General features: G+C 72.4%; 96 protein-coding genes and 2 pseudogenes (2 of these 98 cut by a window edge). 48 read left to right on the top strand and 50 right to left on the bottom strand.

Features of this window, described 5'->3' with window-relative positions; all coding sequences use genetic code 11:
* Both AB0L37_RS05400 and AB0L37_RS05395 read left to right on the top strand, forming a co-directional pair.
* Positions 1-798: the 3' portion of an oxygenase MpaB family protein gene (locus tag AB0L37_RS05400; RefSeq protein WP_365500441.1), read on the top strand. Its footprint begins 93 nt before the window's first position; 798 of the gene's 891 nt are visible here — the last part of the coding sequence; its start codon lies beyond the left edge, outside the window; the stop codon is at positions 796-798.
* A gap of 22 nt (positions 799-820) precedes the next feature.
* Positions 821-3,088: a serine/threonine-protein kinase gene (locus AB0L37_RS05395; protein ID WP_365500438.1), complete on the top strand. Its 2,268-nt coding sequence runs from the start codon at positions 821-823 to the stop codon at positions 3,086-3,088.
* 1 nt (position 3,089) lies between these two features.
* Here the strand turns inward: AB0L37_RS05395 and AB0L37_RS05390 are convergent, their stop codons facing one another.
* Positions 3,090-3,542 carry a DUF1801 domain-containing protein gene (locus AB0L37_RS05390; RefSeq protein WP_365500435.1) on the bottom strand — a complete coding sequence of 151 codons (453 nt, stop codon included), beginning with the start codon at positions 3,540-3,542 and terminating at the stop codon, positions 3,090-3,092.
* Positions 3,543-3,692: 150 nt separating this feature from the next.
* Here AB0L37_RS05390 and AB0L37_RS05385 point away from each other — a divergent pair, with 150 nt between their 5' ends.
* Positions 3,693-5,252, top strand: a complete 1,560-nt coding sequence (locus AB0L37_RS05385; protein ID WP_365500432.1) for an NAD(P)/FAD-dependent oxidoreductase — start codon at positions 3,693-3,695, stop codon at positions 5,250-5,252.
* A 14-nt stretch (positions 5,253-5,266) separates the two neighbouring features.
* Here the strand turns inward: AB0L37_RS05385 and AB0L37_RS05380 are convergent, their stop codons facing one another.
* Genes AB0L37_RS05380 through AB0L37_RS05335 form a run of 10 tightly spaced genes read right to left on the bottom strand, consistent with a single transcriptional unit; the run spans position 5,267 to position 18,008 of the window.
* Complete coding sequence (locus AB0L37_RS05380; RefSeq protein ID WP_365500430.1) at positions 5,267-6,241, bottom strand: acetylxylan esterase; 975 nt, start codon at positions 6,239-6,241, stop codon at positions 5,267-5,269.
* Positions 6,242-6,243: 2 nt separating this feature from the next.
* Complete coding sequence (locus AB0L37_RS05375) at positions 6,244-8,625, bottom strand: polysaccharide lyase 8 family protein (RefSeq protein ID WP_365500427.1); 2,382 nt, start codon at positions 8,623-8,625, stop codon at positions 6,244-6,246.
* Positions 8,622-9,707, bottom strand: coding sequence for a right-handed parallel beta-helix repeat-containing protein (locus AB0L37_RS05370; RefSeq protein ID WP_365500424.1), 1,086 nt, complete (start codon positions 9,705-9,707; stop codon positions 8,622-8,624). Before AB0L37_RS05370 ends, AB0L37_RS05375 begins: the two co-directional genes overlap by 4 nt.
* Positions 9,707-10,315, bottom strand: a complete 609-nt coding sequence (locus AB0L37_RS05365) for a DUF624 domain-containing protein (RefSeq protein ID WP_365500421.1) — start codon at positions 10,313-10,315, stop codon at positions 9,707-9,709. Before AB0L37_RS05365 ends, AB0L37_RS05370 begins: the two co-directional genes overlap by 1 nt.
* A complete protein-coding gene (locus AB0L37_RS05360; protein WP_365500418.1) occupies positions 10,312-12,294 on the bottom strand; it encodes a hypothetical protein in 1,983 nt (660 codons plus the stop codon). The genes AB0L37_RS05365 and AB0L37_RS05360 overlap by 4 nt, the downstream gene beginning before the upstream one ends.
* A 1-nt stretch (position 12,295) precedes the next feature.
* The gene (locus AB0L37_RS05355) at positions 12,296-14,086 is read right to left on the bottom strand and encodes a heparinase II/III family protein (RefSeq protein WP_365500415.1); all 1,791 of its coding nucleotides are present in this window, start codon (positions 14,084-14,086) and stop codon (positions 12,296-12,298) included.
* Positions 14,074-14,838: an SDR family NAD(P)-dependent oxidoreductase gene (locus AB0L37_RS05350; RefSeq protein WP_365500412.1), complete on the bottom strand. Its 765-nt coding sequence runs from the start codon at positions 14,836-14,838 to the stop codon at positions 14,074-14,076. Before AB0L37_RS05350 ends, AB0L37_RS05355 begins: the two co-directional genes overlap by 13 nt.
* A gap of 37 nt (positions 14,839-14,875) precedes the next feature.
* Positions 14,876-15,778 carry a carbohydrate ABC transporter permease gene (locus AB0L37_RS05345; RefSeq protein ID WP_365500410.1) on the bottom strand — a complete coding sequence of 301 codons (903 nt, stop codon included), beginning with the start codon at positions 15,776-15,778 and terminating at the stop codon, positions 14,876-14,878.
* Positions 15,765-16,724: a sugar ABC transporter permease gene (locus AB0L37_RS05340; RefSeq protein WP_365500407.1), complete on the bottom strand. Its 960-nt coding sequence runs from the start codon at positions 16,722-16,724 to the stop codon at positions 15,765-15,767. Before AB0L37_RS05340 ends, AB0L37_RS05345 begins: the two co-directional genes overlap by 14 nt.
* A gap of 12 nt (positions 16,725-16,736) precedes the next feature.
* Positions 16,737-18,008, bottom strand: coding sequence for an extracellular solute-binding protein (locus tag AB0L37_RS05335; protein ID WP_365500404.1), 1,272 nt, complete (start codon positions 18,006-18,008; stop codon positions 16,737-16,739).
* 282 nt (positions 18,009-18,290) lie between these two features.
* On the opposite strand from AB0L37_RS05335, the gene AB0L37_RS05330 reads away from it, so the two are divergent.
* Positions 18,291-19,343, top strand: a complete 1,053-nt coding sequence (locus AB0L37_RS05330) for a LacI family DNA-binding transcriptional regulator (protein ID WP_365500401.1) — start codon at positions 18,291-18,293, stop codon at positions 19,341-19,343.
* A gap of 305 nt (positions 19,344-19,648) precedes the next feature.
* Here the strand turns inward: AB0L37_RS05330 and AB0L37_RS05325 are convergent, their stop codons facing one another.
* Together AB0L37_RS05325 and AB0L37_RS05320 are read right to left on the bottom strand one after the other, a co-directional pair.
* Positions 19,649-20,380, bottom strand: coding sequence for a DUF3152 domain-containing protein (locus AB0L37_RS05325; RefSeq protein WP_365500603.1), 732 nt, complete (start codon positions 20,378-20,380; stop codon positions 19,649-19,651).
* A gap of 193 nt (positions 20,381-20,573) precedes the next feature.
* Positions 20,574-22,361 (bottom strand): serine hydrolase, encoded by a 1,788-nt coding sequence (locus AB0L37_RS05320; protein ID WP_365500398.1) that lies wholly within the window; start codon positions 22,359-22,361, stop codon positions 20,574-20,576.
* Between the two features lie 167 nt (positions 22,362-22,528).
* Between AB0L37_RS05320 and AB0L37_RS05315 the strand changes: the two genes are divergently transcribed.
* Positions 22,529-23,629: a nitronate monooxygenase family protein gene (locus AB0L37_RS05315; protein ID WP_365500395.1), complete on the top strand. Its 1,101-nt coding sequence runs from the start codon at positions 22,529-22,531 to the stop codon at positions 23,627-23,629.
* 238 nt (positions 23,630-23,867) lie between these two features.
* Positions 23,868-25,418: an acyl-CoA synthetase gene (locus tag AB0L37_RS05310; RefSeq protein ID WP_365500392.1), complete on the top strand. Its 1,551-nt coding sequence runs from the start codon at positions 23,868-23,870 to the stop codon at positions 25,416-25,418.
* 57 nt (positions 25,419-25,475) lie between these two features.
* On the opposite strand, the gene AB0L37_RS05305 is transcribed toward AB0L37_RS05310, so the two are convergent.
* Positions 25,476-27,890 carry a penicillin acylase family protein gene (locus AB0L37_RS05305; protein WP_365500389.1) on the bottom strand — a complete coding sequence of 805 codons (2,415 nt, stop codon included), beginning with the start codon at positions 27,888-27,890 and terminating at the stop codon, positions 25,476-25,478.
* Positions 27,891-28,008: 118 nt separating this feature from the next.
* Here AB0L37_RS05305 and AB0L37_RS05300 point away from each other — a divergent pair, with 118 nt between their 5' ends.
* Complete coding sequence (locus AB0L37_RS05300; protein WP_365500386.1) at positions 28,009-29,547, top strand: fatty acyl-CoA synthetase; 1,539 nt, start codon at positions 28,009-28,011, stop codon at positions 29,545-29,547.
* On the top strand, positions 29,544-30,050 hold the full coding sequence (locus AB0L37_RS05295; protein WP_365500383.1) for a hypothetical protein: 507 nt from the start codon (positions 29,544-29,546) through the stop codon (positions 30,048-30,050). Before AB0L37_RS05300 ends, AB0L37_RS05295 begins: the two co-directional genes overlap by 4 nt.
* On the opposite strand, the gene paaK is transcribed toward AB0L37_RS05295, so the two are convergent.
* A complete protein-coding gene (gene paaK / locus AB0L37_RS05290) occupies positions 30,010-31,317 on the bottom strand; it encodes a phenylacetate--CoA ligase PaaK (RefSeq protein ID WP_365500380.1) in 1,308 nt (435 codons plus the stop codon). The genes AB0L37_RS05295 and paaK overlap by 41 nt on opposite strands.
* A gap of 147 nt (positions 31,318-31,464) precedes the next feature.
* On the opposite strand from paaK, the gene AB0L37_RS05285 reads away from it, so the two are divergent.
* Entirely contained in the window at positions 31,465-32,313 is an 849-nt protein-coding gene (locus AB0L37_RS05285) for an alpha/beta hydrolase (protein ID WP_365500377.1), read from the top strand.
* Here AB0L37_RS05285 and AB0L37_RS05280 read toward each other — a convergent pair.
* On the bottom strand, positions 32,247-33,086 hold the full coding sequence (locus AB0L37_RS05280) for a GNAT family N-acetyltransferase (RefSeq protein ID WP_365500374.1): 840 nt from the start codon (positions 33,084-33,086) through the stop codon (positions 32,247-32,249). The two genes, AB0L37_RS05285 and AB0L37_RS05280, sit on opposite strands and share 67 nt — an antisense overlap.
* Positions 33,087-33,140: 54 nt before the next feature.
* Here AB0L37_RS05280 and AB0L37_RS05275 point away from each other — a divergent pair, with 54 nt between their 5' ends.
* Positions 33,141-33,917: a methyltransferase domain-containing protein gene (locus AB0L37_RS05275; RefSeq protein ID WP_365500371.1), complete on the top strand. Its 777-nt coding sequence runs from the start codon at positions 33,141-33,143 to the stop codon at positions 33,915-33,917.
* On the opposite strand, the gene AB0L37_RS05270 is transcribed toward AB0L37_RS05275, so the two are convergent.
* Positions 33,901-34,347 carry a MarR family winged helix-turn-helix transcriptional regulator gene (locus AB0L37_RS05270; protein ID WP_365500368.1) on the bottom strand — a complete coding sequence of 149 codons (447 nt, stop codon included), beginning with the start codon at positions 34,345-34,347 and terminating at the stop codon, positions 33,901-33,903. The two genes, AB0L37_RS05275 and AB0L37_RS05270, sit on opposite strands and share 17 nt — an antisense overlap.
* Before the next feature lie 114 nt (positions 34,348-34,461).
* Between AB0L37_RS05270 and AB0L37_RS05265 the strand changes: the two genes are divergently transcribed.
* Positions 34,462-35,424 carry an LLM class flavin-dependent oxidoreductase gene (locus AB0L37_RS05265; protein WP_365500365.1) on the top strand — a complete coding sequence of 321 codons (963 nt, stop codon included), beginning with the start codon at positions 34,462-34,464 and terminating at the stop codon, positions 35,422-35,424.
* Positions 35,425-35,465: 41 nt separating this feature from the next.
* Here the strand turns inward: AB0L37_RS05265 and AB0L37_RS05260 are convergent, their stop codons facing one another.
* Positions 35,466-37,088: an acyl-CoA synthetase gene (locus tag AB0L37_RS05260; protein WP_365500362.1), complete on the bottom strand. Its 1,623-nt coding sequence runs from the start codon at positions 37,086-37,088 to the stop codon at positions 35,466-35,468.
* 184 nt (positions 37,089-37,272) lie between these two features.
* On the opposite strand from AB0L37_RS05260, the gene AB0L37_RS05255 reads away from it, so the two are divergent.
* The 6 genes from AB0L37_RS05255 (at position 37,273) to AB0L37_RS05230 (ending at position 42,939) form a co-directional block, all read left to right on the top strand.
* Positions 37,273-38,073 carry a crotonase/enoyl-CoA hydratase family protein gene (locus AB0L37_RS05255; protein ID WP_365500359.1) on the top strand — a complete coding sequence of 267 codons (801 nt, stop codon included), beginning with the start codon at positions 37,273-37,275 and terminating at the stop codon, positions 38,071-38,073.
* Positions 38,074-38,315: 242 nt separating this feature from the next.
* On the top strand, positions 38,316-39,281 hold the full coding sequence (locus tag AB0L37_RS05250; RefSeq protein WP_365500356.1) for an OB-fold domain-containing protein: 966 nt from the start codon (positions 38,316-38,318) through the stop codon (positions 39,279-39,281).
* Positions 39,282-40,352, top strand: coding sequence for a thiolase domain-containing protein (locus AB0L37_RS05245; protein ID WP_365500353.1), 1,071 nt, complete (start codon positions 39,282-39,284; stop codon positions 40,350-40,352).
* Positions 40,352-41,527: a thiolase domain-containing protein gene (locus AB0L37_RS05240; protein WP_365500350.1), complete on the top strand. Its 1,176-nt coding sequence runs from the start codon at positions 40,352-40,354 to the stop codon at positions 41,525-41,527. Before AB0L37_RS05245 ends, AB0L37_RS05240 begins: the two co-directional genes overlap by 1 nt.
* A 94-nt stretch (positions 41,528-41,621) precedes the next feature.
* On the top strand, positions 41,622-41,864 hold the full coding sequence (locus AB0L37_RS05235; protein ID WP_365500347.1) for a DUF397 domain-containing protein: 243 nt from the start codon (positions 41,622-41,624) through the stop codon (positions 41,862-41,864).
* A gap of 163 nt (positions 41,865-42,027) precedes the next feature.
* The gene (locus AB0L37_RS05230; protein ID WP_365500344.1) at positions 42,028-42,939 is read left to right on the top strand and encodes a universal stress protein; all 912 of its coding nucleotides are present in this window, start codon (positions 42,028-42,030) and stop codon (positions 42,937-42,939) included.
* A 16-nt stretch (positions 42,940-42,955) separates the two neighbouring features.
* Here AB0L37_RS05230 and AB0L37_RS05225 read toward each other — a convergent pair whose 3' ends face one another.
* Positions 42,956-43,678, bottom strand: a complete 723-nt coding sequence (locus AB0L37_RS05225; protein WP_365500600.1) for a leucine-rich repeat domain-containing protein — start codon at positions 43,676-43,678, stop codon at positions 42,956-42,958.
* On the bottom strand, positions 43,675-44,328 hold the full coding sequence (locus AB0L37_RS05220) for a pyridoxal 5'-phosphate synthase (protein WP_365500341.1): 654 nt from the start codon (positions 44,326-44,328) through the stop codon (positions 43,675-43,677). The genes AB0L37_RS05225 and AB0L37_RS05220 overlap by 4 nt, the downstream gene beginning before the upstream one ends.
* A gap of 75 nt (positions 44,329-44,403) precedes the next feature.
* Between AB0L37_RS05220 and AB0L37_RS05215 the strand changes: the two genes are divergently transcribed.
* The 4 genes from AB0L37_RS05215 (at position 44,404) to AB0L37_RS05200 (ending at position 51,047) form a co-directional block, all read left to right on the top strand.
* Positions 44,404-45,033 carry a CGNR zinc finger domain-containing protein gene (locus tag AB0L37_RS05215; RefSeq protein ID WP_365500338.1) on the top strand — a complete coding sequence of 210 codons (630 nt, stop codon included), beginning with the start codon at positions 44,404-44,406 and terminating at the stop codon, positions 45,031-45,033.
* A gap of 99 nt (positions 45,034-45,132) precedes the next feature.
* Positions 45,133-48,036 carry an AAA family ATPase gene (locus tag AB0L37_RS05210; protein ID WP_365500335.1) on the top strand — a complete coding sequence of 968 codons (2,904 nt, stop codon included), beginning with the start codon at positions 45,133-45,135 and terminating at the stop codon, positions 48,034-48,036.
* Positions 48,037-48,097: 61 nt separating this feature from the next.
* Positions 48,098-48,595, top strand: a complete 498-nt coding sequence (locus AB0L37_RS05205; protein ID WP_338693326.1) for a hypothetical protein — start codon at positions 48,098-48,100, stop codon at positions 48,593-48,595.
* Between the two features lie 112 nt (positions 48,596-48,707).
* Positions 48,708-51,047 (top strand): glycoside hydrolase family 95 protein, encoded by a 2,340-nt coding sequence (locus AB0L37_RS05200; RefSeq protein WP_365500597.1) that lies wholly within the window; start codon positions 48,708-48,710, stop codon positions 51,045-51,047.
* 65 nt (positions 51,048-51,112) lie between these two features.
* Here the strand turns inward: AB0L37_RS05200 and AB0L37_RS05195 are convergent, their stop codons facing one another.
* A complete protein-coding gene (locus AB0L37_RS05195) occupies positions 51,113-53,095 on the bottom strand; it encodes an N-acetylmuramoyl-L-alanine amidase (RefSeq protein ID WP_365500331.1) in 1,983 nt (660 codons plus the stop codon).
* Between the two features lie 287 nt (positions 53,096-53,382).
* On the bottom strand, positions 53,383-54,531 hold the full coding sequence (locus tag AB0L37_RS05190; RefSeq protein ID WP_365500328.1) for an aminoglycoside phosphotransferase family protein: 1,149 nt from the start codon (positions 54,529-54,531) through the stop codon (positions 53,383-53,385).
* Between the two features lie 234 nt (positions 54,532-54,765).
* Here AB0L37_RS05190 and AB0L37_RS05185 point away from each other — a divergent pair, with 234 nt between their 5' ends.
* Positions 54,766-56,256: a hypothetical protein gene (locus AB0L37_RS05185; RefSeq protein WP_365500325.1), complete on the top strand. Its 1,491-nt coding sequence runs from the start codon at positions 54,766-54,768 to the stop codon at positions 56,254-56,256.
* A gap of 89 nt (positions 56,257-56,345) precedes the next feature.
* On the opposite strand, the gene AB0L37_RS05180 is transcribed toward AB0L37_RS05185, so the two are convergent.
* Both AB0L37_RS05180 and AB0L37_RS05175 read right to left on the bottom strand, forming a co-directional pair.
* Positions 56,346-57,710 carry a SpoIIE family protein phosphatase gene (locus AB0L37_RS05180; RefSeq protein ID WP_365500322.1) on the bottom strand — a complete coding sequence of 455 codons (1,365 nt, stop codon included), beginning with the start codon at positions 57,708-57,710 and terminating at the stop codon, positions 56,346-56,348.
* A 336-nt stretch (positions 57,711-58,046) separates the two neighbouring features.
* A complete protein-coding gene (locus AB0L37_RS05175; RefSeq protein WP_365500319.1) occupies positions 58,047-59,060 on the bottom strand; it encodes a LacI family DNA-binding transcriptional regulator in 1,014 nt (337 codons plus the stop codon).
* A gap of 225 nt (positions 59,061-59,285) precedes the next feature.
* Between AB0L37_RS05175 and AB0L37_RS05170 the strand changes: the two genes are divergently transcribed.
* Positions 59,286-60,479, top strand: a complete 1,194-nt coding sequence (locus tag AB0L37_RS05170) for a cytochrome P450 (RefSeq protein ID WP_365500594.1) — start codon at positions 59,286-59,288, stop codon at positions 60,477-60,479.
* Positions 60,480-60,503: 24 nt separating this feature from the next.
* Here the strand turns inward: AB0L37_RS05170 and AB0L37_RS05165 are convergent, their stop codons facing one another.
* The 4 genes from AB0L37_RS05165 to AB0L37_RS05150 all read right to left on the bottom strand — a co-directional run bounded on the left by AB0L37_RS05165 (position 60,504) and on the right by AB0L37_RS05150 (position 64,670).
* Positions 60,504-61,061, bottom strand: coding sequence for a DinB family protein (locus AB0L37_RS05165; protein ID WP_365500317.1), 558 nt, complete (start codon positions 61,059-61,061; stop codon positions 60,504-60,506).
* A gap of 74 nt (positions 61,062-61,135) precedes the next feature.
* Positions 61,136-62,041 (bottom strand): TIGR03619 family F420-dependent LLM class oxidoreductase, encoded by a 906-nt coding sequence (locus AB0L37_RS05160; protein ID WP_365500314.1) that lies wholly within the window; start codon positions 62,039-62,041, stop codon positions 61,136-61,138.
* Between the two features lie 50 nt (positions 62,042-62,091).
* Positions 62,092-63,702: an alpha-amylase family glycosyl hydrolase gene (locus AB0L37_RS05155; RefSeq protein ID WP_365500311.1), complete on the bottom strand. Its 1,611-nt coding sequence runs from the start codon at positions 63,700-63,702 to the stop codon at positions 62,092-62,094.
* An 86-nt stretch (positions 63,703-63,788) separates the two neighbouring features.
* The gene (locus tag AB0L37_RS05150; protein ID WP_365500308.1) at positions 63,789-64,670 is read right to left on the bottom strand and encodes a universal stress protein; all 882 of its coding nucleotides are present in this window, start codon (positions 64,668-64,670) and stop codon (positions 63,789-63,791) included.
* A 246-nt stretch (positions 64,671-64,916) separates the two neighbouring features.
* Between AB0L37_RS05150 and AB0L37_RS05145 the strand changes: the two genes are divergently transcribed.
* The 3 genes from AB0L37_RS05145 to AB0L37_RS05135 all read left to right on the top strand — a co-directional run bounded on the left by AB0L37_RS05145 (position 64,917) and on the right by AB0L37_RS05135 (position 67,000).
* Positions 64,917-65,507, top strand: a complete 591-nt coding sequence (locus tag AB0L37_RS05145) for a hypothetical protein (RefSeq protein ID WP_365500305.1) — start codon at positions 64,917-64,919, stop codon at positions 65,505-65,507.
* Positions 65,508-65,719: 212 nt separating this feature from the next.
* Positions 65,720-66,187 (top strand): cyclic nucleotide-binding domain-containing protein, encoded by a 468-nt coding sequence (locus AB0L37_RS05140; protein ID WP_365500302.1) that lies wholly within the window; start codon positions 65,720-65,722, stop codon positions 66,185-66,187.
* Between the two features lie 114 nt (positions 66,188-66,301).
* On the top strand, positions 66,302-67,000 hold the full coding sequence (locus AB0L37_RS05135) for a response regulator transcription factor (RefSeq protein ID WP_365500299.1): 699 nt from the start codon (positions 66,302-66,304) through the stop codon (positions 66,998-67,000).
* 17 nt (positions 67,001-67,017) lie between these two features.
* Here the strand turns inward: AB0L37_RS05135 and AB0L37_RS05130 are convergent, their stop codons facing one another.
* Both AB0L37_RS05130 and AB0L37_RS05125 read right to left on the bottom strand, forming a co-directional pair.
* A complete protein-coding gene (locus AB0L37_RS05130; protein ID WP_365500296.1) occupies positions 67,018-68,748 on the bottom strand; it encodes a GAF domain-containing protein in 1,731 nt (576 codons plus the stop codon).
* 77 nt (positions 68,749-68,825) lie between these two features.
* A complete protein-coding gene (locus AB0L37_RS05125) occupies positions 68,826-71,207 on the bottom strand; it encodes a LuxR C-terminal-related transcriptional regulator (protein ID WP_365500293.1) in 2,382 nt (793 codons plus the stop codon).
* A gap of 309 nt (positions 71,208-71,516) precedes the next feature.
* On the opposite strand from AB0L37_RS05125, the gene AB0L37_RS05120 reads away from it, so the two are divergent.
* A complete protein-coding gene (locus tag AB0L37_RS05120; RefSeq protein WP_365500290.1) occupies positions 71,517-72,224 on the top strand; it encodes a PP2C family protein-serine/threonine phosphatase in 708 nt (235 codons plus the stop codon).
* A 6-nt stretch (positions 72,225-72,230) separates the two neighbouring features.
* Here the strand turns inward: AB0L37_RS05120 and AB0L37_RS05115 are convergent, their stop codons facing one another.
* Positions 72,231-73,112 (bottom strand): LysR family transcriptional regulator, encoded by an 882-nt coding sequence (locus tag AB0L37_RS05115; RefSeq protein ID WP_365500287.1) that lies wholly within the window; start codon positions 73,110-73,112, stop codon positions 72,231-72,233.
* A gap of 80 nt (positions 73,113-73,192) precedes the next feature.
* Between AB0L37_RS05115 and AB0L37_RS05110 the strand changes: the two genes are divergently transcribed.
* The 5 genes from AB0L37_RS05110 (at position 73,193) to AB0L37_RS05090 (ending at position 77,057) form a co-directional block, all read left to right on the top strand.
* Entirely contained in the window at positions 73,193-74,401 is a 1,209-nt protein-coding gene (locus AB0L37_RS05110; protein ID WP_365500284.1) for an MFS transporter, read from the top strand.
* 77 nt (positions 74,402-74,478) lie between these two features.
* A complete protein-coding gene (locus AB0L37_RS05105) occupies positions 74,479-75,120 on the top strand; it encodes an NAD(P)H-binding protein (RefSeq protein ID WP_365500281.1) in 642 nt (213 codons plus the stop codon).
* Between the two features lie 141 nt (positions 75,121-75,261).
* The gene (locus AB0L37_RS05100) at positions 75,262-75,507 is read left to right on the top strand and encodes a DUF5133 domain-containing protein (protein ID WP_365500278.1); all 246 of its coding nucleotides are present in this window, start codon (positions 75,262-75,264) and stop codon (positions 75,505-75,507) included.
* 95 nt (positions 75,508-75,602) lie between these two features.
* On the top strand, positions 75,603-75,911 hold the full coding sequence (locus AB0L37_RS05095) for a hypothetical protein (protein ID WP_365500275.1): 309 nt from the start codon (positions 75,603-75,605) through the stop codon (positions 75,909-75,911).
* Positions 75,912-76,076: 165 nt separating this feature from the next.
* Entirely contained in the window at positions 76,077-77,057 is a 981-nt protein-coding gene (locus tag AB0L37_RS05090; RefSeq protein ID WP_365500272.1) for a ribosome-inactivating family protein, read from the top strand.
* A gap of 47 nt (positions 77,058-77,104) precedes the next feature.
* On the opposite strand, the gene AB0L37_RS05085 is transcribed toward AB0L37_RS05090, so the two are convergent.
* Positions 77,105-77,665, bottom strand: a complete 561-nt coding sequence (locus AB0L37_RS05085; RefSeq protein ID WP_365500269.1) for a DUF4232 domain-containing protein — start codon at positions 77,663-77,665, stop codon at positions 77,105-77,107.
* Between the two features lie 122 nt (positions 77,666-77,787).
* Between AB0L37_RS05085 and AB0L37_RS05080 the strand changes: the two genes are divergently transcribed.
* Entirely contained in the window at positions 77,788-79,437 is a 1,650-nt protein-coding gene (locus AB0L37_RS05080) for a trehalase-like domain-containing protein (protein WP_365500266.1), read from the top strand.
* On the opposite strand, the gene AB0L37_RS05075 is transcribed toward AB0L37_RS05080, so the two are convergent.
* From AB0L37_RS05075 to AB0L37_RS05045, 7 genes are all read right to left on the bottom strand, one after another.
* Positions 79,392-80,126, bottom strand: a complete 735-nt coding sequence (locus AB0L37_RS05075) for a class I SAM-dependent methyltransferase (protein ID WP_365500263.1) — start codon at positions 80,124-80,126, stop codon at positions 79,392-79,394. The two genes, AB0L37_RS05080 and AB0L37_RS05075, sit on opposite strands and share 46 nt — an antisense overlap.
* A 7-nt stretch (positions 80,127-80,133) precedes the next feature.
* Entirely contained in the window at positions 80,134-84,405 is a 4,272-nt protein-coding gene (locus AB0L37_RS05070) for an aminotransferase class I/II-fold pyridoxal phosphate-dependent enzyme (RefSeq protein ID WP_365500591.1), read from the bottom strand.
* Between the two features lie 126 nt (positions 84,406-84,531).
* Positions 84,532-86,169: a right-handed parallel beta-helix repeat-containing protein gene (locus tag AB0L37_RS05065; protein ID WP_365500260.1), complete on the bottom strand. Its 1,638-nt coding sequence runs from the start codon at positions 86,167-86,169 to the stop codon at positions 84,532-84,534.
* Positions 86,170-86,174: 5 nt separating this feature from the next.
* Entirely contained in the window at positions 86,175-87,146 is a 972-nt protein-coding gene (locus tag AB0L37_RS05060; RefSeq protein ID WP_365500257.1) for a UDP-glucuronic acid decarboxylase family protein, read from the bottom strand.
* Entirely contained in the window at positions 87,143-88,471 is a 1,329-nt protein-coding gene (locus tag AB0L37_RS05055) for a UDP-glucose/GDP-mannose dehydrogenase family protein (protein WP_365500254.1), read from the bottom strand. The genes AB0L37_RS05060 and AB0L37_RS05055 overlap by 4 nt, the downstream gene beginning before the upstream one ends.
* Positions 88,472-88,482: 11 nt before the next feature.
* On the bottom strand, positions 88,483-89,562 hold the full coding sequence (gene galE, locus AB0L37_RS05050; protein ID WP_365500251.1) for a UDP-glucose 4-epimerase GalE: 1,080 nt from the start codon (positions 89,560-89,562) through the stop codon (positions 88,483-88,485).
* On the bottom strand, positions 89,559-91,394 hold the full coding sequence (locus tag AB0L37_RS05045; RefSeq protein ID WP_365500248.1) for a glycosyltransferase family 2 protein: 1,836 nt from the start codon (positions 91,392-91,394) through the stop codon (positions 89,559-89,561). Before AB0L37_RS05045 ends, galE begins: the two co-directional genes overlap by 4 nt.
* A gap of 135 nt (positions 91,395-91,529) precedes the next feature.
* Between AB0L37_RS05045 and AB0L37_RS05040 the strand changes: the two genes are divergently transcribed.
* The 3 genes from AB0L37_RS05040 to AB0L37_RS05030 all read left to right on the top strand — a co-directional run bounded on the left by AB0L37_RS05040 (position 91,530) and on the right by AB0L37_RS05030 (position 94,692).
* A complete protein-coding gene (locus AB0L37_RS05040; RefSeq protein WP_365500245.1) occupies positions 91,530-92,267 on the top strand; it encodes a TetR/AcrR family transcriptional regulator C-terminal domain-containing protein in 738 nt (245 codons plus the stop codon).
* Between the two features lie 53 nt (positions 92,268-92,320).
* Positions 92,321-92,959, top strand: coding sequence for a TetR/AcrR family transcriptional regulator (locus AB0L37_RS05035; RefSeq protein WP_365500242.1), 639 nt, complete (start codon positions 92,321-92,323; stop codon positions 92,957-92,959).
* A 122-nt stretch (positions 92,960-93,081) separates the two neighbouring features.
* Positions 93,082-94,692 carry an MDR family MFS transporter gene (locus tag AB0L37_RS05030; protein ID WP_365500239.1) on the top strand — a complete coding sequence of 537 codons (1,611 nt, stop codon included), beginning with the start codon at positions 93,082-93,084 and terminating at the stop codon, positions 94,690-94,692.
* 63 nt (positions 94,693-94,755) lie between these two features.
* Here the strand turns inward: AB0L37_RS05030 and AB0L37_RS05025 are convergent, their stop codons facing one another.
* Positions 94,756-95,223, bottom strand: coding sequence for a pyridoxamine 5'-phosphate oxidase family protein (locus tag AB0L37_RS05025; protein WP_365500236.1), 468 nt, complete (start codon positions 95,221-95,223; stop codon positions 94,756-94,758).
* Positions 95,224-95,413: 190 nt separating this feature from the next.
* The gene (locus AB0L37_RS05020) at positions 95,414-95,917 is read right to left on the bottom strand and encodes a GNAT family N-acetyltransferase (protein WP_365500233.1); all 504 of its coding nucleotides are present in this window, start codon (positions 95,915-95,917) and stop codon (positions 95,414-95,416) included.
* 44 nt (positions 95,918-95,961) lie between these two features.
* Between AB0L37_RS05020 and AB0L37_RS05015 the strand changes: the two genes are divergently transcribed.
* Entirely contained in the window at positions 95,962-96,618 is a 657-nt protein-coding gene (locus AB0L37_RS05015) for a maleylpyruvate isomerase N-terminal domain-containing protein (RefSeq protein ID WP_365500230.1), read from the top strand.
* A gap of 4 nt (positions 96,619-96,622) precedes the next feature.
* On the opposite strand, the pseudogene AB0L37_RS05010 reads toward AB0L37_RS05015, so the two are convergent.
* Positions 96,623-97,723 (bottom strand): annotated as a pseudogene (locus AB0L37_RS05010) (pectate lyase); the annotation flags it as partial.
* A gap of 245 nt (positions 97,724-97,968) precedes the next feature.
* Between AB0L37_RS05010 and AB0L37_RS05005 the strand changes: the two are divergent.
* From AB0L37_RS05005 to AB0L37_RS04990, 4 genes are read left to right on the top strand one after another with little or no spacing between them, the layout of a single operon-like run.
* Positions 97,969-99,285, top strand: coding sequence for a sugar ABC transporter substrate-binding protein (locus AB0L37_RS05005; protein ID WP_365500227.1), 1,317 nt, complete (start codon positions 97,969-97,971; stop codon positions 99,283-99,285).
* A gap of 14 nt (positions 99,286-99,299) precedes the next feature.
* Positions 99,300-100,307, top strand: coding sequence for a sugar ABC transporter permease (locus AB0L37_RS05000; protein ID WP_365500225.1), 1,008 nt, complete (start codon positions 99,300-99,302; stop codon positions 100,305-100,307).
* Complete coding sequence (locus AB0L37_RS04995; RefSeq protein WP_365500222.1) at positions 100,300-101,172, top strand: carbohydrate ABC transporter permease; 873 nt, start codon at positions 100,300-100,302, stop codon at positions 101,170-101,172. Before AB0L37_RS05000 ends, AB0L37_RS04995 begins: the two co-directional genes overlap by 8 nt.
* Positions 101,173-101,192: 20 nt before the next feature.
* Positions 101,193-102,557: a GH1 family beta-glucosidase gene (locus AB0L37_RS04990; RefSeq protein ID WP_365500219.1), complete on the top strand. Its 1,365-nt coding sequence runs from the start codon at positions 101,193-101,195 to the stop codon at positions 102,555-102,557.
* A 47-nt stretch (positions 102,558-102,604) separates the two neighbouring features.
* Here the strand turns inward: AB0L37_RS04990 and AB0L37_RS04985 are convergent, their stop codons facing one another.
* The 3 genes from AB0L37_RS04985 to AB0L37_RS04975 are packed head-to-tail and all read right to left on the bottom strand — an operon-like array spanning position 102,605 to position 105,123.
* A complete protein-coding gene (locus tag AB0L37_RS04985) occupies positions 102,605-102,877 on the bottom strand; it encodes a metal-sensitive transcriptional regulator (protein ID WP_365500216.1) in 273 nt (90 codons plus the stop codon).
* Positions 102,874-103,440: a rhodanese-like domain-containing protein gene (locus AB0L37_RS04980; protein WP_365500213.1), complete on the bottom strand. Its 567-nt coding sequence runs from the start codon at positions 103,438-103,440 to the stop codon at positions 102,874-102,876. The genes AB0L37_RS04985 and AB0L37_RS04980 overlap by 4 nt, the downstream gene beginning before the upstream one ends.
* Before the next feature lie 60 nt (positions 103,441-103,500).
* The gene (locus tag AB0L37_RS04975; RefSeq protein WP_365500211.1) at positions 103,501-105,123 is read right to left on the bottom strand and encodes an FAD-dependent oxidoreductase; all 1,623 of its coding nucleotides are present in this window, start codon (positions 105,121-105,123) and stop codon (positions 103,501-103,503) included.
* Between the two features lie 204 nt (positions 105,124-105,327).
* Here AB0L37_RS04975 and AB0L37_RS04970 point away from each other — a divergent pair, with 204 nt between their 5' ends.
* The gene (locus AB0L37_RS04970) at positions 105,328-106,257 is read left to right on the top strand and encodes an SDR family oxidoreductase (protein WP_365500208.1); all 930 of its coding nucleotides are present in this window, start codon (positions 105,328-105,330) and stop codon (positions 106,255-106,257) included.
* Positions 106,258-106,266: 9 nt separating this feature from the next.
* On the opposite strand, the gene AB0L37_RS04965 is transcribed toward AB0L37_RS04970, so the two are convergent.
* Positions 106,267-106,506: a hypothetical protein gene (locus AB0L37_RS04965; RefSeq protein ID WP_365500205.1), complete on the bottom strand. Its 240-nt coding sequence runs from the start codon at positions 106,504-106,506 to the stop codon at positions 106,267-106,269.
* A 179-nt stretch (positions 106,507-106,685) separates the two neighbouring features.
* On the opposite strand from AB0L37_RS04965, the gene AB0L37_RS04960 reads away from it, so the two are divergent.
* Together AB0L37_RS04960 and AB0L37_RS04955 are read left to right on the top strand one after the other, a co-directional pair.
* The gene (locus AB0L37_RS04960) at positions 106,686-106,943 is read left to right on the top strand and encodes a hypothetical protein (RefSeq protein ID WP_365500202.1); all 258 of its coding nucleotides are present in this window, start codon (positions 106,686-106,688) and stop codon (positions 106,941-106,943) included.
* Between the two features lie 153 nt (positions 106,944-107,096).
* Positions 107,097-108,254: a hypothetical protein gene (locus AB0L37_RS04955; RefSeq protein ID WP_365500199.1), complete on the top strand. Its 1,158-nt coding sequence runs from the start codon at positions 107,097-107,099 to the stop codon at positions 108,252-108,254.
* A gap of 9 nt (positions 108,255-108,263) precedes the next feature.
* Here the strand turns inward: AB0L37_RS04955 and AB0L37_RS04950 are convergent, their stop codons facing one another.
* A complete protein-coding gene (locus AB0L37_RS04950) occupies positions 108,264-109,040 on the bottom strand; it encodes an endo alpha-1,4 polygalactosaminidase (RefSeq protein ID WP_365500588.1) in 777 nt (258 codons plus the stop codon).
* Between the two features lie 349 nt (positions 109,041-109,389).
* On the opposite strand from AB0L37_RS04950, the pseudogene AB0L37_RS04945 reads away from it, so the two are divergent.
* Both AB0L37_RS04945 and AB0L37_RS04940 read left to right on the top strand, forming a co-directional pair.
* Positions 109,390-109,783, top strand: a pseudogene (locus AB0L37_RS04945) (nitroreductase/quinone reductase family protein).
* Positions 109,784-109,864: 81 nt separating this feature from the next.
* Entirely contained in the window at positions 109,865-110,548 is a 684-nt protein-coding gene (locus AB0L37_RS04940) for a ribonuclease H (protein ID WP_365500196.1), read from the top strand.
* Positions 110,549-110,591: 43 nt separating this feature from the next.
* Here the strand turns inward: AB0L37_RS04940 and AB0L37_RS04935 are convergent, their stop codons facing one another.
* Together AB0L37_RS04935 and AB0L37_RS04930 are read right to left on the bottom strand one after the other, a co-directional pair.
* Positions 110,592-111,440 (bottom strand): glycoside hydrolase family 16 protein, encoded by an 849-nt coding sequence (locus tag AB0L37_RS04935; RefSeq protein ID WP_365500193.1) that lies wholly within the window; start codon positions 111,438-111,440, stop codon positions 110,592-110,594.
* A gap of 242 nt (positions 111,441-111,682) precedes the next feature.
* Entirely contained in the window at positions 111,683-111,940 is a 258-nt protein-coding gene (locus AB0L37_RS04930; RefSeq protein WP_365500191.1) for a Rho termination factor, read from the bottom strand.
* A 186-nt stretch (positions 111,941-112,126) separates the two neighbouring features.
* Between AB0L37_RS04930 and AB0L37_RS04925 the strand changes: the two genes are divergently transcribed.
* A complete protein-coding gene (locus tag AB0L37_RS04925; RefSeq protein WP_365500586.1) occupies positions 112,127-113,035 on the top strand; it encodes a D-2-hydroxyacid dehydrogenase family protein in 909 nt (302 codons plus the stop codon).
* A 21-nt stretch (positions 113,036-113,056) separates the two neighbouring features.
* Here the strand turns inward: AB0L37_RS04925 and AB0L37_RS04920 are convergent, their stop codons facing one another.
* Entirely contained in the window at positions 113,057-113,521 is a 465-nt protein-coding gene (locus tag AB0L37_RS04920) for a cupin domain-containing protein (protein ID WP_365500188.1), read from the bottom strand.
* Between the two features lie 178 nt (positions 113,522-113,699).
* Between AB0L37_RS04920 and AB0L37_RS04915 the strand changes: the two genes are divergently transcribed.
* Positions 113,700-113,860, top strand: the start of a protein-coding gene (locus AB0L37_RS04915) for an SAM-dependent methyltransferase (protein ID WP_365500185.1). It continues 625 nt past the right edge of the window; 161 of the gene's 786 nt are visible here — the first part of the coding sequence; the start codon lies at positions 113,700-113,702; its stop codon lies beyond the right edge, outside the window.

Raw genomic sequence — 113,860 nt, 5'->3', positions numbered from 1 at the left:
GCCCTCTACTTCCAGGCGCTGCACCCCCGTGCTGTGCGCGGCGTCATGCAGAACAGCGACTTCCGGCGCGACGCCTGGGGCCGCCTCATGCGCACCGCGAGCTTCGTCGGCACGACGACGTACGGCACCACGGACGCCGCCGAGAAGGCCGGCGCCCGCGTCCGCAAGATCCACAGCCACCTCCACGCCACCGATCCGGACACGGGGGAGCGCTACGGCGTCGACGAACCCGGCCTCCTGCTGTGGGTGCACTGCGCCGAGATCGACTCCTACCTGCACGTCGCCCGCCGCTCCGGCTTCCGGCTCACCGAGGCGCAGGCCGACCGCTACATCGCCGAACACCGCACCAGCGCCCGCCTCGTCGGCCTCGACCCCACCGAAGTACCGTCCAGTCAGGCCGAGTTGGCGTCCTACTTCGAGAAGGTGCGGCCCGAACTCGCCGCAGGACCCGAGGCCCGCGAGGTCGACGACTTCCTCCAACGACCGCCCACTCACCCGCTCCTCGTCCCGGCACGCGCGGCACTGTGGCGGCGCGCGGCCGACCTCGCGTACGCCTCCCTGCCGCCGTACGCCCACGAGCTGTACGGCCGACGCGCCCCCGCCCCGGCCGTCACCACCCGCCGCCTGCGCGCCACCGGCACCGCCCTGCGCGCGATCCCCGCCCGTGTGCGCTGGCAACTCCCCCCGAAACACATCCTCCGGGCGATGGGGAGACTCGGTGCCGACACCCGCCCGGCCCCGTACAAAGTCGGTCGATGGGTAGCCATACTGGACGAGTCGGAGGGGCGCAGCACTTAGGCGACGGGGGCGACAGCAGGAGATGGCGGAGTCGGGGGAGACGCGGGACATCAGGCTGATCCACGGGCGGTACCGGCTGCTCGATCTGATCGGCCGCGGCGGCATGGGCGAGGTGTGGCGCGCCCGCGACGAGTCGCTCGGGCGGCACGTCGCCGTCAAGTGCCTCAAGCCGCTGGGCCCGCAGCGCGACCAGTCCTTCACCCGCGTCCTGCGGGAGCGCTTCCGCAGGGAGGCCCGCGTCGCCGCCGCGCTCCAGCACCGCGGCATCACCGTCGTCCACGACTTCGGCGAGTACGAGGGCATCCTCTACCTGGTGATGGAGCTCCTGGACGGCCGCAACCTCAGCCAGCTCCTGGACGACAACCAGCACCACCCGCTGCCCGTGGACGACATCGTCGACGTGGCCGAACAGGTCGCCGCCGCCCTCGCCTACACCCACGAACAGGGCATCGTGCACCGGGACCTGAAGCCCGCGAACATCGTGCGCCTCGCCGACGGCACAGCGAAGATCTGCGACTTCGGTATCGCCCGCCTCGGCCACGACATCGGCTTCACCTCCCGCCTCACCGGCACCGGCATCGCCATGGGCACCCCGCACTACATGTCGCCCGAACAGATCGGCGGCGGCCACGTCGACCAGCGCAGCGACCTCTACTCGCTCGGCTGCGTCCTGTACGAGATCGCCACCGGCGTCCCGCCGTTCGACCTCGCCGACGCGTGGGCCGTGCTCGTCGGCCACCGCGACACCGTGCCCGAACCGCCCCGCAGCCACCGCCCCGACCTGCCCGGCCACGTCGACCGGATCATCCGCGACCTGCTCGCCAAGGACCCCGAGGAACGCCCCGTCGACGCGCGGGAATTGGGGCGCCGGATCGCCGCGGAGCGCGGCGGCCGGGCGGCGTACGTCCCCACCGTGCGCGCCCCGCGCGTCGAGCCGCGCACCGACACCCGGATCATCCGCGAACAGCCCGCGTCGCGCGAGCCCCGCCTGCCGTCGTGGACGCGCGGCATGACCACCGGGCACAAGGCCACCGGCGGCTCAGGGCTGCGCGTCACGCCGCCCGACTCCGCCGCGGGCCTGTCCGGCGAGTGGGTCCCGCGCCCCGCCTCCCGCACCCCCGTCACCCCACCGGAAGCCGTACAACGCCTCACACCGGCGCCGGAGTTGCTCGCCACCCTCGCCTCCCGGCACAACGCCGGGCTCAGCCTCGGCCGGCTCGGCCGCTGGAGCGAGGCCGGAGAAGTGCACCGCGCGGTCGCCGCCGAACGCGAGCACGCGCTCGGCCCCGACCACCCCGACACCCTCGCCAGCCGCTACGAGGTCGCCTTCACCCTCAGCCGCACCGGCCGCGCCGCCGACGCGCTGCGCGAGTACCGCCGCGTCGTCGAGGGCCGCGAACGCGTCCTCGGCGCCGACCACCCCGAGACCCTCGGCGCCCGCCAGGAAGTCGCCTATGTGCTCGGCAAGTTGGGCCGTCACTTCGAAGCCCACCAGATGTACACCGCGGTCCTCGCCGCCCGCGAGCGCGCCATGGGCCCCGATCACCCCGACACCCTGCGCTGCCGCCACAACCTCGCCTTCAACCTCAGCCGCCTGGGCCGCCTCGAGGACTCGTACCGGATGGCCGCCGAGGTCGCCGACGCGCGTGCCCGCGTGCTCGGCCCCGACCACCCCGACACCCTCGTCACCCGCTGCGAAGTCGGCTACACCCTGGGCCAGTTGGGCCGCTGGGAGGAGGCGCTGCGGATCTACCGCGACGTGGCCGGAGCCCGCGCGCAGGCGCTCGGCCCCGACCACCCGGACACCCTCGCCGCCCGCTACGAGGTGGGCATCAGCCTGGGCCGGCTCGGCCGCAGCGCCGAGGCGCTCACCCTCTACCGCGACCTGATCGACGACCGCACCCGGGTCAGCGGGCCGCAGGACCCCGAGACGCTGCGCGCCCGGCACGGCCTCGGCGTCAACCTCGGCCGGATGGCCCGCTGGGAGGAGGCCCTCGCCGAGGCACGCGACGTGTGCGCCATCCGCGAGCGCGTCCTCGGGGCCGACCACGTCGACACCCTCGTCAGCCACCGCGAGGTCGCCGTCGCTCTCGGCTGGCTCGGCCGCTGGCAGGACGCCCTCACCGAGTACCGCAAGGTCGCCGCCGCCCGCGAACGCGTCCTGGGCGAGAGCCACCCCGACACCCTCGCGAGCCGCAGCGACGAGGCGCACTGCCTGGACCAGCTCGGCCGCGGCACCGAGGCGGCCGAGCTGTACCGCCGCGTCGCCGCGCTGCGCCAAAGGAACTGAGTCAGCCCACCGCCCGCCTGACCAGCTCGGCGATCCGCTTCTCCACGTCCGCCGTCACCTCGGTCAGCGCGAACGCGGCCGGCCACATCGTGCCCTCGTCCAGCTGCGCGAGGTCGCTGAAACCGAGCGTCGCGTAGCGCGCCTTGAACTTCTCCGCGCTCTGGAAGAAGCAGACGACCTTGCCGTCCGCGGCGTACGCGGGCATCCCGTACCAGAGCTTCGGCGCGAGGGAAGGGGCCGTGGCCGTGACGACGGCGTGCACCCGCTCGGCCATGACCCGGTCGGAGTCCTGCATCTCCGCGATCTTCGCCAGGACGTCGCGCACCGCCTCCGCCTCCTTCTCCGCCTTGGAGGTGCGCCGCGCCGCCTTCTTCTGCTCCTGCGCGTGCTCCTTCATCGCGGCCCGCTCATCGGCCGAGAACCCCTCGTACGTACCGCTGTCCTTGCTGCTCATGAAGGGTCTCCCTCGCGTCGTGGCCGCTGTGCCGGATCTTGGAACGGGACCCTAGCCGGGCACATCGGCCACGTCACCCGGAACCACTCATACCGTTCGTGGCCGTACGCACCCCTGGGCCCGCCCCCGCCACCCGTGCTACCAAGAGCCATGCGCGCACACGATCTTCTCGACCGCTACGACACCGTCATCGTCGGCGGCGGCCACAACGGCCTGGTCGCCGCCGCCTACCTCGCCCGCGCGGGACGCACGGTCGCGGTGCTCGAACGCCTCGGCGCGACCGGCGGGGCCGCCGTCTCCACCCGCCCGTTCCCCGGCGTGGACGCCCGCCTGTCCCGGTACTCGTACCTGGTCAGCCTGCTCCCGAAGAAGATCGTGCGGGACCTGGAACTCCGCTTCGCCACCCGCACCCGCACCGTGTCCTCGTACACCCCGACCGTGCGCGACGGGCGGGCGACGGGACTGCTCGTCGGCGGCGGCGCCGGCCGCACCCGCGAGGCCTTCGCCCGGCTCACCGGAGGCGAGCGCGAGTACGCGGCCTGGGAACGGTTCTACGAGACGACGCGGCACGTTGCCGAGCGTGTTTTCCCCACGCTCACCGAGCCCCTGCCGACCCGCGACGCGCTGCGTGAGCGCGTCGGCGACGACGCGGCGTGGCGGCTGCTGTTCGAGCAGCCCATCGGCGTCGGCATCGAGGAGTGCTTCACCGACGACCTGGTGCGCGGTGTCGTCCTCACCGACGCGCTGATCGGCACGTTCGCCGACGCGCACGACCCGACGCTCGCCCAGAACCGCTGCTTCCTCTACCACGTGATCGGCAACGGGACCGGCGACTGGGACGTGCCCGTCGGCGGCATGGGCGCCCTCACCGACGCGCTCGCCGACGCGGCCCGCACCGCGGGCGCCCACCTCGTCACCGGCCACGAGGTGACCCGCATCGAGACCGACGGCAGCGCCGCGGAGGTCACGTACCGCACGGACAGCGGCGACGGCACCGTGGCCGCCGCGCACGTCCTCGTGAACGCCTCCCCGCAGGACCTCGCCCGCCTCCTCGGCGACGTCCCGCCGGCCCCCGCCGAAGGCGCCCAGCTCAAGGTCAACATGCTCCTGGAGCGGCTGCCCCGCCTCAAGGACACCTCCGTCGACCCGCGCGAGGCGTTCGCCGGGACCTTCCATGTCGCCGAGGGATACGGGGAGTTGGCGACCGCGTACGCCGAGGCAGCCGCGGGCGCCCTGCCGAGCGCGCCGCCCTCCGAGATCTACTGCCACAGCCTCACGGACCCGACGATCCTCGCCCCCGATCTGGTCGAGCGCGGCTACCAGACCCTCACCCTCTTCGGCCTGCACACCCCGGCCCGCCTGTTCACCGCCGACAACGACCGGGCCCGCGCCGACCTCCTCCAGGCGACCCTCGCCCAGCTGAACACCCACCTCGCCGAACCGATCGAGGACTGCCTCGCGCAGGACGCCGACGGCCGCCCCTGCATCGAGGCGAAGACCCCGCTCGACCTGGAGCGGGACCTGCGGCTGCCCGGCGGCAACATCTTCCACCGGGCGCTCTCCTTCCCGTACGAGCAGGACGGCACGGGCCGTTGGGGCGTGGAGACCGCGCACCCCAACGTCCTGCTGTGCGGTGCCGGCGCCGTGCGCGGCGGCGGGGTCAGCGGCATCCCCGGACACAATGCCGCGATGGCGGTGCTCGGCCACTGACCCCGTAAGCGGCTCTACGTCCCGAACACACCCCGCAGCGCGCCGATCTTGCGCGGCAGGTCGTACTCGGCGCCGCCCTCGTGCCCGTTGTACGGGAACACCTCGATCGCGGCGGGTCCCGCATAGCGGTGGTAGGCGGCGAACACGGTGGACGAGGGGCACACCTTGTCCATCAGGCCGACCGAGAACCACGCCGGACTCGTCGCGCGCGCCGCGAAGTTGACCCCGTCGAAGTACGACAGCGTCTCCATGGCGGACTCGACGCCGAAGCGGTGCCCGGACAGGAAGCGGGCGATCTCCGCGTACGGTCCCGCGTCGGTGATCTGCGAGGCCCGCCGGAAGTGGCACAGGAACGGGACGTCGGCGACCGTCGCGGCCACGTCGTCGCGCAGTCCCGCCACGGCCAGCGCGAGGCCGCCGCCCTGACTGCCGCCGAGCACGGCGACCCGCGCCGGATCCACCGCGTCGTGCGCCCGCACCGCGTCCACCGCCCGCACGGCATCCGTGATCAGCCGCCGGTAGTAGTGGCGGTGCGGATCCTCGATGCCGCGCGTGAGGAACCCGGGCGACGACGAGCCGTGCCCCTCGGGCGCGATGTCCGGGGTGTCGGCGGTGTTCTTGCCGCCGCCGCCCTGACCACGGTTGTCCATCACCAGGTGCGCGTGGCCGAGCGCGCTCCAGGTCAGCCAGGAGTACGGGATGCCGCGGCCGCCGTTGTAGCCGATGTACTGGACGACCGCGGGCAGCGGCTCCGGGCGCTCGCGCGGCAGCAGCAGCCATGCCTTCACCGGCTGCCCGCCCCACCCGCGGAACGTCACGTCGTACACGTCCACCGTCGCGAGCCCCGTCTCGTACGGCACGAAGCGGGCGTCCAGCGGATGGCGGGCGGTGTCGTCGAGCGTCTTGCGCCAGAACGCGTCGAAGTCGGCGGGCTCCTCCGGCGCGGGCCGGTATTCGCGCAGCCGGTCGAGCGGCAGGTCGAACAGCAAGGTCAGCTCCTCCTCAGGGTCAGCGCGACCGTCGCGCCGTGTCGGCCCGCCGTGTCGACGGTGATCCGGGTGCCCGCGGCCGTACGGGACACGGTGACGCCGGTGTCGGCCCGTTCCACGACCAGGCCGCGCAGGTCGAGGTCGAGCACGACGCGTTCGCGCAGCTGCGTCGGATCGCTCACCGCCACGTCCACGAGCCCGTCGCGCGGGCGGACCACGACCGACGCGGGCCCGTCGGCGGCGAGTTCTCCGGCACGGCCCGCCGTCCAGAAGTTGGCGGCCAGGAGCCCGTCCGCGGCGCGCCGCACCGCGTGCACGGCCGTCGACTCGGCGACGGGCCGCACGGGCGGGGCGAGCGCGGCGCGCTGCGTGCGCTCGGCGGAGGCCCCGGGCAGTTGGAGCCAGCAGTAGCCCGCGCCGGACGGGGCCGTGCCATGGTCCTGCCACAGGGTGAGGTAGGGGCGGGTGACCGGGGTGTCCGTGCCGTATTTGATGTTGATGTCCCGCCAGGTTGCGGTGCGCTGCTCGCGCAGGGCCCGCAGCGCGGTGGGACGCGGGAAGACGTAACCGCCGGTGCCGGCGAGGTGCACGCCGCGCACGGCGTCGTACGCGGCGGACCATCCCGCGTCGGTGGGAGCGCGGACCCCGTCGACGGTCAACTCGGCCGTGACAGCGCGGAGTTTGCGGTTCTCGACGACTGTCTCGACCGGCCCCGCGTCGGCCGTGATCCCGGAGCCGACGTGCACGATCACGTCGTCGAGGCAGAACCAGCTCTTGAGTGCCCGCAGCGAGCTGCCGTACGCCCGCAGGTCCTGCCCGTAGGCGCCGAGCGTCGTGCCGGGCAGCGCAGCACCGCCCGCCCAGTCCGCGTCGTTCGTGGTGCGCTGCCCGGCGGCGTCGGCGGGGCGCTGCGCGACGACCGTCGTCCCGGCGAGCCGCAGCGGGTCCACGGTCGGCCAGTAGTCCTCGCTGTAGTGGCCGAGGTCGCCGTCGTAGAGGAGCACCATGCCGTCGGACAGGTACCAGCCGTGCAGGTTCTCGTTCTGGATGGACTCGTAGTTGTAGATGCGGCTGGAGTAGGCGGAGAGGCCGAGCGTGAAGGCGGGGCGGTGGTGCATCGCCTTGTCCATGCGCGGGAATTGACGGTGCGTCACAAGCTGGCCGCGCGGTTTCGTGTCGGACGCGAGGAGGCGCTGGGCCGCCACCAGCGAGGCGAGGTCGGTCACGTCGAGGAAGTCCCGGTACGTGTCCTCGGTGATCCACTGCTTGACCAGTGCGGCGAACCGGCCGGCGTCCGCGCCGCTCAGCCCGGGCAGCAGTCGCAGGACCGCCTCGATGACGGTCTGCGCCGCGACATGGCCCTGCTTGCTGGAGCGGGCGATCTCCCGGCCGCACACCCCGGCGTGCACGTCGCCGCGGGCGATGAGCGGCTCGAAGCCGTCCGTCACCCAGTGCCGTACGTTGACGACGTCCGGGTCGGTCAGCTCCCAGGCGGTGCCGGCGAGCAGGTTGAGGAGCCGGGACAGATTGCCCAGCAGCTCTTTTCCGTAGCCCCCGTTGTAAGGGTGCTTGTAGTGCTGGAGGAACGAGCCGTCGGAGTAGAAGCCCTCGCCCGTGCCGTCACCGGAGTCCCGGAAGGCGAGCACACTGTTCGCGCCGCCGCCCTCCACGTCCGACAGCGCGTCGCGCACCCGCGCGAGGTCGGCGCCCGCGCCGCGCAGCACCGCGTTGACGGCGACGACCGTGCAGATCCACACCCGGTTGGCGCCGGTCGCGATCTGCCGGTCGACGCGCCACAGGTTCGGGTCGGGCGTGTAGTGGCGTACGGCGTCGGTGATCCGCGCCAGCCGGTCGGCGCCCAGCGTGCCGTGCAGCAGAACGGCCGCGTCGTTGAGGGCGAGCGCCGAGCCGATCTCCCAGTCCCAGTCGTTGTCGAACCGCTCGTGTCCTGGGCCGTAGCGGTGCTCCAGCATCCAGTCGACGCCCTGCGCGAGCAGCTCCGCGAGCGCCGGGTCGCCGTACCGGGTCGTGCCCGGCACGGCCCACGCGGTGGCGGCGGTGGCCAGGCGCTTGAACGACGTGGTGACGTGGTTCGAGACGGACGTGCTCGTCAGGTCGGGCCACAGTCCGTCGGCGCGCGTCGGGTCGAGCCCCTTCAGGGCACTCGCCGCGGCCCGGTCGATCCGGGCGATCGCGGCGGCGATCCGCGGTTCGGTCGTGTCGAGGCCGGGACCGCCGGTGAGCAGCGTGCGCCAGCGGTCCAGGAGCGGCGCGGTGTCGTCGCCGTCGGCGGCGTGCGCGCGGCCGAGCAGCGGGGTCGGCAGGGCGAGCGCCGCGAGGGTGGCGCCCGTGCCAGCGAGGACGGTACGACGCGTGGCGGTCACGACGCGGCCCCGGCGGTGGCCGAGCAGGGCGTGGTGGGGGAGTAGTCGGCGCCGTACGTGCCGACCGAGTCGCCGCCCGTGTTGCCGCTCATGGTGTTGGAGCACACCGGGCCCTGCGGGGTGCGCATGACCTTGACGCCGCCGCTCGCGTTGCCGGTGATCGTGTTGCCGTAGACCTGGGTGCCGATGCCGTCGGTGGCGGTGTCGCCGCCGAGCCGCACGCCCGCGCCCGCGTTGTCGTGGACCGTGTTGTACCGGAGGATGTTGCCGCTGCCGCGCGCGTCGAGCCCGCCCGAGCTGGGGTCGCGCTGCTGCGAACAGTCGTTGTACTCCACGTAGTTGTTGGTGGAGTTCTCCTTGAGGTCGACGCATTCGTTGCCGCGCGTGGCGATCGTGTTGTGGTGGACGCGGTTGTTCCTGCTGACGTCCGCCGCCGCGTCGGGCGCGCCGTTCGCCCCCTGCTGCTCGGGTGCGGTGCCGAGGTAGATGCCCTCGCCGTTCTTGCCGCCCCCGCCGAACTTGAAGTCGGCGACGCCGCAGTCGCTGATCGTGTTGTACGAGACGTCGGCGCCGGTGACGAGGTAGCGCAGGCGCAGGCACTCGTCGGCGGCGTTCTTGAGCGTCATGTTCGTGATGCGGAGAGCGTTGACGCCGTTGCCGGGCGTCGTGCTCATCACGTAGACGAGCTTGGAGCGGTAGCCGGCGACGCTGCCCGACGAGCCGAACAGGCCGTCCACGGTGAATCCGTCGAGGACCGTCCCGTCGTGCTGCACCTGCACGATCCGGGTGCCGCCCGCGCCCTTGACGACGGCGGAGGAGGGTCCTGTCAGCGTCACGTTCTCGCGGCGCGTCACCACGTCCTGGAGATAGGTGCCCGACGCCAGGTGGACGACGGAGCCGGCCGGTGCCACGTCGAGCGCGTGCTGGATCGTGGCGAACGGCGCGCCGGACGACGTACCGGCGTTGGTGTCGCTGCCGGCCGGCGCGACGTAGTACGCGGAGGCGGCCGAGGCCGGAGCCGCGGGCAGCGCCAGGGCGGCGCAGGCGCCGAGTGCCAGGCCGAACAGGATGCGTCTGGACATCACGAGGTCCTCTCTGATTGCGGTGCGGCGAAGTGCAGGGCGAGCAGGACGGGCACGCTCGGGCCGAAGAGCAGCGGGCCGAGCGGGACGGGCAGGGTGAACACGACGGCGGACACGGCGGCGCCGAGCAGTGCCGTCCCGCGCGCGGGCGACGCGAAGGCCAGGGCGAGTCCCCGCCGGTGCCAGTGCGCGGGCGGATCGTCGGGCGCGAGGCCCGCGTGCGCGGCGCAGGCGGTGCAGTGCAGCAGCAGCGCCGCACCGATCCCGGCCTGCGCGGCGAGCAGCACGAAGGCGTACGGGCTCGAACGGCCGCTCAGGAAAAGGCAGTTGACGGCGAGCACGCACAGGGCGGCGGAGACGATGACGCCGTGCCGCCACAGCGCGCGCCAGTACCGGGGGAACGCGGCGAACACCCCGGTGAAGGAGCGGTTGTCGCCGTCCGAGCGCCACCGCTGAAGGGTGTGCGCGAGGGCGGCCAGCGCGGGCAGCCAGGTGACGACGCCGAGCGCGAGCACCGTGAACGCGGCGCCCGCGGCCGCCGGTTGGGCGATCCGGTCGAGGACGTGCAGCAGCCTGCCGCGCGGCCCGAAGGCGAGGGACGAGGTCATCGGGTCACCGCCCCCGTGAAGGGCTCGGCCCACTCCCGCACGACACCGTCGTCCAGCGTCAGTCTGCGGGCCGCCACGACGTACGGCTCTCGTCCGGGCGCGAGCAGGACGGCCGCCGCGTCCGCGCGGACGCCGGGCCCCTCGATCCGCCGCTCCACCGGGGACAGCAGCACCGTCTCCGTGCCTTCGGATGCCTCGAACACCACACCGGCCGAGACCTCCCGGGCGGTGGCCGTGCCCGGCTCGAGCACGGTCAGGAAGCGGGCCGTCCGTGCCCGGACCGGTGTCGTCACCCGCAGGGTGTGCAGTGTGGTGGTGATGCTCAACTCCGGTGTGCTGGACGTGGGGTTGGCGGCCACTTCGGTGACCTCGGAGGCGACGGTGGCGTCAGAAGGCGACAGGCGCCGCAGCCACGCCCGCGCGTCACCGGCGGCGATCAGCCGATCCCCGCTCCCGGACGCCGCCACGGACGTCGGCGCGTCCGTCTGAAGGAGGAACGTCCATTCCCGCGGCGCGTCCGCCTCCCCTTCGTCGAGCAGTACGAGCCGCCCGGAAGGCGTGCACACCAGCGTCCGGTCCAGGCGCCGCACCCCGAGTTCCGGTGGGTACATCGCCCCGATCTCGGCGGTGCCGTGCGCCCAGCCGCCCTCGGCCAGCACGTCCCGCAGCCGCGCCTGACGCTCGTACGGCAGATCCTCGTAGACGTGGTAGCGGCCCTCGCCCGCGAAGCCCGCACCGTCGACGAGCAGCAGATTGTGGTGGGCGGCCCGCTTGCGGTTGCTGTATCCCTCGTCGACGGCGAGGAACGCGCCCTGCGACACGAACACGAACGACCCCGCGTCCGGGTGGTGGTGCCCCGTGTTCAGCGTCTCCCAGCCCAGGTCGGCCCGGTGCTTCGCCGACGCCTCCCACGCCTGGTGGCCGCCGCCCGGCGCCGCCTTGAACGACACGAACGTCGCCGCGTCGTCCCAGCCGGTCCGGGCCGTGAGCAGCCCCAGATCAGGGAAGTACGCGTGCGTGGCCGACGGAGCCGCCGCGCGCACCGACGGGTCGTACCAGAGGTGATCGAGATACGCCTCGGCCCGGATGCCCGGCCGTACGCCGCTCAACTCGGCCTCTTCGTCGAAGAGTTCACGCTCCACGAGGTCGGCGAGCCACTGCGCCTCACCGATCCCGAACCGCGCGGCGAGCCTGCGGTACAGCGCCGTGCTGTGCCCGCTGCGCCGGTCGTGGCAGTCGCCGTGCCCCGTCTGGAGCGCGAACCCGGGCGCCGACTGGTGCAGCCGGAAGTCGAAGGTGCGCTCCATGAAGCCGCCCCGCTCCCACCAGTCCACGCCCTCGCACTCCAGGAGGAGATCGAGGTGGACGGCCAGCCACGGCACCCCGTACCGCCAGTACACGACGCCCTCGGCGTGCGAACCGTCCGCGGGCAGCAGATCGAGCACCCGGCCCAGGTTGTCCTTCGCGCGCCGCGTCCACTCCTCGCGGCCCAGCACGTAGCCGGCCGTGGCGAGACCCGCGTGGCAGATCCAGTTGTGGTTCTGCCAGTACGACGACGACCACCAGCGGCCCTGTGTCGCCACCGCGAACTCGTACAACCGCCGTCCCTGGACGAGGAGTTTGTAGCGCAGCAGGTCCCGCAGGTCGGGGGAGAGGGCGTCGCCGAGCCAGTGGTGGGCGAGGGAGAGGCCGTGCAGCAGCCAGCCCGCGTCCAGGTCGTGGTCGGGCATATGGGCGCGGCCCCAGTGCGGGAGGCGGACCGCCGCCGCGATGAACCGCTCCGCCTCCGCCAGATGGGCGCGGTCGCCGGTGACCCGGTACGCGAGCGCGGGGTTCGCGGCGGCCGGTCCCAGCCAGGTGATGCTCGCTTTCGGGTGGGACGCCGGAGGGGTGACGGCGCGGTGCCGTCCGGCCTCGGCGAGCAGCCTGCGCTCCTGGAGCGGGCGCGGGCCCGGCGGCGGGGTGGCGGACAGGAGCATCTCAGGCCCCCGTCCCGTGCGCGGAGCGCGTGCCGTCCGCGAACTCCACCACGACGCCCTCGTCCGTGAGCGCCACGTCCGTCACCGCGGGCCCCTGCGACGCGGCCTGGTACACGGAGACGAGCACGAGCCGCTCGCCATGTGCGGTGAAGTCGACCCAGGTGCGGGTGAGTTGAGGGTCGTCGGCCGGCCCGGGACCCGGTCGCGTCACGGGGCGCACCGGCGCCGAGGCCGTGTGCCAGCCGTGCAGCACCTCGGCGTCCCCGTACCACGTGGTGCGCACCGGGCCCGCCGGCTGCACCTGGACGTCGAGGGAGACCCCGGGCCGCACCAGGCCCGCGAGCCGCCGCGCCCGGCCGTCCTCGACGGTCAGCGTCAGGACGTCGACGAGGTGGCAGCGGCCCGCCTCGATCCGGCGCACCGCGCGCACACCCTCGTACGCGGCCGAGACGTCCGCCGTCACCGACACGGCGTCCCGCGCGAGCAGCCGGCCCGCGCACTCCGCCTGCTCCGCGCCGTCCACGAGGAACGCCGGATGCGCCGCCGTCGACACGTAATGGTCACGGAACTCGCGGTTGCCGTAGGGGACTTGCCCCGGGTCGGGCTGCCAGCAGGCCAGCCGCCCGTACAGGGACAGGGCGAGCTTGTCGCGGTGGCCGTGCGAGCCGCCGTGCGGGCCGAACGCGAGCGCAGCGTGGATGCCCGCCGCCCGGACCACCGCGTACCCGGCATCCTCGAAGACCGTCACCGGAGCGGGTGCGGAGCGCTCCGGGAGCGGGGACCCCGCGAACCAGCCGGACAGCTCGCGGTCCAGGCCGTCGTCCGCGACACCCGCCTCGGCGCGGGCGGCGGAGGCGACCGCCGTCAGGCGCGGCGACACCGCGAACCCGCCTGCCAGCGCGCACAGTTCGAGCCACTCCAGGGCCAGCGGCACACGCCGGTACGGCCCGTCGTTCAGCGCGGGCAGCACCCCGCCGTCCGTCGCCAGGACGGCCAGGGCGTCGATCATGCCCGTCAGGCGGGACGCGACATCGGCGGGCAGCGCGGCAGGATCGGACCCGCGCAGCGCGAGGAGGGCGGCCCGCAGCACGAAGCCGTGGTAGTACGTGCTGCCCTCCCACTGCCAGCCGTCGCCGCCGACGCACGCCCGCAGGTGCGCGTACAGGCCGTGCGGCCCGTCGAGCCACTGCTTGGCGCCGTCCCAGGGTGTGCCGCGCACCAGGGCCGCCGCCCGCCCCGCGCCGATCCCCGCGGCCGTCAGCCACGTCAGATAGTTCGACGCCAGATCGCCCCGGTCCACCAGCACCTCACGGGCGTCGAGGGCGGCCCGTTCCAACTCGTCGAGCAGTGGCAGGAGTTCATCGGTGCCGGGGGTGTCGCGCTCCGCGAGCGTCGCGACGGCGTCAGCGACGTTCACGGCCCAGATCGCATCGGTCAGCGCCTGGTGGAAGAGCCGGCCCCGCAGCATCCACGGCTGTGCCCCGTCGTGGCCGTCGCCCGCCAACTCCCGGTACAGAGCGGCGTATTCGCGCAGGATGCCGAGCGTGGCCGGGGCGTCACCACGCAGTGCCAGCAGGCGGGCGTGCCGCGCCCACGCCTGATGCGAGAGCACCGTCCACGCGCCCCGCACCTCGGGGGTGTCCACCCGGCAGCCGCGCGCACACCGCGCGCCGCCCTCCGGGAAGACGCCCGACAGCGGGTCGCCGTGGTCGAGTTCGAGCCCGTGCGCCGGACACACATACGCGTGCCACCAGCCGCCCCGCTCGCGCGGGATCCGCCTCACCGGGGCCATACGCCACCGTCGATGTCCAGCGTCGTACCGGTGAGGAACCCCGAGGCGGGCGAGGCGAGATGGACCACGGACGCGGCCACGTCCTCGGGCGTGCCGGGGCGGCCCACCGGGATGCCCGCGGCCATCGCCTCCTGCGCCTGCGGCGGCGTGAACGTGTCGTGGAACGCGGTGCCCTGGATGAAGCCCGGCGCGACCGCGTTCACCGTGACACCGGACGCCGCGACCTCCTTGGCGAGGGCCTTGGTGAAGCCGCGTACCCCGGCCTTCGCCGCGGCGTACGCGACCGAACCCGGGCCGCCGCCGTTGTGCGCGGCCAGCGACGACATCGTGACGATGCGCCCGGCGGGGGAGGCCGTGAGGTGGGGGAGCGCGGCACGGCACGTACGGAACGTCGACGTCAGATTCGCGTCGAGCACCCGGTCGAAGTGCTCGTCGCTCATCTCGGCGACCGTCACCCGGTCGATCAGATGCCCCGCGTTGCACACCAGGACGTCGAGTCCGCCGAGGAAGTCGGCGGCCTCCGTGACGAGCCGGTCGACGTCCGCCGTCACCGTCACGTCGGCGTGGAACGCCTTGGCACGGCGTCCCAGTCGCTCGATCGCGCCGACGGTGCGGGCCGCCTCGTCGGCGGAGCTGCGGTAGTGCACGGCGACGTCGCAGCCCGCCGCGGCGAGCGCGACGGCGACGGCCCGGCCGATGCCGTGGCCCGCGCCGGTCACGAGCGCACGGGAACCCTGAAGATCACTGGACATGCGGAACCCTTCGTAGAACATGGGGTGTTGGGGTGGATCACTTGAGGCCGGTGTGCGCGAACCCCTGCACGAAGTAGCGCTGGCCGATGAGGAAGAGGAGCACCATCGGCAGCGTCGCGAGGGTGGTGCCGGCCATCAGGAAGTGCCACTGCGTGCCGTTCTCCGTCTTGAAGACCGACAGGCCGACCTGGATGACGCGCAGGCTGTCGGAGCGGGTCACGAGCAGCGGCCACAGGAAGTTGTTCCACGACGACTCGAAGGTCAGCAGCGCCACCGTGGTGAGCGCGGGCTTGACCTGCGGCGTCATGATGCGGGCGTAGATCCGGAACTCGCCGAGCCCGTCGAGCCGCGCCGCCTCCTCCAGTTCCACCGGCAGATCCAGGTAGAACTGGCGGAACAGGAACACGGCGAACGGGGTGACCGCGCCCGGCACGATCAGCGCCCACCACGAGTCGAGCCAGCCGCTGCCGCCCTGCCCGAACAGGTCGTTGCCGCCCGCGAGCGGCATGAACCGCACGATCAGGAACTCGGGCAGGACCTTCGTGTACGTCGGGATCATCAGCGCGGCGACGAAGCAGTAGAAGAGGAACTCGCTGCCGCGGAACCGGATCCGGGCCAGCGCGTACCCGGCCATCGACGCGAAGACGACGTTGAGGACCGTGTGGCTGAACGCGATGACGAAGCTGTTGCGGGCGTACGTCGCGAACGGCGCCGCCTCGAACGCGTCCGCGTAGTTGCCGAAGTCCCAGTGCGCGGGCAGCAGCCCGGTGTGCTCGGACGCGATCTCCGCCGGCGTCTTGAGCGACGTGACGACCATCCACAGGAACGGCACCACCATCAGCAGCGACACCACCGACAGCGTCACGTACAGCGCGACCCGGCCCGCGGCCGGCGGGCGCCGCGCCTCGGAGCGCGGCCGGGCGATCTCAGTCGTGGCCACGAGTGCCTCCCATGACACGGCGGTTGACCAGGGTGAACCCCATGAGGAGCACGAACAGGACCAGCGACTGGGCACAGGCGTAGCCCACGCGGAACTCGCGGAACGCCGACTTGTAGATCTCGTACGTCATCATCGTCGTCGAGCCCGCCGGGCCGCCGTCGGTGAGGATGTAGATCTGGTCGAAGGACTGGAACGCGCCGATCATCGAGGTGATCAGGACGAAGAACGTGGCGGGCTTGAGCAGTGGCAGCGTGATCGAGAAGAACTGCCGGGTCTTCGACGCCCCGTCGACCGACGCCGCCTCGTACAGGTCCCTGGGCAGGGTCTGGAGCGCGGCCAGGTAGATCAGCATCTTCATGCCGATGCCCTGCCAGATCCCGACGAGGATCACCGACGGCATCGCCCACGACGTCGACGCCAGCCACGCGGGCCCTTCGATGCCGAACAGGCCGAGCAGCGTGTTGAACAGGCCGTTGCGCGGGTTGTAGATCCACAGCCAGACCAGCGCGATCGCCACCGTCGCCGTCACCTGCGGCAGGAAGATCGCGGTACGGAAGATGCCGCGCGCCCGCAGCCCGGTGTTGAGCGCCAGGGCGAGCAGCAGCCCGAGCGCCATGCCGAACGGCACCGTGAAGAACGTATAGACGACGGTGTTCACGATCGACTTGCGGAACACCTCGTCGCCGAGCATGTCCCGGAAGTTGTCCAGGCCCACGAACCGCGGCGCCGACAGCACGTCGTACGACGTGAACGCCAGATACACCGCCGCGACGACCGGCAGCCCGATCCACAGCGCCGCGTGCAGCAGCGCGGGCGCGACCATGAGCATCCCCGCCCGGCGACGGCGGGCCCCGGGCCCCTTGCGGCGCACGGTCCGGAACGTGGCCGGGGGCGGTTCAGCGGGTGCGGCCTGCGGCCGCGTCTTGAGTACGGAGACGGCTCCCATGGCGGCCGCCCCTCACAGCCGGGAGATGGCCGACTCGGCCAGCTCGCCCAGTTCGGCGATGGCGGACGCCGCGGACTTGCCGCCCACGACGGCCGGCTCCAGCGTCGGCTTGATCTTCTCGCGGATCTCCATCCAGGCGGGCGTGCCGCCCTCGGCGCAGGCGCTGCCCAGGTTCCGCACGGAGAAGTCGACCAGCTTGTTGCCCTTCACGTACGAGGACGAGCGCAGCGCCGTGATCCCGGGGACCGTGGCCCGCTGCTTCGCCGCCGCCAGGACGTTGTCGGGGGCGGCGAGATGAGCGACCAACGCCTGGGCCGCCGCCGCGTGTCGACTGCGCGCCGACTGGCACACGAGGGTGCCGCCGGTCAGCATCGCGGGCCTGCGGCCGCGCAGCACGAACGCGCCGACGAGATCCTTCTCGATCAACTCGGGGCTCTGCTCGGCCAGTTGTTTCCACAGGCCACTGCCGGTCATCATCATCGACGCCTTGCCGAGCTGAAGGTTGGTCGCGGCGCCCGCGTCGGCCTCGGTCTTCTTCGCGTAGTCCGCCGAACCGTCCGCCGACAGGTCCTTGAAGAACTGGAGCGCCTCGACGCCGCGCTGCCCGGTGAACGTGGGCTTCTTGCCGTCGGCGCTGAACAGCGAGCCGCCGTTGGCGAACAGGAACGTCTCCCAGCACTGGCGCAGATCGATGGAGAACGGGTCCATGCCCATCCGGTCGCCCTTGGTCAACTCCTTCGCCATCGCGCGCAGTTCAGGGAGCGACGCCGGGGGCTTCTTGATGCCGGCGGCCGCGAAGTGGTCCTTGCGGTACGCCACGAGACGGGTGGCCATCACGGTGGGCAGGGCGTACAGCTTGCCGTCGTAGCGGGAGGGTTCGAGGACGCGGTCCTCGTAGTCGTACTTGGCCGCGAGCGATTCGGGCAGCTCGGCGAGGACCTTCTTGGCGGCGAACGGCGGGACCCAGCCGACGCCGAGCATCAGCACGTCGGGGAGCAGACCGCCGGCGAGGGCGGTGGTGATCTTCTCGTTGAGCTGGGTGTACGTCGTGTAGTCGACCTTGACCGTCACGTCCGGGTACTTCTTCCGGAACGCAGGAAGGATCTTCCCCTCCAGGAGCTGCTTGCCGTCCGCCCCCTCGTAGATGGGGGTGAGCAGCGATATCTCCCCCTTGGCCGGACCGTCGGCCGAACCGCCCGCGTCGGTTCCTGCGGCGCAGCCGGTGAGCGCCGCTGCCGTGCCCGCGCCCAGCGCGGCCAGCAGCGATCGTCTCGTGAGTTCCATGGGACACCCCTTAAGAGGCGAGGAAGCAAGGTGGTCAAGTGGTGCACCGATTCAGTGAATCGGTGCCGCAACGTGCCGGTAAACGCGCCGGTGATGCTCGGCGGCCTCTGGTAAATCGATGCAGTGATGCTAGGAACGGCTTTCACGGGGCGTCAACCGCCTGTGCACAAGAATCTTTCCGGGCTGTTACGGAGAAGTGAGCGCGCCGAACCGGTGATCCTCGTCTAGTAAATCGGTACACTGCTGCTTACAGTGACGTGACAAGCCGGAGGTGGCACGGCGTTGAGCGGGGTAACGATCCATCAAGTCGCCCAGGCGGCAGGGGTGTCGGCGAGCACGGTCTCCAACGTCCTCAACGGACGCACGGACCGCATGCAGCCGGCGACCCTCGCCCGCGTGGAGCAGGTCATAGAGACACTCGGCTATCGGCCCAATCGCGCGGCCCGCATGCTGCGCACCGGCCGGATCCAGGTCATCGGCCTGATCGTCCCGTCCGTCGCCAACCCCTTCTGGGGGTCCCTGGCACGGGAGTTGGAGGCCGTGGCGCTCGCCGAGGGGTACCACGTCCTGCTCTGCAACAGTGAGCGCGACCCGGCCCGCGAGCTCAAGTACGCCGAGGAACTCCTCGCCGACGGGGTCAGCGGCGTCGTCCTGTGCTCCTCGCTGCCCACCCTCGACCACGTCGCGCCGCTGCTCAAGCGCGGCCTGAAGATGGTCGCGTTCGACCGGGCCGCCCAGTCCGGCGACCCGGCGTCACTCTCCAGCATCAGCGTCGACAACGCGATGGGCGCCGAGCTCGCCACCCGCCACCTGCTCGAACTCGGCCACCGCAGGCTGGCGTTCGTCTCCGGCTCGGTCAGCAGCGTCAACCGGCGCGAACGCCTGCGCGGCTTCCGTGCCGCGCTGGAGGAGGCGGGCGTCGACCCGGCCTCCGCGGTCGTCTGGCCCGGCGCCGCCACCAGCGAGTTCGGCGACAAGGAGTCCGCCGAACTGGGCCGTGCCGCCGCCCGCGAACTCCTCGCGGCACCCCGGCCGCCCACCGGATTCGTCGCCATCAACGACATGTGCGCGATCGGGGTCTGCCGGGGCGCCCGCGACGCCGGTGTCAGCGCGGGCCGCGAGGTCTCCGTGGTCGGCTTCGACGACATCCTGCTCGCCGAACTCTTCGAGCCCCCGCTCACCACGGTCCGCCAGCCGCTGCCCGAGATGGCCGCCGAGACCTTCCAGCAACTGCGCACCCGCATCGAGACGACCTCAGGCGCGGGCCGCTCGCTGCTGATCCGGCCGCGCCTGGTGGTACGGGAGTCGACGGCGAAGGCGCCGCGGGAGGGCTGATCCGCCGGTCCTGATCCGCGGGCGGAGGCTTTTCAGGCTCGCTCCTGGCCCCGGGCGACCTCGGCCTGGAGGTGCACGCCGAGAAACACGGTGGTGGCGGCCCCGGCGGACAGCCGTACACCGGCGGTCGGGGCGAGGGCGATCCAGGGGGCACGCGCGGCGGCGGGCAGGGCCAGCAGACCCGAGGGGGTGTGCAGGGGGTGGACGAGGTCTTCGAGGGCGGGGCTCGGCCTCGGCTGGATCCCGGGATGTGCCGCGCTGACGGGCGGGCGGCTGCGGGGAAGGGTTCCGGCGGGCGCCGGCCGTCAGGAGACGTGCGGCCCGCCGATGTAGCTGCCGGCCCGGTCGTAGGGCCAGGCGTTCGCGGTGCAGCCGTGCAGGCCCTTGATCTGCTGCATCATCACCGGCGCCGGGCGTCCCGCACCCGGGCAGCCCTCGTGTCCGCGGCCGATGCGATGACCCACCTCATGGTTGATGATGAGCGCCCGGTACTCCTCGATCGGCCCGTCGAACTGCGGGGAACCGCCCACCCAGCGCCGCAGATTGACCACGATGGTCCGGCCGATCCGGCAGTTGACCTCGCCGCCGGTGTCCAGGCCCGCGGAGCCGCACAGGCAGTCCACGGTATGCGGGGTGGCGATCTTGACGACGAAGTCGTGAGGGCCGTCGTAGGTGCGCTGGAAGGAGTCGGTGCCGTCGTGGCTCCAGCCGCGCGGGCCGGCGAGAATCCCGTCGATCTCGCGGGCGGCGGTGTCGGCGCGGACGCCGATCCCGTCCTCCGCCAGTACCGCATAGCGGCGCAGCCGGCTCCCCGTGCCGGCCCGTGCCCCGTCCCCGTGCGCCCCGGTGAACGTGCCGGGGCCGACGACGGGCAGGACTCCGGGCGCGTCCCCGATCGCCGCCCCGGACGGCGATCCCCCTGCCCGGACGCAGGTCGTGACGGCGAGCGTCTTGGTGTGTTTCCAGTACGCGTACGCGGCACCGCCGGCGACCAGAACGGCGGCCATGGCGGCACTCGCGAGCAGCAGCTGTGTCAGGCGTCTTCGTGCCCTTCCGGCACGGTGCGCGGCATGACGTCCTCGGTTCACCCCTGGCCCCCCTGGGATCGCGAACACCATGATCCTGCCACGTCCTCTGAACCGGTTCCGCACCACCCCGGCATCTCGGTCCTGCCCGGCCGACGGGTGCGCGCCGCAAGGCGATGGCGCGCACCCGCGGTCCGGTCCCGGCTCAGTCCGCCGAGGCGGTCCAGCCCGTCGCCTCGATCCGGGACGCGTCGGCGGGCCGCGCCTCGTCGAAGGCGACGTCGTCCCCGTCGAGGACCCGGATGCCGTCCACGTAGGCCCCGCGCCCGACGTACAGCTGGTCCGTGGCGTAGCGCCAACGGACGCGCACGGAAGCGGCGTTGAATGGTCCGAGGTCGGCGGTGAGGCGGTGCCAGGTGCGGCCCGCGTAGCCGTCCACCGCTCCCGTGGGGTGGGCGTCGTCGCGGCCCGTCGTGAAGGGCAGCGGCGCCCAGCTCGTGCCGCCGTCCGTCGAGGTCTCCAGGTGCAGGAAGTCGGAGTGCGGCTCCGTGTCCCACCACAGGGAGCAGGTCAGCCGCGCCTCGGGCGAGGCCAGGCGCAGGTCGGGGAGGCTCAGCGTCGCGGACGTGGCGCTCGCCATGCCGGAGAACCAGGCGGTGCGGCCGTGCGCGGGGCGCACGGGGACGGCGCGCGCCATGTCGTTCGCGGTGGCGACCCGGGGAGCGGAGCCGGATCGCCATGTACGCACGGGGTGCACGGAGTTGCCCAGCACGATCAGGAACGAGTCGGTCGTCGGGTCGAGGACGAGCGAGGTGCCGGTGAAGCCCGTGTGGCCCGCCGTGCGCGGCGTCGCCATCGCGCCCATGTACCAGTGCTGGTAGAGCTCGAAGCCGAGGCCGTGCTCGTCGCCGGGGAACGCCGTGTTGAAGTCTGTGAACATCAGCTCCACGGACTTCTCGGAGAGGATGCGGGCCTTGCCGTACACACCGCCGTTGAGCAGCGTCCGGCCGAGGATCGCCAGGTCCCAGGCGCACGAGAAGACCCCGGCGTGGCCTGCGACGCCACCGAGCCCGAACGCGTTCTCGTCGTGCACCTCGCCCCACACCAGGCCACGGTCCAGCCCGGACCACGGGGCGCGGGCGTCCTCCGTGGCCGCGATCCTCGGCTTCCAGGAGGCGGGCGGGTTGTAGCGGGTACGGGTCATGCCGAGCGGCCGCGTGATCCGCTCGCGCAGCAGCACGTCCAGGGTCTTTCCGGTGAGCTCCTCCAGGACGAGCTGGAGCGAGATGAGGTTCAGGTCGGAGTAGAGGTACTTGGTGCCGGGCGGATTGAGCAGCGTCTCTTTCCAGATCAGCCCGATCTGGCCCGCCCGCGTCGGCTCCTTGTACAGCGGGATCCAGGCCCGGAACCCCGAGGTGTGGGTGAGCAGTTGACGGATGGTCACGTCCTGCTTGCCCCCGCCCGCGAAGTCGGGCAGATACGAGGCGACCTTCGCTTCCAGCTCCAGCGCGCCGCGCTCGATCTCCTGCACCGCGAGGATCGACGTGAACAGCTTCGACACCGAGGCCAGGTCGAAGACGGTGTCCTCGGCCATGTCGATCTGCTGGTCCGCCGGGAACTCGACGCCCGTGTCCGTCGTGTCGTCGTAGTGGGAGTAGCGCACCGCCTTGCCGATCGGCTGGTGCAGGGCCACCGTGCCGCCCCGGCCCGCGAGCAGCACCGCCCCGGCGTACCAGGGGTGCTTGGGGCCGCCGGGGTAGGGGGTGAGGAACTTCTCGGCGTCGACGACCAGTTGGCGCAGATGCCCGGCCAGCAGGCCCGCGCGTTCGGGGGAGCCGCGGCGCAGGGTGGGCCGCGCAGCCTCCTGTGCCGCCGAGGCGGGGCCCGCCGGGAACGGGGCGAGGGCGAGCGCGCCGCCCAACGCGAGGCCCGCGGTGCCCAGTTGGCGCCGGGTGAGACCGGGCCGCGTTCTGTCTGCTTCCGCTGCGCTCATGGAATGGCCTCCTGAAAGTATCTTTCGGGATCTCGCTCAACGGGTGAAACTTTCATGTCAGCGGCGGGGTGTGTCAACCATCCGTACCGGGCGGCCCGGCCCGAAGAATCTGACGATGCATCAGAAAACCTCTTCCGTCGTCCGGTTGACTGCGGCATCCTGCGGCCATGCAGACGGAGCTGAGCAAGAAACTGGGGATCGAGCACGCCATCTTCGGCTTCACGCCGTTCCCTGCGGTGGCGGCCGCCATCAGCAGGGCCGGAGGCTTCGGCGTGCTCGGCGCGGTCCGCTACACGGCGCCCGACGAACTCAAACGGGACCTGGACTGGCTGCACGCGCACGCCGACGGCAAGCCGTACGGACTCGACGTCGTCATGCCCGCCAAGAAGGTCGAGGGCGTGACGGAGGCCGACGTCGAGGCGATGATCCCGCAGGGCCACCGGCAGTTCGTCCAGGACACCCTCGCCAAGCACGGCGTGCCCGAACTCGCCGAGGGCGAGGCGTCCGGCTGGCGCATCACCGGCTGGATGGAACAGGTCGCCCGCGGCCAACTCGACGTCGCCTTCGACTACCCGATCAAACTCCTCGCCAACGCGCTCGGCTCACCCCCGGCCGACGTCATCGCCCGCGCCCACGACCAGGGCGTCCTGGTCGCCGCGCTGGCCGGCAGCGCCCGGCACGCCCGCAAGCACGCGGACGCGGGCATCGACATCGTCGTCGCCCAGGGGTACGAGGCCGGCGGCCACACCGGCGAGATCGCCTCCATGGTGCTGACCCCCGAGGCCGTGGAGGCGGTGGCCCCGCTGCCCGTCCTCGCCGCCGGCGGGATCGGCAGCGGCCAGCAGGTGGCGGCGGCGCTCGCGCTCGGCGCGCAGGGTGTCTGGCTCGGCTCGGTCTGGCTGACCACGACCGAGGCCGACATGCACTCGCCCGCCCTCACCCGCAAGCTCCTCGCCGCGGGCTCCGGCGACACGGTGCGCTCGCGCGCGCTGACCGGGAAGCCGGCGCGGCAGTTGCGTACGCAGTGGACGGACGCGTGGGACGACCCGGCGGGGCCCGGCACGCTGCCGATGCCGCTTCAGGGCCTGCTCGTCGCCGAGGCCGTCTCCCGTATCCAGAAGTACGAGGTCGAACCGCTGCTCGGCACGCCGGTCGGCCAGATCGTGGGCCGCATGAACGAGGAACGCAGCGTCCAGGCGGTCTTCGACGACCTGACCCGGGGTTTCGAGCAGGCCATCGACAGGATCAACCGGATCGCGGGGCGCTGAGCTGCGGGTGCGGGTGAGTGGGGGTGGTCGCGCAGTTCCCCGCGCCCCTGAAGGCGAGCGGCTTCGCCGCTCAGCCTTCATCGGGGAAATGCGCGCGAAGCGCAGGCATTTCAGGGGCGCGGGGCTGTGACATCAGCGGCTCCGCCGCGGGGCGCGACCAGCCACGCACAACCCGCGCCCGCCCACCGGCAGGAGAAGGCAGACGAGTGAACCAGACCCACAGGAGGAGAGCCGCCCCATGAGCACACCCCCCAACGGCTTCTGGGCCCAAGCCGCGGCGGAGCCGAACCGCACGGTCCTGATCGCACCCGACGGCGAGGAATGGACCGCGGGCCGACTCCACGCCGCCGCCAACCAGATGGTGCACGGCCTGCGCGCCGCCGGCCTGGAGACGGGCGACGCGTTCGCCGTCGTCCTCCCGAACGGCGTCGAGTTCCTCACGGCCTACCTCGCCGCCCAGCAGGCCGGTCTCTACCTGGTCCCGGTCAACCACCACCTCGTAGGCCCGGAGATCGCCTGGATCGTCTCCGACTCCGGCGCCAAGGTGCTGATCGCGCACGAGCGGTTCGCCGAGCAGGCCCGCGCCGCCGCCGACGAGGCGAGGCTCCCTGCCACCCACCGGTACGCGGTCGGCGCCGTCGACACCTTCCGTCCGTACGCCGAACTCCTCGGCGGCCAGAGCGAGTTGCCGCCCGGCGGGCGCACCCTCGGCTGGGTCATGAACTACACGTCCGGCACGACGGGCCGCCCGCGCGGCATCCGCCGCCCCCTGCTCGACAAGCTCCCCGAGGAGTCCTACCTCGGCGGGTTCCTCGGCATCTTCGGTATCAAGCCGTTCGACGACAACGTCCACCTGGTCTGCTCACCGCTCTACCACACGGCGGTGCTCCAGTTCGCGGGCGCGTCCCTGCACATCGGGCACACCCTCGTCGTGATGGACAAGTGGACGCCCGAGGAGATGCTGCGTCTCATCGACACCCACAAGTGCACGCACACGCACATGGTGCCGACCCAGTTCCACCGCCTGCTCGCGCTGCCGCAGGACGTGAAGGACCGGTACGACGTGACGTCGATGCGGCACGCCATCCACGGCGCCGCGCCCTGCCCCGACCATGTGAAGCGGGCGATGATCGACTGGTGGGGGACGTGCGTCGAGGAGTACTACGCGGCGAGCGAGGGCGGCGGCGCGTTCGCGACCGCCGAGGACTGGCTGAAGAAGCCGGGGACCGTCGGAAAGGCCTGGCCCATCAGCGAGTTGGCCGTCTTCGACGACGACGGCAACCGGCTGCCCGCCGGTGAACTCGGCACCGTCTACCTGAAGATGAGCACCGGCGGATTCTCGTACCACAAGGACGAGGGCAAGACGAAGAAGAACCGCATCGGCGACTTCTTCACGGTCGGCGACCTCGGACTCATCGACGAGGACGGCTATCTCTTCCTGCGCGACCGCAAGATCGACATGATCATCTCGGGCGGGGTCAACATCTATCCCGCCGAGATCGAGTCCGCGCTCCTGACCCACCCCGCCGTCGCCGACGCGGCGGCCTTCGGCATCCCGCACGACGACTGGGGCGAGGAGGTCAAGGCCGTCGTCGAGGTCGCCGAGGGACACGAGGCCGGTGACGCGCTGGCCGCCGAGATCCTCGACCACTGCGCGACGCGCCTCGCGGGGTACAAGCGGCCCAAGAGCGTCGACTTCATCGAGACGATGCCCCGCGACCCGAACGGCAAGCTCTACAAGCGGCGCCTGCGCGACCCGTACTGGGAGGGGCGCACCCGGGTGGTGTGATCGCCCCTCGCTGTCAGCCGGCCGGGGAGGACCCGGCCGGCTGAGTTCCGCGGCGGGTCAGTCGCGCACCCGCACCACCTTCAGCGCGGGCGACCTCAGGATGTCCTGCTCGCAGAAGCGCTCCGTCACCCACTTCTTCTGCGAGAACAGGTGCGTCTGGTCGCCGGAGTGTGCCGAGTTCGGGTTCGACGACTGGGAGTACGTGAGCAGCGTGCGCGCCACCGGGCAGCGCCCGCCGTCCCAGCCGACCGCCTGGATGTAGCTCGACCCGTGCGCGACCTCCGTGTACCCACCGCCCGCGGCGTTCCACACCGGCTCGACCTTGTTCCAGACGCCGAGCGCCTCCGTGCCGCCGTGCACCGGGATCCGCTGACCGCCGCGCACGACGAACTGGTGCTCGCCCAGCTTCGCGTCCAACGGGATCTTCGCGCCCCGCAGTTCGGCCACCGCGTCGGCGAGCGCCGTCGCGAAGGCGGGGTTCGCCGTGTCGAGCGTGCGCGGCGTACGGACCGGGTCGGCCGGGTCGAAGGGCACCTTCCACAGCGCCGCCGGCGCCACCGCGGCCGTCACCTTGCGCCAGAACCGGTCGAAGAGGAGAGCGCCCCGGCTGCCGGTGTCCATCCGCCGGTCCCACGCGGCCAGTGCGGCACACGCACCCGACATGTCAACTGCCGTGCCGTCACTGCCCGTTGCCGTACCGCCGGGCAGCGCCGCGCACGCCTTCGCCGCGTCCGCCGCCGCCAGGTCACCGGCCGGAGCCCGGTCCGCGAACTGCTGTTTCTGCAGATCGGCCACGGTCAGCGAGCCCTTGCCCGCCATCGCCGCGACGTCCTCGATCGCGCCGCGCGTCCGCATCGACCGCGGCGTGCCCACCGTCCCGAAGACCCGCTCGTACCCCGTCAACGGACGGTCGGCGTTGGCCAGCCAGGCGCTGTCGTTCGAATTCTCCGCGTACGGGGCGTCCTTGAGGACCGGCATCCTCGACGGGCCGAAGATGCCCGGCTGCACCGCGTCCTTGTCCGCACCGAGCGCACAGTCACCGCGCGAACCGTCCAGGATCGCGACACCCGACGCCGGATACGTGACCTTGCCGAGCGCCGTCGAGCAGCGCGCCGCCAGATCGTCGGTGATCCGCGGCAGGACCTGCGACTGCGTGAACAGCGAATGACCCGCGGAGTCCGCCGCGATCGTGTTCACCCACGGAATGCCCTGCGTGCGGCGCAACGCCGTCAGGATGTCGTCCGTCGAGCGCGCCTTGCTGAACCCGAGCGCCGTGTCGGAGGCGCGGAGGTTGACCGCGTTCGGATCGTTGAGCGCGTACGCCGTCGACGCCGTCCAGGGCAGCGGCAACTGCGCGCCGAGCGAGGTGACGACCGGCCCGTACCGCGTCCACCACTGCGTCCGGGTCACGTCGGCGCCGCCCTTCACGGGCACCGTCACCGTCCGCTTCGTCATCCGCTCCCGCTCGCCGTCCACCAGGTACGCCGTCGGATCCGACGGGTCGAGGGTGAGCTGGTGCAGGTTGAGGGTGACGCCCGTCGCGACGGTGTGGCTCCACGCGATGTGCGCGTTGTGCCCGATGGAGATGCCGGTGGTACCGAGCAACGACCCGCCCATGACGTTCAGTTCACCGGGGATCGTCTGCTGCGACTGCCAGAAGCGGCGGCCGCCCTGCCACGGATAGTGCGGATTGCCGAGCAGCAGCCCGCGCCCGTTCGCCGTCGTCGCGCCGCTGAACGCCACGGCGTTGGACCCCATGGCGGAGTCGTCCTGCGCGAACAACTCGCGCGCGGCGTCGGCGACTTCGCGCTTGTCGGCCGGGCTCGGCGCCGCCGCTCCCGCGGTCGGCGGCTGCGCGGCCGTGATGCCGTCCACGCCGCGCCCCTGCCCGCCGAGCACCGAGATGGCGAAGCCGCGCGCCGCCACGTCCAGCGCCGTGACCGGCTTCACCCAGCCGGCGCCCTTGCACGCCGGGTCGGTGATCGGGTTCTGCTTCAGCCACGCGTTGTACCCGGCGGCCCAGCCGCGCATCGCGTCCTTCGCGTGCCGGCTCGGCCCCGCCGGAGCGGGCGTGGCGAGCAGCTTCTCGACGGTGCGGGTCTCGCGCACGCCCCGGAAGTACAGGTCGCTGGAGAGGTTCTTGGTGGCCGACGACAGCGATCCGTCGGGCGCGCCGTCCGCCCCGAACCAGCGCGACCGCTCACCCCGTACGGTCACGAACCCGTCGGCGAGCGTGCACACCTGGTCGGCGGCCTGCGCCCAGCCGGTGCCGAAGCCGAGGTTCGCGTAGTCCTTGGCCACGATGTGCGGAATGCCGTACTCGGTGTAGCGGATGGTCGCCGACAGGCCGGCGCCGTGCGGGCCGTGCGACCGCTCGGCGGCCACCGACGGCAGCATCGAGGTGCTGGTCACCGTGGCCGACAGGGCGATTCCGACGGCCGCGAGGCGCCATTGTCTCGGGCGGGTACGCATCGTTCTCCCAACTGCTGTGCGAACAGGGGCGGTTGAGCGTACCAAGCGGTATGTCAGGTGCCGAGGGGTTGGCGGCACACGTCTTGACCTGGCGTCCGCCACCGCACAGGATCACGCCATGACGACGTCACAGGCAGCAGGAGCGGCAGGCAGCACCGTCGACGGAGTGCTGCGGCGCAGCGCCCGCCGCACCCCCGCGCGCGTCGCCGTCCGCTACGGGGCGCGCTCATGGACGTACGAGGAACTCGACGCCGCCGTCTCGCGCGCGGCCGGCGTCCTGCGCGCCCAGGGCCTCGCGCCCGGCGACCGCGTCGGCGCCTACGGACACAACTCCGACGCGTACCTCATCGGCTTCCTCGCCTGCTCCCGCGCGGGCCTCGTGCACGTCCCCGTCAACCAGAACCTGACCGGTGACGACCTCGCCTACATCGTGGGCCAGTCCGGCAGCGAGCTCGTGCTCACCGACCCTGACCTCGCCGGACGCCTGCCCGAGGGCATGCGCACCCTGGCGCTGCGCGACGCGGACGACTCGCTGCTCGCGCTCCTCGACGCGGCGGTCCCGTACGACGGTCCGGAGCCGGCCTCCGACGACCTGGTGCAACTCCTCTACACCTCCGGCACGACCGCCCTGCCCAAGGGCGCCCGGATGTCGCACCGGGCGCTCGTCCACGAATACGTCAGCGCCATCCACGCGCTCGACCTCAAGGAGACGGACCGCCCCGTCCACTCGCTGCCGCTGTACCACTCGGCGCAGATGCACGTCTTCCTGCTGCCCTACCTCGCCGTCGGCGCCACCAGCACGATCCTGGACGCGCCCGACGCCGTCCGGATCTTCGACCTGGTGGAGGCGGGCGAGGCGGACAGCCTCTTCGCGCCGCCGACCGTGTGGATCGGCCTGTCCCAGCACCCGGAGTTCGCCGCGCGCGACCTCGGCGGGCTGCGCAAGGCGTACTACGGCGCGTCGATCATGCCGGTGCCCGTCCTGGAGCGGCTGCGCGCACGCCTACCCGGCCTCGCCTTCTACAACTGCTTCGGGCAGAGCGAGATCGGCCCGCTCGCCACCGTCCTCGGACCCGACGAGCACGACGGCCGCATGGACTCCTGCGGGCGGCCCGTCCTCTTCGTCGAGGCGAAGGTCGTCGACGAGGACGGCAAGGACGTGCCGGACGGCACCCCGGGCGAGGTCGTCTACCGCTCACCCCAGCTCTGCGACGGCTACTGGGACAAGCCGGAGGAGACCGGACAGGCCTTCCGCGACGGCTGGTTCAGGTCGGGCGACCTCGCCGTGCGCGACGCCGAGGGCTACTTCACCGTCGTCGACCGCGTGAAGGACGTCATCAACTCCGGCGGCGTACTGGTCGCATCACGCCAGGTCGAGGACGCCCTCTACACCCACCCGGCCGTCGCCGAGACCGCCGTGATCGGCCTGCCGGACGAACGCTGGATCGAGGCGGTCACGGCCGTCGTCGTCCGTGCAGCCGAGGTCACCGAACCCGAACTCCTCACCCACGCCCGCGAGAACCTCGCCCACTTCAAGGCGCCGAAGCGCATCCTGTTCGTGGACGAGCTGCCGCGCAACGCGAGCGGGAAGATCCTGAAGCGGGAACTGCGGGATCGCTTCGCCGGCGAGGGCTCAGGGGGAGAGGAAACTCCGTGACATCGCGGACAGCGGCCATCGACTTCTCGTTCAGCCAAGCGAACACCGTGCGGGGGCTGTTGAAGGCCCTCGCGGAGGGCGGCTGGTCGGAGCAGGAGCCGATGGGCGTCTCGTACGTCGTGAACAGTGACGGCCTCTTCGACTGGCAGTGGGCGACACGCGACCGTGGGGACGAGGTCGTCGCCCTGCTCGACAGCTCGCAGGCCGACGCGTACGACGTGGGGCTGTGCGTCTATCACGCGCTTGCCGAAACCGGCGGGCAGCTTCTGCTGAGCCCCGGGCGGACCGAATGTTCCTTTGCTCCCACCATCAACCGGCGCAGCATCGACGACGCCTTTCACTTCACTGACATGTCCTGGTACCTGGGCGCTCTCGTGCCGCGTTTGATCCCTCTCGGGCTCACCGGCTACGAGGTGTGTGATCGCACGCCGTCCTGGTACGACACCACCGCACCGGCGGCGCTCAGCCCTTCCGCGGATCCCGCAGATCCACGATCCGCTTGATCTTTCCCACCGACCGCTCAAGCGTCTCCGGGTCCACGACCTCCACGTCCACCGTCACCCCGACCCCGTCCTTCATCCCCGCCGCGATGGCGCGCGCCGCGGCTTCGCGGTCCGTCGGGGTCGCGTCCGGTCGGGCCTCCGCGCGGATCGTCAGGGCGTCCATGCGGCCCTCGCGGGTGAGGCGGAGCTGGAAGTGCGGGGCGACGCCGGGGGTGCTCAGGACGATCTCCTCGACCTGGGTGGGGAAGAGGTTCACCCCGCGCAGGATGACCATGTCGTCGCTGCGGCCGGTGATCTTCTCCATGCGGCGGAACCCGGGGCGCGCCGTGCCCGGCAGGAGGCGCGTCAGGTCTCTTGTGCGGTACCGGATGATCGGCATCGCCTCTTTGGTGAGCGAGGTGAAGACCAGCTCGCCGTGTTCGCCCTCGGGCAGCACCTCGCCGGTGATCGGGTCGACGACCTCCGGGTAGAAGTGGTCCTCCCAGATGTGCAGGCCGTCCTTGGTCTCCACGCATTCCTGCGCGACACCGGGGCCGACGACCTCCGACAGGCCGTAGATGTCGACGGCGTCGATGCCCGCCCGCTCCTCGATCTCGCGCCGCATCTCCTGGGTCCACGGCTCCGCGCCGAAGATGCCCACCTTCAGGGACGTGGTGCGCGGGTCCACGCCCTGGCGCTCGAACTCGTCGAGGAGCGTCAGCATGTACGAGGGCGTCACCATGATGATCTCGGGCTTCAGGTCGACGATGAGCCGGACCTGCCGCGCGGTCATGCCGCCGGACGCGGGGACGACCGTGCAACCGAGCCGCTCCGCGCCGTAGTGCGCGCCGAGGCCGCCCGTGAACAGGCCGTACCCGTACGCGACATGGACGGTGTCGCCGGGCCGCCCGCCCGCCGCGCGGATCGCCCGCGCCACCATGTCCGCCCACATCGACAGATCGGCCTCGGTGTAGCCGACCACCGTGGGCAGACCGGTCGTGCCGCTGGAGGCGTGCAGCCGCCGCACCTGGGACTTGTCCACGGCGAACAGCCCGAAGGGGTAGTTCTCGCGCAGGTCCGCCTTGGTCGTGAAGGGGAAGCGGGCCAGGTCCGCGAGCGTCGCGCAGTCGTCGGGGCGCACGCCCGCCTTGTCGAACGCGTCGCGGTAATGCGGCACCCGCTCGTACACCCGGTGCAGCGTCGCCCGCAGCCGCTCCAGCTGAAGCTCCCGCAGCTCCGTGACCCCGAGCCGCTCGCCCGCGTCCTGCCAGTCCTTCACATCCGCCATCGACTGCACTCCCGACCGATCATTCGGTTGACCTGCTGCCGTCAGTAATTCAAGGCGGGCCCGCCGACGTCAAGACATGCGGCACACCTGGTCGGCGAAGCCGCAAACACGTTGCCGCCGGCGTCGTACGCCTGTGATGATCACGCCATGTTCACGTTCACCGCCCCGGACGGCACCGGACTCGCCTGTCATGTACGGGGTTCGGGCCCGCCCCTGGTCTGCGTTCCGGGCGGTCCGATGCGGGCCTCGGAGTACCTCGAGGACCTGGGCGGGCTCACCGCTCACCGCACGCTGTACCTCCTCGACCTGCGCGGTACGGGACAGTCGGCGGCCCCGGCCGACCCGGCGACGTACCGCTGCGACCGGCAGGTCGCCGACGTGGAGGCGCTCCGCGTCCACCTCGGCCTGGAGCGCATGGACGTCCTCGCCCACTCGGCGGGCTGCAACCTCGCCGCCCTGTACGCGGCCCGCCACCCGCACCGCCTCGCTCGGCTCGTCCTGGTGACGTCCGCGCAGTGGGCGCTGGGGATCAGGCCGACGGTCGGCGAGCGGCTCGCGGCGGCGCGGCTGCGGGGCGACGAGCCGTGGTTCGCGGCGGCCTACGCCTCGTACGAGCAGCTCCTCGCCGGGGACGACGACCCGGACGACGGGCAGTACCTCTACGACGCGTTCTTCTACGGCCGCTGGGACGAGCGGGCCCGGGCCCACGCCGCGCTCACCGACGCCCAGACCGACGACGCGGCCGGGGCGCGGTACGGCGACGCCGCCGCCTTCGACCCGCCCGCGACCCGCGCCGCCCTCGCCCACCTCGACGCGCCCGTCCTCCTGATCGCCGGCGCCCTCGACGGCAACCCGGACCCCGCGCTCGTGCACCGCGCCGCCGCGTCCTACCCGCGCGGCCGAGTCGTCGTCCAGCCCGGCGCCGCGCACTACCCCTGGCTCGACGACCCCGCGTTCTTCGTGTCGAGCGTCGAGGAGTTCCTCGCGACGTCCTGACCGGGCGCCTGAAGCACGTACGGCGTCGTCGTTCCGAGCGCCACGAACCCGAGCCGCTCCAGGATCGGCCTGCTGTACGACGACGCGTCGACATGTACGTACGAGAATACGTGCGCGACGGCGATCTCCACCCGGAACGCGACGAGCGAGCGGTAGATCCCGCGGCCGCGCCACTCGGGCACCGTGCCCCCGCCCCACAGGCTCGCGAAGTCCGTGCCCGGGTGCAGTTCGAGGCGGGCGGCGCTGACCGGTTCGTCGCCGTGCAGGGCCACGACGGCGGGCACGGTCGCCGGATCGTGCGCGAGCTGCCGGCGCAGCTGATGCCCGATCGAGGTGCGGCCGCCGTCGAAGGCCCGGTCGTGCACCTCCTCGACCAGCTTGATGTGGTCCTCGTCGGTCACCGGCAGCAGCCGGATCCCGTCCGGCGGCGCGACATCGACCGCGAGCCCGGCCGCGTCCGCCACGAGCAGCGTCTCCGTCTCCTCGGCGACGAACCCGGCAGCGATCAGGCGCGCGGGGAGGTCGGCGGGCCGGTCGTGGCCGTACGTCTTCCACTCCACTTCGAGCCCCGACGCGCCGAAGAACCGCGCCTGTTCGGCGATGACCGCGTCGGCGTTCTCCTCGTCGAGGTCCGACCACAGCACCCACCCGCCCACGGGACCGACCTGCCGTACGACACCGCCGACCCGCTCGACCCGCGCCCCCGGCTCGTCGGGCCGCGCCTCGCGCCGCATCTGCCGGTCGTAAAGGGCCAGCACCTTGTCGTGATCCATTCGGTCACTTCAGCACCGGCGCGGAGCAGCGGCAACCGGATTAGGGTGCGGTCCATGCCCGACGCGACAGCTACCTCGGTGCGGCGGTTCTACGACGAGCTGGCGCCCGACTACCACCGGATCTTCGCCGACTGGGACGCGAGCATGGACCGCCAGGCCCGGGCGCTCGACGCCCTGCTCGGCCCGGCCCGGCGCCGCGTCCTCGACTGCGCCTGCGGCATCGGCACCCAGGCGATCGGCCTCGCCCGGCGCGGCCACGACGTCACCGGCAGCGATCTGAGTCCGGTCGCCGCCGCCCGCGCCACGGCGGAGGCCGCGGCGCGCGGAGTGCGCCTCCCGGCGACGGCCGGGGATCTGCGCGCCCTGCCCTTCGCCCCGGCGGCCTTCGACGCGGTGGTGTGCGCCGACAACTCCCTGCCGCACCTGCTGACCGAGGCCGACGTGCACACGGCACTCACCGGCATGCGCCGGGTCCTGCGCGCCGACGGCCTGCTGATCCTCACGGTCCGCGACTACGACGCCCTGCGCCGCACCCGCCCGGCCTCCACCCCGCCCCAGACCTCGACGGCCCCCGACGGCGCCACCGCGATCACCTTCCAGCTCTGGCACTGGCACGACGACGGCGAACGCTACGACCTGCGCCACTTCCAGCTCGTCCCCGACGGCCCGGACGGCGCCGACTGGCGGGTCCGTGAACGCCGCACCACCTACTGGGCGCTGACCGCACGGCAGTTGACGGACTTGGTGACCCGGGCCGGCTTCACCGACGTCACCTGGCACTCACCCGAGGAGAGCGGCTTCTACCAGCCGGTGCTCACCGCTCGCCGCTGACGAGCCGGCGCAGCGCGGCCGTCAACGCCTCGGCCTCGCCGTCGCCGAGCGGTGCGAGGAAGGCCTTCTCCGCCCGCGCGCGGGCCCGTTCCGCCCGGCGCAGCCGGTCCCGTCCCGTGGCGGTGAGCGCGACGACGTTCTTGCGCCGGTCCTCCGCGCTGCGCCGCCGCTCCACCAGCCCGGTGTCCTCCAGCCGGTCGACGAGCGCCACCATCGTCGTACGGTCCACGCCGATCCGCCCGGCCAACTCGGCCTGGGACAAGGGGTCTTCGGCGGCGATGACCACGAGCACTGCCAACGTGTGTCCGTCGATGCCGAACGGCCGCAACGCCTCGGCCACGTCCCGTGCGAGACGGGCCTGCGCGTGCTTGAGGAGATACCCGAGGCGCGTGGAGAGGACGTCGGGGCTCTGATGCTGCTGTCCGGACATACCGCCACTGTACCCACGACTGACGATGGTCAGGACTGATGGTCAGTGGCCATAATCATCAGCTACGCTGACGATATTGCCTGTCCGTGCCCGGCAGGACCAGGGGAGGACCTGATGAAGCAGCACCCGGCACCGCAGACCCCGGCCACTCGCGCCACGCCCGTCACCTTCGGCATCAAGACCCCGCCCATGCACGTCTCGTACGACGAGATCCTGCGGGTGTGGCAGGAGGCCGACCGTGTCCCGCAGATCACCGACGCCTGGTTGTGGGACCACTTCCTGCCGCTCGTCGGCCCCAAGAGTGGGGCCACGTACGAGAGCTGGACCCTGTTGTCCGCGCTCGCGGCCCGCACGAGCCGGCTGCGGCTCGGCGTGCTCGTGACCGGAAACCGGGCCCGCCACCCGGCCGTGCTCGGCAAGACCGCCACCACCGTCGACGTCATCTCCGGCGGCCGCCTCGTCATGGGTATCGGCGTCGGCGGCACCGTGCAGCGGCCCGGCGCCGGCGGAGTCCCGGGACCCAATCCTGCGGCCGAGGAGTACGCGGCGTACGGCCTCGACCTCGTATCGCCCGGCGAGGGTGTGGAGCGGCTCGCCGAGACGCTCACCATCCTGCGGCGCATGTGGACCGAGGACGTCTTCGACCACGAGGGCCGCCACTACACCCTCAAAGGCACCCGCAACGAACCCAAGCCGGTGCAGCGTCCCGGCCCGCCGCTGCTCGTCGGCGGCTGGGGCGACCGGGTGCTGCGCCTGGTCGCCGCCCACGCCGACCTCTGGAACATCCCCGGGCCGCCGCACCGTCCGATCTCCTGCGTCGCCGAACGCGGCGCCCGCCTCGACGAACTCTGCGCCGAACTCGGCCGCGACCCAGGGGAGATCGTCCGTTCGGCGCAGCTGACGGCCTCCTACGACGACCCGGCCGCGACCCGGGCCCTGGTCGCGGAACTCGTGGCGACCGGCGTCACCCATGTCGTCCTCGGGCTGCCCCGCCCGTACCCGGCGGGGGTGGCGTCGTGGATCGCCGAGCAGGTCATCGACCCCGTGTGCGCCGAACTCGCTCTTCCGGTCGGCTGAGCGGGCAGGGCGCGGCGCCGGGGCCGGACGCTTCGTCGCCGCTATGCGCCCGCCGACTCCGCCGCCACCGCCCGGGCCCACCGGTAGTCCGCCTTGCCGCTCGGCGACCGCTGGATGCGGTCCGTCACGACCAGCTGGCGCGGGATCTTGTACCCGGCGAGATGGGAGCGGCAGTGCTTCTGGATCGTCGGAAGGTCCAAAGGGGCCGCACCGTCGCGGAGTTGGACCACCGCCGCCACGTGGTTGCCCCACTTCTCGTCCGGCACCCCGGCGACGAGTGCGTCGTAGACGTCCGGGTGGGACTTCAGCGCCTGCTCGACCTCTTCGGGATAGACCTTCTCGCCACCGGTGTTGATGCACTGCGAGCCGCGCCCGAGCACCGTCACGATGCCGTCCGCGTCGACCGTCGCCATGTCGCCGAGCAGCACCCAGCGCTCGTCGCCCTTCTGGAAGAACGTCTCGGCGGTCTTCTTCGGGTCGTTGTAGTAGCCGAGCGGGACGTGCCCGCGCTGTGCGATCCGGCCGACCTCGCCGACGGCGACCGGCTCGTACGTCGCCGGATCCACCACCTGGGTACGGGAGTTGACCCGCAGGCGGAATCCCTGACCCGCGCCCGAGTCGTCGGTCGCCGTGCCGTTGAAGCCGGACTCGGACGAGCCGAAGTTGTTCAGGAGCATCACGTTCGGGACCAGCGCCTGGAACTGTGCGCGCACCGTGTCCGACATGATCGCGCCCGAGGACGAGACGCTGAACATCGACGAGCAGTCCGTGCCCTTGAGCGGTCCGCTCAGGGCGTCGATCAGCGGGCGCAGCATCGCGTCGCCCACCAGCGACATGCTCGTCACCTTCTCCTTCTCGATGGTGCGCAGCACCTCCTCGGGGACGAACTTGCGGTGGATGACGATGCGTTGGCCGAAGTTGAAGCCGATGAAGGCCGTGAGGGTGGACGTGCCGTGCATCAGCGGGGGAGTGGGGAAGAAGGTGATGCCGTCGCCGCCCGCGGCCACCCGCTCCGCCAGCTCCTCCGGCCGCGACACCGGTTCGCCCGTCGGCGCGCCGCCACCCAACCCCGAGAAGAACAGGTCCTCCTGACGCCACATCACACCCTTGGGCATGCCGGTCGTGCCGCCGGTGTAGATGATGAACTGGTCGTCCGCCGACCGCGCGGCGAACCCGCGACCCGGCGACCCGGCGGCCTCCGCCTCCGTGAAGTCCACTGCCTTGAGCGGCGGCGCATCCGGCGCCGGGGTCCCCACCCGCACCAGATGCCGCAGCTTCTCCGTCCGCGGCAGCGCCGCCGCCACGCGCTCGGTGAACTCCGCGTCGAAGACCAGGGCCGCCAGATCGGCGTCCCGGTAGAGATAGACCAACTCCTCTTCCACGTACCGGTAGTTGACGTTGACCGGGACGACCCGCGCCTTGAGGCAGCCGAGTACCGTCTGGAGGTACTCGATGCCGTTGTAGAGGTGCAGGCCCAGATGCTCGCCGGGCCGGATCCCGCTGTCGACCAGGTGGTGCGCGATGCGGTTGGCCGCCGCGTCCAGCTCCGCGTACGTCAGCCGGCGCTCCGCACCCGTGCCCGGGTGGTCGATGTGGACGAGCGCCTCGCGGTCCGGGACCACGTCGACGACCGACTCGAACAGGTCGGCAAGGTTGTACTCCACCGCTCCTCCTGACCCAGGCCGCATCTCGTGTGGCCGTCATCAGAGCAGACGGTGCAACAAGGCGGAAGGGGCCCCGCACGAGAAATCTGACTGTCTGTCAGAAAACTCTTGAACTGGCCGGTCCCCTCCTGCAACCTGTTCTCGTCCTGAGGGTCTTGAGGCTCGTGCTGACTGGAGGACCGCCATGGGTGGGACCGAACATCTCGACGTACGGCGCGAGGGCGCGACGCTCGTGCTCACGCTCAACAGGCCCGAATCCAAGAACGCGCTGTCCCTGCCGATGCTCGTCGGCCTCCACGACGGATGGCTGGAGGCGGACGCCGACGACGGGATCCGCTCGATCGTGCTCACCGGCGCCGGCGGGACGTTCTGCGCCGGCATGGACCTCAAGGCCCTTGCGGGCAAGGGCATGGCGGGGGAGCAGTACCGCGACCGCCTGAAGGCCGACCCCGACCTGCACTGGAAGGCGATGCTGCGCCACCACCGGCCGCGCAAGCCCGTGATCGCCGCGGTCGAGGGCCACTGCGTGGCCGGCGGCACGGAGATCCTCCAGGGCACGGACATCCGGGTGGCGGGGGAGTCGGCCACGTTCGGCCTGTACGAGGTCAGGCGCGGCCTCTTCCCGATCGGCGGCTCGACCGTACGGCTGCCGCGTCAGATCCCGCGCACCCACGCCCTGGAGATGCTGCTCACCGGCCGCCCCTACCCGGCGGCCGAGGCGGCGGCCATCGGACTCGTGGGCCGCGTCGTCCCCGACGGCACGGCACTCGCCGCCGCGCTGGAGATCGCCGAACAGATCAACGCGTGCGGGCCGCTGGCGGTCGAGGCGGTCAAGGCGTCCGTCTACGAGACCGCCGAGATGACCGAGCCGGACGGACTCGCCGCCGAGCTGAAGCGGGGGTGGCCGATCTTCGACACCGCCGATGCGAAGGAGGGGGCGCGGGCATTTGCTGAGCGGCGTCCGGCGGTTTTTCGCCGCGAGTGACGGCGTTCGTTGCCGGCTGCGGCGCCGTCGTGGCCGGCCGCGCAGTTCCCCGCGCCCCCGAAATGCAGACGCTTCGCGTCGCATTTCCCCGATGAAACGCGCCCCGTGAGATGGCGCACGAAGTGCGCATCTCAGGGGCACGGGGCTGTGTCATGAGCGGCTCCGCCGCGGGGCGCGACCAGCCCCCACCGGACCCGCCCGGCGACGACACCTCACCCCACCCGCACCAAGAAGGAGCCCCGATGACAAGCACCCCGCAACCGCCGGAGGTACTCCGCGCCCCACTGATCGTGGAGTTCCCCTTCACCCGCTCCCTGGGCCCCGTCCAGTCCGCCTTCCTCAGCGGCCTGCGCGACCGCACGGTCCTCGGCGTACGCACGTCCGACGGCAAGGTCCTCGTCCCCCCGGTCGAGTACGACCCCGTCACCGCCGACGAGATACGCGACCTGGTGGAAGTCGGGACGGCCGGCACCGTCACCACCTGGGCCTGGAACCCGCAGCCGCGCCGCGGACAGCCCCTGGACACCCCGTTCGCCTGGGTCCTCGTCAAGCTCGACGGCGCCGACACCGCCCTCCTGCACGCCCTCGACGCCCCCGGGCCGGAGGCCGTGCGCACCGGGCAGCGCGTCCGTGTCCGCTGGGCCGCCGAGCGCACCGGCGCCATCACCGACATCGCCTGCTTCGAACCGGACGACAGCGCCCCGCAGGATGCCCAACCGGCTCCGCACAGCGGCGAGTTCGAGGACGCCGTCACCGGCATCGTCGCCCACGCCCGCCTCGACTACACCTATGGTCCCGGCAAGGCCCAGAGCCGCTACATCAACGCCCTCGCCGAGCACCGCACCGTCGGCGAACGCTGCCCCTCCTGCCACAAGGTCTACGTCCCGCCCCGCGGCGCCTGCCCCACCTGCGGCGTCGCCACGACCGACCAGGTCGAGGTCGGCCCGGCCGGCACCGTCACCACGTACTGCATCGTCAACGTCAAGGCGAAGAACCTCGACATCGAACTGCCCTACGTCTACGCCCACATCGCGCTCGACGGCGCCGACCTCGCGCTGCACGGGCGGATCGCCGGCATCCCGTACGACCAGGTGCGGATGGGCCTGCGCGTCGAACCCGTGTGGAGCGAGGGCGGGCGCTACCCGGACCACTACCGGCCGACCGGCGAACCCGACGCCGACTACGACGCGTACAAGGAGCTGATCTGAATGCGGCCGCCGATCCGGGACATCGCCGTGGTCGCCTTCGGGCAGACCGACCACCGGCGCACCACCGACGAACAGTCGGAGGTGGAGATGCTGATGCCCGTGCTGCACGAGGTGCTCGACGCGACCGGGCTGAAGACCAGCGACATCGGGTTCACCTGCTCGGGGTCGAGCGACTATCTCGCGGGGCGCGCCTTCTCGTTCACCATGGCGCTCGACGGGGTGGGTGCCTGGCCGCCGATCTCCGAGTCGCACGTCGAGATGGACGGCGCCTGGGCGCTGTACGAGGCGTGGACCAAGCTGCTCACCGGCGAGGCCGACACCGCGCTCGTCTACGCGTACGGGAAGTCGTCGCCCGGCAGCGTCCGCGACGTGCTCACCCGGCAGCTCGACCCGTACTACGTCGCCCCGCTGTGGCCCGACTCCGTCGCCCTCGCGGCGCTCCAGGCGCAGGCGCTCATCGACGCGGGCGAGACCGACGAACCGGCCCTCGCCGGGGTCGCCGCCCGCAGCAGGCAGTCCGCCGCGACCAATCCCCACGCCCAACTGCGCGGCCCTGATGTGGCTCACGGCGATTACGTCGTAAATCCGCTGCGCACCGGCGACTGCCCGCCGATCGGCGACGGGGCCGCCGCCGTGATCCTCGCCGCGGGCGACCGTGCCCGCGAGCTGTGCGAGCGGCCCGCCTGGATCCGCGGCATCGACCATCGCATCGAGGCGCACAGCCTCGGGGTGCGCGATCTCACCGACTCCCCGTCCGCACGACTGGCCGCCGAGAATGCCGGTGCCTTCGAACGGCCCGTGGACACCGCCGAGTTGCATGCCCCGTTCACGTCGCAGGAGGTCGTGCTCAGGAAGGCGCTGCGGCTCGGCGACGACGTGACCGTCAACCCGTCCGGCGGCGCGCTCGCCGCCAACCCCGTCATGGCCGCCGGGCTCATCCGCATCGGCGAGGCCGCCGCCCGCATCCACCGGGGGGAGTCCCGCAGGGCGCTCGCGCACGCCACCTCCGGGCCGTGCCTCCAGCAGAACCTGGTCGCCGTACTCGAAGACTCAGCAGGGGAGGGCCAGTGATGGCTGCGTCAGCCAAGGAACCCGTAGCCGTCGTCGGCATCGGTCAGACCAAGCACGTCGCCGCCCGCCGCGACGTCTCCATCGCGGGACTCGTCCGCGAGGCCGCCCAACACGCCCTGGAAGACGCCGAGTTGACCTGGGCCGACATCGACGCCGTCGTCATCGGCAAGGCGCCCGACTTCTTCGAGGGCGTCATGATGCCGGAGCTGTACCTCGCCGACGCGCTCGGCGCCGTCGGCAAACCCATGCTCCGCGTCCACACCGCCGGCTCCGTCGGCGGCTCCACCGCGCTCGTCGCCACGAACCTGATCGCGGGCCGCGTCCACGGCACGGTCCTCACCCTCGCCTTCGAAAAGCAGTCGGAATCCAACGCGATGTGGGGCCTGTCGCTCCCCATCCCCTTCCAGCAGCCGCTGCTCGCCGGAGCCGGCGGCTTCTTCGCCCCGCACGTGCGCGCCTACATGCGGCGGACCGGCGCACCCGACACGGTCGGCTCCCTCGTCGCGTACAAGGACCGGCGCAACGCCCTGAAGAACCCGTACGCGCATCTCCACGAGCACGACATCACGCTGGAGAAGGTGCAGGCGTCCCCGATGCTCTGGGACCCCATCCGCTACTCCGAGACCTGCCCCTCGTCCGACGGCGCCTGCGCCATGATCCTCACCGACCGGGCGGGCGCCGCCCGTTCACCGAAACCCCCTGCCTGGATGCTCGGCGGCGCCATGCGCAGCGAGCCGACGCTCTTCGCGGGCAAGGACTTCGTGTCCCCGCAAGCCGGGAAGGACTGCGCCGCCGACGTCTACCGGCAGGCCGGGATCGCCGACCCGCGGCGCGAGATCGACGCCGTCGAGATGTACGTGCCGTTCTCCTGGTACGAGCCCATGTGGCTGGAGAACCTCGGCTTCGCCGCCGAGGGCGAGGGCTGGAAACTCACCGAGTCCGGTGTCACCGAACTCGACGGCGACCTCCCCGTCAACATGTCGGGCGGTGTCCTGTCCACCAACCCCATCGGCGCCTCCGGCATGATCCGCTTCGCCGAGGCCGCCCTCCAGGTCCGCGGTCAGGCAGGGGAGCACCAGGTGGACGGGGCACGGAAGGTGCTCGGGCACGCCTACGGCGGCGGCTCGCAGTTCTTCTCCATGTGGCTCGTCGGCGCCGAACCGCCCACGCGTTGACCTGAGCGGGTCGATCGCCACCTTCGTGGCCTGTGCGGGGCGGGGACCGATCGCTAGGCTGGCGCACGGACGACGAACCGGGAGGAGCACGGACGTGGCCGAAAGCACCATCGACCAGCACCCGCTCACGGGGTGGGACAAGCCGGACCTGGACCTGAGCGAGGCGGACTGGCGCTCCGGCAGCCGGGGCCTGGGCGATGTCCAGATCGCCTTCGTGGAGGGCTTCATCGCGATGCGCAACGGAGGGAGTCCGCAGAGTCCGTCCCTGATCTTCACGCCGGCCGAGTGGGGAGCGTTCGTGCTGGGCGCCCGTGAGGGCGAGTTCGACCTGACGTAGCCGCACGCCGGGCCCTTCACGGCGCTCTTCATGACTGTTCCTTCCGACACGTGACCTTCGGCCCTGTCCTGTGGCCCTCGCATCGGCGAGCCTTGCCAGTGGAACAGCTGGTCAACACAGGCCGAGGGCACGACGACCGTGCCCGGTGTCGGAGGGAACCCTCATGAACACGCCGCACGCCCTGCCCGTCGTCGCCGCGGTCGACGGATCCGACGACAGCCGACGCGCCCTGGAGTGGGCCATCGCCGAAGCGGCCGGGCGCGGCGCCGACCTGCGCATCGTGCATGTCCGGCAGTACGCGCCCTATCTTCAGCCCGCCGTTCTCGTCGCCGGGCCGGTGGAACCCGCGGACGACCGCGTCCTCGGCACGATCCGCGAGGACCTGGAGAGCCGCGAAGGGCTCCCGCCGGTGGAGTACATCAGCCGCGACGGCATGCCCGCCGTGGTGCTGCCCGAGATGAGCGCCGAGGCGCAGCTCCTCGTGCTCGGCTCGCGCGGGCGCGGCGGCTTCGCCAGTCTGCTGCTCGGCTCGAACGGAGTGGCGGCCGCCCGCGACGCCGTCTGCCCGGTCGTCGTCGTCCCGCCGCCGGGCCGCGCGGTGGACAGCGACACTCCTGTCCCGCCCGGGCCGCGCGTGGTCGTCGGACTCCAGACGGACGATCCGGACGCGACGACGCTCGCCTTCGCGTTCGACCATGCCGCCCGCACAGGGGCCCGGCTCCAGGTCGTGGCCGCCTACCCGTGGCCGGTGCTCGCCTGGACCGCGTTCGGTGACTTCACGCCGACCGCCCAGGACCAGGCGGCGGCGGAGCACGAGACGCTCACCCTGGCCAACGCGGCCGTCGCCGAGCTGCGCGAGTCCCACCCCAAGGTCGAGGTGGACCTTTACATCGCACCCGGCGACGCGGCCGGTCATCTGGTGGAGAACTCGCGGGAGGCGGAACTGGTCGTCGTGGGCCGGCACCGCCGCCGCCTCACCCGCCCCGCTCCGATGCTGGGCTCGGTCACCCAGGCCGTCCTGCTGCACGCGGCCGCCCCGGTCGCGGTGGTCCCGCCGGCCGAGCAGAAGGACTGACTGTCCACAGGGTTCTCTAGCGCAGTACCACGCAACCGCGCCCGGTCAGCTCGCCGAGCAGGCCGGGCGCGACGTGTACGTCGTTCCAGCGCAGATCGAGCTTCTCCAGCGCGGGCAGCTCGGCGATCCACTCCGGCAGGGTGCGCAGCCGGTTGCTCCGCAGGTCCAGGCGGCGCAGCAGCGGAAGGCCGCGCAGCGCCTCGGGCACCGTCCCGAACCGGTTCTCCCGCAGCTCGACTTCGCGCAGTGCGTGCAACTGTCGTACGGACCCGGGGAGTTCGGCCAGCAGATTGCCGCGCAGCCACAGCTCCCGAAGGGACGACAGAGCGCCCATGCTCTCCGGCAGCTGGGTGAGCCGGTTGTGCTGCGCGCGCAGTTCCACGAGGCCGGTGAGGGAGCCGAACGTCGCGGGCAGGGCCGTCAGCCGGTTCTCGCCGACGTTCAGATAGGCGAGGGAAGCCAGCGCCCCGAGCGAGTCCGGCAGCTCCGTGAGCCGGTTGTCGTGCAGGTACAGGAACCGCGACAGACCCGTGAGGTCGCCCAACTGCCGGGGCAGTGACTCCAGTTGATTGTGGCCGAGGTCCAGTGTGTGCAGCCCGGAGAGCGTCCCGATCCGGGCGGGCAGGACCGTCAGCCGGTTGTCGGGCAGGAGCAGGACCTCCAGCTCGGGGTGGTGCCACACTTCGTCGGGTACGGAGTCGAGGCCGGCCTTCCAGTACGAGAGCGTGCCCCCGGTCACGGCCACAGCAGCTGCTTGCGCCAGGCGTCGCCGTTCCGCAGATACGTGAGCCGGGTGTGCCGGCGCGCCTTGTCGCCCTGCCAGAACTCCACCGACTCCGGGCGCACCGTGTGCAGCGTCCAGCCCGGTGCCACCAGGTCGGGGTCCGCGTCCAGCCGGGCCTGCGACGCGCTGACCGCCGCGTCCCGCTCGGCGAGGTCGGTGAGGGGGCGCGACTGCCGGCCGAGGAGCGCCTCCGCGCGGGCGCCCGCGCCGCGTGCCCGGAAGTCGGCCGCGCTCGCCTCGGCGGACTCCGGGGCGACCGGCCCGCGCACCCGCACCTGCCGGGCGAGCTGCGGCCAGTAGAACGTCAGCGCCGCGTACGGGCGCGCCGCGAGATCCCGCGCCTTGACGCTGCCGCCGTCCGAGGCGAACTGCCAGCCGTCGGCCGTCACCGCCTTGAGGATCAGCACCCGCGCCTGCGGATTGCCGTCCTCGCCCGCCGTGGACAGGGTCATCGCGTGCGGCTCGCGCACCCCCGCGTCCAGTGCGCCGAGCAGCCAGTCGGCGAAGAGCTCGGCGGGCGTGGCGGGGGTCGCCCCGGGGTCGAACACGGGCAGTTCCCCCGCGAACACCGCGATGCCGCGCAGCAGTTGACGCAGATCGTCCATGGCGTACCCCGACCCCTCTCACGAACCTAATGGTTGACTGTGAACCTATCATTAGCATCGCCTATGATCGGAGGCATGCGTGACATCAGCACCGGCCCGGACGGCACCCGCCTCGTCCTCGACCTGGCCCTCACCATCCGGCACGACGGCAGCGGCGGCGTCGCCGACGACCTCCTCGCGCCCCTCGGGCTGACCGCCTGGGTGCGCGCGCACGCCGACATGCTGCCCGTGGGCGAGGACTTCACCGCCGACGACGCCGTCCTGGAGCGGGTGCGCGCGGTGCGCGCCGCCGTGCGCGCCCTGTTCGCGCGCGCCGTCCGCCCGGCGGAGCCCAGCCCGGCCGACGTGCGCCGCCTGCTGCCCGTGCCCGAGGCCCTCGCCCGGCTGAACGCCGCGGCCGCGCTGGTGCCCGCCGTCCCCGTGCTCGACTGGGCCGACGGCGACCCGGCGCCGGCCGCCCGCGACACCGCCGTCGTCGCGGCGCCCGACACCGACCTGCTCGTCACCGTCCTCGCCCGCGCCGCGATCGGCTTCCTGACCGGCGACGACCGCCACCGCCTGCGCGCCTGCCACGCCCCGCGCTGTGTGCGCTACTTCCTCAAGGAGCACCCGCGCCAGGAGTGGTGCAAGCCCTCCTGTGGTAACCGCGCCCGCGTCGCCCGTCACCACGAGCGCCACAACTCCCGTACCGAGAAGGTGACATGACCCACCGGTAGGGGCCGGTCGGCGTAGGCTGAGGAGCCTAGAACCGCGGTCTGCACCGGCTCCCCGCGCCGGGCGCACCACCGCGGCAGGGGGTGCGCCATGGGGCAGCGCGGTGGCCGGGACCGCAGGACACTGTTCGAGCGCGAAAGCGAACTCGCCGCCGTCGAGGACGCGTTGAGCGAACTCGCCGGACTGCGCCCGGCAGGCGTCGAGCCGCCCGAGCGCCCGCACGGCGCGCTGCTCGCCGTCGCCGCCCCCGCCGGACTCGGCAAGACGACCCTGCTCTCCGAAGTGCGCCGCAGGGCCGCCGCCAAGGGCTGCACCGTGCTGTACGCGCGCGGCGGCGAACAGGAACAAGGCGTCGCCTTCCATGTCGCGCGCCAGCTCGTCCAGCCCCAGCTCGCCGGCCTGCCCGACGCCGAACTCCGTACCAGGCTGGGCAGTTGGTACGCCATCGTCGGCCCGGCCCTCGGGCTGTGCGCCGCATCCGGGGGAGCCCCGCCCGACCCGCAGGGCCTGCGCGACGGCCTCGACTGGGTGCTCACCCACCTCGCCGTGCAGCGCGCCCCGATGGTCCTCGTCCTCGACGACGCGCACTGGGCCGATCCCGAGTCCCTGAGCTGGCTCGCCGCGTTCGCGCCCCGCGCCGAGGAACTGCCGCTCCTGCTCGTCGTCGCCTACCGCCCCGAGGAACTCCCCGACCACGGCGAGGCATTGCGCGGACTGCCCGGCCGCTCCGGCCGCCGCGCCCTGGGCCTCGAACCGCTCAGCGCCCCCGCCATCGCCCGCCTGGTCCGCGAATCCCTCGGCACCCACGCCGACGACGCGTTCTGCCGCGAGTGCTGGGCCGTCACCGCGGGCAACCCCTTCGAGGCGGTCGAGCTGACCGCGAAGGTCCGCGACCGGGGCCTGATCCCGACCGAGAACGGCGCCCACCTGCTGCGCGACCTCGCCGCCGCGGTCAAGGGCAGCGGACTCGTCGCCATCCTCGAACGCCTGGGCTCCTCCACCGTCCGCCACGCCTGGGCCTGCGCCGTCCTCGGCACCGAGATATCGCCCGAACTCGCCGCCGCCGTCGCCGGGCTGGGCGCCGAGGAAGCCGCCGACGCCACCGACCGGCTGCGCACCGCCCGCATCCTCACCGGCGTGGACACCCTCGAGTTCGTCCACCCGCTGATCGCCACCGCCGTGTACCGCGCCATCCCGCCCGGCGTCCGCGTCGCCCTGCACGGCCAGGCCGCCTGGACCGTGGTCAACGCGGGCCTCGGCTCCTTGGCGGCCGCCCGCCACCTCCTGGAGACACACCCCGACGGTGACCCCTGGGTCGTGCAGCAGCTGCGCTCGGCCGCCCGCGAGACCGTCCGTGCGGGAGCCCCCGACGCGGCCCGCCGCTACCTCGCCCGCGCGCTGCGCGAACCCCCGCCCTTCGACGACCGCGCCGTCGTCCTCTACGAACTCGGCAGCGCCTCCCTGCTCACCGAACCCGCCACCACCGTCAACCACCTGCGCGCCGCCCTGGAAGAACCCATCACCGACCCGGCACTGCGCCACGGCATCGTCTACCGCCTCTCCCAAGTCCTCGCCCACAGCGACCGGTTGGTGGAGGCGTCCGAGACCCTCGCCCGGGAGATCCCCGTCACCGTCGACGCCCGCGTCCGCCTGCGCATGCAGGCCGAGCAGTTCATGTGGGACGCCTTCCGCGCCGACGAACCCGACTCCCCGTCCCGGTCGCGGCGGCTCGCGAAACTCGCCGACCGGCTCACCGGACGCGACCTCACCGAGCGCTACCTCATCGGCCTGCGGACCTGGGACGCCACCCTGCGCGGCGAGCCCGTCGCCACCGTGATCCACCACGCCGAGCGGGCCCTGTCCGGCGGCCTGCGCTGGGCCGCCGACGAGGACCGCGGCTTCGAGGTCCCCGTCCTCGTCGCCCTCTCCTACATGTACGCCGACCGGCCCGGCCGCACCGAGGAACTCTTCGTCGAGGGCATCGCCGACTTCGAGCACGCGGGCTGGCACGGCGCCCACCTCTCCTTCGCGTACACGCTGCTCGCCTACGTCCGCTACCGGCGCGGCCGCCTCGCCGAGGCCGAGGACTTCGTCCGCGCGGGGCTCCGCCTGGCCGAGCGCGTCGGGCCCGGCACCCCCGCCCACTGGTACGCCCTCGGCATCCTCGTCCAGGTCCTCCTCGCGCGCGGCCGCGTCACCGAGGCCGGCACCCTCGCCGAGTCGTACGCCTTCGGGCCGCCGTTCCCCGCGGCCGTCGTCTTCCCCGACTCCCAGACCGTGTACGGGGAACTGCTCCTCGCCCTCGGCCGCACCCAGGAGGCGGCCACCGAACTCGCCGCCGCCGGACGCCGGCTCGACCCGCGCGGCATGCGCAACCCCGCCTGGTGCCCCTGGCAGCTGCACCTCGCCCGCGCCGAGGCACCCGACGCCCCCGACCGCGCCCTCGCCACCGCCCTCGACGCCGTCGAGCGGGCCCGCCAGTTCGGGGCGCCGTCCGCGATCGGACAGGCCCTGCGCGCCGCCGCCGACGTCACCTCCGGCGCGGGCCGCAGCAAACTCCTGGAGGAGTCCGTCGCCCACCTGGAGCGCTCACCGGCGGGCTACGAGCTGGCCTGCTCACTGATCGCCCTCGGCGCGGAACTGCGCCGCACCGGCCACGCCAAGGACGCCGCCGACCTCCTCTACCGCGGCCTGGACGCGGCCGTGACCTGCGGCGCCGACGGCCTCGTGGAGCGGGCCCGCGACGAACTCGCCGCCGCGGGACTGCGCCCCCGCCCGCTGCACGGCGCGGCCACCGACACTCTCACCGCACGCGAACGGGCCGCGGCGTCCGGCGCCGTGCGCGGCCTGTGCCCCGCCGAGATCGGCAGCGAGCTGCACCTCGACGAGGCGACCGTGGTGCGCCTGCTCTCGGCGGTCTACCGCAAGGTCGGCACCGACCAGGCGGGCCTGGCCGCGGCCCTGGGAACCATGACCGACGGACGCGGGCTCTGAGCGGCCGAGGACCCCGGCCCCGACGCCGGAGAACCCTCCGTGTCGACGTACGATGGACGGCATGTCCTTCCTCCGCCGCCGCGCTGCGACCCCCGCGGGCCCCGACTTCGACGTCCTGGCCATGGACCCGGGCGACTGGCCGGGCAACCTCGGTGCCGGCCTGCTGCCCGCCCCCGACGGAACCTGCCAGGGCGTGTTCCTGCGCTACGACCTGTTCGGCGGCCGCGGCCCCGCGATGATCATCGGCAACCTGCCCGAGGGCTCCCCGGCCCGCGAGGTCGCCGAGGGCGAGATCCCCTTCGAGGTCGCCCAGCTCCTGATCGCGCTGGAGAACGACGAGGAGGTCACCGTCACCGACGTCGAGGACGTCCCCGTGATGCAGGGCGACAACCTCCTCATCGTGCGCCGCCTCAAGCTCTCCGAGACGCGGATCTCGTGCGTCCAGTTCGACCGCAGTGACAACGTCCTGGTGACCATCGCGTCCTGGGACCGTCCGATCACCGACGACCTGTACGCGCTCCTGAAGCCGCTGCCCGCGGAGCTCTTCCAGCAGGGCTGAGCCCACCCGGCCCCTCCGTACCTCTTGCCGCTGAGTCATCCGACCTCTAGCGTGCTTTGGCATGCCTGCTTCTGGGAACTCCGAGCGTCACGGGACCACGCGAAGAACCACCATGAAGGGCGCGGCAGCCAGTGCTGCCGCGCTGTCACTCGGGTTCGGCCCACTCGCCGCCGCGGCTTCCGCTGCCGCGCCGGACGGGGAGCCGAGCGCCGAGCCCTCCGATGAATTGCTGCTCTGGTACAAGACTCCCGCCGCCGACTGGGAACGGGAGGCCCTGCCGGTCGGCAGCGGCGCCCTCGGCGCGATGGTCTTCGGCACCCTCACCTCCGAGCGGCTCCAGTTCAACGAGAAGACCCTGTGGACCGGCGGCCCCGGGGCGAAGGGCGGCTACGACTTCGGCAACTGGCGCACCCCGCGCCCCGATGCCCTCGCCGACGTGCAGCGCCGCCTCGACGCCGGGACGAGGCTCGATCCCGACACCGTCGCCGCCGAACTCGGGCAGCCCCGCATCGGCTACGGCGCCCACCAGACCTTCGGCGACCTCCACCTCGACCTGCCCGGCGCACCGGCCACCGTGCCCGCCGACTACCGCCGCACCCTCGACCTGCGGCGCGCCCTCGCCACCGTCACGTACAGCCACCAGGACGTCCGCCACCGCCGCGAGTTCTTCGCCTCGCACCCCGACTCCGTTCTCGCGGGCCGGCTCTCCGCCGACCGCCCCGGCAGCGTCACCTGCACCCTCCGGTACACCTCGCCCCGCGCCGACTTCACGGCCACCGCGTCCGGCGACCGCCTCACCGTACGCGGCCAACTCGCCGACAACGGACTGAAGTTCGAGGCCCAGCTCCGCATACGTCACGACGGCGGCACTCTCACCGCGAACGCCGACGGCAGCCTCACCGTCACCGGCGCCGACAGCGTCTCCTTCGTCCTCGCCGCCGCCACCGACTACGCCGACAGCTACCCCGACTACCGCGGCCCCGACCCGCACGCCCCGGTCACCGCCGCCGTCGACGCGGCCGCCGCCAAGGACCACCCCGCGCTGCGCACCAGGCACACCCGCGACCACCGCGCCCTCTTCGACCGTGTCGCCCTCGACATCCGCCAGAGCGCCCCCGCGGACGTCCCCACCGACCAGCTCCTGAAGCAGTACACGGGCGGCACCGCCCCCGCCGACCGCGCGCTCGAAGCACTCTTCTTCCAGTACGGCCGCTACCTGCTCATCGCCTCCTCGCGCGCCGGATCGCTGCCCGCGAACCTGCAAGGCGTGTGGAACCAGTCGACGAGCCCGCCCTGGTCGGCCGACTACCACGTCAACATCAACCTCCAGATGAACTACTGGCTCGCCGAGGCCGCGGGCCTGCCCGAGACCACCGCCCCCTACGACCGCTTCGTGGCCGCACTGCGCGCCCCCGGCGAACGCACGGCGAAGGAGATGTTCGGCAGCCGCGGCTGGGTGGTCCACAACGAGACCAACCCCTACGGCTTCACCGGCGTCCACGACTGGTCGACCGCCTTCTGGTTCCCGGAGGCCGCCGCTTGGCTCACCGCACAGCTCTACGAGCACTACCGGTTCGGCGGCTCGACCGACTACCTGCGCACCACCGCGTACCCGCTGATGAAGTCGGCCGCCGAGTTCTGGCTCGACAACCTGCGCACCGACCCGCGCGACAACACGCTGGTCGTCACGCCGAGTTACTCACCCGAGCACGGCGACTTCACGGCGGGCGCCGCCATGTCGCAGCAGATCGTCCACGACCTGCTCACCAACACCCTCGAAGCGGCACGGACGTTGGGCGACACACCCGCCTTCCGCAAGCAACTCGCCGACACCCTGGCCCGGTTGGACCCCGGGCTGCGCATCGGCTCCTGGGGCCAGCTCCAGGAGTGGAAGACCGACCTCGACGACCCCACCGACGAGCACCGGCACGTCTCCCACCTCTACGCCCTGCACCCCGGCCGCCAGGTCGAGCCCGGCAGCCGCTGGGCCGACGCCGCGAAGGTGTCCCTGACCGCCCGCGGCGACGGCGGCACCGGCTGGTCCAAGGCCTGGAAGGTCAACTTCTGGGCGCGCCTGCGCGACGGCGACCACGCCCACAAGATGCTCTCCGAACAGCTCAAGGCGTCCACCCTGCCCAACCTCTGGGACACCCACCCCCCGTTCCAGATCGACGGCAACTTCGGCGCCACCTCGGGCATCGTCGAGATGCTCCTCCAGAGCCATCTGGACGCCATCGAGATCCTCCCCGCCCTCCCCGCGAGCTGGCCCGAAGGCTCCGTACGCGGACTGCGCGCCCGCGGCGGCGCCACCGTCGACATCGACTGGGCGGCGGGCCGCGCCACCCGCATCACCGTGGCCGCGTCGCGCACCCGTGAACTCACCCTGCGCAGCAGCCTGTTCGGCGAGAAGACCCTCAAGGCGGTGGCCGGCCGGCGGTACGTTTTCGAGTGACACAGGCGTCGGGCCCGGGTCGCGCTCACGCGACCCGGGCCCGACCCCCTGCTGATTCCGCCGAGTTACGACACCGAGGACGGCGTCACCTCGACATCGGCGGCCCGCACGAACGCGACCCGGTGCCCGAACTGGATCTCGTAGTACACGTCCTTGCCCTTGACCACCCGGTGCGACGTCGTGTCGAACGTCGGTGAGTAGAAGTACTCACCCGTCGTCCGCCCGCCGACCACGTACCGCTGCCCCGCAAGCAGCTTGTACGGCAGCGGCGAGACCGCCTGCGGTGTCATGCCCGCCGGATACGCGGCGGCCTCCGGATAGGCCCTGCCGTACACCGGAACGTCCGTCGCGCCCGCCTTCGGCGTGACCACAAGTCCCTTGGCACCCACGGCGGTCGGCTGCTTCGCCGGGTTCTTGAACCAGGCCTTCTGGCCGAGGTACCAGATCGCCGTCCAGTCGCCCTTGCGGTCGGCGACCGCGTACTGCTGACCCGTCGAGACCCGCGACGCCATGTCGTTCACGTCGATCGTCGAGTCCTGGCCGCCCGGCCGCAGGCCGATGTCCTTGATCAGCGGTGCGTCCTCACGCGGCTCCGTGTAGACCCGCACCGCGCTCGAACCGTGCGGCGCGCACACCACGCCCGCCTTCACGCAGCCCGTGAACCGCGGCTGGTTGGAGGCGAAGTCGGGGTTGATCGTGACGACCTGGCTGTCCGGGCCCGCCGTGCGGTGGAACGACTTGCCCATCAGCGCGAAGTAGTGCGCCCAGTCCCAGTAAGGGCCCGGGTCCGTGTGCATCGTCTTGATGGTCGACGTCGTCGGACCCGGCACCGTGTCATGGCCGAGGATGTGCTGGCGGTCCAGCGGGATCCCGTACTTCTTCGACAGGTACTTCACCAGGCGCGACGAGGAGCGGTACATCTCCTCCGTGTACCAGGAGTCGGGCTGGGCGAGGAAACCCTCGTGCTCGAGGCCGATCGACTTCGCGTTCACGTACCAGTTGCCCGCGTGCCAGCCGACGTCCTTCGCCTTGACGGACTGCACGATGTGCCCGTCCGTCGAGCGCAGCGAGTAGTGCCAGGCCAGATACGTCTTGTCCTGGACCAGCTTCAGCGTCTGCTCCCACGTCGCCTCCGTGTCATGGATGACGATGTAGTCGATGCTCTGGTCGTTCGGCCGGTCCGCGAGGTCGTGGTTGCCGTAGTCGCCGTCGCCGAACTCCTCGTACGGGGCCGGGATCCACTCGCACGACACGGTCGGCGGGCACTCCGTCTGCGAGGCGTCCGCCTTGCGCAGACCCATCGCCTCGACCTGCGACGCCTGCGGCTGCGCGGCCTCGTCCGCGGCGAGCGTCACCTCCTGGCCCGCGTCCGTCGTGCGCTGCTCGCCGTCGCGGATCACCGCGAACACGTCGTTGGCGTACGTCGCCGCGGTCGCCGCGTCGTCCGCGCCGGAGAACTTGGCGACCGCGCCGTACCAGTCGGCCGGGTTCGCGCTCAGCGGCTCGCCGAGCTGCTTCTGCGCGGCGGCGAGGAGGGCCGCGCCACCGCGCAGGTTCGCCGCGGGATCGCTGCGCAGCTCGTCGGCGGGGATGCCGGTCAGCTCGGCCGCGCGCACCAACGTCTTGAGCCGGGCGGGGAGTTGGGCGTCCGTGGGGACGTCGGCCTCGGTGGCCTTCAGCGGCGCACGCGAGTCGTCGCCCCGTGCGTCGCCCTCCGCGTGGTCGTGCACGACCGTGTTCGCGAGCGCGGTACGCGCGTCCGTGAGGTGCATGGGGCCGTAGCCGCCGGTGACACTCGGCGCACCGCCGTGCGCGTCCCACCGCGACTGGAGATACGAGACGCCGAGCAGCACGCTCTGCGGAACCTGGTACTCGGCGGCGGCCGACGCGAACGCGCCCTGCAACCGGGCCGAGGGCGGCACGGACTCGGTCTGCGGCGGCGCCGCGCCGAGCAGAGGAAGCAGCAGCGCCGCCGTCGCGAGCGTGCCGGCGGCGCGCGCACCCGTACGGGGACGTCTGCCGGGGAAGGAGCGGGTGGACCGATGCAACGGTGCCTCCTGGGAACGACGGGTGTCGAGATGCTGCGCGGTGCGTGCGGGCCGGTCGTGCGTCAGTGGTATCGGCTCGCCGACGATCCGTCAATCACCAGCCGTGCAAGGGATTTCCCATGTCAGGCACGGTCCGCGGGCGTTTTCGCCACGATGGCGCGATCGCCTGCGGTGCGTCAGTGGAGTAGACCAATAAGGGTGACGGGGCGACCGGAAAACATCCCCGCACAGCGAAGATCCGCGGCGCGCCGTCTTCCTCCCGGGCGCACCGCGGATCGTCGTCCCCGTCAGCGAGTGCCGACTGCCGCACGCACCGCCTTCCGGGCCATGTTGCAGTCGTCGTGCAGGCGGCGCAGCAACAGCCGCTGCTCCTCGCCGGACGGCGCAGCACCGGGATGGGCCGGACCCGGTGCCGCCGGGGTCTGCTCGTGCATCGAACGCTGCACGGCGGTCTCGTACGTACGGATCTCCCGCGTCAGTACGAGCATCAGGTTGACCAGGAACGCGTCGCGCGAGGCCGGTCCGCCGGACTGCGCGAGCTGGCTGATCTGACGGCGCGCCACCGGGGCGTCGCCCAGAACGGCCCACAGCGTCGCCAGGTCGTAGCCCGGCAGGTACCAGCCCGCGTGCTCCCAGTCCACGAGCACCGGACCGGCCGGGGAGAGGAGGACGTTGGACAGAAGGGCGTCGCCGTGGCAGAACTGGCCCATGCCGCCGCGGCCCGATGCGTGGGCGATGCCGTGCAGCAGCTTCTGCAGGTCTCCCATGTCGCGGTCGGTCAACAGGCCCAGATCATGGAACCGGTTGATCCGCTCCGCGTAGTCCAGCGGTGCGTCGAAGGTGCCCGCCGGAGGCCGCCACTGGTTGAGCCGGCAGATCGCGCCGAGCGCGGCGCGCACGTCCGCCCTCGGCGGTGCCTCGGCCGGGTGGCGTTGCAGGGCCGCCACGCGGCCGGGCATCCGCTCGATCACCAGCGTGCCGTTGTCCGGGTCGGCCGCGATCAGACGCGGGACCCGCACCGGCGGCCGGTGTCGGACGAACGAACGGTATGCGGCTATCTCGTGCCGGATCCGCTCCGCCCACACAGGGGAGTGGTCCAGTAAACACTTCGCGACGGCGGTGCTGCGTCCCGTCGTACCGACGAGGAGCACGGAGCGAGGGCTGCGGCGCAGCACCTGCACCGGATGGAACTCCGGGCAGATCCGGTGCACCGACGCGATCGCCGTGCGCAGCTGGGCGCCCTGAGGGCCGGACAAGTCGAGTCTCCCGCTGAGCGGTTGCGTGCCGAGCCCCGGCATGCGCCGAGTCCTGCCGACGCCACCGAGCGCCGGGGAGGCGGTCCGCGCGGGGTCGAGGTACGGGCCGCCGCCGACCGCCGGACGGGCGGGACGCAGCGGCCGGGGCGGGGCGGACACGGAGGACGATGCTGCGTACATGGGAGATACAGATCCCTTCGTGTGCCGACGAGTTGCACGCGCCGCCCGGCCCGGCCGATTCGGTAACACCCTGGGGAATGCCCTGCGGCGACCGGGTCGGGGTGGCGCATTCCTACCTGACACCCGAGGGCCACGGGCACAACAGCTGGCGCACCCTGGCGAACCCTGGCGAATAGTCGCTCAGCAACTGACAGAGGGCTACTGTCAACTTCAGCCGAGAACCTGGGGGCTTACGTGAACGGACAACCCAACACCCGCCTGAACGACCTGTTCGGCCTCGCCGGCTGGTCCAAGGGGGAGCTCGCGCGACTCGTCAACCGGCAGGCGGCGGCCATGGGCCACCCGCAGCTGGCGACGGACACCTCGCGGGTGCGGCGTTGGATCGACATGGGAGAGATCCCGCGCGATCCGGTGCCTCGGGTGCTGGCGGCGCTGTTCACCGAGCGACTCGGCCGTGTCGTGACCATCGAGGATCTCGGTCTTGTCCGACACGGGCGCGCGGGGAAACGGCAGGGCGGCGGGGGCCTGGAACATCAGGGTCCCGACGGAGTGCCGTGGGCGCCCGAGCGGACAGCTGCGGTCCTCACCGAATTCACGGGAATGGACCTCATGCTCAACCGACGCGGCTTGGTGGGCGCGGGTGCCGCGCTCGCCGCAGGATCCGCACTCAGCAGCGCCATGCACGACTGGCTGCACACCGACCCGGCCCTCGCGGCCGACGCTCCCAGGACCGACGATCCCCTGCACGCCGACCCCGCTGGGTTCGACCGCTACGAGGCCGCCCCCATCGGGTCGCAGGAGATCGAGGAACTGGAGCGTTCGGTCGAGGTCTTCCGGGCCTGGGACGCGTCCCGCGGCGGCGGGCTGCAGCGCAAGGCAGTCGTGGGCCAGCTCAACGAGGTCGGCGGGATGCTCTCCTACCGACACCCCGACCATCTCCAGCGGCGCCTGTGGGGCGTCGCCGCCAATCTCGCCGTACTCGCGGGCTGGATGTCGCACGACGTCGGCCTGGAGCCCACGGCCCAGAAGTACTTCGTCATCGCCGCGCACGCCGCGCGCGAGGGAGGCGACCGGCCACGCGCCGGCGAGGCCCTCTCGCGGGCCGCCCGGCAGAAGATCCATCTGGGCGCACCGGACGAGGCGCTCGACCTGATGAAGCTGGCCAAGTCCGGTTCGGGCGACGAGGTGTTGCCACGCACCAAGGCCATGCTCTACACCATCGAGGCCTGGGCACAGGCGTCCATGGGCAAGGGGCAGGCGATGCGCCGCACCCTCGGCGAGGCGGAGGACCTCTTCGTCTCCGACAAGGGGGACGTGCCGCCGCCGAGCTGGATGCAGATGTTCGACGAGGCGGACCTGCACGGCATGCAGGCCCTGGCGTACCGTACCCTCGCCGAGCACGAGCCGGGCGCCGCGGTCATCGCGCAGCGCCACGCCCATGAGGCGCTCGCGCTGCGGGCCGGGGGCCGGGACCGGTCGAAGATCTTCGACCATCTGTCCCTGGCGTCGGCGTGCTTCATCGCCGACGACCCCGAACAGGCGGACCGGTACGCGCGGTTGGCCCTGTCCTCGATGGGGTCGAACTCCTCGCACCGCACCTGGGACCGGCTGCGCGAGATGTACCGGCTCACCGGCCAGTACGCGGGCTACCCGAAGATCGAGGACCTCCGCCACGAGATCAAGCTGGCTCTGCCCAGGAGCAGCGGGAAGAAGTTGCAGGCCTGACCGTTCCCGTACGCCGATTCAGCAGGTCGATTCCCTACGTCGGTTCAGTACGTCGACGCGGTAGGTCGATCCAGTACCTCATCAGTACGTCAGGTGTCGATCCTGGCGATCAATACGCAGGCGTCGTCCTCGCGCTCGTCCGCGGCGAACTCGTCGAGGACCGCGCGCACACCGTCGTGCGCGTCCTGGGCGGCGGACAACCGCGGTGCCAGCGCCAGCAGTCGGTCCGTCGCGGGCCCTGCGTGCCGTGGCGTCAGGCCGCCCGTGTGCAGCAGCAGGACGTCGCCGCTGCGCAGGGTCTCCTCGGGTGGCGTGAGCGCACGCCCCGTCCCGTCGCGGAAGAGCAGCGGGGCGGGGTGTCCCGCCTGCGCCCACGCCAGCGTGCGGGCCGCCGGGTCGTACCGGCAGCACAGGGCGCTGGCGAGGTCGGGTTGCGCGGAGGCCGTGAGGAGGTGGTCGAGGCGGCCGAGCAGCTCGTCCGGCGGCGTGCCGCACAGTGCCATGCCGCGGACCGCGCCGAGCACCATGGCCATCGCGGAGGTCACGGCGACGCCGTGACCGGTGAGGCCGCCGACGGTCAACAGGGTCTGCCCGCCGGGCAGTTCGAGCGCGTCGAACCAGTCGCCGCCCCTGGGGGCGCCGGTGGAGGAAGGAAGGTGGCGGGCCGCGACATCGAGCCCGCCGGGCCCGTCGTGCGGGAGCCGCAGGGAGCCACGCCACGGCGGCAGCACGGCTTCCTGCAGCTCGACCGCGAGCCGGTGCTCGGTCTGCGCGATGTGCCGCTGGCGCTGGAGCGAGTCACGGGTCTCGCTCACCGCGCGCTGGCTGCGGCGCAGTTCGCTGACGTCTCGGACGACCGCCCACATGGCGGCCGTCGAACCGTCGGCGTCGAGCACGGGCTCGCCCATCATGTGCACCGTGCGCACGCTCTCGTCGGGGCGCACGACGCGGAACTCCCCGTCCATCGGCTTGCCGTCGATCAGGCAGTCCGTGACCATCGCGGTCAGCTTCGACTGGTCGTCGGCGTGCACCACGGCGGGCAGCTCGTCGAGGGTGAGCGCGGGGGCCGCCGGGTCGCGGCCGAGGATCCGGTACAGCTCGCCGGACCAACGCGCCTCGTCCGTCAGCAGGTTCCACTCGGCGCTGCCGACCCGGCTGAGCAGCGATCCGGGCTGCGCTCCGGTGACGGCACGCTGCTCGGGGAGCGCGGCGCGCGTCGTGGGGCCGTCGCGCAGCTGGGCCAAGTGGCGGTCCAGGTCGCTGAGTTGATGCACCGCGAGCTCGTACAGGGCGCGCTGCCAGCGGGCCTCGGGGTTCGTCTCGTCGCTCACCGACTCCCGGCGCACCGCGTCGACATCGCCCAGCAACCGACGCGTCTGCGAGATCAACGCGTCGACCGGGCCGCGCTCCGGCGGCTGGCCGGCGGGGCGGTCCGCGAAGACATGGGGCGGCATGACGAACTCCGATGCAGGCACTGGTGGCCAAGGCTGACGGAAGGACCGTGACGACGGAGGGACCGTGACGACGGGCCGATACCGACTCTGGCACAGGCCGCCTGGCCTCGTAAGGCATTTCGCCATACACGATGCGGTGGTGCTTCTGGCATATGTCATTGTCCTCCGGGGAGGCAATTCCGGGTACTCCGCTCGAACGGATGGCCGGTTGTGGCGTATGCCTGGCTCATGCGTCCGAAGGAGCGGGCCCCGTCGAACGACGTAGCCGCCCTACGCCGGGGCGGTCGGGCCGGCTCGTCCGTCCCCGCAGGCGCGAGGGCCGCGGAAGACGGACCGTCAGGAAGCCGCCGGTGCCTGCGCGGTCGAGCCGCGCACCACCAGCTCCGGCTCGAAGAGCAGCTCGCCCGGCGGCACCGCGCCGCCCTGGATCTGCGCCACGAGGAGTTCGACCGCGGCGCGGCCCATCGCCTCGATCGGCTGGCGCACCGTGGTCAGGGGTGGCTCCGTGCAGTTCATGAACGCCGAGTCGTCGTAGCCGACGACCGACACGTCCCGGGGGACCGTCAGGCCCGCGCGCCGGGCGGCCCGCACCGCGCCGAGAGCGAGGGGGTCGCTGGCGCAGATGATGCCGGTGATGCCCCGGGCGATCAGCCGGGCGGCCGCGGCGTGCCCGCCCTCCAGGGAGAACATCGCCCGCTCCACCGCGTCGTCGGGCAGGGCGCCGCCCGCCGCGTGCGCGGCGGCGCGGGCCGCGGCGAGCTTGCGCCCGGAGGGCACATGGTCCTCGGGGCCGAGGACCAGTCCGATGCGCTCGTGCCCGAGGGATGCCAGATGGCGCCAGGCCTGCTCGACCGCGACGGCGTCGTCGCACGCCACGCACGGGAAGCCGAGCCGTTCGATGGACGCGTTCACGAGCACCACCGGAACCTTGCGCTCGGCGAGCCGCTGATAGTGGTCGTGCTCGGCGTCCGCCTGGGCGAACAGGCCACCCGCGAACACCACGCCCGACACCTGCTGTTGCAGCAGAAGCTCGACGTAGTCCGCCTCGGAGACGCCGCCCTTGGTCTGGGTGCACAGCACCGGCGTCAGGCCCTGCTGGGCGAGCGCGCCGCCGATCACTTCCGCGAACGCGGGGAAGATCGGGTTCTGCAACTCCGGCAGGACCAGGCCGACGAGGCGGGCCCGCTCGCCGCGCAGTTGCGTCGGCCGCTCGTAGCCGAGCACGTCGAGCGCGGTGAGCACCGACTGCCGGGTGGCCTCCGAGACGCCGGGCTTGTTGTTGAGCACCCGGCTGACCGTGGCTTCGCTGACTCCGACTTTCTTCGCCACCTGTGCAAGTCTGCGCGTCATGAACGCAAGATTAGCGCAAGAATTGCATGCCGCTTGCGTGATCGCGTCCTTCGGGCGGACCCCGCCGGGCCGTCGCGCGGCGTGCGACCGGTCGTCCGGCAGTCGTCCGATCAGGGGGCGCGGCGCAGGGCGCGGCGTGCTCCGGTACCGGCCGGGGGAAGGCATCCCGGCGTGACCGACAACACCGTACGTGAGGACCCGACGGCGACGACAGGGGTCGGCGAGGTGCCGTCCGTGCGCGCCTGGGCCCTGGACGATCTGCCCGCGCTCACCTTCGATCCGCTGCTCGCCGACGTGCTCAGCCACGAGCCCGTGGCCCGGGTGCGCATGCCGTTCGGGCAGGAGCGCGACGCGTGGCTCGTCACCCGGTACGCCGACGTGCGCCTGGTGACCTCGGACCCGCGCTTCAGCCGCGCCGCCCTCGTCGGCCGTGAGGTCAACGGGATGATGGCGCACCGCGTCGCCGCCACCGTCGGCCTCAACTACGCGGACCCGCCCGAGCACACGCGGCTGCGCAAGGTCATGACCAAAGCCTTCACCGGCCGCACGATGAAGAGCCTGCGGCCGCTCGCCGAGCAGACGGCGGCCGGAATGCTCGACGCCATGGAGGAGGCGGGGCCGCCCGCCGACCTCGTGGCCCACCTGCACGGCCCCTTCCCGCTCACCGTCGTCGGTGACCTCCTCGGCGTACCGCCCGAGGATCGCGACCGGCTCGCCGACTGGCCCGACGTGATCCTGTCCGCGGGGCCCGGGCCCAAGTCCAGCGAGGCCGCCAAGGAACGCATGCGGCAGTACATCGTCGAACTGCTGGCCTCCCGCACGGGCAGCACCGACGACGACCTGGCGTCCGTGCTCGCCCGCGCCCAGGACGCCGGTGACATCAGCGAGGCGGAGGCGGTGTCCCTGGCGACCGCCGTGTTGGTCAGCGGCGCCCACGCCGTGCGCAACAACAGCGCGAACATGGTCTACACACTGCTCACCCGGCCCGAACTCGCCGAACGGCTGCGCGCGGAACCGGAGTTGCTGCCCCAGGCCGTCGACGAACTCCTGCGCCACATCCCGCACCGCAACGGTGTCGGGCTGCCCCGCATCGCCACCGAGGACGTCGAGGTCGGCGGTGTCCTGATCCGCGCGGGCGAGGCCGTGTACGCCTCCTACCTCGCGGCCAACCGCGACCCCGACACCTTCCCCGACCCGGAGGCGATCGACTTCGACCGCACGGGCACCGCCCACGTCTCGTTCGGGCACGGACCGCACCACTGCATCGGTGCGATGCTCGCCCGCATGGAGTCCGAGGTCATGCTCGGCGCGCTGCTCACCCGCTTCCCCCGGCTGCGCCTCGCGGGCGACCCGGCCGAGACCCTGTGGCAGAGCAAGGGGTTCATCCGGGGCCCGCAGGCGCTGTGGGTGACGTGGTGAGCCGTGGGGGCCGATGTGCTGGGGTCAGCCCATAGTCTTCGCGCCGTCCAGGGACTCACGGATGATGTCGGCGTGACCGCAGTGCTGGGCGGTCTCGGCGACGATGTGCATCAGCACCCGGCGCGCCGACCACCGCGTGTCCGTGAACCACGGCGCCTTCGGCAGTTCCTGTACGGCGTCCAGGTCGGGCAGGGAGACCACCAGGTCGTCGGTGAACCGGGCCGCCTCCTCGTAGGCGGCGAGTACCCCGGCCAGCGTCTCGCCGGGCAGCATCCGGAACTCCTCGAGGCGCCGGGCGAAGTCCTCCTCCGTCATGGCGGTGAAGTCGGGCATCGCCGAGGCGCCCTTGACGATGAACTCCGCCCAGCCGCGCTCGACCGACGTCACGTGCTTGACCAGACCGCCCAGACACAGTTCGCTCGCGGTGGTCCGCAGCCCTGCCTGCTCGTCGGTCAGGCCGTTGGTCGTGAAGCGCAGGAAGTGCCGCTGCTTGGCCAGCGCCTGGAGCCAGTCGGCACGCTCGCCGGTGACGGCCGGGGTCGCGCTCTGCTCGGGCGTGGTGGTCGTCTTGTCGGTGGTCATGGTCTCCGCCTTCCGGTGGTGCTGCTCCGTCGGTGAAGACCACGCTAGGGCCGAACTAGGTCAGATGCTGTCCTCTATCGGCCGACGTCGCCGAGAACCTTGTCGCGCAGGAGTTCCCAGACCCGCCGGTCGTCGTCGGCGGAGCCCCGCGCCGCCGGGTCGCCGGGATAGGTGTCGAAGAGGAGGTGCGTGGCGCCGAGCTCCTCCAGGGCCGCCACGTCCGCGCGGACCTGATCGAGGCTGCCGTGACCCAGCGGGCGGTCCGCCGTGTCGGGCAGCGCGGCGCCGACGGCCAGCTGGATGCGGGGCGTGAACTGCGGTACCGGACGGCCCGCGCGGTCCGCCTCCGCGGCGAGCCGGGGCAGCTTCTCGCGCAGCGCCGCGAGCGTCGGGCGGAACGGGTGCCAGCCCTCGCCGAGCCGTGCGGCCCGGCGCAGCGCGGCGGGGGAGTCGCCGCCGACCCACACGGGAAGGTGCGGCCGGGTCGCGGGCGCCGGCGCCGTGCGGACGCCCTCGAACGACACGTACCGGCCCTCGAAGCTGCACGGGTCCTCGGTCCACGCCGCCCGGATCGCGGCGAGGTACTCGTCGGTGATCGCCCCGCGCTCCTCGAACGGCACGCCCAGCGTGCGGTACTCGGCCGCCGACCAGCCGACCCCGGCGCCGAGGATGAAGCCGCCGTCGGTCAACTGGTCGAGGTTCGCGGCGAGCCGGGCCGTCTGGAGCGGATGCCGGTAGGGGATCACGGTGATCGTGGTCCCCAGGGTGAGGCCCGGTACCCGGCCCGCGAGATGGGCGGCCAGCACGAACTGGTCGTAGAACGGGGCGGGATACACCGCGTGCACATCGGGGGTCACCGCGATGTGGTCCGAGATCATCGCGAAGGTGAAGCCGAGGTCACGGGCGTCCGTGGCCTGGCGGACGAGGCTCTCGGGGGTCGTACCGGAGCCGAAGTTCAGGAGGTTCACGCCGTATCGCATGACCCGAGTCTTGATGATCTTGAGCCGGGCGTCGAAACGGGGCGATCATTTCAGGCCCCGGTCAGCTCGAACACGCCGTAACCGAAGCCGTCCGCCTCGACCGTCGTCCCGTCCCGCGCGATCCGCACCCCGGCCGCCTCCGCCTCCGACGCCGCCGCCAGTCGGCCCGCCGCGTCGCCCGCCGCCCAACTCGTGGTCGTACGGGCCGGATTGACGACCACCAGGAACCGGTCTCCCCGTACGTACACGAAGGGGTAGCCCTCGTGCAGCACCTCCACGGGGGAGTCGTGGCCGAGCGCGGGCGTCGTGGTGCGCAGGGCGACGAGGCGGCGGACGAGGTGCAGCAGGGACGACTCGTCCGCGCGCTGGGCCGCCACCGAGGGGCGGTCGGGGGCCGGGTCGAGCGGCAGGTAGAAGCGGTCCTCGGGAGCCGTGGAGAAGCCGGCGCCGGGGCCGTCGTCCCACTGCATCGGAGTGCGGGAGCCCGCCCGGTTGTAGTGCGGCCCGAGCACGCTGCCCTCCGTGTCGGGCAGGCCCGGAACGTACCGCATGCCGATCTCGTCGCCGTAGTAGATGGCCGGGAGCGTCGGCCAGGTGAGCTGGAAGGCGAACGCCGCCGGGAGCTGATCGGACGTGCGCGGGCCGCAGTTGAGGCGCGAGAAGTCGTGGTTCGACGTGGGGAGGCTGATGAAGCCGTGGTCGCCGATCGCGGCCCGTGCCGCGCGCCACGCCTCGACGAACGGCATCGGCGACCCGGCCCCCGACGCGTCGAAGAAGCAGTCCAGCGGGGCCCACGCCGTGTCGAGGGTGCCCGCGCCGTTGTTCCACAGCGAGCGCATCGGCAGCCCGTTCGCCGGACCGCCGAACTGGAGGAAGAAGTCGGCGTGGAATCCGGCCGGCACCGACACCGCCGGGTCGCCCCACTCGGACAGGAGCACCGCCTCGGGGTGGGCGGCGTCCAGCCAGCGGCGCACCTGAGACCAGAGCGCGCACGTCTCCCGCTTGTCCGGGTCGTCCTTGACGAGCGACGACGCCATGTCCACCCGGAAGCCCGCGATGCCCCGCCGCAGCCAGTGGTCCATGACGGCGCGCAGCGCCGCCCGGTTGGCGCGGGGCCCCTCGGCGTCGACCGGCTGCCGCCACGGTTCGGCCGCACTCTCCCGCGCATAGCCGAAGTTGAGTGCGGGCTGCGACGCGAAGAAGTTCGGCAGATAGCCGCCGGGGCGGGTGCCCGGCGAGGCGACGAAGCCGTCCGGGACATCGTGCGGCGCCCAGATGTAGCGGTCGTCGCCGGGGTCGTCGGCCGCGGCGCGGAACCACGGGTGCTCGTCCGAGGTGTGTCCGGCGACCAGGTCGAGGAGGACCCGGATGCCGCGTCGCCCGGCGAGGTCCACGAGCTTGGCGAGATCGTCGTCGGTGCCGTAGCGCGGCGCCACCGACAGATAGTCCGCGACGTCGTAGCCCGCGTCGCGGAACGGGGACGCGAAGCACGGATTGAGCCAGACCGTGTTCACGCCGAGCCAGGCCAGATGGTCGAGACGGTCGGCGATCCCGGCGAGGTCACCGATGCCGTCCCCGTCCGAGTCGGCGAACGACTGCGGGTAGATCTGGTAGAAGACGGCGTCGGACAGCCAGGCGGGGGCGGGACGGAACGCGGGCATCGGGGCTCAACTCCCTTTCGGCGACGGGTGGACACATCTCCACCGACGCATCTCTACCCACCCGCGCCGCGCTCGCCCGCGGTGGCTCACGGGTGCGGGACGACCGCCACCGGGCTCGTGACGTGATGCACCACCGAGTGCGTCGTGCCCCCGAGGCGGTTCGTGTCGCAGCGCCGTCCGACGACCGTCAGGCTCGCGTTCGTCGACGCCTTGAGGAGATGGTGGCCCGGCTGCCCGTACAACAGGCGCTCCACGACCGGGACGTCAGGGTATTTGCCGCGCCACGCGCGCACCGCACCCGACAGGGCCCTGCGACGTTCGCTCTCGCGGCGCGCCGCGTCGCCGGGCAGCCGGTCACCCGTCGGCGGACCGCCCGTCAGCGGGGCACGCAGCGGCGGCACCGTCCAGGCGTGCACCGCGTGCAGCGGCGCCCCGCGCACGGCCGCGGCCTCGAAGGCGTACGACAGGAGTTCGTCGGCGGGGCCTGTCACGTCCAGGCCGACGACGACCGGACGGAACCCGGAGCCGTCCGATGTCCGCTCGTCGAGCGGCAGCCCGCCCGCCCGCACCAGGACGACCGGGCACAGCGATCGCGCCGTGACCGCGAGGGCGACCGAACCCACGAGGAACCCGGAGTACCCCGAGAACCCGCGCGAGCCGAGCACCAGGAACTCGGACTCCTGCGCCACATCGAGCAGCGCGGTGATCGGCGGCGGCGGGCGGCGCCGCGCGAGGATCTCCAACTCCGGGAAGCTGTAGGAGAGGTGCAGGGCGGCCCGGTCCAGGACGCCGCGGCTCGGCAGGTCCACGTCCCACGGGGCGCGCGGCGCCGGGCGTTGGGTGGCGTCGGCGTGCACGAGCCGCAGCGGCAGGCCGCGCCGCAGGGCCTCGCGCGCCGCCCAGTCGGCGGCGTGCAGACTCTCGGGCGACCCGTCCGTACCGACGGTCAGAACGCGCGGACTGGTCATGAGGGAGCCTTTCGGACGGCAACGGCGCGAACGGATGTTCCTCTGCGGGTTCCACGCTCCGGAGCCCCCACGCGTACTCCGCCGACGAACCCGGCGCGCGTGGGGTGCGACGGGTAGGACGGTCCCACCCCCACGCCCCTGCCGGGAGGGACGAACAGGCCCGGCGCCCGGGGTCGTTCGGCCCCTGTGCCAGGCATCCGCCGCCGCGCGAGCGTGGGGCTCACACGGCAGCCCGGGGAGGCGGCGATGGCGACGTTCAGGCCCGGCCGACGCATGTACGCGAACGCCCTGTGCCGCAGGTCCGACGTGCTGGAGGCGTGGGCGGTCCTTCTCCTGGGCGTGCTCGCGTACTGCGTGGCGCCCGTGGCGGGGGCGGCGAGCGGCTGGGCGGCCCACGCGGACGCCGCCCGCGCGGCCCGCGCCGAGGCCGCCGACCGGCACGCGGTGCGGGCCCGGCTCGTCGACGACGCGCCGGAGGCCGTGACCGCCGCGAACGGCGCCGAACTCGACCAGACCTACCCCGTCCTGGTGCGCTGGACCGACGACGGGGGCCGTCGCGTCACGACCCGCGCCCTGGTCGACGCGGGCCGCGACCGGGGCGACGCCGCCACCGTGTGGTTCGACTCGCGCGGCGCTGTCACCAAGGCCCCCATGGACACCGAGGACATCTGGACCCACACGTTCGCCACGGCCTGCCTCGTGAGCGCGACCACCGCCGCACTCGCCGGCGCCGCCCTGGTCGGCGTGCGCCGCGTCCTGCGCCGCGGCCGGCTCGCCGCATGGGAGAGCGAGTGGGCCCGCGTAGGCCCCGAATGGACCGGCAAGCGTCCGGCCTGAGCGGGGTCCGGGATCCGACAGGCCCCCTGGCGGGTCCCGTTCGGCCCCTGTGCCGCACCGCCGCGAACGGCGATGGTCGAACCAGTGCACGACGGCACCGGCAGACACCCGAACCCGCCACCAGGGCCACGCCGACCCACGAGGCCCGCAGGGCGCGAACCGCCGGAGGGAAGCGTTCCCCGCCGTCGTGCCCCTTCGGAAGGAGGCCGTCCATGACCACCACGGCCCCGCGCATGATTCAGGCACTGCCCGAGGAGTACCGCCGGAGGCTGCTGCGCATCGCCCGCGAGGTGGCCTTCCCGCAGGGCGTCCGGCTCTTCGAGGAGGGCTCGCGCGCCGACCGCTTCTGGATCGTCCGCAGCGGCTGCGTGACCCTCGACATGCGCGTACCGGGACGGCGCGCGCCCGTCGTCGAGACGCTCGGCCGCGGCGACCTGGCCGGCTGGTCCTGGATGTTCCCGCCGTACGTGTGGCAGCTCGGCGCCGAGACCGGGACCCCGGTGCGCGCCCATGAGTTCGACGCCGTCACCGTCCGGCTGATGTGCGCCTCCGACCCCGCACTGGGCTCCCTCGTCGCCCAATGGATCGGCGCGGTCCTCGCCCACCGGCTGAGCGTGTCCCGCTCGCGTCTGCTCGACCTGTACGGCCCCTACGGCGCCGACCTCCCGATGACGGGCTGAGCCGCGCTTCGCCGGGGTGGTCCGGGCGGATCGGGCGATCGGTACCGTTCGGCCCTGGCGGATCTCCCCTCACGGGCCCCAGGATCTAGGGACCGACGCACCCGAGGGGGACGCATGTCTCAGTCACGTGGCTTCTCCGCGGACCGCCCGGTCCGCATCCTCCTCCTCGACGATCACGAAGTGGTCCGCCGCGGCCTGCGCGATCTGCTCGGCGCGGAACCCGACCTGGAGGTCGTGGGGGAGGCGGCCACCGCCGCGCAGGCCATCGCCCGCGGACCCGCCCTGCGCCCCGACGTCGCCGTCCTCGACGTCCGGCTGCCCGACGGCGACGGCATCACCTGCTGTCGCGAACTGCGCGTCCTGCTCCCGGAGTTGAACTGCCTCATGCTCACGTCGTTCGACGACGACGACGCACTGCTCGACGCGATCATGGCGGGGGCCGCCGGATACGTCCTCAAACAGATCAAGGGGTCCGACCTCGTCTCCGCCGTACGCACCGTCGCCTCGGGCCAGTCGATGCTCGACCCCGCGACGACCGCACGCCTGATGCGCAGCCTGCGCGGGCCCGAGCTCCCCGAGCAGGCCGACGACACCCCGGCCGGCGGCGGCCTCGCCGACCTCACCGAGCGGGAGCGGCAGATCCTCGCGCTGGTGGGTGAGGGGCTGACCAACCGCCAGATCGGGCAGCGGCTCTTCCTGTCCGAGAAGACGGTCAAGAACAACATCTCGCGGCTGCTCGCCAAGCTGGGCGTCGAGCGCCGCATCCAGGCGGCGGTCCTGGCGAGCCGCCTGCCGCCGGCCGAGCCGCGCTGACCCGCCGCCGGCGCGGCTCAGCGCGCGTCCTTCAGCGGTACGCGCCACTCCAGGCGGGTGCCGCTGTCGTCGCGGGCCGTGGTGGTCAGGGTGCCGCCGCGCCGCGTGGCCCGGGCCGCCAGGTTCGCCAGGCCGCTGCGGTGGACCTCCTCCACGTTCGGGATGCCGACCCCGTCGTCCTCGACGGTCAGGGTCACCTCGCGGCCTCGCACGGCGAGGGTCACTTCGACGGCCGACGCGGCCGCGTGCCGGGCCACGTTCGTGAGGGCCTCGACGAGCACGGCCAGCACGTCGTCGGCGACCGCGCCCGGCACGTCCACGTCGATCAGGCCCTCCATCCGCAGCGCCGGTGTGAAGCCGAGGACCCGCGCCGCCTCCTCCACCGCCCGGACGGTACGGACCCGAAGTCCCGCCCCGGCCTTCGGCGCCTCGCGCTCGCGCAGACCGAAGATGGTCGACCGGATGATCTTGATGGTGGTGTCCAGGTCGTCGACCGCGCGCATCAGCCGCTCGGACGCCTCGGGGTGCTGCACGAACCGCTGCGCGCTCTGCAAGGTCATGCCCGTCGCGAACAGCCGCTGGATCGCCAGGTCGTGCAGGTCGCGGGCGATGCGGTCGCGGTCCTCCAGGAGGCTCATCTGCTCCGCGTCGCGCCGCCGGTCCGCCAGCTCCAGGGCGAGCGCGGCCTGCCCTGCGAACCCGACCAGCGGCGTCAACTCCGCCGCGGAGAAGGGTGTGTGCTCCGCGCGGCGGGCCAGCATCAGCACCCCCCGCATCCCGTCACTGGTGCCGATCGGCACCGCCACCGCGGGACCCAGGCCGTCCCAGCGGGAGGGCTGATACGTGATCCGCGGATCCTTGCGGATGTCGTCCGAGGTGATCGGCTCGCCCGCCGCGAGCGCGGTCCCGGCGAAGGTGCCCGCGCGCGGCAGTGTCACATCGTGGTGCGCGTCCGCGCTGCGGCCCAGCGCCATCGACTCGTGCAGCTCGTCACGGCCCGGCACGACGAGCGCCACCACGCCGAGGTCCGCGGTCGCGATCTCCCGCGCCCGCTCCACCATCATGCGCAGCACCTGCGTCTCCTCGGTGCCCGAAAGCAGGCTCCCGGTGAACTCGGCGCTCAACCGCAGCCAGCGCTCCCGCAGTTGGACCTCTTCGTACAGGCGGGCGTTCTCGATGGCGACGCCCGCCGCCGCGCCCAGCGTCTGAAGGACCGCCACGTCCTCGTCGTCGAAGTCGCCGTCCCCGCGCTTCTGCGTCAGGTAGAGGTTCCCGAACACGGCCTCGCGCACCCGGATGGGCACCCCGACGAAGCTGTGCATCGGCGGATGGTGCGGCGGGAACCCCGACGAGGCCGGATGGTCGGCCAGCTCGGGCAGCCGCAGCGGCTCGGGATGCCGGATCAGCTCACCCAACAGGCCGTGCCCGGACGGCAGATCACCGATCTCGGCGCGCAGCCCCTCGTCGATGCCGACCGGCAGGAACTGCGACAGCTTGCGGCGGTCGTCGCCGATCACGCCGAGCGCGCCGTACTCGGCGTCGACCAGGACCACCGCGGCCTCGACGATGCGGCGCAGCACCTGCGAGAGGTTCAGCTCCTGGCCCACCGACAGGACCGCCTCCAGCAGACCCTGGAGGCGATTGCGGGTGCCGCGCACGGCGTCGATCCGTACCTGGAGTTCCTCGAGGAGTTCGTCGAGCCTCAAGCGTGGCAGCGGCCCGGGACCTTGTGCACCGTCCTCGCCCATCCGACCTCCGTGCGAACTCGGTGGCACGTCCTGTGTGTTCACGTTAGCGGCTACCGGGCCCGCGTTGACCTGCTTCGTCACACCTCGGGCGGCGGAACGGGGTCCTCCGCCGCCGTCCTGTCGTGCAGGGCTGCGATCTGGGCACGGGAGGTGAAGCCGAGCTTGGTGAGGATGTGCTCCACATGGGAGTCGATCGTCCGTTTCGACACGACGAGTTTCGCCGCGATCTCCCGGTTCGTCAGCCCCTCGCTCACATGCGCGGCGACCTGACGCTCGCGCGGTGTCAGACCGTCGTCGGGGCCGGAGCGCTGCGGCGGGACGTCGGGGGCGAGCGAGGAGTCGTCGGCGAGCGCCAGGTCCACCACCACGTCCAGCGGCAGCGTGCCGCCCTCCTCGAACGCGTCGTGGTACCCGTCGGCGCCCAGCGCGGAACGGGCCTGCGCCGCCGCCCTCTCGTGCAGCTCGTGCAGGACCGGGATGCCGAACCTGGCCTCCTTGGCCGACCTGCGCCACAGCGCGGCCGCCGCTCCCTGGAGCACGGCGACCCGCTCGAAGTGCCGCAGCCGCGCCGCATGCCAGGCGAGCCCCTCCGTGAAGTGGGCGAGCCCCATCAGGTCGTGCAGCACGGCCTTGCTGCTGATGCCCTTTCGCGCGCACTCCACGGCCGCCTCGTGCTCGTCCATCAGCCACAGGCCGACGCTCTTGACCCACAGCGCCCAGCCCCGCGCCCACTGCTCCGCCGGATGCGCGGCGCCGCGGGCCAGCGAGTCGTCGCACCAGTCGATGCCCTTCTCGCGGTCGCCGGCCAGGATCAGCATGAACCCGCCGAAGAAGCCGAGCATCCGCAGCCCCGTGTCGTCGCCGAGGACGGTCATCCGCGAGCGCGCCTCCTCGAAGTCCTCGGCGCAGCCCTCCATCCGGCCGAGGAAGTAGCGGCGGTGCGCCTGGAAAGCGAGCGTCCACGCGGCACCCCGCTGGTCGTCGATCAGTGCGGCGACCTGCTCGGCCTCCTTCAACAGCTCCTCGTTGGACCCGCGTTCACCCTGGATGTCCATGTACCAGCTCGTCAGCCACAGCGCCTTCACCCGTACGGGCGTCGGGTCGGGGCAGCCCTCCAGAGTGCGCCGCAGCCAGTAGCGGCCCTCGGTCAGCAGGCCGGTCGCGTGCCAGTACCCCCACAGGGCCGTCGCCATCTCCAGGCCCTGGCAGTGGTGCCGGGGCGAGGCCACGCAGTACTCCAGGGCGACCCGGAGATTGGCCCGGTCGCGGACCAGTGCGCGCAGCAGCGGGATCTGCGAGTCACCGGTCCACTCCTCGTCGAAGCAGCGGGCCGCGTCCAGGAAGTAGGCGAGGTGGCGGCGCCGGGTGCGGTCCTCGCCGTCGAGCTCCGCGAGCCGGCCGAGGCCGAACTCCCTGATCGTGTCGAGCATCCGGTACCGGGTGCCCTCCGGGGTCTCCACCCGGATCACCACGGACTTCTCCACCAGGCCGATGAGCGCGGTCAGTACGTCCTCGACCGGCAGCCCGGCCGGCTCGTCCGCCGCGTCCGCCTCGTCCAGGTCGGCGCAGACCGCTTCGGCGGCCTGGAGGCTCAACTCCCCGGCGAACACGGACAGTCGGGCCCACAGGAGCTGCTCCGCGGGGGTCGACAGATCGTGACTCCAGCCGATCGCCGTACGCAGGGTCTGGTGGCGCGGCACCGAGGTGCGCCGCCCGCCGGTGAGGAGCCGGAACCGGTCGTCGAGCCGGGCGAGCATCTCGTCCAGGGAGAGCACCCGCAGCCGGGACACCGCGAGTTCGATCGCGAGCGGTATCCCGTCGAGGCGGCGGCACAGAGCGAGCACGTCGGCCCGGTTGTCGTCGCTCACCGTGAACCCCGGCACCGCCGCCGAGGCCCGGTCGGCGAACAGGGCGAGCGCATCGCAGTCGGGACCGTCACCGCCCTGCGCGGGATCGGGCACGCTGAGCGGGCCGATCGCGAGGACGTGCTCGCCGGGCACGTCCAGCGGTTGCCGGCTCGTCGCCATGATCCGGACCTTCGGCGCGGCGCGCAGCAGCTCGTCGCAGAGCATCGCGCACGCGTCGACCAGGTGCTCGCAGGTGTCGAGCAGGAGCAGGAGCTCCTTGTCCTCCAGGTAGTCGGCGATCACCTCGAGGGCCGGCCGCGCCGTCTGCTCCGGCAGGTCGAGCGCGGCGGCCACCGTGTTCGTGAGCAGTTCCGGGTCGGCGAGCGCGGACAGCTCCACGAGGTGCACCCCCGACGGGAACGCCTCGCGCAGCTCGTGCGCCGCACGCACCGCCGTCCGGGTCTTGCCGACGCCGCCAGGACCGGTGAGCGTGACGAGCCTCGCGCGCCGCAACACTTCGGCCACCTGCGCCAGTTCGCGTCGCCGCCCGACGAAACTGGTGGCCTCGGCGCGGAGTTCGCCGGACATGCGACGGCCGGAACTGCGGGTCATGGGGGTCTCTCACTCCGTACGAACGCGGACTGCGACGGGGATACTCGCCCCGCCACGCTAGAGCGATCCGGCCACTTCCGCCGTGGCTTGCCCGGATCGCCGCGTGCCGGACCGCGGGAAGTGGGAAACTGCGCCCTTCTCCCGCGCCTGCCGTCCGGCGAATCAGGGGACCCCGGGCGCATCGTGTGCGCAGTTCGGGGAAACCGTCACACGCCGCGTCCGACTGACTACACTCCCGGAACATCGCACCGGTCGCGCCGCGCCGCTCCTCCCCAGCCACTCCCGCGGTTCCCCCCACGGAAGGCCCTCATGACGACCCGTCAGATCTCCGCCGTACCGTCGCTCAAGACGGTCGGCTCGCTGACCTTCAGCGCCCGGAGGCTGTCCTCGTCGGGCAGGGGGGACGCCAGGGGCGGTGATCTGCACGGCGTCACCGAGACCCCGTTCGGCACCCGGCTGCTCATCGGCGACGTCATGGGCAAGGGGCCCGAACTCGCCCGCACGGCGGACACCGTCCTGCGCGCGTGGGGTCAACTCGTCGAACACCAGCGGTCGTTGGAGGCTGTCGCGGTGCAGCTGCACTCGCTGGTCGCGCACTCGGACGAACCGGACCGGTTCGTCACCGCCACGCTGATCACCGTGGCCCGGGACGGCTCCGCCGAACTCGTCTGCTGCGGGCACCCGCCGCCCCTGCTGCTGCGCGGCGGCGGCGCGGTGGTGGCCGCGGTCCCGGCGCCGGCTCCGCCGCTCGGTCTGCTCGACCTGGCCCGCGGCTGGTGCGCCGCGCAGCCGATCCCCCGTGCGGCCTGGGACCGGATGCTGCTGCACACGGACGGCGTCACCGAGGCCCGTGACGCCGACGGAGTCTTCTACCCGCTCGCGGAGCGGGCCGCCGAGCTGGAGTCCGTGCCGCTCGGCTCCTTCACCGCGGCGCTCGCCGCCGACCTGCTGCACCATGCGCGGGGCCGCCTCCAGGACGACGCCACCCTCCTCGCCGTTGAGGCGGCCCGACGCTAGGAACCCTCAACTCCCCACCGAGGCAAGGAAGGCGGCCGCCGCCGGCGAGCACCGCGTCACGCTCCACACGAGGCGCTCCTCCCGCACGGGGCCGTCCCGCACCGGCACCACCGCGAGGCCCGGCAGTCGCGGCACCAGACGCGACGGCAGCAGGGCGATGCCGAGACCGCCGCGCACCAGATCGGCCACGAACTCGAGGCCCTTCGCCTCGAACGCCACCTCCCGCCGCAGTCCGGCCGCCGCGAACGCGTCGTCGGTCTGCGCCCGCGCCGCGAGCCCGGCGGGGAAGTCCACGAACGACTCGTCCACCAGACGCTCCAGTGCGACCTCCGCGGCCGACCCGGCGCGGGCCAGCGGATGCTCCGGCGCCGCGACCACCACATGCCGGTCCACCACCAACGTCCGGCTGCCGAGCCCCGGTTCGTCCGAGCGGAACGACGGCTGCACCCCGAGGAACGCCAGATCGAGCGTCCCCTCCCGCACCCCGTGCAGCAGCGACTCGCTCATCCCGTCCATCAGGCGCATCGCGACCTGCGGATACGCCGCGTGGTAGGCGCGCATCAGAGCCGGTACGTCCACCGCCGTCACCGTCGCGATCGCCCCGAGCCGCAACTGCCCCCTGATCTCACCGGTCGCCGCCGCCACCTCGTCCCGCGCGCGCTCGGCCGCCTCCAGGGCCTGCCGCGCCGCCGGCAGGAACGCCTCGCCCGCCGGGGTCAGCCGGACCCGACGGCTGGTCCGCTCGAAGAGGCGCGCGCCCAACTCCTTCTCCAGCTTGCCGATCTGATGACTCAGCGCCGACTGCACCACCAGACAGCGCTCGGCGGCCCGGGTGAACCCGCCCGTCTCGGCGACGGCGACGACGTACCGCATCTGCTGCAACTCCATGCGATCCATCGTGCGTCGCGATCGTTCGGATGACAAGGATGTGTTGGACTCATGGATGGTGCCGGCCGCAGGCTGAAGCCATGACCCAGCTGACCGCACCGCTCCGGGCAAGCGACCGTCCCCGTAAGGACGTTGAGCCGCGCCGCTCGCTCCTGCTCCTCCTGGCCGTCGCCACCGGCCTGTCCTGCGCGGGCAACTACGTGGCCCAGCCGCTCCTCGACCTCATCTCCCGCGAACTCCACCTCGGCAGCGTCCTCGCCGGGCTGCTCGTCACCGCCTCGCAGGCCGGTTACGCGCTCGGCCTGTTGCTCCTCGTCCCGCTCGGCGACGTCGTCGACCGCCGCCGCCTCGCGGTCACCCTCTTCTCTGCCACGGCGCTCTTCCTCACCGTCTCGGCGCTCGCGTCCAGCGGCCCGGTCCTCCTCGCGAGCACCGTCCTCACGGCCCTCGCCTCGGTCGGCGCGCAGGTCGTCGTCGCGCACGCCGCGACCCTCGCCACCGCCGAGAACCGGGGCCGCGCCGTCGCCCTCGTGATGTCGGGCGTCCTCCTCGGCGGCCTCCTCGCCCGCACCGCCGCGGGCGGCCTGTCCGAACTCGGCGGCTGGCGCACCCCGTACGCCGTCCTCGCCGTCCTCATGGCGGGCGCCGCGCTCACCCTCCACCGCCGCCTGCCGCGCCTGCCCGTCTCCGCCGACCTGCCCTACCCGGCACTGCTCCGCTCCACCTTCGCGCTGCTGCGCGAGGAGCCGGTGCTGCGCCGCCGCGCCCTGCTCGGCGCCCTCTCGCTGGCCTCGTACAGCACCCAACTCACCGCGCTCACCTTCCTGTTGAGCGGCGCTCCGTTCCACTGGTCGGCGCCCGCGATCGGCCTGTTCGGGCTCGTCGGCGCGGTGGGTGTGCTCACCATGACGTTCGCGGCGCGGCTCAGCGACCGGGGTCACGTGCAGAAGGTCACCGGCGTCGCGACCGTCCTGCTGCTGGCCGGCTGGCTCATCCTGCTCGCCGGGGAGCGGTCGCTGCTCTGGCTGGCGGTCGGCGTCGTCGCCCTCAACATCGGCCAGCAGGCCGTCCTGAACAGCAGCCAGACCGTCATCTACGGACTGCGCCCCGAGGCCCGCAACCGCATCAACTCCGCGTTCAGCACCAGCTTCTTCCTCGGCGGCACCGTCGGCTCCGCCCTCGCCTCGCTCGTCTGGGCGGCGGCCGGCTGGCCCGGCGTCAGCACGCTCGGTGCGGCCCTCGCGGCGGGCGCCGTCGGGGTGTGGCTGTGGGAGCGCACACGCGACTGACCTCAACCGCCCCGCGTCTACCAGGTCTCTGTTTCCACCTCCAGGTCTCCGTCTCTACGTCGTCGAGGAGAATCCCCATGAACATCACCGTCTTCGGAGCCGCGGGTGCCGCAGGCCGCAGGATCGTCGCCGAGGCCCTGTCCCGCGGCCACGACGTCACCGCGGTCGTCCGTGACCCGGCCCGCGCGGGCGCGCTGCCCGCCGGGGCGCGGGTGCGGGCCGGTGACGCCGCCGATGCGCACGCCGTCGCGGCGCTCTCCCGAGGGCAGGACGCGGTCATCACGGCGACCCGCCCCGCGCCCGGCCGCGAGCCCGAACTCGCCGCCGTCGCACGGTCGTTGCTGGCCGGACTGCACGGCACCGGCGTCCGGCTGCTGCTCGTCGGCGGCGCCGCGGGACTCACCCTCCCCGGCACCGACGGTGTCACCGTGGCCGACGACCCGGGCTTTCCAGCGGCCCTGCGGCCCATCGCACAGGCCTGCAACGAACAGCTCGACGCCTGCCGCACCACCGCCCACGACGTCGACTGGGCCTACCTCAGCCCCGCGGCCGTCCTCGAACCGGGCGAGCGCACCGGCCGCTACCGGCTCGGCACGGACGAACTCCTCGTCGACGCCGGCGGAGTCTCCGCGCTCTCCATGGAGGACCTCGCGGTGGCGCTGCTCGACGAGGCCGAACGCCCCAAGCACCACCGCACACGCTTCACGGCGGCGTACTGAGGTGGCGTACTGAGGTGCCGTACTGATGTGGCGTACTGGTGTGCGGAACGGATCACCCGGCCCCGCCTGTTTGGCGTGGGACGCGCGGGGCAGCCGGGGTGGTGAGTGACCCTGCCGTCCCGCCGAGGAGAGTAGCCCTTCATGCTGCTGGCCCACCCCGTTCTGCTGGCCGACCGCGTCCGCGAGTACGAGACCCTCAGCGCCCTGGACGCCGAGGAGGGCGACGCCACGGCCCGGCGACGCCTGGACGACATCGCCTACTCGCTCTGCGTCGCCGCCGGTACCGCCGACATCGACGCCGCCCTCGTCGCGGCCCGCCATCGGCTGCCCGGTGCCCGCGTCCACGACGACTCCCTGATCACCGCGAAGCACCGGCTGCGCGGCTGAGGCCGGTGAACTCCCTTGACCTCAAGTGCGGTTGAGTTTCTAGGCTCGGACGCGTAGCAGTCGACGTACCGAGACGTACCGAGAGGAACTGCCCCATGAGGACGCTGGTGCTGGGAAGGACGCCCTCCCGGGTGGCGGAGGTGCTGGCCACGCTGCGCGCGGACGGGTTCGACGCGGAGGGTGTGAGCGCCGACGAGGACGCCAGAAAGCTGATGGAGACCGAGGAGTTCGGCGTGCTGATCATCGGCGGGGGAGTGGAGCCCGAATCCCGCACGGCGATCAAGGAGTTCGCGGCCGCGCACGGGGTGCGCCGGGTGCTCGACGGCGCGCTCACCGCGCCGTTCGACGCCTATGTCCGGCGGGAGTTCGAGCCCGTGATCCGGGAGACCGCCGCCGCGCGGTGAGCTGTTCGCCCCACGTCGTTACTGAAGTACGCAACATCCCGTTCCGTGCAGTCACATGACTGATGTGCCGCACTGCCCCCTTCGTGAGAGTGGGGCGTGCGGCGCCTCTGCGCAGGCCGCCTTCGTATCCGAACCGCTGCGCAGTCAGACATGAAGGGGACGACCATGGCCGACGTACGGACCGTGACGACCCGCGCAAGACGGATGCCGGGCCTCGTCGCCCTGATGCTGGCCTTCATCACGGGGATGGCGACCTTCCTCACGACGGAGGGCACGGCCCGGGCCGACACGGCGGACTACCGGATCTCGCACGTCTACGTGAACATGAGCGCGCCCTGGGAGGACCCGGGCCGGGTCTCCAGCGACTGGGGCATCTTCTTGCAGAGCATCCGCAATGCCGTGGGGCACGCGTGGCACGGGGACACCATGATCACGCAGAACGTGGGCACCGCCCCGCTCTCGCTGCTTCGCGCGGACATCAACATCACCAACGCCGCGGGGCACCAGACCGAACTGCGGCTCTGGTTCACCCCGAACAACCTGTATCTGCGCGGCTTCACGACCACGAGTGTCGACGCGAGCGCCGACAACGCGAATGTCACCTATTTCTTCCGTGACGCGGGCTTCAACCTGCCCAACACGATGGAGTCCCTCAGGTCCAGCCAGGACGCCGGACTGCTGCCCCCGCCGCGCTATACACAACTGCCGTACAGCGGTTCGTATCCCGACCTGGCCGGGGCGGGGGCCTCCCGGGACAGCACGCAGATGAGTTACACGGCCCTGTACAACTCCGTCTTCCAACTGGCCTACGTGTCCCGCGATGCGACCGGGTACGGCGGCTCCGCCTACCAGGCCACGGCCGCGTCCCTCGTGCGCATGGTGCAGGCCACGGCCGAGGCGGCCCGGCTCCGCGACGTGCAGGGGATCGTCATCCAGATGATGGCCGACCACAGCAGGTCGTTCATCATGCCCGCACGGCAGCAGGAACTCGAGACCGACTGGGGCGCCCTGTCGCTGTACGCGTGGAACAACACGGACCTGCCCGGGCATGACGTCGGCCCCCATGTGCCCTACGTGACGACCGTGGCCAGGGCCCTGGGATACCTGGCGCTCGCCCTCTACCCGTACCAGGGCAGCGGCCGCTAGCGCCGGTGGAGTCCGGCGCGCGGGGTTCGCGGGCTCGGGGACCGGAGTCAGGCGGCGATCGTGCCCTGTCCCGTGATCTCCTCCTGGAGCACCTGCTCGGCGCGCGCCGGGCTGTCCTGCCACAGCGTCGTCACCGGCTCCCACACCCGCAGGCCGGCGGGGGCGCCGAGGGTCAGGGCCTGGAAGCGGTGGCCGTGGTGGTCGGGGACGGCGGTGACGGTCACGAACATGACGGTGCGGGCCTGCTCGGCGGCGTCGTCGGAGTCGGAGAGCGAGCGGACCGCCGCGTACGCCGTGTCGTGGGCGGCGAGTGTGTGGCCCGCGTGCGGCATCGAGGGCAGCGGGAGGGCCGCGCCGTCCAGGTCGCCGTACGTGATCGTCGGGACGCGGTCGACGAGGCAGGCCTTCGCCGCGTTGTTGCGCACGCTCAGCTTGATGACGCCGTCGCTGTCGTCGGACGGCTCGGCCCGGAGCGTGAGGTCGTCCTCGGCGCAGCGCGCGAGGGCCGCGGGCGTCGCGTCGGCCGGGGCGGCGAGTGCGGCGGGGGCGGCGAGTGCGGTCAGGGCGAGCGCGGCCGCGGAGGCCGCTGTGACGTGACGTACGCGCATCGAGAGCTCCCGGTCGGACGAAAGTCGGGTCTGGGGCAAGCCTGGAGTAATCCTGGAGTAATACGGACAAACGAGACTATCCTGGATGTGCGGCTTTGTGTACGGCGGCGTCGGTCCCGATCATGAAAATCCGAAGTACGGACATCGAGGATCACGCCCTCCTCGGGGACCTGGAGACCGCCGCGCTGGTCGGCAGGGACGGGTCCGTCGACTGGCTGTGCCTGCCCCGCTTCGACTCCCCCGCCGCGTTCGCCGCGCTCCACGGCGGCCCCGGCCGCGGATTCTGGCGGCTCGCCCCGCGCGACGCGGACGAGTGCGCGTACCGCGCCTACCGTGCCGACACCCTCGTCCTCGACACCGTCTGGGAGACGCCGGACGGCGCCGTACGGATCACCGACTTCATGCCGCCCCGGGCCACCCGCCCCTGCCTCGTCCGACGCGTCGAGGGGATGCGGGGAGCCGTACCGGTGCGCGGCGTCCTGCGGCTCCGGTTCCACCACGGGCGCATCGTGCCCTGGCTGCGGCAGGTCGGGCCGTGCACCGTCGCCGTCGCCGGGCCCGACGCCGTCTGGGCTCGCATCGACGGGCCGGGGAGCGAGACGCTCGACCCCGCCACCGGTACTTCGACCGTCGACGTCACCGTCACCGCAGGTCAGAGCTGCGCCGTGACCCTGGTCTGGGCGCCCTCGCATCTCACCGAGCCGCCCGCCGAGCTGGCCGTACCCGCCCAGACGCTCCTGAAGGAGACCGTGGAGTTCTGGCGCCGCTGGGCCGCGCGGTGCACGTACGAGGGCCCCTGGCGGCCCGCCGTCATACGCTCCCTGCTCACCTGGAAGGCCCTGACCCACGCACCCACGGGCGCCGTCCTGTCCGCACCGACGGCCTGGATCCCGTACGGCCCGGGCGGCGAACCCGGCGGCGACGGCCGCGTCTGCCGGCTCGACGGCCTCGGCCAGGGCCTCGCCACCCTGCTCCGCTGCGGCCTGCGCGCCGAGGCGACCGCATGGGTGGAGTGGCTGCTGCGCACGGTGGCCGGGGACCCCGCCGCGCTCCGGTCCACGTACGGCATCGCGGGCGAGCGGGGGCTGCTCGGCCCGGAGCCCCCCCGCCTCGACGCGTACGGGGAGGTCCTCGATGCCCTGCATCTGGCGTTGCGCGCGCGGCTTCCGGTGGTGCGGCTCGGCTCGGGCCGGCTCGCCGCGGAGCTGACCCGGGCCGTCGAGGGGGCCTGGCGGGAGGAGGGGCCGGGCGTCTCCGTACGCGCCGACGTCCTCGCGTGGGCCGCGCTCGACCGGGGCGAGCGGATCGCCCGGCTGCTCGGCGGGCCCGGTGCGACGGAACCCGGACTGCGCGCGGCGCTCAGGCACCGGGTGGAGAGCGGCGAGGCCCATGGACTCCCGGACCCCGCCCACCTGTTGCTGCCCCGCCTCGGCCTGCTCCCGGCCACGCATCCGCGCGTCCGCGCCGCCCTCGACGGCCTGCCGCGGCAGCCCGCGCCACGGGTCGCCGACGCGCTGCTGCGCGCCCGGGTCCTCGCGGGCGCGGGCCGCGAAGCGGAGGCGGCAGCGGTCTTCGCCCGCGTCCTCGACGCCCGCGACGACGTGGGCCTGCTCGCCGAGCGCTGGGACCCGCGCACCGGAGACCGGCTCGGTGACGCCCCCGCCACGGCGAGCCACCTCGCCCTCGTCGACACCGCCCTCGCGCTGACGCCTCGGGTGAGGCCGGCTCAGCACGCCACGGCCGACAGAAGCACCATCCCTGAGTCCCCGTAGTCGGGCAGCGTCGGATCCGCGTCGATGCGCGTCACCGTCAGCTCCCGTGTCAGCGGCGCGAAGACGGCCCGCACGGTCGGTACGTCGACGGGGCACCCCGGCCATTGGGTCGCCTCGCCGATCCGGTACGTCGGCATGTTCTCCATGAACGCCGCGACGAGACGCCCGCCCGGCGCCACGCAGCGCGCGAACTGCCCGCACAGCGCGGTGAATTCGGCGAAATCCTCCGTGACGCCCTCGGCGACGAAGTTCATCGACGCGAGCCCGTACGCCCCCGGCGGCAGCGTGCGCACATCGCCGTGGACCACCCGGACCCCGGCCAGAGCCGCGCCAGGATCCGCCGGAACCCGCGGATCGAGATCCCGTACGAGAGCGTGGAAGGGGCTCCAGCTCGCCTCCGGGCCGTCCGCCAACTGGCGCCTCAGGTAAGCGACGTTGGCGGCGCCCGCCTCCACCGCGTCGATCCGGCGGCACACCGGCGCGGCCAGCATCAGCGGATACAGATTCGGTCCGGCGCCGAACTCCACCGACCGCTCCACGCTGCCCGCGCCGAGCCGCCGGTAGACCGCGCTGTGATGCGCGATGACGGCCGCGTCCGACGGGTGCAGCTGCCGGTAGTTCTCCGCGAGGTAGGCGTCGACGGGCCAGCCGTCCCAGTCCACGTCGTCGTTGAACGTCCGCGGCGGCACGGCCCGTTCACTCCCTCTCGCGCAGCGCGAACCGCTCCTTGAGGCGGGTCAGCGTCGCGTTGAGCCGGTCGATGTCCTCGTCCGAGTTGAGCGCGGTGAGCTGGACGCGGAAGCCGACCCGGTCGTGCGGGACGAGGGGGTACGCGGCGACGGTGACGTAGATGCCGCTGTCCCACAGGAAGCGGGCCACCGCGTCCACGTCGGACGCCCGGCCCAACGGGATCTCGATGATGGGGAGTTCGTCACGGTTGAGGGTGTCGAGGCCGAGGGCGTTCACATGGCCGAGGACGCGTTTCGTCTTCGCGTACAGGTCGGCGCGGATCGTGTCGCCGCGCTTCTCGTTCACGTCGAGCCCGGCCAGGACCGTCGCCAGGGACGCGGTCGGCGAGGGGCCCGAGTAGAGGTACGGCGCGGCCGACGTCTTGAGGTGGTCCTTGAGCCAGGTCGGCAGCGCGAGGAACGCCAGGAGCGACGAGTACGCCTTGGAGAACCCGCCCACCAGCACGATCCCGTCGTACGTCTCGCCGAGGTGCCGGACGACGCCGTTGCCGCGCGAGCCGTACGGGCACGGCTCCGTGGCGCCGCGCTCGCCGATCACACCGAAGCCGTGCGTGTCGTCGACGTACAGCGTCGCGTCGAACGACCGGCACAGGCGCGCGAGGCGCGGCAGGTCGGGCAGGTTGCCGCTCATGCTGTTCACGCCGTCCACGCAGACCAGGCGCGAGACGCCGGGCGGCGCCGCCCGCAGCAGCCGCTCCAGCTCGTCGGGCCGCTCCTCGTGGAAGCGGTGCAGCGTCGCGCCCTGGCCGCGCGCGGCCACGCAGCCGTCATACACGGTGCGGTGCGCGGTGGCCTCGACGAAGACCTGGCCCTGGCCCGCGAGGACCGGGATCACCGAGGCGTGGATCAGCGTCGCCGTCGGCAGGACCAGCGTGTCCGGGGCGCCGAGCAGCTCCGCGAGCCGCTCCTCGATGTCCGGGTACAGGCGCGGCGAGCCGAGTAGCCGCGACCAACTCGGGTGCGTGCCCCACTGTTTGACCGCAGGGCCGATCGCCTCCATGATCTCCGGGTCCCAGTCGAAGCCCAGGTAGTTGCAGGACGCGAAGTCGATCAGCCAGTGGTCGCCGCTGCGGATGTGCCGGCCGCGCACCTCGTCGAGGACCGCGTCGCTCATCGGGTTGGTGCGCCGCAGCCGTTCCAGGTCCCCCCAGCGCGGATCGCGCCGCACGCCCGGAGGTGCCGTGTCGCTCATGGTCCTCGTCTCCTTCGGTGGCGGGCGGTCGAGCAGCGCCGCGGCGTGCTCGGGGGTGAGGGGCCGGGCGAAGAGATATCCCTGCCCGTACCGGCAGCCCATGGCGGCCAGGAGGTCCCGCTGGGCGGAGTCCTCGATGCCTTCGGCGATGACCCCGAGGCCCAGCGTGCGGGCGATGCGCACGATGCCCTCGACGAGGGCGACCTGCCGGGCGTCGGAGGCGATGTCGTCGATGAACGACTTGTCGATCTTCAGTACGTCGATGGGGAACTCGCGCAGATAGCGCAGGCTGGAGAAGCCCGTGCCGAAGTCGTCGACGGCGATGTGCACCCCGAGGTCCTTGACGGCCTGCACCACCGAGTCGATCTGCTTGTCGCGCCGCATCAACACGGTCTCGGTGAGCTCCAGTTGGAGTGTTCCGGGGGCGAGGCCGGGGGTGCCGAGCGCGGCCTTCACCTGGTCGACGAAGTCCGCCTCGCGGAACTGGCGCGCCGAGACGTTCACGCTCACGTACGGCGGGTTCTCCGGCGCGACCGCCTGGAGGCGCGCCGCCCCGGCCGCCGCGTTGCGCAGCACCCACGCGCCGAGCGACGCGATGTGCCCGGTCTCCTCGGCGAGCGCCACGAACGTCTCCGGTGGCACCGTGCCGCGCGGGTCGTCCGGCCAGCGCACCAGCGCCTCGAACCCGACCACGGTGTCCGTCGTGAGGTCGACGACCGGCTGGTAGCGCAGGCCGAAGCCGCCGCTGCTGACCACTTCGTCGAGCCGGGCCTGCAACGCGTGGCGCTGCACGACCCGTTCGTGCAGCGGCGGCTTGAAGCGCCGCCACTGCCGCTTGCCCGCCGCCTTCGCCGCGTACAGGGCGAGGTCGGCGTGCTGGAGCAGTTCGTCCGCGTTGGAGCTGTCCAGGGCCGTGGCCACGCCGACGCTCGCGGAGACGTTCACCGCGTCCTCCAGGAGCCGGATCGGGCGGCTGAGCGTCTGGAGGATCTGCGCCGCGAGCAGCTCCGCGTCGACCGGGTCGCGGGCGTCCTCCATCAGGACGGCGAACTCGTCGCCGCCGAGCCGGGCCGCCGTGTCGGAGCGGCGCAGCGTCGCTGCCAGCCGCTCGCCGACGGCCATCAGGAGCATGTCACCCGCCGGATGCCCCAGGGTGTCGTTGACCAGCTTGAAGTCGTCGAGGTCGATGAAGAGCAGGCACGTCAGGGCGGGCTCGCGGCGGCTGCGCAGCAGGGCCCGCTCCACCCGCTCGAGCAGCAGCGTCCTGTTCGGCAGCCCGGTCAGCGCATCGTGGAACGCCCGCTGCGTCAACTCCTGCTCCAGCTGCCGCTGTTCGGTCACGTCGCGCAGCGTCACCACGATGCCGCCGACGGTCGGGTCGTCGCGCAGATCGCTGCACCGCACCTCCACCTCGGTGCGCCCACCGTTCTGCGTGACCCACCAGTGGTCGTGCGTCTCCGGGGCGCCGTCCACGCGCAGCGCCGCGAGCGCCTGCGTGGCGCGCTCCCGGTCGCGCGGGCCCACCAAGTCGGGCAGGACGGCGCCGACGGGTTGGACGCCGCCGAAGACGGCCCTCGCCGACGGGCTCGCGTACCGGACGGTGTTGTCCTCGTCGACGATGAGGATCACGTCCGACGCGTTGCGCACGAGGGTGCGGAAGTACGCCTCGCTCTCCCGCTTGATGATCTCCTGGCGTAGGCCGATCCGCTCCATCGCGAGCCCCGCGTGCGCGGCGAGGGACTCCAACGGGCCCTGAATCTCGCCGAGTTCCTTCGGAGGCCCGGCCGCCACCAGGACGCCCGGCAGATCCCCGCCGGGTGGCCGGTCCTGCGGCACCATCGGGCAGATCAGCGCCGTCGGCAGCCCGCGCAGCCGGGACGCGGCCTCGGGGCCCAGCTCCTCGACCGGCACCATCCGCGTCGACTCGTGCAGCCCCGTGGGCGCGTCGGTGGCGGGCACCGCGGGCAGCAGCGTCGAGGCGTGCGGCGTGTCCGGACCGAAGAGCGTGCCGACGGCCGTGTCGCAGACCGCCGCGATCTCCCGCGCGTCCAGCGCCGACACCAGGGACGCGGTCGCGGTGCGCAGCGCCAGCTCCCGCGCCACGGCCGTGCGGTGCGCGACGACGATGCCGCCCAGGCGCAGCAGGACGAGCAGGAACAGCAGCGCGCTGAACGCGGCGATCGCCGTACCGTCGTGCGTCGTTCCCGACAGGGCCTCGTACAGGAGGACGGCGGGCGCGATCAGCGTGGCGAAGCCGAGCAGCACGACCCGTCGGCGGGCGGGCAGCAGCGCGGGCTGCGGTGCCTGCGCGGTCAGCTCCGCCATCGAGGGGTGCAGCCCCGCGAGCCCCCACGCGGTGTAGAAGACGATCCAGCCGGCGTCCAGGAGCGTCCCGGCCTGCCAGGCTCCGTTGAGCTGCAGGATCCCGTACGCGATGTCGAAGCAGAGCAGGGTCAGGGTGCCGGCCACGAGGAGCTGCACGGAGCGGTTGCCGCGCGGCCCCGGGCCCGAGGCGAGCAGCCGGGCGAGCAGGGCGAGCACCAGGACGTCGCCGAGCGGGTACGCGACGCTGATGGCGCGCTGCTGCCACGTCATGTCGTCGGCGAGGGTCAGCGGCTGCACGAGGAACACCCACACCGGCAGCGCGAGCCCCGCCGTCAGGATCATCGCGTCGAGCAGCGCCGGCAGGTCACGCCCCGCCCACCGGTAGCGCACGAGCCCGAACAGCCCGATCGCGAACAGCGGGTACGTCAGCAGATAGAACGCGTCGGACGGCGAAGGAAAGGGGTTCGACGCGGCGAAGTACTGCTCCTGCGCGTTGTAGTACGTGTCTCCGGCGCAGAAGGTGGCCAGCGCGCCGGCCAGGACGTACCAGGGCCAGCGGTGCGCGGGACGGTACAGCCGCACCCCGGCGAGGACCGCGACGACGGAGCCGAGGCCGATCGCCGACCACAGGGGTGCGTGCGCCGCGGGGACGGTCAGGTAGACGACGGTGGCGGCCGCCACGAGGGCGGCATACAGGCCCATGAGCCGATGTGCTCGCAGCACGGGCAGTCGCCTCCCTGCGTCCGGGACACCGGGTGGCGTTCGAGGCGTCGGTCCTGGGTCTCGCTCCGTACTCGATCGTAGGCACGGCTGCCCGAGGGCTGCATCTCAGCGCGGGATCACCGCTCCGACCTGCGGCGGAGTGGTCACCGTACGTCCGAAGTAGTCGACGGAACCGGCCGCGGGGGCCTGGTCGGGCAGCGGCAGTTCGACACCTTGGGCGGCCAGGGCGGGGCAGTAGGGGATGGTGCGCGGCGCGTCGGCCACGGACAGGATCGCGGGCAGCGCGCCCCCGGCGAGACACGGGTCGACGTCGAGCCCCGTGGCCTGGCCGCCGGCCATCTCCTGACCGGTGCCCTCCCGCCACGCGGTCAGCGAACCGTAGGTGTCCGCGCCCCACCCCACCTGCCAACCGCCCTCCACCGAGCGGTAGTCGTTGCCCTGGAGGACGACGTCCGAGCGGGTCAGTCCCGGGTCCGCGAAGACCAGCGGCACACCCTCGGTGACGAAGAGGTTGTTGCGGACGGCGACGCCGTGCTCGCCGGGCTGCAACCGCAGCGCCGGCCCCGGACCGGCGGGGGAGAGCGACAGGAGCACCGTGTTCTGGACGACCGCCAGCTCGTGGATGTCCGTGCCGTACACGGCGAGCGCGCCGTGCTCGGGCAGCGCCCGCCCGTCGTCGGCGCTGATGTTGTGGCTGATCGTGTTGTGCGCGTGGGCGCCGTTCTGCCAGCGCTGGTAGGCGTAGAAGCCGGGGCCGTCGTTGTCGAACGCCAGGTTGCGGCGCAGCGCCGAGTGCGACACGTTCGAGTCGAGCCCGAACCCGGCGCCGTCGACGGTCGACCCGGTGTGGTTGCGGTAGGAGACGCTCTCCTCGATCACGACCCGCGTCGCGTCGTACGTCCACACGCCGACCGGCCCCTCCGGGGCATCGCTCGCCGCGCGGGCGCCGTTGTCGTGCGCGTCGACGTGCCGCAGCGTCGCGCCGCGCACCGAGCCGACGACGATCCCGTCCCCGGTGTGCCGGTCGTGCGCGGTCGGATCGCCCTGATTGCCGTACGCGGCAACGGAGTCCAGGGTGAGGTCCTCGTGCGCGTAGACGTCGCGCGCGGGCTTGTAGTCCGGGCCGTAGGTCAGCAGGCCCGCGTCCTTGTTGCCGTGCAGCACGGATTGACGCACCGTCACGTCACGGAAGCCGACGCCGTGCGGGGACGCACCCACGGCGAGGCCGACCCGGAAGCCGGAGACGTCCACACCGGACACCGTGATCCCGGCGGGGCGTGACCCGTCGCGCAGGTCGCTGTAGAGGTTCACCCCCGCGTCGTGCGCGCGGGACGCCCGCGACCCGCGCAGCAGGAGGTCGCGCACCTGCACGCCGCTCGTGTCGTGCACGGACACGGCGGGCTCGGCGACGGAGACGACCGTGGCCCGACCCGTCCCGAACGAGCCGATCACGACGGGCCGTGCAGCGTCTCCCGCCTCGTCCCGCCCGACGGTCACCGAGCCGCGGAAACGTGTCCCGCCCTCCAGCAGCAGCCGGTCACCGGGTTCCAGCTTCGTCCGCTCCGCCCGCTCCAGGGTGCGCCACGCGGAGTCCGGCGCCGTGCCGTCGGACGCGTCGTTCCCGTCCGCGGCGACGTAGTACGTGTGCGCGGGCGGCACGTAGTGCGGCGTGGAGGCGCAGCCCGCCGCCGTGACGGCCAGGGCCACCACCCCCACCGCCGCACCCAGAGCCGCGCCGCGCATCGCCCTCACACCTTCACGGGCTCACGGGCCGAGGGCACCTCCTGGGCCCGGGACCGCGCCCGGGACCAGGCGACCATGCGGCGAAGGCCCTCCGCCAGGGACACCGACGGCGCCCAGCCGAGCTCGGCCCGCGCCCGGTCGATGACGGGGCGCCGCCGCGTCGGGTCGTCCACCGGCAGCGGCCGGAACTCGACCTGCGACGCCGAACCGGTCACCTTCAGGACCAGGTCCGCCAGTTCCCGGACCGTGAACTCACCCGGGTTGCCCAGGTTCACCGGACCCTCGGCGCACGAGTCGAGCATCGCCGTCAGACCCCGGACGAGATCGTCCACGTAGCAGAAACTGCGGGTCTGCGAACCGTCGCCGAAGATCGTCAGCGGGCGGCCGGTGAGCGCCTGGCGCAGGAACGTGGAGACGACCCTGCCGTCGTGCGGACGCATCCGCGGACCGTACGTGTTGAAGATCCGCACGATGCCCGTGTTCGCGCCGCCCGAGCGGCGGTACGCCATGGTCAGCGCCTCCGCGTACCGCTTGGCCTCGTCGTAGACGCTGCGCGGTCCGACGGGGTTCACATGACCCCAGTACTCCTCCGGCTGCGGGTGCACCTCCGGGTCGCCGTACGACTCGCTCGTCGACGCGAGGAGGAACCGGGCGTCGTGACGCAGCGCCAGTTGGAGCGCGTACTCCGTGCCCCGGCTGCCCACAGCGAGGGTCTCCAGGGGGAGCCGGTGGTAGTCGGGCGGCGACGCCGGGCTCGCCAGATGCGCCACCGCGTGCACCGGACCCGGCACGTCGAACGGCTCGGTCACATCGCACGACACCAGGCGGAACCGGGGCTCCGGCAGCAGGTGCGTGACGTTGGCCGGGGTGCCCGTGCAGAAGTTGTCCAGGCACCACACGGTGTCGCCCCGGTACAGCAGGGCCTCGCACAGATGGGAGCCGAGGAACCCTCCGCCTCCCGTGACGACCACTCTCATGACGCACCTCCTGCGGTGCGGGCCGGGCGGCCGAGCGCCCGGAAGGCCCAGCCGGCCGCACCCCACGCCCGCGGGTCGAGACTGTTGCGGGCGTCGAGGATCACCGGGGTGCGGACCACATCGGCCAGGGCGGCGGGATCGATCGCGCGGTACTCGGGCCACTGCGTCAGATGCAGGACCAGGTCCGCGCCCTCACACGCCTTGGGAATGTCCAGGGTGTACGTGAGCTCGGGCCGCGCGGCGCGGGCGTTGTCGAGGGCCTGCGGGTCGTGCACCCGTACCGTGGCGCCCTCCGCCTGTGCGGCCGCCGCGACGGCGAGGGCCGGCGAGTCGCGTACGTCGTCGCTGTCCGGCTTGAACGCGGCGCCCAGGACGCCGATCCGGCGCCCGGTGAACGTGCCGCCGATCAGCTCGCGGGCGCGGTCGACGGTGCGCCGCCGCTGCCGCGTGTTGATCCGGTCGACCTCGCGCAGGAACGCCACGGACTCGCCGGCGCCCAGCTCCTCGGCGCGCGCCGCGAACGCCCGGATGTCCTTGGGGAAGCAGCTCCCGCCGAAGCCGAGCCCCGGGTCGAGGAATTGCGGCCCGATGCGGGAGTCCGCGCCCATCGCGCGGGCGAGGACGGTGACGTCGGCGCCTGCCGCGTCGCACACCTCGGCCATCGCGTTGACGAAGGAGATCTTGGTGGCGAGGAACGCGTTCGAGGCGACCTTCACGAGTTCCGCGGTCGCCGTGTCCGTGGAGTACACGGGGATCCCGGCCCGCCGCATCGGCCCGTACACGGCCCGCAGCAGCGCGTCCGCCCGCCCGGAGCCGACGCCGATGACCAGGCGCTCGGGATGCATCGTGTCCTGCACCGCTCGGCCCTCGCGCAGGAACTCCGGGTTCCACGCGACCTCCGCGCCCGGCGCGAGTTCGGCGAGCCGCTGCCCGATCCGGGCCGCCGTGCCCACCGGCACCGTCGACTTGCCGACCACCAGGGCGCCCTGGCGCAGCTGCGGCCCGAGCTCCTCGACGACCGCGTCCACGTACCGCAGGTCCGCCGCGGCCGAGTCGGGCCGCTGCGGGGTGCCCACGCAGATGAAGTGCAGGTTCGCGAACCCGGCCGCCTCCGCGAGCGACGTCGAGAACCGAAGGCGGCCCGAGTCGACCCCGCGCGCGAGCAGTGCGTCGAGGCCCTCCTCGTGCAGCGGGGCACGGCCCGCCGCCAGGGACGCGACCCGCTCGGCGTCGATGTCGATGCCGAGCACCTCGTGACCGATGTCGGCCATGCACGCGGCGTGCACCGTTCCGACGTATCCCGTGCCGATGACTGACATCCGCATGGCCCTGCTCCTTAACCGTCCTTCGGCCCCGGCCGGCGGGGCGAGCCCCGGTAGCCGTCGGGGTTGAGCTGCTGGAAACGCCAGGCGTCCCGGCACATGGCGGCCAGGTCCCGCGAGGGACGCCAGCCCCAGGCGCGCGCCACCGCGCCCGCGTCCGCGACGAGTTCGGCCACGTCGCCCTGGCGACGGCCGGTGATCTCGTACGGAACACTGATCCCGCTCGCCTTCTCGAAGGCGGCGACGACGTCGAGCACCGAACTCCCCTGTCCCCGGCCGAGGTTGAAGACGCTCAGGCCGCGGGAGTCGGCGAGGTGGTCGAGGGCGATCCGGTGCGCTTCCACGGTGTCCATCACATGCAGGTAGTCGCGGATCGCGGTCCCGTCGGGCGTCGGCCAGTCCCCGCCGAAGACGCGCAGCCGACGCCGGCGTCCGACGGCGACCTGGGCGACGTACGGGAAGAGGTTGTCGGGGGTGCCGTGCGGGTCCTCGCCGAGCAGGCCGCTGGGGTGCGCGCCCGCCGGGTTGAAGTAGCGCAGGCACAGCACGCTCCAGCGCGGGTCGTGCGCGCACACGTCGGCGAGGACCCGCTCGCACAGCGACTTGGTGGAGGCGTACGGATTGGTCGGGCGGTGGGCGACGGACTCGTCGAGGGGACCCTCGCCCGCGTCGCCGTAGACCGAGCAGGAGGAGGAGAACACCAGGTCGCGCACGCCGTGTTCGTGCATCACGTGCAGCAGGGCGGTGGTGCCGCCGACGTTCGTGTCGTAGTACGCGACGGGCACCCGTGTCGACTCGCCCACGGCCTTGTGCGCGGCGAAGTGCACGACGGCGTCCACTGGGTGACGGTCGAAGACGGCCGACAGAGCGCGCCGATCACGGATGTCCAGCTCGTACACGGCGCCGACGAACCGTCCGGCGATCCGCTCCACCCGGGGCAGCACCCGCGGGCAGCTGTTGGAGTAGTCGTCGACCACGATCACCTGGTAGCCGTGGTCAAGGAGTTCGACGCAGGCGTGGCTGCCGATGAAACCGGCGCCGCCCGTGACGAGAACGGTCGAAGGGGAACCGCTGCGCTCGGCCACGGTGCTCACCAGCCCAGGACGGCGGCCGCGTAGGCCGGGTAGAAGACGACGGCGGTCGCGACGGTCAGCGCCGCGGGAACGGCCGCCACCAGCGAGACCCGCACGGCGGCGAGCGCCGCCCCGACGGGGACACCGCAGGCGCGCGCCGTCTCCCGCACGTGCAGCAGCGGCAGTGCCAGCGCGACCAGCGTGTAGGTCACCCCCGCGACCAGGCACAGGAACACATAGCCGGCCGACGGGCTGGTCAGTTCGCCGAACACGGCGATCGCGGCGAGCGACATGCCGAGCAGCGCGAACGGCACGGTGAGGCGGGCGGGCAGCGGCCGCGGACCGGCGGCGGTCTTCGGGGTCACCTTGAACGTGACCTGGCGCGGGCGCACCCGCTGACGCACCGCCCCCACCAGCCCGCCGATCACGAACGGCCAGCGGGCCAGCGCGAACAGCCACACCTCCCAGCTCAGCAGCGGCGCCCGGCGCGGCCTCAGCAGCCCGCGCCGGCGCAGTAGCCCCAGCGTGAGCACCAGCCACACCGGCAGCACCCAGAAGTGCAGCAGGAACGAGAAGTAGTCGACGTTCATCCACGGCAGCCCGGTGATCACGGCGACCGGCGGCAGCACCAGGCCCGCCACGATCATCGTGCCGAGCAGCGGGTAGTACACCAGCGCGTACGCGAACCGCAGCCGCAGCGCCATCGGAAGCCGGCCCAGATGCCGGGGGAGCAGGCCGAGCAGCATCGTCGTGAGGCTGCGCGACCACTGGTACTCCTGCGTCACCATGTCCGCGAAGGTCAGCGGCCCGTCGCCGTGCGCCTCCGCGTCGATCGCGAACGCCCCTTGCCACCCTGCCGAGTTGAGCAGATACGTCGTCGAGAAGTCCTCCGCGAGCTCCGGGCCGAGGCCGCCGATGTCGCGCAGTGCCCGGGTGCGCACCGCGTAGTGGGAGCCGATGCACATGGGCGCGAGCCCGTCGCTGTGCCCGAGCTGCACGGCGCCGTGCCACACCGCCTCGCGGTGCAGCCGGCCCCGCGCCGACCAGGAACCGGCGCCGTTGGCGTCGCACACGCTGGGTGCCGCGACATAGCCGATGGCCGGGTCCGCGAAGGGCCGCACCATCTCGGCGAGATAGCCGGGCTCCGGCACGTGGTCGCAGTCGAGCTGGGCCACCACCGCGTACTCGTCGTAGCCCCAGTGGTCGTAGAAGTAGGCGAGATTGCCTTCCTTGCAGCGGGTGCGGCGCGGCCAGTCCTGCCGGTGGTAGGCGCCCACCCCGTGCCGCGACGAGACCCGTACGTGGTGCGCGTGGCACCAGGAGACGATGTCACGCGTCGGCGCCTCGTCGCACAGCCACACGTCGTAGCGGTGCGGGAAGTCCTGCGCGAGCATCGCCTCCAGGGTGCGCACGGCGGAAGGCCACGGCTCCGACGGGGCGCGCGTGACGACGAACGCGACCGGCAGCGACGGGATCGCGAGCGCCGGGTCGACCGTGCGCAGCCGCAGAGCCGTGGCGAAGAAGTACGCCGGCAGACCGGTCAGGTACAGCAGCAGCGCACTGTTCACGATCAGGCCGGGCCAGCCCGCCCGGTGCTCGGGCCGCAGCCACCACGCCCAGAACCAGACCAGGCTCACCGCCCAGCCCGCCGCGATCGCGAGCAGTGCCGCCCGGTCCGCGCGGCCGAGCGCCGGCACGAAGGTCGACGCCCGCACCGCCCGCACCCGGCAGGGCCGCCCGAAGACGGGGCCCTCGGCGCTGATCCGTACGACGTTGCCGTCCGAGATGCGCGCCAGGTGGGCCGCCACCGCGGGGTCGGGGTGGATCGCCGGAACCGGCTCGCGGTGCGTCATGGCCGCACGCTCCTGCGCTGTACGCTGACGTCGTATGTTTACGGCGTATATGTACGACTTTGCGCCTATGGTGGAGCTGAGTCAAGAGGCACTTTCCCGGACTGCGGTGACGTGCTGAGACCGGAGGAGCGGACGATGCCGAAGAAGCGGACCGAGACGGACAAGGCGTCGGGCACAGTGCCGGGGAACGCCGAGGCCCCGGCCCGCCGCGCTGCCGACCGGGGCCGCTACGGGAGGCTCAGCCGCGAGCGGGTCCTCGCCACCGCCCTGGAGATCGTCGACCGCGACGGCCTCTCGGCGCTCAGCATGCGCGGCCTCGGCGCCGAACTCGGCGTCGAGGCCATGGCGTTGTACCGCTACGCCGACGGCAAGGACGCGCTCCTCGACGGCCTCGTCGAAGCGTTCTTCGTCGCGCTGGAGACCGACCTCGACGCCGGGAAGGCGGCCCCCGGCTGGCGCGAGGAGCTCGACCGGATCGCCCGCGCCGCCTACGGCGTGGCGCTCCGGCACCCGCATGTGGTCCCGCTGTTGGCGACACGGCTCCTGTCGACGCCGCTCGCGCGCCGCCCGGCCGCCGTGCTCCGCGCCGACGAGCGGATCATCGCCCTGCTGCGCGACGCCGGCCTGAGTGACCGTCAGGCGGTGCGCCTGCACCGGGCGTTCACCGCGTGGCTGCTCGGCTGGCTCACCGTCGAGCTGCGCGCCATGGACGACGACCCCGACGAGCCCGACCCCGCCTTCCGGCTCGGACTGCACCGGCTGCCCGCGCGCGAACTGCCCCGGCTGCGCGAGAGCGCCCCGCTGATGGCGGAGCGGGGCGGCCCCGAGGACCTGAGCGAAGGGCTCGACGCACTGCTGCGCGCCTTCACGTAGCACGGCGGGGGTGCAGTGACCGCAAGTTTGCACGGTGTGCAAGAATCTCGGCCGTGATCCCCTCCGACCAGCAGCAGAGCGCCCCCGCCGAGGGGCTGCGCGAGCGCAGGCGCCGCCGGACGCGCGCCGATCTGCACGCGACGACGCTGCGCCTCGCGCGCGACCTCGGTTTCGCGCACGTCACGGTCGAGATGATCTGCAAGGAGGTCGGGGTCTCGCCCCGCACCTTCTTCAACTACTTCCCCAGCAAGGAAGCCGCCCTCTTCGCCCTGCCCGGCAGCCTGCCGCCCGCCCTCGCCGACCGGTTCGCCGCGGGCCACGGCCAGGACACCGACGCCGTCCTGCGCGACCTCGGCGACGTGCTCGCCGACCACCTCCAGGAGGGCGCCCCCGGCCCCCAGGAGCTGGAGGACACCTTGCGCATCGCCGAAGGCGTGCCGTCCGTCCTCGCCACCTTCCTCACCCAGTGCGAGGCCGTCGAGCGCGATCTCGCCGGGACCATCGCCCGGCGCACCGGCACCCCGCCCGACGGCGAGGCCGCCGAACTCCTCGCGGGCATCGCCATGGCGACCCTGCGCAGCGGGCTCAAGCGGTGGTCGCAGGCGCGCGACCACCGGCACGGGCCCGCCGACTGCGTCCGCGAGTCGTTCACCGCGCTCCGCGCCCTGCTCGGGCAGGCCGCCGTGCGGTAACCGCGCGGCCCCGGCCCCTCCCGATTCTCCCCCCACTCGCAGTACCCGTACGCGGCAACCGCTCTCCCCGTGCCGCACGGCCCTGTCTTGTCATCCGCACACCATCATCGGAGAACCCCGCAATGACGCACGCCCCCGCAACCGAGGGCATGGACAACGGCGCCGGCCCGGCCGCCGAGGACATTATCGACAAGCCGCACAACTTCGGCCTGATCTTCGGCGCCCTGATGCTGACCATGCTGCTCGGCGCGCTCGACCAGACCATCGTGTCCACGGCACTGCCGACCATCGTCGGCGAGCTCAACGGCATCGAGCACATGGCGTGGATCACCACCGCCTACATCCTCGCCGCCACCATCGGCATGCCGGTCTACGGCAAGCTCGGCGACCTCATGGGCCGCAAGAACATCTTCCTGGCCGGCATAGCCCTGTTCCTGGTGGGCTCGGTGGTCTGCGGAATCGCCCAGAACATGGGCACGCTGATCGCGGGCCGCGCCCTCCAGGGCCTCGGCGGCGGCGGTCTCATGATCACGTCGCAGGCGATCATCGCCGACCTGGTGCCGCCGCGTGAGCGCGCCAAGTACATGGCCCCCATGGGCGCCGTGTTCGGTCTCTCGTCCGTCGTGGGCCCGCTGCTCGGCGGCTGGTTCACCGACGAGCACTCCTGGCGCTGGGCGTTCTGGGTCAACCTGCCGCTCGGCATCCTGGCCTTCTTCGTCGCCGCCGTCGCGATCAAGCTGCCGCGCAAGGCCGTTCAGGTCTCGCTCGACTACCTCGGCACGGTCCTGATGGCCGTGGCCGTCACCTGCACGGTGCTGTTCGCCTCATGGGGCGGCACGCAGTACGAGTGGTCCGACCCGCTCGTCATCGGCCTCGGCATCGGCGCGGTCGTCGCCTGGGTGCTCTTCTTCGTCGCGGAGAAGCGCGCCGAGGAGCCGGTCATCCCGCTCCACCTCTTCCGCAGCCCGATCTTCAACGTCGCCACGCTCATCGGCATGATCGTGATCGGCCTCGGCATGTTCGCGATCGTCGGCTACATGCCCACGTATCTCCAGATGGTGTACGGCAAGTCGGCCACCGAGTCCGGCCTGCTCCTGATCCCGATGGTCGTGGGCATCATGGGCACCGCCCTGCCGTCCGGCGCGATCATGTCGAAGACCGGCAAGTACAAGATCTATCCGATCGCCGGCACGGTCATCATCATGCTCGTCGCCTACCTGATGTCGACGCTCGATGTCTCGGACCCGGTCTGGCTGGTCTGCGTGTACGTCGGTCTCGCCGGCGCCGGTGTCGGTCTGATGATGCAGACCCTCGTCCTCGCCGTGCAGAACGACTTCCCGGGCTCGGAGGTCGGCACGGCCACCTCGGCGAACAACTTCTTCCGGGAGATCGGCGCGACGCTCGGCACCGCCGTCGTCGGCGCCGTGTTCGCCAGCCGCCTCACCGACAAGCTCGCCACCAGCATCCCGGCCGAGGCCGCCGCCAAGGTCGGTGACAGCGACTCGCTGACCCCGGCCCTGGTCCGCGCCCTGCCGACGGAGCTGCGCGAGACGGTCGTCAACTCCTACCAGGAAGCCCTCGTCCCGATCTTCCTGTACCTGGTGCCCGTCTTCGCCGTCGGCCTCGTCCTCGCCTTCGTCCTGAAGGAGAAGCCGCTCGCCGACAACGCCGACTGGCACGCGCAGAACGCCGGCCCCGCGGACAAGGCGCCGGAGCCGGAGCCGGTCGCCTGACCCGTCCCGCCGCCAGGTCCCGTGCCCCCGTCGCGCTCACCGTGCGACGGGGGCACGCGCATGTCAGCCGCCGACGAGCCACTTCCCGTCCCGCATGAGATCGCGGCCGGCCAGCTCGTTCGCCTCGCGCCACGCCTGGACACGGACCGGCGTGATCCGGAAGTACAGGTACGGCCCGTCGCTCTTGCGCGGATCGAACCCGCTCTTGCGCGCGAACAAGTCCCCGAACTCGGGCGTCACCTCGTCGTCGTGCAACACCTCGCACGTCCCGGCGACATGCACCACGTCCCGGGTGGTCCCGATCCCGAGCTGCACGGCGCCCGACGCCACGAGGTTGCGGGCGAGGGGGTTGCTCGCGCGCGTGGACACGTACAGCGCGCCCTCGTGCCAGAGGAACGACAGGGGCATCATGTACGGCGCGCCGCCCTCGACCCCGGCCGTGGCGACCCAGGCGTCGACGTCCCGCTCCAGCCGGTCGAGCGTGTCCTGCGTGCGCTGCTCCACCGAACGGGCGGGCGCGGGCTGTGACATGGGGCCTCCTCAATGCGGTACGGGTGCGGTCGTGGTGCAGCGTGACAAAGGTGCCGCCGCCGCGTCCAGGCGGAAGGGTGAGGTGCCGGCCTGGCCGGGCCGTGATGGCTCGCCCGCCGCAAGGAGCCGGCGCTGTGGCGGGAGCGGCCCGAGGAAACCGCCGGCACGCGGTAGGGCACGCCCAGCACCCTCACGCGGGGGGCGCCGCGTAACACCGTACGGCGACCAACTCGTCGGGTCCCCAGGCCTGTTGACCCGCGCCGAGGAACTCCCAGCCGAGCCGCTCGTACAGGGCGACGGCCGCCGCGTCCGTCGTGACGACGTCGAGGACCGCGCGGGTGCCGAGCCGGGCGGCTTCGCGCGCGGCCCGTGCCAGAAGCGCCGCGCCCACCCGGCGGCCTCGGGCCTCGGGCGCCACGAACAGGCGGCCGACGACCGTCGCGGAGCCGGTGGTCAAGGCCGGCGCCACGTCTCCCGCGCCCGGTGCGGACAGCGCCACATGCCCCACGATCCGCTCCCCGGCCTCCGCCACCCAGGCGGCCGTCATCCCGTCCACCCTCAGCCAACCCGCCGGGTCCGCAGGCCAGTTGGTGGGGTAGCCGTCCTCGGCGTGCACCCGCGCGAGCGCGTCCGCGCAGGCCGCCATGTCGTCGCGCCGCCGCGCCCGCACCCGTACGTCGTCGGTCCGTTCCATCGGGGCATCGAACCACACGGCCCACCATGGACTACGGTGCCGACGTGGATCTCTTCTCCCGTTCATGGGCAGCGCTGCGCGAGGCCGTCGCCGGGCTGCCCGATCAGGATTTCGCGCGCCCGTCCGGCTGCACCGGCTGGCTGGTGCGCGATCTCGCCTGCCATCTCGTGATCGACGCGCAGGACGTCCTGATCACGCTCGTCACCCCCGCCGACACCGAGCCGACCGCCGACGCGGCGGGCTACTGGCACGTGGCCCAGGAGCCGCCGACCGGCACCGACCCGCTCGACGCCCTCACGGTGCGGCTCGCCGCCGCGTACGAGGACCCGGCGCTGCTCACCTTCCACCTCGACGACGTGGGTGCCGCCGCGGGCCGCGCCGCCGGACTCGCCGACCCCGACGCCCTGGTGAGCACCCAGGACATGGTGCTCACCGTGCGCGACTACCTCACCGCGTACGTCCTGGAGTGGACGCTTCACCACCTCGACCTGGTCGCCCACCTGACCGGCGTGCCGGGCCCGCCCGCCGAGGGGCTCGCCGCGTCGCGGGCCCTCCTGGAGCGGATCGCCGGCGCCCCGTTCCCCGCGTCGTTCACCGATGCGGACGCCCTGCTGATCGGTACGGGACGCCGGCCGGCGAGCGACGCGGAGACGGCTCAACTTGGCGCACTGTCAGGCACGTTGCCGCTCGTGCTCGGCTGAGTCAGCAGGAACCGTCCGACACCTGGAGCCCGTTGCCCGAACCCGCCGTGCGGGCGACGATCGCGGGCACGCACGACGCCGCGTCGGGCGAGAACGCGTAGGGGACGGAGACGGTGGTGGTGGACGTCGGGTTCGGGCCCGCCGGGTGGTTCTCGTCGCCCGGCGCCGACCACGTCACATTGTTGAAGACGTTGCCGCTGACCTGCCAGTATCCGGTGGCGTCGGTGTAGAAGGTGCCGAGGACGTCCTTGGAGTCCTTGAAGTAGTTGTTGTCGACCTTCGCCTTGGCCCCGGCGCGGGAGTTGATGCCCGACTCGTTCAGGCTCACGTAGTAGTTGTTGTACATATGGGCCGTGCCGCCGCGCAGCAGCGGGGCGCGCGAGTCGATGTTCTGGTACAGGTTGTGGTGGTAGGTGATGAAGCTGTTGGACAGGTCGCTCTCGCTGGAGCCGACCAGGCCGCCGCGGCCCGAGTTGCGCAGCGTGCTGTAGGACAGGGTCACGTACTTGGTGTTGTTCTTCATGTCGAAGAGGCCGTCGTAGCCCTCGTCCTCGCCGCCCGACGCCGCGAGGTCGACATGGTCGACCCAGACGTTGTGCACGTTGCTCTCCATGCCGATGGCGTCACCGCCGTTGGACGTGGGGGAGCCGGACTTCTTGACGTTCTTCACCGTCACGTTCTGAATGATGATGTTGCTCGACTCCCGCAGGTGGATGCCGAGTTGGTCGAAGACGGCGCCTGAGCCGACCCCGACGAGCGTGACGTTGCTGATCTGCTTGAGCTCGATCACGCCGTCGGCCGTGTTGCAGCTGTCGCCGGAGACCTTGCTGGTGTTGGCGTGGTTGATGGTCCCCTCGACCTGGATGGTGATCGGGGTGGAGCTGGAGGCGCGATTGCAGAGCGCGGCGTGGATCTGGGTCCCGGTGGTGGCCCGTACGGTCGTGCCGCCGGCGCCGCCCGTCGTCCCGCCGTTCTGGGTCGCGTAACCGGTGGCGCCCGCCGCGGCGGCCGCCGCCTGGCTCGTCGACACCGCCACACCGATCCCTGCGGCCAGTGCGGTCGAGGCCAGCGCCGCGGTCAGTCGCAGGGCTACGGGTCGTCTCATCGTGATCTCCCCAATGCGTCGTCGAATACGGGGTGTTGCGGGTTCGTGTCGGTGTGGTCACGACGCGGGGAAAGGTTGCCGGGTCGTAGGCGATTCGTTGTGAAGAGCCGGTGCCGAATCTCTTGACGCCCTGTGTTCGGGAGGCTTAACTCACAACCTAAATTAAGCCCTGAGGCGTTCATTGCTTGAACTCATCATGCAGTGCGCGCTGTTGGGGTTCCTCCGGATAAGGGACGCCTGGAGCCATGAGCAGAATCCGAGTCGCCGCAGTCTGTGCCGCCACCCTGTCGCTCGCCCTCACCGCGACCGCCTGCGGCGGTGGCTCGTCGACCGGGGGAGGGTCGAACGACTCCCCGAAGACGCTGACCTACTGGGCCTCGAACCAGGGCGCCAGCATCGCCGTCGACAAGAAGGTCCTCCAGCCGGAGCTCGACAAGTTCGAGAAGCAGACCGGGATCAAGGTCAAGTTGGAGGTCATCCCCTGGTCGGACCTGCTCAACCGGATCCTCACGGCGACCACGTCGGGCCAGGGCCCCGACGTCCTCAACATCGGCAACACGTGGAGCGCCTCGCTCCAGTCGACCGGAGCGCTCCTGCCGTGGGACGCCAAGACCTTCGACAAGATCGGCGGCAAGGACCGGTTCGTCGAGTCGGCGATCGGCTCGGCCGGCGCCGAGGGCAAGGACCCGGCCGCCGTGCCGCTGTACTCGATGTCGTACGCGCTCTACTACAACAAGAAGATGTTCAAGGACGCCGGGGTAGCCAAGCCCCCGACGACCTGGGACGAGGTCGTCGCGGCCGGCAAGAAGATCTCCAAGGGCGGCAAGTGGGGCCTGGCCGCCGAGGGTTCGAACCTGTCCAACAACATCCACCAGGTCTTCGTCCTCGCCAAGCAGCACGGCGCCGACTGGTTCACCGCCGACGGCAAGCCGGACTTCACCTCGGACGGCGCCGTCGCGGCCGTGAAGCAGTACGTCGACCTGATGGCCAAGGACAAGATCATCGCGCCGGGCAACGCCGAGTACGCGCAGAACCAGTCCCTGAGCGACTTCTCCAAGAACAAGACGGCGATGGTGCTCTGGCAGGCCGCCGCCTCCACCTTCAAGTCGCAGGGCATGAGCGAGGACGACTACGGCGTCGTGCCCGCGCCCGTCCAGTCCGGGGCCCCCGGCCAGGGACAGAACGTGAACTCGATGGTCGCCGGCATCAACATCGCCGTGTTCAAGAACACCAAGAACCTCGACGGCGCCACCAAGTTCGTGAAGTTCATGACCAGCGACGAGGAGTCGAAGCTCCTCAACAAGACGTACGGCTCGATCCCGCCGGTCAAGGCCGCCCAGGACGACCCGGCGTTCGACGCGCAGGCCACCTCCGTCCTCAAGAAGACCCTCGGCACCAGCGCGGCCCCGCTGCCCCAGGTCGCCGACGAGTCGCAGTTCGAGACCGCCGTCGGCACGGCCGTGAAGGAGCTCTTCGCGGACGCCGCCGCCGGCAAGCCGGTCACCACGGCGTCCGTGAAGGCCGCGCTGACCAAGGCCCAGCAGTCGATGCCGAACAAGTGAGTGCGGAGAACCTCATGACCACGACCGCCACGTCCCCCGCCGAGGCGGGGGAGGGGCGCGCCGTCGGCAAGAACTCCCCCGGGGCGGTGGGCGGTCAGCGCCGCCGCCCCGGGCGGATCCGCCGGATCGGCCTGCCGTACCTCCTGCTGCTGCCCGCCCTCGTCCTCGAGGTCCTCGTCCATCTGATCCCGATGGTCATGGGCATCGTGATGAGCTTCCGGGAGCTGACCCAGTTCTACATCCGCGAGTGGTCCACCGCCCCGTGGGCCGGCTTCGACAACTTCAAGGTCGCCGTCGACTTCGACGCCCCCGTCGGCCAGGCAATGCTCCACTCCTTCTTCGTCACCTGCCTGTTCACGATCCTGTCCGTCGGCCTGTGCTGGGCGATCGGCACGGCCGCGGCCGTCTATATGCAGGAGACGTTCAAGGGGCGCGGCATCCTGCGCGCCATCTTCCTGATCCCGTACGCGCTGCCGGTCTACGCCGCCGTGATCACCTGGGTGTTCATGTTCCAGCACGACAACGGCCTGGTGAACCACGTCCTGCACGACCAGCTGGGCGTCACCGACAAGCCCTCGTTCTGGCTGATCGGTGACAACAGCTTCTACGCGCTGCTCACCGTCTCCGTCTGGAAGGGCTGGCCGTTCGCCTTCCTCATCGTCATGGCCGGACTCCAGAACATCCCGAAGGAGATGTACGAGGCCGCCGCCCTCGACGGCGCCGGTCTGTGGCAGCAGCTGCGCCGCATCACGCTCCCGTCGCTGCGCCCGGTCAACCAGGTCCTCGTCCTGGTGCTGTTCCTGTGGACGTTCAACGACTTCAACACGCCGTACGTGATGTTCGGCAAGGCGGCGCCGAAAGCCGCCGACCTCGTCTCCGTGCACATCTACCAGTCGTCGTTCGTCACCTGGAACTTCGGCACCGGATCCGCCATGTCCGTCCTGCTCCTGCTGTTCCTGCTCGTCGTGACGGGCGTGTACCTGGCCCTCACCTCGCGCGGAAGGAAGACCGCCGATGTCTGACACCACCGTGCGCCACCGCTCGCCGATGGCGGCACCCCGCTCCTTCCTCTGGTCCCGGCGGATCTTCCTGACCCTGCTCACCGGCTTCGTCCTGCTGCCCGTGTTCGTCATGGTGTCCAGCTCGCTCAAGCCGCTCCAGGACGTCCAGGGCCAGTTCCGCTGGATCCCCAGCGGCCTGACGATCCGTCCCTACATCGACATCTGGTCGACGGTGCCGCTGGCCACGTACTTCACCAACTCGGTGATCGTGGCGGGCTCCGCGACGGTCTGCTCGGTGATCATCGCTGTGTTCGCCGCCTACGCGGTGAGCCGCTACCGCTTCCGCGGCAAGCGCGTCTTCACGGTGACCGTCCTGTCGACGCAGATGCTGCCGGGCATCCTGTTCCTGCTGCCGCTGTTCCTGATCTACGTCAACATCGGCAACGCCACCGGGATCGCCCTGTTCGGCTCGCGCGGCGGACTGATCCTCACGTACATGACGTTCACGCTGCCGTTCTCGATCTGGATGCTCATCGGCTACTTCGAGTCGGTGCCGCGCGACCTCGACGAGGCGGCCCTCGTCGACGGCTGCGGCCCGCTCGGCGCCCTGTTCCGGATCATCGTGCCGGCCGCGATCCCCGGCATCGTCGCCGTCGCCGTCTACTCGTTCATGACGGCCTGGGGCGAGGTCCTGTTCGCCTCCGTCATGACGAACGAGCAGACCCGCACCCTCTCGGTCGGCCTCGGCGCCTACGCCAACCTCAACGACGTGTACTGGAACCAGATCATGGCCGCCTCGCTCGTCGTCAGCGTGCCCGTGGTCGCCGGCTTCCTGCTCCTCCAGCGCTACCTCGTCACCGGCCTCACCGCGGGTGCTGTCAAGTGACCACTTCTGAAAGGAACTCCGTGTCCGACTCCCTGGACCTCGCCGCCTTCCCGCACGACTTCCTGTGGGGCACGGCCACCTCCGCGTACCAGATCGAAGGGGCCGTGGCGGAGGACGGGCGCTCGCCCTCGATCTGGGACACGTTCTCGCACACCCCGGGGAAGATCGACAACGACGACCACGGCGACGAGGCCTGCGACCACTATCACCGGTGGCGCGACGACATCGCCCTGATGCGTCAACTCGGCACGAACGCCTACCGGTTGTCCGTCGCCTGGCCGCGCGTCGTCCCCGGCGGCGACGGCCCCGTGAACCCCAAGGGCCTCGACTTCTACGACCAGTTGATCGACGCGCTGCTCGCCGCGGGCATCACCCCGTCCGTCACGCTCTACCACTGGGACCTGCCGCAGGTCCTCCAGGACCGGGGCGGCTGGCCGGTCAGGGAGACCGCCGAGCACTTCGCCGCGTACGCCGCCGTGGTCGCCGAGCGGCTCGGCGACCGCGTCAAGCAGTGGACGCCGCTCAACGAACCGCTCTGCTCGGCCTGGATCGGTCACCTCGAAGGGCGGATGGCGCCCGGCCTGACCGATCTGACCGCCGCCGTGCGCGCCTCGTACCACCTGCTGCTCGGCCACGGCCTGGCCACGCAGGCGATCCGGGCGGCCGTGCCCGGCGCCGAGATCGGCATCGTCAACAACCTCGCGCAGATCGAGCCCGCCACCGACCGCCCCGAGGACGTCGCCGCCGCCCGCCGGATGGACGGCCACGCCAACCGCTGGTGGCTCGACCCGGTGCACGGCCGCGGCTTCCCCGCCGACATGCTCGACGTGTACGGCGTCGAACTCCCGGAGAAGGCAGGGGACCTGGCGACCATCGCGGCGCCGCTCGACTGGCTCGGCCTCAACTACTACTTCCCGTCCGCCGTCGCCGACCACCCGGCGGGCCCGGCCCCGTACGCGGACGCCGTGCGCCGCCTCGGCGTCCCGCGCACCGGCATGGACTGGGAGGTCGACGCCGACGGCATCGAGTCCCTGCTGCTCCGCCTCACCCACGAGTACGGCGCGCGCAAGCTGTACGTCACCGAGAACGGCTCCGCGTACCCGGACGTCGTACGCCCCGACGGCACGGTCGACGACTCCGAGCGCGAGGACTACCTGGTCCAGCACATCGCGGCCTGCGCCCGCGCGATCCGCAAGGGCGCCCCCCTCGCCGGGTACTTCGCCTGGTCGCTGCTCGACAACTTCGAGTGGGCGTACGGCTACGACAAGCGGTTCGGGCTCGTGCACGTGGACTACGCGACGCAGGCCCGCACGATCAAGGGAAGCGGCCACCGGTACGCGGACCTGGTGCGCCGCCACGGGGCACGCGCCCGGCGCGCCGCCTGACAGCAGTGGGGCCGGGGCGCGCGACACGCGCGCCCCGGCCTCATGCCTCACGCCAGCGAGAGGAACAGCTTCTCCAGCTCGTCCTCGGACAGCGGCGGCTGCTCGCCGTCCGCCGCGTTCATGCAGTCCCGCATGCCGGAAGCGATGATCTTGAATCCGGCGCGGTCCAACGCCCGTGACACGGCGGCCAGTTGGGTCACCACGTCCTTGCAGTCGCGGCCCGCCTCGATCATCGCGATGACCCCGGCCAGCTGTCCCTGCGCGCGGCGCAGACGCTTGAGGACCGCGTCCATCGCCTCCGGGTTGCCCGTGCCGCTCATGCGCGCAGGGCCGCGCGCGCGGCGTCCAGGGCGCCCGGCGCGGGCCGGTTGAACGGCAGCTTGCCCAGCATCGCCGCCATGCCGCACGTGTTGCTCAGCCCGGAGTAGACCAGGCCCGACGCGATCCCGGCGGCGAGCAGCCGTGCCTTCGGCGCGCGCTGGCCGAGCGCGAGACCGAGCAGGACGAGCGACCCGGCGGTGAACCGCACCTGGCGGTCCATCGCCCAGACGCCGCGACCCGCGTGCGCGGCGGTGTCGACCGGCAGCCCGTCGGCCGTCCAGGCCTGGGTGCCGCCCGCGAGACCGACGGCCTCGACGCCGGCGTCGGCGAGCTTGGCGCAGGCGGCGGCGGAGCGCTGCCCGGCCGCGCACACGACGACGATCCGGCGCCGCTCGGCCGCCTCCCGCAGGTCGGGCAGCAGGGCGTCGAGATGGTCGGCCGGCACGTTCACGGCGCCCGGCACATGGCCGGCCGCGAACTCGCCGGGGGACCGCACGTCGACGACGAGGGTGCTGTCGGCGGACCGGGCGTGCAGCTCGGCCGGGGCGAGGGTGGTGCTCATGTCTCTCCTGTTCGGGGGTTCGGACGTTCGGAGGGGGGTCGGGCGGGGGTGGGGAAGGGGTCAGGCGGCCTGGCCCGCGGACCAGGTGGCGTACCCGCCGTCGAGGTTGGCGGCGTCACGGCCGAGCCCGGCGAGCAGCCGCAGCGCCGTGTGGCCGCGCAGCCCCACCTGGCAGTGGACGACGAGGTCGCCGTCCGGCAGCTCGGCGGTGCGCTCGCGCAGTTCGTCGAGCGGGATGTTGACCGCGCCGGGGATGGCGCCCCGGGCGTGCTCGGCGGCCGTGCGCACGTCGACGACGGTGGTGCCCGCCTCGCGCAGCGCGGCCATCTCGTGCCACTGGACGGTGCGGTCCGTGCCGGTGGCGAGGTTCTCGGCGATCATCCCGGCCATGTTGACCGGGTCCTTCGCCGAGCCGTACGGGGGAGCGTAGGCCAGCTCCAGATCCGCCAGCTCGGGCGCGGTCAGGCCGCCCGCGATGGCGGTGGCGACGACGTCGATCCGCTTGTCGACCCCGTCCGTGCCGACCGCCTGCGCACCGAGGATCCGCAGGTCCGACGGGTCGAACAGGACCTTGAGGGCGATGGGCGACGCGCCCGGGTAGTAGCCCGCGTGCGAGCCGGGGTGCAGATGCAGCGCCTGGTACGGGCGGCCCGCCGCGCGCAGCCGCTTCTCGTTCCACCCGGTGGCCGCGGCGGTGCGCCCGAAGACCTGGACGACGGCCGTGCCGGTGGCCGGACGGGCCGCCACCGGACGCCCGGCGATCGCGTCGGCGACGAGGCGGCCGTGCCGGTTGGCCAGGTTGGCGAGCGGCACGAGCGTGCTCTCACCGCTGAGCCCGTCCCGCTTCTCCGCCGCGTCGCCCACCGCGTAGACGGCGGGGTCGCTGGTGCGGCCCGTCTCGTCGACGGCGATGCCGCTGCGCGGGCCGATCGTGAGGCCGGCGGAGCGGGCGAGAGCGACATCGGGCCGTACGCCGATCGCGATCAGGACGAGGTCGGCGGGCACGGTCGTACCGTCGTCGAGGAGGACGTCGTGCTCGCGCACCTCCTTGAGCTGGGTGCCGAGGGCGAGCCGGACACCACCGGCGCGCAGCTCGTCGGCGAGCGGCGCGGCCATCTCCGGGTCGAGCGGCGGCAGCACCTGCGTACCGAGCTCCACGAGCGTCACGTCGAGGCCCCGGCGGCGCAGGTTCTCCGCCGCCTCCACGCCGATGAACCCGGCGCCGACGACCACCGCCGAGCGCGCGCCCGCGTCGAGCCGGGCGGCGATCCGGTCGGTGTCGGAGACGTCCCGCAGCGTGAACGCCCGCTCCACACCCGGCAGTTGCGGCACGAACGGGCGCGCTCCGGGGCTCAGCACCAGTCGGTCGTACGACTCCTCGTACTCCTCGCCCGTCGTGAGGTCCCGCACCCGCACCGAGCGCGCCGCCGGGTCCACGGCGACGGCCTCGCTGCGCACCCGCACGTCGAGGCGGAAGCGGGCGCGCAGCGCCTCGGGCGTCTGCACGAGCAGCGCGTCCCGCTCCTCGATCACACCGCCGAGGAAGTACGGCAGCCCGCAGTTGGCATAACTGACATGCGCGCCGCGCTCCAGGACGACGATCTCCGCCTGCTCGTCCAGCCGGCGCAGCCGGGTGGCCGCGGACATGCCGCCCGCCACGCCTCCGATGACCACGACCTTCACAACAACCTCCTGCTGACTCTCGTGACTCTATACCCCCGAGGGTATCAGAAATACCCCCGGGGGTATTAAGTGGAGCCGGTCACTCCAGCCGGGGCCGAACTCGCCGGAAAGCCGGACAGCAGGTGTCGGGATTAAGGGGCACGCTCGGATCTACGACCGAGAGCGGTACGACCGAGAGCGGCACGACAGAACACAGGAGCCCGAATGACCCACCACCCCGAGCGGAAGCCACTGCACGGAAAGATCGCCCTCGTCGCGGGGGCCACCCGCGGCGCGGGCCGCGGCATCGCCGTCGAACTGGGCGCGGCAGGCGCCACCGTCTACGTCACCGGACGCACCACCCGCGCCCGGCGCTCCGAGTACGACCGCGCCGAGACCATCGAGGACACCGCGGACCTGGTCACCGCGGCGGGCGGCCACGGCATCGCCGTCCCCACCGACCACCTGGAACACGAGCAGGTGCGTACGCTCGTCGAGCGCATCGACCGTGAACAGGGACGCCTCGACGTCCTCGTCAACGACATCTGGGGCGGCGAGCACCTCTTCGGGTGGGACGCCCCGGTCTGGGAGCACGACCTCGACAAAGGCCTGCGCCTGCTCCGCCTCGCCGTCGAGACCCATGCGGTGACCAGCCACTTCGCCCTGCCGCTGCTGCTGCGCCACCCGGGCGGCCTGGTCGTCGAGGTCACCGACGGCACGGCCGAGTACAACGGCGTGAACTACCGCAACTCCTTCTTCTACGACCTCGCCAAGGCGTCCGTGCTGCGGATGGGCTTCGCGCTCGGCCACGAACTCGGCCCGCGCGGCGCGAGCGCCGTGGCGCTGACGCCCGGCTGGATGCGCTCGGAGATCATGCTCGACACGTTCGGGGTCACCGAGGAGACCTGGCGCGACGCCCTGGCCGACGAGCCGCACTTCGCGATCTCCGAGACGCCGCGCTACGTCGGCCGCGCCGTCGCCGCGCTCGCCGCCGACCCGGACGTGGCCCGCTTCAACGGCACGTCCCTGTCCAGCGGCGGCCTCGCGCAGGTCTACGGCTTCACCGACCTCGACGGCAGCCGCCCCGACGCCTGGCGCTACCTCGTGGAGGTCCAGGACGCGGGGAAGCCGGCGGACGTCACCGGCTACCGCTGACGTCCCGGGCTATGAGAGCGCGTCGGGGTCGTCGATCGTCGCGGGCCAGATCGCGGTGCCGCCGCCGCGCCACTCGATGAAGTCCGGGTCGTCGAGCGGAGCGTCATCGAGCCCGGCCCGCCGCAGGAACTCCACGACGTCCGCGACGGACGTCGCGAGCCCGGCGTCCTCCCCGCGAATGGTGACCCGCCGCCCACCGGGCTGGGCCGCGTGCACGACAACTGAGGGGTATCCGTCGAGTCCGTCCATGCCCCCAGCTTGGTCGGCACGCCGACGGGCCGCACCTCCTGGGGCCGGTCGGCTGCATCGCGGGTGGATCGCGCCGCAGACGGCGGCCCCGCCTCCTTGGCGGCGCGGCGGCGGGGCTCGGGCACGGCACGAACCGGCTCGCCGCCCGCCGTCGACCAGATGGGCGGAGCCGAGGCCGCGTGCGCCGCTACCAGCGGCTGCTGCTCGGCATGTTGGCGCGGATCTCCGAGCCGGGCACCTTCTCGGGCCCCGTCGCCGCCGCCCGCCCTGGCGACGTGACCGAGGCCGGGGCGTCGCCCGCCCGCCCGAGCGGTCGCACCGTCGGCACGTGCGACCCCGGACGCGCCCGCGCGGAGCTGCGCCCCGTGGCCGGATTCGGCCCCGACTTCCGCGTCGTCGTCGGCAGCGACGGCCGAGGCGTGACGCAGGTGGCTTAGGGCCGCGGCATCGTGGAGGGCGCCCCCGTCGGTGGGGTTGCCCGCGCTGCCCTCGACCTGTGGCCGAAAAGGGCTGAAAACCGGCTGGAGCGGGACCAGTTGGGGCGCGGCGGCCGGGCGCACGTAAGGCCGGGTTCCGGTTACGGTGCTGGGGTGATCAACGCGCAAGGCATCCACGAGGCACACCCCACCGAGCCGGGAACGGCGCTGCTGCTCGCCGCCGCCCCCGCCGGCAAGGGATGCCTCATCGACGCGGCCACGGTGCTGCCGGCGCTCGCGGCGGTCCCGCCGAGCGCCCTGACCGGCACGCCGGCGGCGACCGTCGTCGAACTGGCCGACCCGCTCGACCCGCAGACCGTCCTCACCCGGATCCGTACCGCGGCGGCCCAGCCCGGGCCGCTGCGCCTGTACGTCACCGGCCAGCTCCACCTCGACCACCGTCAGCGCCTGCTCCACTTCGCGCTGGCCCGCACCACCCCCTCCACCCTGCGTTACACGGCCCTGCCCTGGCACTGGCTCACCGGTGAACTCGCCCTGCGCCGCCCGCACACCACGACCGTGGTCCTCGACCTGGTCGCCGACGCGGAGGCCTGGGAGCACGTACGTACCGGCGGCGTCGGCCTCGGCCACGGAGTGCGCGTGTTCGGCCGGGTCAGCCCGCCGCCCCCACGCCGTACGGTCCTGACGCCCGGCTACCTCAAGGCGTACGCGGACATCTGGCGCGCCGGTGAACGCCCCGGCGCGGCCCGGCTGCACGAGGCCGCCGCCGCGCGCTCGGGCCCCGCCGACGCGCTCTTCCTGGCCCTGGACACCTCGTTCGCGGCGCCGGTCCCGGCCCCGGTCCCGGTTCCTGCACAGGCGCCCGCGCCTGCCCCTGACGGCGACCCGCACCCCGCGCTGCTGGCCGCCGCCCACGCGGGCCGGCACGGGGAGGCCGCCGCCATCGCCACACTGTGGGAGAGCGAGGCGCTGCGCACGCACGGCGCCGGATCACCGCAGGCCATCCACTGGCTGGAGGTCCGGGCCGACCTCGCCCGGCTCGCCCGGGACCCGGCGCGCAGCTTCACGCTCTGGGCCGCGGCCGCCGAGGCGCGGCTCGCGCGCGGCGAGGGCGCCGCGGACGAGGACGTCGAGGCCGCCGTCGACCGCGCCCACCACCAGTGGGAACAGGTCGCCGACCCGGTCGCGGCCCGCGCCCACGCCGCCGCGCTCACCGCCCTGCGCCACCGGGTGCCGGGCCGCCGCCCCGGCGCGGCCGAGGCGATCCGGCGCCGCATGGACGCCCTCGGCGAGGCCTCGGCCGCTCTGTGAGCACAGGGCTCAACAGGCCCGCCGCACATAGCCCTTCGTGCCGGCGGGCCGTACGTCCAGGTCCCGCAGCACGATCGAGAGCCGGTCTCCCCAGGTGCGGCAGGCCCGGGTGAAGTCGGCGGTGCGGTATTCGATGACGAAGACCCGGTCGTCGTAGGCCTTGGCGTACGTCCCGCACTCGTCGTAGCGCGCGCACTCCTCGGCCACGGCGAAGTCGAAGCCCACGGTGGCGTGGCGCGGCAGGAGTTCGGCGGCGTTCTTCTGCCCGACGGCCAGGCCCGCGGCGTGCGCCCGCTCGGCGACGAGCCGGGCGAAGGCGACCGCGTCCGCCGCGTCGAGGAGGCCCTTCGCGCGGGTGTACGAGTCGAGGTTGTCGGGCTCCACCGCCTGGTAGCCGTCGTCCGCGCAGCCGTCGATCCAGCGCCCGACGAGCTCCGCGAGACGCTTCCGCTTGTCCGCCGTCGAGATGTCGAACAGCGCCTCGTCCCAGTCCTCGTCGATCACGAGGTGGCCGGCCGTGTCCCGCAGCAGCAGATCAGGATGCTCGCGCCGCCACCGGCTCAGCGCGTCCGGCTGGGCCTGGAACGCGTTGACGTAGCAGACGTTGTAGAGCCCGCGGGCGGGCGCCGCGCCCCGGTCCCTGGCCACGGCCCGCACCCCCGACGGCGGCCGGTAGGGGCCGCCGATCTGGTAGTCGAAGGCCGCGTCGGCGGCCGGCCGCACCACGGGAGGCGGTGCGTCGCCCGAGGTCGACGACGAGCAGGCGGAGAGCAAGACAGCGGTCAGGCCGAGCGTGCAGGCCAGGAGGCGGTGGGGAGCGCGGTTCACCGGCGACACCTTACGAGCAGGGCGATCGCCGGGTCCGCGGCGGCCCGTGACGTACCTCACGGGCCGCTCCGTGGGCGCCGGGAACATCCCTGCCCCCTCGCCCGTTGAACCCACCGTGGACACGGATGGAACAGTGTCCCCGGGCCCTACCTATCGCCCGCAGGGAAGATCGTTCGGCTGAAGCCCTGCGGAGCCCCCCGCCGAGAGGCGACCGCCATCCGTGCCCACCTCTCAGCCGCCCCGGCCGTGGTCCCCCGTCACGGCCGGGGCTTCCTTCTGCCCCGAAGACGGCGACTACAGTGCGGGCATGTCGCGCGCACACGAGATCAAGCACCGGGTCGTCACCGCGTTCCAGCGGCAGGTCGTGAACCCGCTGTCGCGGCGGCTGCCCGGGCAGGTGCTCCTGGAGACCACGGGGCGCACCTCCGGCCTCGCCCGGCGCACCCCGGTCGGCGGGCGGCGCGTCGCGGACGCGTTCTGGCTCGTCTCCGAGTTCGGTCTGAAGTCGCAGTACGTGCGCAACATCCAGGCCGACCCGAAGGTCCGCGTCCGGATCCGCGGCCGCTGGCACCACGGCACCGCCCATCTGTTGCCCGACGACGACGCGCGCCCGCCTCAAGGCCCTGCCCCGGTACAACAGCGCCGCCGTGCGCGCCTTCGGCACCGAACTTCTGACCGTACGCGTGGACTTGACCGACTGAGGTGTCCCGCGCCACTGGTCGAGGTGGTCGTGGACACGTCAGCAATCTTCGTTCGGGGGCCGACCCTGGCATGATCGGGGCATGGCAGAACGTGTGATCGCCGCGTGTGACGGCGCGTCGAAAGGAAACCCCGGCCCCGCGGGCTGGGCGTGGGTCGTCGCCGACGGCGACGAGAAGCCCGTCCAGTGGGAGGCCGGCGCGCTCGGCACGGCGACCAACAACGTCGCCGAACTCACCGCACTGGAGCGGCTGTTGAGCACCCTCGACCCGGCCGTGCCGCTCGAGGTCCGGATGGACTCCCAGTACGCGATGAAGGCGGTCACCACCTGGCTGCCCGGCTGGAAGCGCAAGGGCTGGAAGACGGCCTCGGGCAAGCCCGTCGCCAACCAGGAACTGGTCGCCCGCATCGACGCGCTCCTCGAAGGACGCGAGGTCGAGTTCAAGTACGTGCCGGCGCACCAGGTCGACGGCGACCCGCTCAACGACTTCGCCGACCGCGCCGCGAGCCGCGCCGCGATCGTGCAGGAACCGGCGAGCAGCGCGCTCGGCTCCCCGGAGCCGCCGCCCTCGTCCCCGTCGTCCGCGGCGCCCGCCCGCGCCAAGAGCCCGGCCAAGAAGAAGAGCGCGTCCTCCGGCTCGTCCTCGCGCACGCTCAAGGCGAAGTTCCCGGGCCGCTGCCGCTGCGGCCGCTCGTACGCCGCCGGTGAGGACATCGCCAAGAACCCCGACGGCTGGGGCCACCCGGAGTGCCGCGTCTCCGCCTGACCGGAAGGCGGGAGGGGCCGGCCCGGCCCCTCCCGCCCACCGCCTAGCTGCTCACCCGCACGTAGTCGACGACCAGTTGCTGAGGGAACTGCGTGCTGCCGTCGGGGTCACCGGGCCAGTAGCCGCCCACGGCCAGGTTGAGTATCAGGAAGAACGGCTTCTCGAACACCCACTGATTGCCGCCGACGTCGGCCGGTGTCCGGGTCTGGAAGACCGTGCCGTCCACCGACCATCTGATGGAGTTCGGCGACCAGTCCACCGCGAACGTGTGGAAGTCGTCCGCGAACGCCCGGCCGCCCGGCAGCGAGTACGCCGCGCCGATGCCGCCCGAGCCCGAGTAGCCGGGCCCGTGGATCGTGCCGTGGACCGTCGACGGCTCGAAGCCCACGTTCTCCATCACGTCGATCTCGCCGGAGCTCGGCCAGCCCACCGACCCGATGTCGTCGCCGAGCATCCAGAACGCGGGCCACATGCCCTGCCCGCGCGGGATCTTCATCCGTGCCTCGACGTGCCCGTGCGTCGTCGAGAACTTCCCCGACGTGTTCAGGCGGGCCGAGGTGTACTGACATGTGCCGTACCAGCACTGGTAGTTGGCCGGGTTCTCCTTCCGTGCGGTGATCACCAGATGGCCCTGGCCGTCGAGCGCCGCGTTCTTCGCGCCCGACGTGTAGTACTGCCGCTCGTGGTTGTTGACGTTGTCGCCGGTCTCGATCTGCCACTTCGACCCGTCGACCGCCGAGCCCGCGGGCCCGTCGAAGTCGTCGGAGAAGGTGACGGCGGTCGCCGACGCGTCGCCGGTGCCCGCGGCGTTCGCCGTGGGGACGAACGCGGTGCCGCAGCACAGCAGCGCGGCCGCGGCCAGCGGCAGTCGGCGGCGGAGCGAGGAACGCATACGCATGGAGCATCACGTCACTTCGGGTAGGGGGATCGCGCCTGTCTCGGGCGCGCCAGAAAGTGAAGACAAAGGAGGTGCGCGTGGTGCGTCGACTTCAAGAGTTGATTTAAGAGACGTTCGGAAGGGGCGTCAAGGCATACGTCCGGACCAACTCGGCGAGGGGTAAGGGAAGTTGGACACCGGGCGCGACGAAGGGCCCCCGGCGTTCGACGCCGGGGGCCCTCTGTGACGTACGGGAATCAGTGGTTGCGCAGGGCCTTGATGAGCTCGTCCTTGGTCATCTGCGAGCGGCCGTCGATGCCGACCTTCTTGGCCTCGCGGTACAGGTCCTCCTTCGTGCGGTCCTCGTAGGCGCCCGCCTTCCCTCCCTTGCGGCCGGTCGCGGAGCGTGACGAACCGGCCGCGTCGTTCGCGATCCGGGCCGCCTTCTCCTTGCTCGCGCCCTCCCGGCGCAGCGCCTGGTACGTCTTCTCGTCCTTGATCTGTGCCCTGGGCACGGAGACCACCTCCAGTACGGGATCGGGGCGTGACGTGGCCTTTCCTGCTCGGCGCGGGTACCCAGGATCGGCCGGGTAAGCCCCGTACTAGGGTCGCGGCAGGAATTCGATCACCGAGCGAAGGGGGCAGGGGTGACCACGCTGCGTTGCGCCGTACTCGACGACTATCAGGGCGTCGCCCGCCGGATGGCGGACTGGGAGCGGCTGTCGGGGCGCGTGGACGTCCGGTTCGTCGACCGGCACATCGCCGCGCACGACGACCTCGTCGCCGAGATCGGGGACTGCGAGATCGTCGTCGTGATGCGGGAGCGGACCCCGTTCCCCGCCGAGCTGTTCGCCCGGCTGCCGAAGCTGGGCCTGCTCGTCACCTCCGGCCTGCGCAACGCCGCCATCGACCTGGCCGCCGCTGCCGCCCACGACGTCACGGTCTGTGGCACCCCCAGTGACTCCGCGCCACCGGCCGAGCTCACCTGGGCGCTCCTGCTCGGCCTCGCCCGCGGCGTCGTCCCCGAGAACGTGAACCTGCGCACCGGCGGCCCCTGGCAGAGCACGCTCGGGGCCGATCTGGCCGGCCGCCGCCTCGGGCTGCTGGGCCTCGGCAAGATCGGCACGCGCGTGGCACGCGTCGGCGCGGCCTTCGGCATGGACGTCGCCGCCTGGAGCCAGAACCTCGACGCGGAGCGCGCCGCCGCGGCCGGGGCGACCCTCGCCGCCTCCAAGGAGGAACTCCTGGAGACCAGTGACTTCGTCTCCGTGCACCTCGTCCTCAGTGAGCGCACCCGTGGCCTCGTCGGCGCCGCCGAGCTGCGGCGGATGCGCCGCACCGCGTACCTCGTGAACACCTCACGCGCCGCGATCGTCGACCAGGACGCACTGGTCGAGGCGTTGCGCGCGGGCTGGATCGCGGGCGCGGGCAGCGACGTCTTCGACACCGAGCCGCTGCCGCTCGACCACCCGTTGCGCACCGCCCCGAACTTCCTCGGCCTGCCGCACCTCGGCTATGTCACGCGGCGCAACTACGAGGGCTACTTCCAGGGCGCGGTCGAGGACATCGAGGCGTATCTGGCGGGGAGCCCGGTGCGCACGCTGGGCTGAGGGTTTCCCTCGCGCTCGGGCCTACCGCGGGACGAACTCCCGCAGATCGTCGGCCAGGTGCGGGAACCGGGCCAGGATCTCCGGGGGTGCGAACGCGTGGTCCGCGTAGTCGAACCCGGGCGTGACGACCTCCGCCACCAGGCCGTGCCGGGCGCCACCGACCAGATGCGACGCCTTCCACCAGCCGCCGGGCACCAGCAGGAACCGCTCGTCGTCCGGACCGAGCAGCGTGCGCGTGAGCGTCCCCGCCGGATCGACCGTGACGTACTCCAGCGGGCCGCCGTCGATCAGGAAGTGCAGGATGTCGCTGCGATTGCGGTGCAGCAGACCGCGCGGCTGCCGCTCGTCGAGCAGGTAGTAGATCGACGACGCCGACGGGCGGGGCCCGTGCGCCGTATCGAGGGTGGCCGCGGAGGTGTAGACGCGGCGGAAGTAGCCACCCTCACCGTGCGGTTCGAGTCCGAGATCGCTCTGCCAGGCGCGCACGGCGGCCCCTTTCTGCGATGCGGTCGATCATTGCGGTCATCGGGTAGCGCGGCCACCCTACGTCGCCGACGGCGCACCGCCCGTGACCCCTCAACGCCCTGATCAACACCGGCAGTTGACATGGCAGACTGCATGCAGATCACCCCCTGATCCGCCCTCGCGACGATGGAGCCCGCCCATGACGGCATCCGCCCCCCGGCCCCGTATCGACACCAGTCAGGCGCACCCCGCGCGGGTCTACGACTGGCTGCTCGGCGGCAAGGACAACTACCCCGTCGACGAGGCGGTCGGCGCGCAGCTGCCGCCCGAGGCGCGGGACGGGGCCCGGCAGAACCGGGC

Source organism: Streptomyces sp. NPDC052225, from assembly GCF_040679615.1.
GTDB lineage: Bacteria > Actinomycetota > Actinomycetes > Streptomycetales > Streptomycetaceae > Streptomyces.
Note: the sequence above shows the minus strand (reverse complement) of the source record. Positions and strands in the feature narration are given on the sequence as shown.

Coding starts and splice junctions, on each gene's coding strand:
- AB0L37_RS05130 (WP_365500296.1), bottom strand. CDS start 68,748: ATGGGCGAGGACGGTGCACAAGGTCCCGGGCCGCTGCCACGCTTGAGG.
- AB0L37_RS05030 (WP_365500239.1), top strand. CDS start 93,082: ATGACGCACGCCCCCGCAACCGAGGGCATGGACAACGGCGCCGGCCCG.
- AB0L37_RS05150 (WP_365500308.1), bottom strand. CDS start 64,670: ATGACCAGTCCGCGCGTTCTGACCGTCGGTACGGACGGGTCGCCCGAG.
- AB0L37_RS05320 (WP_365500398.1), bottom strand. CDS start 22,361: ATGAGCGCAGCGGAAGCAGACAGAACGCGGCCCGGTCTCACCCGGCGC.
- AB0L37_RS05060 (WP_365500257.1), bottom strand. CDS start 87,146: ATGAGAGTGGTCGTCACGGGAGGCGGAGGGTTCCTCGGCTCCCATCTG.
- AB0L37_RS05145 (WP_365500305.1), top strand. CDS start 64,917: ATGGCGACGTTCAGGCCCGGCCGACGCATGTACGCGAACGCCCTGTGC.
- AB0L37_RS05205 (WP_338693326.1), top strand. CDS start 48,098: ATGTCCTTCCTCCGCCGCCGCGCTGCGACCCCCGCGGGCCCCGACTTC.
- AB0L37_RS05210 (WP_365500335.1), top strand. CDS start 45,133: ATGGGGCAGCGCGGTGGCCGGGACCGCAGGACACTGTTCGAGCGCGAA.
- AB0L37_RS04980 (WP_365500213.1), bottom strand. CDS start 103,440: ATGAGCACCACCCTCGCCCCGGCCGAGCTGCACGCCCGGTCCGCCGAC.
- AB0L37_RS04935 (WP_365500193.1), bottom strand. CDS start 111,440: ATGCGTTCCTCGCTCCGCCGCCGACTGCCGCTGGCCGCGGCCGCGCTG.
- AB0L37_RS04940 (WP_365500196.1), top strand. CDS start 109,865: ATGGCAGAACGTGTGATCGCCGCGTGTGACGGCGCGTCGAAAGGAAAC.
- AB0L37_RS05105 (WP_365500281.1), top strand. CDS start 74,479: ATGAACATCACCGTCTTCGGAGCCGCGGGTGCCGCAGGCCGCAGGATC.
- AB0L37_RS04925 (WP_365500586.1), top strand. CDS start 112,127: ATGGCGGACTGGGAGCGGCTGTCGGGGCGCGTGGACGTCCGGTTCGTC.
- AB0L37_RS05300 (WP_365500386.1), top strand. CDS start 28,009: ATGACGACGTCACAGGCAGCAGGAGCGGCAGGCAGCACCGTCGACGGA.
- AB0L37_RS05065 (WP_365500260.1), bottom strand. CDS start 86,169: ATGCGCGGCGCGGCTCTGGGTGCGGCGGTGGGGGTGGTGGCCCTGGCC.
- AB0L37_RS05005 (WP_365500227.1), top strand. CDS start 97,969: ATGAGCAGAATCCGAGTCGCCGCAGTCTGTGCCGCCACCCTGTCGCTC.
- AB0L37_RS05390 (WP_365500435.1), bottom strand. CDS start 3,542: ATGAGCAGCAAGGACAGCGGTACGTACGAGGGGTTCTCGGCCGATGAG.
- AB0L37_RS04965 (WP_365500205.1), bottom strand. CDS start 106,506: ATGGACGGACTCGACGGATACCCCTCAGTTGTCGTGCACGCGGCCCAG.
- AB0L37_RS05020 (WP_365500233.1), bottom strand. CDS start 95,917: ATGGAACGGACCGACGACGTACGGGTGCGGGCGCGGCGGCGCGACGAC.
- AB0L37_RS05080 (WP_365500266.1), top strand. CDS start 77,788: ATGAAAATCCGAAGTACGGACATCGAGGATCACGCCCTCCTCGGGGAC.
- AB0L37_RS05285 (WP_365500377.1), top strand. CDS start 31,465: ATGTTCACGTTCACCGCCCCGGACGGCACCGGACTCGCCTGTCATGTA.
- AB0L37_RS05280 (WP_365500374.1), bottom strand. CDS start 33,086: ATGGATCACGACAAGGTGCTGGCCCTTTACGACCGGCAGATGCGGCGC.
- AB0L37_RS05335 (WP_365500404.1), bottom strand. CDS start 18,008: ATGGAACTCACGAGACGATCGCTGCTGGCCGCGCTGGGCGCGGGCACG.
- AB0L37_RS05180 (WP_365500322.1), bottom strand. CDS start 57,710: ATGCCGCCCCATGTCTTCGCGGACCGCCCCGCCGGCCAGCCGCCGGAG.
- AB0L37_RS04985 (WP_365500216.1), bottom strand. CDS start 102,877: ATGAGCGGCACGGGCAACCCGGAGGCGATGGACGCGGTCCTCAAGCGT.
- AB0L37_RS05125 (WP_365500293.1), bottom strand. CDS start 71,207: ATGACCCGCAGTTCCGGCCGTCGCATGTCCGGCGAACTCCGCGCCGAG.
- AB0L37_RS05200 (WP_365500597.1), top strand. CDS start 48,708: ATGAAGGGCGCGGCAGCCAGTGCTGCCGCGCTGTCACTCGGGTTCGGC.
- AB0L37_RS05165 (WP_365500317.1), bottom strand. CDS start 61,061: ATGACCACCGACAAGACGACCACCACGCCCGAGCAGAGCGCGACCCCG.
- AB0L37_RS05000 (WP_365500225.1), top strand. CDS start 99,300: ATGACCACGACCGCCACGTCCCCCGCCGAGGCGGGGGAGGGGCGCGCC.
- AB0L37_RS04970 (WP_365500208.1), top strand. CDS start 105,328: ATGACCCACCACCCCGAGCGGAAGCCACTGCACGGAAAGATCGCCCTC.
- AB0L37_RS05135 (WP_365500299.1), top strand. CDS start 66,302: ATGTCTCAGTCACGTGGCTTCTCCGCGGACCGCCCGGTCCGCATCCTC.
- AB0L37_RS05255 (WP_365500359.1), top strand. CDS start 37,273: ATGGGTGGGACCGAACATCTCGACGTACGGCGCGAGGGCGCGACGCTC.
- AB0L37_RS05270 (WP_365500368.1), bottom strand. CDS start 34,347: ATGTCCGGACAGCAGCATCAGAGCCCCGACGTCCTCTCCACGCGCCTC.
- AB0L37_RS05070 (WP_365500591.1), bottom strand. CDS start 84,405: ATGGGCCTGTATGCCGCCCTCGTGGCGGCCGCCACCGTCGTCTACCTG.
- AB0L37_RS05365 (WP_365500421.1), bottom strand. CDS start 10,315: ATGACCTCGTCCCTCGCCTTCGGGCCGCGCGGCAGGCTGCTGCACGTC.
- AB0L37_RS05025 (WP_365500236.1), bottom strand. CDS start 95,223: ATGTCACAGCCCGCGCCCGCCCGTTCGGTGGAGCAGCGCACGCAGGAC.
- AB0L37_RS05305 (WP_365500389.1), bottom strand. CDS start 27,890: ATGCGTACCCGCCCGAGACAATGGCGCCTCGCGGCCGTCGGAATCGCC.
- AB0L37_RS05175 (WP_365500319.1), bottom strand. CDS start 59,060: ATGACGCGCAGACTTGCACAGGTGGCGAAGAAAGTCGGAGTCAGCGAA.
- AB0L37_RS05250 (WP_365500356.1), top strand. CDS start 38,316: ATGACAAGCACCCCGCAACCGCCGGAGGTACTCCGCGCCCCACTGATC.
- AB0L37_RS05240 (WP_365500350.1), top strand. CDS start 40,352: ATGGCTGCGTCAGCCAAGGAACCCGTAGCCGTCGTCGGCATCGGTCAG.
- AB0L37_RS05100 (WP_365500278.1), top strand. CDS start 75,262: ATGCTGCTGGCCCACCCCGTTCTGCTGGCCGACCGCGTCCGCGAGTAC.
- AB0L37_RS05310 (WP_365500392.1), top strand. CDS start 23,868: ATGAGCACACCCCCCAACGGCTTCTGGGCCCAAGCCGCGGCGGAGCCG.
- paaK (WP_365500380.1), bottom strand. CDS start 31,317: ATGGCGGATGTGAAGGACTGGCAGGACGCGGGCGAGCGGCTCGGGGTC.
- AB0L37_RS05085 (WP_365500269.1), bottom strand. CDS start 77,665: ATGCGCGTACGTCACGTCACAGCGGCCTCCGCGGCCGCGCTCGCCCTG.
- AB0L37_RS05040 (WP_365500245.1), top strand. CDS start 91,530: ATGCCGAAGAAGCGGACCGAGACGGACAAGGCGTCGGGCACAGTGCCG.
- AB0L37_RS05115 (WP_365500287.1), bottom strand. CDS start 73,112: ATGGAGTTGCAGCAGATGCGGTACGTCGTCGCCGTCGCCGAGACGGGC.
- AB0L37_RS05265 (WP_365500365.1), top strand. CDS start 34,462: ATGAAGCAGCACCCGGCACCGCAGACCCCGGCCACTCGCGCCACGCCC.
- AB0L37_RS05160 (WP_365500314.1), bottom strand. CDS start 62,041: ATGCGATACGGCGTGAACCTCCTGAACTTCGGCTCCGGTACGACCCCC.
- AB0L37_RS05360 (WP_365500418.1), bottom strand. CDS start 12,294: ATGCTCCTGTCCGCCACCCCGCCGCCGGGCCCGCGCCCGCTCCAGGAG.
- AB0L37_RS05230 (WP_365500344.1), top strand. CDS start 42,028: ATGAACACGCCGCACGCCCTGCCCGTCGTCGCCGCGGTCGACGGATCC.
- AB0L37_RS05045 (WP_365500248.1), bottom strand. CDS start 91,394: ATGACGCACCGCGAGCCGGTTCCGGCGATCCACCCCGACCCCGCGGTG.
- AB0L37_RS05245 (WP_365500353.1), top strand. CDS start 39,282: ATGCGGCCGCCGATCCGGGACATCGCCGTGGTCGCCTTCGGGCAGACC.
- AB0L37_RS05215 (WP_365500338.1), top strand. CDS start 44,404: ATGCGTGACATCAGCACCGGCCCGGACGGCACCCGCCTCGTCCTCGAC.
- AB0L37_RS05275 (WP_365500371.1), top strand. CDS start 33,141: ATGCCCGACGCGACAGCTACCTCGGTGCGGCGGTTCTACGACGAGCTG.
- AB0L37_RS05055 (WP_365500254.1), bottom strand. CDS start 88,471: ATGCGGATGTCAGTCATCGGCACGGGATACGTCGGAACGGTGCACGCC.
- AB0L37_RS05315 (WP_365500395.1), top strand. CDS start 22,529: ATGCAGACGGAGCTGAGCAAGAAACTGGGGATCGAGCACGCCATCTTC.
- AB0L37_RS05110 (WP_365500284.1), top strand. CDS start 73,193: ATGACCCAGCTGACCGCACCGCTCCGGGCAAGCGACCGTCCCCGTAAG.
- AB0L37_RS05385 (WP_365500432.1), top strand. CDS start 3,693: ATGCGCGCACACGATCTTCTCGACCGCTACGACACCGTCATCGTCGGC.
- AB0L37_RS05140 (WP_365500302.1), top strand. CDS start 65,720: ATGACCACCACGGCCCCGCGCATGATTCAGGCACTGCCCGAGGAGTAC.
- AB0L37_RS05340 (WP_365500407.1), bottom strand. CDS start 16,724: ATGGGAGCCGTCTCCGTACTCAAGACGCGGCCGCAGGCCGCACCCGCT.
- AB0L37_RS05090 (WP_365500272.1), top strand. CDS start 76,077: ATGGCCGACGTACGGACCGTGACGACCCGCGCAAGACGGATGCCGGGC.
- AB0L37_RS05355 (WP_365500415.1), bottom strand. CDS start 14,086: ATGGCCCCGGTGAGGCGGATCCCGCGCGAGCGGGGCGGCTGGTGGCAC.
- AB0L37_RS05120 (WP_365500290.1), top strand. CDS start 71,517: ATGACGACCCGTCAGATCTCCGCCGTACCGTCGCTCAAGACGGTCGGC.
- AB0L37_RS05095 (WP_365500275.1), top strand. CDS start 75,603: ATGAGGACGCTGGTGCTGGGAAGGACGCCCTCCCGGGTGGCGGAGGTG.
- AB0L37_RS05350 (WP_365500412.1), bottom strand. CDS start 14,838: ATGTCCAGTGATCTTCAGGGTTCCCGTGCGCTCGTGACCGGCGCGGGC.
- AB0L37_RS05155 (WP_365500311.1), bottom strand. CDS start 63,702: ATGCCCGCGTTCCGTCCCGCCCCCGCCTGGCTGTCCGACGCCGTCTTC.
- AB0L37_RS05220 (WP_365500341.1), bottom strand. CDS start 44,328: ATGGACGATCTGCGTCAACTGCTGCGCGGCATCGCGGTGTTCGCGGGG.
- AB0L37_RS05395 (WP_365500438.1), top strand. CDS start 821: ATGGCGGAGTCGGGGGAGACGCGGGACATCAGGCTGATCCACGGGCGG.
- AB0L37_RS05190 (WP_365500328.1), bottom strand. CDS start 54,531: ATGTACGCAGCATCGTCCTCCGTGTCCGCCCCGCCCCGGCCGCTGCGT.
- AB0L37_RS05370 (WP_365500424.1), bottom strand. CDS start 9,707: ATGTCCAGACGCATCCTGTTCGGCCTGGCACTCGGCGCCTGCGCCGCC.
- AB0L37_RS04995 (WP_365500222.1), top strand. CDS start 100,300: ATGTCTGACACCACCGTGCGCCACCGCTCGCCGATGGCGGCACCCCGC.